This is a genomic window from Sphingopyxis sp. MC1 (genome assembly GCF_000371385.1).
Lineage (GTDB): Bacteria > Pseudomonadota > Alphaproteobacteria > Sphingomonadales > Sphingomonadaceae > Sphingopyxis > Sphingopyxis terrae.
In genome coordinates, this window is record NZ_AOUN01000004.1 from 1 (window position 1) to 112,920 (window position 112,920).

General features: G+C 65.9%; 109 protein-coding genes, 1 tRNA gene and 1 riboswitch. Of the genes, 50 read left to right on the plus strand and 60 right to left on the minus strand.

All coding sequences use genetic code 11. The annotated features are described in order from the left end of the window. Positions 1-92 precede the first annotated feature (92 nt). The 3 genes from EBMC1_RS06765 to EBMC1_RS06775 all read right to left on the minus strand — a co-directional run bounded on the left by EBMC1_RS06765 (position 93) and on the right by EBMC1_RS06775 (position 3,501). Positions 93-2,171 (minus strand): phage integrase, encoded by a 2,079-nt coding sequence (locus EBMC1_RS06765; RefSeq protein WP_011540389.1) that lies wholly within the window; start codon positions 2,169-2,171, stop codon positions 93-95. A gap of 113 nt (positions 2,172-2,284) precedes the next feature. Continuing rightward, positions 2,285-2,359 (minus strand) — tRNA-Gln (locus EBMC1_RS06770). 56 nt (positions 2,360-2,415) lie between these two features. After that, positions 2,416-3,501, minus strand: a complete 1,086-nt coding sequence (locus tag EBMC1_RS06775; RefSeq protein ID WP_003042619.1) for a branched-chain amino acid aminotransferase — start codon at positions 3,499-3,501, stop codon at positions 2,416-2,418. A 78-nt stretch (positions 3,502-3,579) separates the two neighbouring features. Here EBMC1_RS06775 and EBMC1_RS06780 point away from each other — a divergent pair, with 78 nt between their 5' ends. Further along, positions 3,580-4,089, plus strand: coding sequence for a MarR family winged helix-turn-helix transcriptional regulator (locus EBMC1_RS06780; RefSeq protein WP_003042620.1), 510 nt, complete (start codon positions 3,580-3,582; stop codon positions 4,087-4,089). 54 nt (positions 4,090-4,143) lie between these two features. Here EBMC1_RS06780 and proC read toward each other — a convergent pair whose 3' ends face one another. Continuing rightward, positions 4,144-4,974 (minus strand): pyrroline-5-carboxylate reductase, encoded by an 831-nt coding sequence (proC, locus tag EBMC1_RS06785; RefSeq protein WP_003042622.1) that lies wholly within the window; start codon positions 4,972-4,974, stop codon positions 4,144-4,146. Positions 4,975-4,997: 23 nt separating this feature from the next. Continuing rightward, positions 4,998-6,689 (minus strand): alkaline phosphatase family protein, encoded by a 1,692-nt coding sequence (locus EBMC1_RS06790; protein WP_003042625.1) that lies wholly within the window; start codon positions 6,687-6,689, stop codon positions 4,998-5,000. 85 nt (positions 6,690-6,774) lie between these two features. Here EBMC1_RS06790 and EBMC1_RS06795 point away from each other — a divergent pair, with 85 nt between their 5' ends. The 5 genes from EBMC1_RS06795 (at position 6,775) to EBMC1_RS06815 (ending at position 11,229) form a co-directional block, all read left to right on the plus strand. Continuing rightward, positions 6,775-8,856: a protein-disulfide reductase DsbD family protein gene (locus EBMC1_RS06795; RefSeq protein WP_003042630.1), complete on the plus strand. Its 2,082-nt coding sequence runs from the start codon at positions 6,775-6,777 to the stop codon at positions 8,854-8,856. A 103-nt stretch (positions 8,857-8,959) separates the two neighbouring features. After that, on the plus strand, positions 8,960-9,700 hold the full coding sequence (locus EBMC1_RS06800; protein WP_003042632.1) for a TlyA family RNA methyltransferase: 741 nt from the start codon (positions 8,960-8,962) through the stop codon (positions 9,698-9,700). Positions 9,701-9,762: 62 nt separating this feature from the next. Continuing rightward, positions 9,763-10,314 carry a TspO/MBR family protein gene (locus EBMC1_RS06805; RefSeq protein WP_003042633.1) on the plus strand — a complete coding sequence of 184 codons (552 nt, stop codon included), beginning with the start codon at positions 9,763-9,765 and terminating at the stop codon, positions 10,312-10,314. Positions 10,315-10,364: 50 nt separating this feature from the next. Then, complete coding sequence (locus tag EBMC1_RS06810; protein WP_003042635.1) at positions 10,365-10,661, plus strand: accessory factor UbiK family protein; 297 nt, start codon at positions 10,365-10,367, stop codon at positions 10,659-10,661. A 61-nt stretch (positions 10,662-10,722) separates the two neighbouring features. Continuing rightward, a complete protein-coding gene (locus tag EBMC1_RS06815; protein ID WP_003042637.1) occupies positions 10,723-11,229 on the plus strand; it encodes a YbjN domain-containing protein in 507 nt (168 codons plus the stop codon). 23 nt (positions 11,230-11,252) lie between these two features. Here the strand turns inward: EBMC1_RS06815 and EBMC1_RS06820 are convergent, their stop codons facing one another. The 6 genes from EBMC1_RS06820 to EBMC1_RS06845 form a co-directional block, all read right to left on the minus strand. Beyond that, a complete protein-coding gene (locus EBMC1_RS06820) occupies positions 11,253-12,212 on the minus strand; it encodes a right-handed parallel beta-helix repeat-containing protein (protein ID WP_003042639.1) in 960 nt (319 codons plus the stop codon). 118 nt (positions 12,213-12,330) lie between these two features. Beyond that, positions 12,331-14,949, minus strand: a complete 2,619-nt coding sequence (metH, locus tag EBMC1_RS06825; protein WP_003042641.1) for a methionine synthase — start codon at positions 14,947-14,949, stop codon at positions 12,331-12,333. A gap of 18 nt (positions 14,950-14,967) precedes the next feature. Further along, the gene (locus EBMC1_RS06830) at positions 14,968-15,492 is read right to left on the minus strand and encodes a GNAT family N-acetyltransferase (RefSeq protein WP_003042643.1); all 525 of its coding nucleotides are present in this window, start codon (positions 15,490-15,492) and stop codon (positions 14,968-14,970) included. Then, positions 15,492-16,547, minus strand: a complete 1,056-nt coding sequence (locus EBMC1_RS06835; RefSeq protein WP_003042645.1) for a homocysteine S-methyltransferase family protein — start codon at positions 16,545-16,547, stop codon at positions 15,492-15,494. The genes EBMC1_RS06830 and EBMC1_RS06835 overlap by 1 nt, the downstream gene beginning before the upstream one ends. Then, positions 16,544-17,482 (minus strand): methylenetetrahydrofolate reductase, encoded by a 939-nt coding sequence (gene metF, locus EBMC1_RS06840; RefSeq protein ID WP_003042647.1) that lies wholly within the window; start codon positions 17,480-17,482, stop codon positions 16,544-16,546. Before metF ends, EBMC1_RS06835 begins: the two co-directional genes overlap by 4 nt. Beyond that, positions 17,479-18,468, minus strand: coding sequence for an ArsR/SmtB family transcription factor (locus tag EBMC1_RS06845; RefSeq protein ID WP_003042649.1), 990 nt, complete (start codon positions 18,466-18,468; stop codon positions 17,479-17,481). Before EBMC1_RS06845 ends, metF begins: the two co-directional genes overlap by 4 nt. A gap of 217 nt (positions 18,469-18,685) precedes the next feature. Here EBMC1_RS06845 and EBMC1_RS06850 point away from each other — a divergent pair, with 217 nt between their 5' ends. The 4 genes from EBMC1_RS06850 to EBMC1_RS06865 all read left to right on the plus strand — a co-directional run bounded on the left by EBMC1_RS06850 (position 18,686) and on the right by EBMC1_RS06865 (position 20,582). Next, positions 18,686-19,003, plus strand: coding sequence for a hypothetical protein (locus tag EBMC1_RS06850; protein WP_003042650.1), 318 nt, complete (start codon positions 18,686-18,688; stop codon positions 19,001-19,003). Positions 19,004-19,194: 191 nt separating this feature from the next. Next, on the plus strand, positions 19,195-19,488 hold the full coding sequence (locus EBMC1_RS06855) for a hypothetical protein (RefSeq protein WP_003042652.1): 294 nt from the start codon (positions 19,195-19,197) through the stop codon (positions 19,486-19,488). Positions 19,489-19,566: 78 nt separating this feature from the next. Continuing rightward, positions 19,567-19,773 (plus strand): hypothetical protein, encoded by a 207-nt coding sequence (locus EBMC1_RS06860; protein WP_051066375.1) that lies wholly within the window; start codon positions 19,567-19,569, stop codon positions 19,771-19,773. Between the two features lie 32 nt (positions 19,774-19,805). After that, positions 19,806-19,886, plus strand: a riboswitch (ZMP/ZTP riboswitch). 18 nt (positions 19,887-19,904) lie between these two features. After that, a complete protein-coding gene (locus tag EBMC1_RS06865; RefSeq protein WP_003042657.1) occupies positions 19,905-20,582 on the plus strand; it encodes a DJ-1/PfpI family protein in 678 nt (225 codons plus the stop codon). 9 nt (positions 20,583-20,591) lie between these two features. Here EBMC1_RS06865 and EBMC1_RS06870 read toward each other — a convergent pair whose 3' ends face one another. The 5 genes from EBMC1_RS06870 to EBMC1_RS06890 form a co-directional block, all read right to left on the minus strand. Further along, complete coding sequence (locus tag EBMC1_RS06870; protein ID WP_003042660.1) at positions 20,592-21,377, minus strand: glutaminyl-peptide cyclotransferase; 786 nt, start codon at positions 21,375-21,377, stop codon at positions 20,592-20,594. A 127-nt stretch (positions 21,378-21,504) separates the two neighbouring features. Continuing rightward, positions 21,505-23,148: a chaperonin GroEL gene (groL, locus tag EBMC1_RS06875; protein WP_003042661.1), complete on the minus strand. Its 1,644-nt coding sequence runs from the start codon at positions 23,146-23,148 to the stop codon at positions 21,505-21,507. 65 nt (positions 23,149-23,213) lie between these two features. Then, the gene (groES, locus tag EBMC1_RS06880) at positions 23,214-23,501 is read right to left on the minus strand and encodes a co-chaperone GroES (RefSeq protein ID WP_003042663.1); all 288 of its coding nucleotides are present in this window, start codon (positions 23,499-23,501) and stop codon (positions 23,214-23,216) included. Positions 23,502-23,624: 123 nt separating this feature from the next. Next, complete coding sequence (locus EBMC1_RS06885) at positions 23,625-25,022, minus strand: MATE family efflux transporter (RefSeq protein ID WP_003042665.1); 1,398 nt, start codon at positions 25,020-25,022, stop codon at positions 23,625-23,627. A 100-nt stretch (positions 25,023-25,122) separates the two neighbouring features. Then, complete coding sequence (locus tag EBMC1_RS06890) at positions 25,123-25,695, minus strand: Pycsar system effector family protein (protein ID WP_003042667.1); 573 nt, start codon at positions 25,693-25,695, stop codon at positions 25,123-25,125. A 162-nt stretch (positions 25,696-25,857) separates the two neighbouring features. On the opposite strand from EBMC1_RS06890, the gene EBMC1_RS06895 reads away from it, so the two are divergent. The 3 genes from EBMC1_RS06895 (at position 25,858) to EBMC1_RS06905 (ending at position 29,464) form a co-directional block, all read left to right on the plus strand. Next, positions 25,858-26,094, plus strand: a complete 237-nt coding sequence (locus tag EBMC1_RS06895) for an acyl carrier protein (RefSeq protein WP_040589850.1) — start codon at positions 25,858-25,860, stop codon at positions 26,092-26,094. A gap of 95 nt (positions 26,095-26,189) precedes the next feature. Then, positions 26,190-27,392, plus strand: coding sequence for a serine palmitoyltransferase (gene spt, locus EBMC1_RS06900; RefSeq protein WP_003042671.1), 1,203 nt, complete (start codon positions 26,190-26,192; stop codon positions 27,390-27,392). Between the two features lie 128 nt (positions 27,393-27,520). Next, positions 27,521-29,464: an ATP-binding protein gene (locus tag EBMC1_RS06905; protein ID WP_231292877.1), complete on the plus strand. Its 1,944-nt coding sequence runs from the start codon at positions 27,521-27,523 to the stop codon at positions 29,462-29,464. Here EBMC1_RS06905 and EBMC1_RS06910 read toward each other — a convergent pair. The 3 genes from EBMC1_RS06910 to EBMC1_RS06920 are packed head-to-tail and all read right to left on the minus strand — an operon-like array spanning position 29,461 to position 31,782. Continuing rightward, positions 29,461-30,321: a hypothetical protein gene (locus EBMC1_RS06910; RefSeq protein ID WP_003042674.1), complete on the minus strand. Its 861-nt coding sequence runs from the start codon at positions 30,319-30,321 to the stop codon at positions 29,461-29,463. The genes EBMC1_RS06905 and EBMC1_RS06910 overlap by 4 nt on opposite strands. Before the next feature lie 8 nt (positions 30,322-30,329). Next, positions 30,330-31,301: a diacylglycerol/lipid kinase family protein gene (locus EBMC1_RS06915; protein ID WP_003042677.1), complete on the minus strand. Its 972-nt coding sequence runs from the start codon at positions 31,299-31,301 to the stop codon at positions 30,330-30,332. A 7-nt stretch (positions 31,302-31,308) separates the two neighbouring features. Next, positions 31,309-31,782, minus strand: coding sequence for a DUF2141 domain-containing protein (locus EBMC1_RS06920; protein ID WP_003042679.1), 474 nt, complete (start codon positions 31,780-31,782; stop codon positions 31,309-31,311). Between the two features lie 122 nt (positions 31,783-31,904). On the opposite strand from EBMC1_RS06920, the gene lptF reads away from it, so the two are divergent. After that, positions 31,905-33,113 carry an LPS export ABC transporter permease LptF gene (gene lptF / locus EBMC1_RS06925; protein WP_003042680.1) on the plus strand — a complete coding sequence of 403 codons (1,209 nt, stop codon included), beginning with the start codon at positions 31,905-31,907 and terminating at the stop codon, positions 33,111-33,113. Positions 33,114-33,115: 2 nt separating this feature from the next. Next, a complete protein-coding gene (lptG, locus tag EBMC1_RS06930; RefSeq protein ID WP_003042683.1) occupies positions 33,116-34,213 on the plus strand; it encodes an LPS export ABC transporter permease LptG in 1,098 nt (365 codons plus the stop codon). A 174-nt stretch (positions 34,214-34,387) separates the two neighbouring features. Here lptG and pnp read toward each other — a convergent pair whose 3' ends face one another. The 8 genes from pnp to EBMC1_RS06970 all read right to left on the minus strand — a co-directional run bounded on the left by pnp (position 34,388) and on the right by EBMC1_RS06970 (position 40,663). Next, a complete protein-coding gene (pnp, locus tag EBMC1_RS06935; protein ID WP_003042686.1) occupies positions 34,388-36,694 on the minus strand; it encodes a polyribonucleotide nucleotidyltransferase in 2,307 nt (768 codons plus the stop codon). A 254-nt stretch (positions 36,695-36,948) separates the two neighbouring features. Continuing rightward, positions 36,949-37,218: a 30S ribosomal protein S15 gene (gene rpsO / locus EBMC1_RS06940; RefSeq protein ID WP_003042688.1), complete on the minus strand. Its 270-nt coding sequence runs from the start codon at positions 37,216-37,218 to the stop codon at positions 36,949-36,951. Between the two features lie 24 nt (positions 37,219-37,242). Next, entirely contained in the window at positions 37,243-38,214 is a 972-nt protein-coding gene (gene truB / locus EBMC1_RS06945; RefSeq protein WP_040589768.1) for a tRNA pseudouridine(55) synthase TruB, read from the minus strand. A gap of 64 nt (positions 38,215-38,278) precedes the next feature. Continuing rightward, positions 38,279-38,710: a DUF6491 family protein gene (locus EBMC1_RS06950; RefSeq protein WP_269208157.1), complete on the minus strand. Its 432-nt coding sequence runs from the start codon at positions 38,708-38,710 to the stop codon at positions 38,279-38,281. Between the two features lie 53 nt (positions 38,711-38,763). Next, on the minus strand, positions 38,764-39,033 hold the full coding sequence (locus EBMC1_RS06955; RefSeq protein WP_003042696.1) for a hypothetical protein: 270 nt from the start codon (positions 39,031-39,033) through the stop codon (positions 38,764-38,766). A gap of 7 nt (positions 39,034-39,040) precedes the next feature. Then, positions 39,041-39,583: a GNAT family N-acetyltransferase gene (locus EBMC1_RS06960; RefSeq protein ID WP_003042698.1), complete on the minus strand. Its 543-nt coding sequence runs from the start codon at positions 39,581-39,583 to the stop codon at positions 39,041-39,043. Continuing rightward, positions 39,576-40,190: a thymidine kinase gene (locus tag EBMC1_RS06965; RefSeq protein WP_003042700.1), complete on the minus strand. Its 615-nt coding sequence runs from the start codon at positions 40,188-40,190 to the stop codon at positions 39,576-39,578. Before EBMC1_RS06965 ends, EBMC1_RS06960 begins: the two co-directional genes overlap by 8 nt. A 41-nt stretch (positions 40,191-40,231) precedes the next feature. Then, entirely contained in the window at positions 40,232-40,663 is a 432-nt protein-coding gene (locus tag EBMC1_RS06970; RefSeq protein WP_003042702.1) for an RrF2 family transcriptional regulator, read from the minus strand. 80 nt (positions 40,664-40,743) lie between these two features. On the opposite strand from EBMC1_RS06970, the gene EBMC1_RS06975 reads away from it, so the two are divergent. Then, positions 40,744-41,220 carry a group III truncated hemoglobin gene (locus EBMC1_RS06975; protein WP_003042706.1) on the plus strand — a complete coding sequence of 159 codons (477 nt, stop codon included), beginning with the start codon at positions 40,744-40,746 and terminating at the stop codon, positions 41,218-41,220. A gap of 104 nt (positions 41,221-41,324) precedes the next feature. Continuing rightward, complete coding sequence (locus EBMC1_RS06980) at positions 41,325-42,752, plus strand: WS/DGAT/MGAT family O-acyltransferase (RefSeq protein ID WP_003042709.1); 1,428 nt, start codon at positions 41,325-41,327, stop codon at positions 42,750-42,752. A 34-nt stretch (positions 42,753-42,786) separates the two neighbouring features. Here EBMC1_RS06980 and rbfA read toward each other — a convergent pair whose 3' ends face one another. Genes rbfA through rimP form a run of 6 tightly spaced genes read right to left on the minus strand, consistent with a single transcriptional unit; the run spans position 42,787 to position 49,079 of the window. Continuing rightward, on the minus strand, positions 42,787-43,197 hold the full coding sequence (gene rbfA / locus EBMC1_RS06985; protein WP_003042712.1) for a 30S ribosome-binding factor RbfA: 411 nt from the start codon (positions 43,195-43,197) through the stop codon (positions 42,787-42,789). Positions 43,198-43,239: 42 nt separating this feature from the next. Further along, positions 43,240-43,536, minus strand: a complete 297-nt coding sequence (locus tag EBMC1_RS06990) for a GIY-YIG nuclease family protein (RefSeq protein WP_003042716.1) — start codon at positions 43,534-43,536, stop codon at positions 43,240-43,242. 54 nt (positions 43,537-43,590) lie between these two features. Further along, entirely contained in the window at positions 43,591-46,131 is a 2,541-nt protein-coding gene (gene infB / locus EBMC1_RS06995; RefSeq protein ID WP_003042719.1) for a translation initiation factor IF-2, read from the minus strand. A gap of 17 nt (positions 46,132-46,148) precedes the next feature. Next, the gene (locus EBMC1_RS07000; protein WP_003042720.1) at positions 46,149-46,919 is read right to left on the minus strand and encodes a DUF448 domain-containing protein; all 771 of its coding nucleotides are present in this window, start codon (positions 46,917-46,919) and stop codon (positions 46,149-46,151) included. Further along, positions 46,900-48,534: a transcription termination factor NusA gene (gene nusA, locus EBMC1_RS07005; protein ID WP_003042722.1), complete on the minus strand. Its 1,635-nt coding sequence runs from the start codon at positions 48,532-48,534 to the stop codon at positions 46,900-46,902. The genes EBMC1_RS07000 and nusA overlap by 20 nt, the downstream gene beginning before the upstream one ends. Beyond that, positions 48,534-49,079 (minus strand): ribosome maturation protein RimP, encoded by a 546-nt coding sequence (rimP, locus tag EBMC1_RS07010; RefSeq protein WP_003042725.1) that lies wholly within the window; start codon positions 49,077-49,079, stop codon positions 48,534-48,536. The genes nusA and rimP overlap by 1 nt, the downstream gene beginning before the upstream one ends. Positions 49,080-49,357: 278 nt before the next feature. Here rimP and EBMC1_RS07015 point away from each other — a divergent pair, with 278 nt between their 5' ends. The 4 genes from EBMC1_RS07015 (at position 49,358) to EBMC1_RS07030 (ending at position 52,363) form a co-directional block, all read left to right on the plus strand. Beyond that, positions 49,358-49,729 (plus strand): hypothetical protein, encoded by a 372-nt coding sequence (locus EBMC1_RS07015; RefSeq protein ID WP_156001045.1) that lies wholly within the window; start codon positions 49,358-49,360, stop codon positions 49,727-49,729. A gap of 105 nt (positions 49,730-49,834) precedes the next feature. Then, positions 49,835-50,629, plus strand: a complete 795-nt coding sequence (locus EBMC1_RS07020; protein ID WP_003042733.1) for an ABC transporter ATP-binding protein — start codon at positions 49,835-49,837, stop codon at positions 50,627-50,629. A gap of 144 nt (positions 50,630-50,773) precedes the next feature. Then, the gene (locus EBMC1_RS07025; protein ID WP_003042737.1) at positions 50,774-51,925 is read left to right on the plus strand and encodes a cell wall hydrolase; all 1,152 of its coding nucleotides are present in this window, start codon (positions 50,774-50,776) and stop codon (positions 51,923-51,925) included. Between the two features lie 48 nt (positions 51,926-51,973). After that, positions 51,974-52,363 carry a VOC family protein gene (locus tag EBMC1_RS07030; RefSeq protein WP_003042741.1) on the plus strand — a complete coding sequence of 130 codons (390 nt, stop codon included), beginning with the start codon at positions 51,974-51,976 and terminating at the stop codon, positions 52,361-52,363. A gap of 36 nt (positions 52,364-52,399) precedes the next feature. Here EBMC1_RS07030 and EBMC1_RS07035 read toward each other — a convergent pair whose 3' ends face one another. From EBMC1_RS07035 to EBMC1_RS07055, 5 genes are all read right to left on the minus strand, one after another. Then, positions 52,400-54,112, minus strand: a complete 1,713-nt coding sequence (locus tag EBMC1_RS07035) for an ATP-binding protein (protein ID WP_003042744.1) — start codon at positions 54,110-54,112, stop codon at positions 52,400-52,402. Positions 54,113-54,183: 71 nt separating this feature from the next. Beyond that, entirely contained in the window at positions 54,184-54,954 is a 771-nt protein-coding gene (locus tag EBMC1_RS07040) for a TIGR02186 family protein (protein ID WP_003042747.1), read from the minus strand. After that, positions 54,951-55,859: a sulfite exporter TauE/SafE family protein gene (locus EBMC1_RS07045; RefSeq protein ID WP_003042748.1), complete on the minus strand. Its 909-nt coding sequence runs from the start codon at positions 55,857-55,859 to the stop codon at positions 54,951-54,953. The genes EBMC1_RS07040 and EBMC1_RS07045 overlap by 4 nt, the downstream gene beginning before the upstream one ends. A 208-nt stretch (positions 55,860-56,067) precedes the next feature. Beyond that, positions 56,068-57,162, minus strand: a complete 1,095-nt coding sequence (locus EBMC1_RS17780; protein ID WP_051066370.1) for a hypothetical protein — start codon at positions 57,160-57,162, stop codon at positions 56,068-56,070. Beyond that, on the minus strand, positions 57,150-58,574 hold the full coding sequence (locus EBMC1_RS07055; protein ID WP_003042752.1) for a glycosyl transferase family protein: 1,425 nt from the start codon (positions 58,572-58,574) through the stop codon (positions 57,150-57,152). The genes EBMC1_RS17780 and EBMC1_RS07055 overlap by 13 nt, the downstream gene beginning before the upstream one ends. A 152-nt stretch (positions 58,575-58,726) precedes the next feature. Between EBMC1_RS07055 and nhaA the strand changes: the two genes are divergently transcribed. The 4 genes from nhaA (at position 58,727) to EBMC1_RS07075 (ending at position 63,534) form a co-directional block, all read left to right on the plus strand. After that, the gene (nhaA, locus tag EBMC1_RS07060) at positions 58,727-60,013 is read left to right on the plus strand and encodes a Na+/H+ antiporter NhaA (protein WP_040589772.1); all 1,287 of its coding nucleotides are present in this window, start codon (positions 58,727-58,729) and stop codon (positions 60,011-60,013) included. A 44-nt stretch (positions 60,014-60,057) separates the two neighbouring features. After that, the gene (locus EBMC1_RS07065; protein ID WP_156001051.1) at positions 60,058-61,500 is read left to right on the plus strand and encodes a hypothetical protein; all 1,443 of its coding nucleotides are present in this window, start codon (positions 60,058-60,060) and stop codon (positions 61,498-61,500) included. A 139-nt stretch (positions 61,501-61,639) separates the two neighbouring features. Next, on the plus strand, positions 61,640-62,410 hold the full coding sequence (locus EBMC1_RS07070; protein WP_003042757.1) for a tryptophan 2,3-dioxygenase family protein: 771 nt from the start codon (positions 61,640-61,642) through the stop codon (positions 62,408-62,410). After that, positions 62,407-63,534 carry an aminotransferase class V-fold PLP-dependent enzyme gene (locus EBMC1_RS07075; protein WP_003042759.1) on the plus strand — a complete coding sequence of 376 codons (1,128 nt, stop codon included), beginning with the start codon at positions 62,407-62,409 and terminating at the stop codon, positions 63,532-63,534. The genes EBMC1_RS07070 and EBMC1_RS07075 overlap by 4 nt, the downstream gene beginning before the upstream one ends. 9 nt (positions 63,535-63,543) lie before the next feature. Here EBMC1_RS07075 and EBMC1_RS07080 read toward each other — a convergent pair whose 3' ends face one another. The 3 genes from EBMC1_RS07080 to EBMC1_RS07090 are packed head-to-tail and all read right to left on the minus strand — an operon-like array spanning position 63,544 to position 67,742. Next, on the minus strand, positions 63,544-64,968 hold the full coding sequence (locus EBMC1_RS07080) for an amidase (protein WP_003042761.1): 1,425 nt from the start codon (positions 64,966-64,968) through the stop codon (positions 63,544-63,546). An 18-nt stretch (positions 64,969-64,986) separates the two neighbouring features. After that, positions 64,987-65,994, minus strand: a complete 1,008-nt coding sequence (locus EBMC1_RS07085) for a zinc-dependent alcohol dehydrogenase family protein (RefSeq protein ID WP_003042763.1) — start codon at positions 65,992-65,994, stop codon at positions 64,987-64,989. Then, the gene (locus tag EBMC1_RS07090; RefSeq protein WP_003042765.1) at positions 65,994-67,742 is read right to left on the minus strand and encodes an N-acyl-D-amino-acid deacylase family protein; all 1,749 of its coding nucleotides are present in this window, start codon (positions 67,740-67,742) and stop codon (positions 65,994-65,996) included. The genes EBMC1_RS07085 and EBMC1_RS07090 overlap by 1 nt, the downstream gene beginning before the upstream one ends. Before the next feature lie 123 nt (positions 67,743-67,865). On the opposite strand from EBMC1_RS07090, the gene EBMC1_RS07095 reads away from it, so the two are divergent. Together EBMC1_RS07095 and EBMC1_RS07100 are read left to right on the plus strand one after the other, a co-directional pair. Continuing rightward, positions 67,866-68,624: a class I SAM-dependent methyltransferase gene (locus EBMC1_RS07095; RefSeq protein WP_003042769.1), complete on the plus strand. Its 759-nt coding sequence runs from the start codon at positions 67,866-67,868 to the stop codon at positions 68,622-68,624. 17 nt (positions 68,625-68,641) lie between these two features. Next, positions 68,642-68,953 carry an alkylphosphonate utilization protein gene (locus EBMC1_RS07100; RefSeq protein WP_003042772.1) on the plus strand — a complete coding sequence of 104 codons (312 nt, stop codon included), beginning with the start codon at positions 68,642-68,644 and terminating at the stop codon, positions 68,951-68,953. Positions 68,954-69,077: 124 nt separating this feature from the next. Here the strand turns inward: EBMC1_RS07100 and EBMC1_RS07105 are convergent, their stop codons facing one another. From EBMC1_RS07105 to EBMC1_RS07170, 14 genes are all read right to left on the minus strand, one after another. After that, positions 69,078-70,373: an acyl-CoA dehydrogenase family protein gene (locus EBMC1_RS07105; protein ID WP_003042775.1), complete on the minus strand. Its 1,296-nt coding sequence runs from the start codon at positions 70,371-70,373 to the stop codon at positions 69,078-69,080. A gap of 20 nt (positions 70,374-70,393) precedes the next feature. Further along, positions 70,394-71,725, minus strand: coding sequence for a phosphotransferase (locus tag EBMC1_RS07110; RefSeq protein WP_003042777.1), 1,332 nt, complete (start codon positions 71,723-71,725; stop codon positions 70,394-70,396). Between the two features lie 68 nt (positions 71,726-71,793). Beyond that, entirely contained in the window at positions 71,794-72,573 is a 780-nt protein-coding gene (locus EBMC1_RS07115; protein WP_003042780.1) for an enoyl-CoA hydratase, read from the minus strand. Beyond that, on the minus strand, positions 72,573-73,568 hold the full coding sequence (locus EBMC1_RS07120) for a cupin-like domain-containing protein (protein ID WP_003042783.1): 996 nt from the start codon (positions 73,566-73,568) through the stop codon (positions 72,573-72,575). The genes EBMC1_RS07115 and EBMC1_RS07120 overlap by 1 nt, the downstream gene beginning before the upstream one ends. Positions 73,569-73,634: 66 nt before the next feature. Next, positions 73,635-75,023 carry a DUF389 domain-containing protein gene (locus tag EBMC1_RS17785; RefSeq protein ID WP_003042786.1) on the minus strand — a complete coding sequence of 463 codons (1,389 nt, stop codon included), beginning with the start codon at positions 75,021-75,023 and terminating at the stop codon, positions 73,635-73,637. A gap of 12 nt (positions 75,024-75,035) precedes the next feature. Next, complete coding sequence (locus EBMC1_RS07130; protein WP_003042789.1) at positions 75,036-75,965, minus strand: electron transfer flavoprotein subunit alpha/FixB family protein; 930 nt, start codon at positions 75,963-75,965, stop codon at positions 75,036-75,038. Beyond that, positions 75,962-76,711, minus strand: a complete 750-nt coding sequence (locus EBMC1_RS07135) for an electron transfer flavoprotein subunit beta/FixA family protein (RefSeq protein WP_003042796.1) — start codon at positions 76,709-76,711, stop codon at positions 75,962-75,964. The genes EBMC1_RS07130 and EBMC1_RS07135 overlap by 4 nt, the downstream gene beginning before the upstream one ends. 110 nt (positions 76,712-76,821) lie before the next feature. After that, positions 76,822-78,030, minus strand: a complete 1,209-nt coding sequence (sucC, locus tag EBMC1_RS07140; protein WP_003042798.1) for an ADP-forming succinate--CoA ligase subunit beta — start codon at positions 78,028-78,030, stop codon at positions 76,822-76,824. A 127-nt stretch (positions 78,031-78,157) separates the two neighbouring features. Next, positions 78,158-78,469 carry a hypothetical protein gene (locus EBMC1_RS07145; RefSeq protein WP_040589774.1) on the minus strand — a complete coding sequence of 104 codons (312 nt, stop codon included), beginning with the start codon at positions 78,467-78,469 and terminating at the stop codon, positions 78,158-78,160. 6 nt (positions 78,470-78,475) lie between these two features. Further along, positions 78,476-79,627, minus strand: a complete 1,152-nt coding sequence (bla, locus tag EBMC1_RS07150; RefSeq protein ID WP_051066378.1) for a class A beta-lactamase — start codon at positions 79,625-79,627, stop codon at positions 78,476-78,478. Between the two features lie 157 nt (positions 79,628-79,784). Further along, positions 79,785-80,450 carry a peptide-methionine (S)-S-oxide reductase MsrA gene (gene msrA, locus EBMC1_RS07155; RefSeq protein WP_003042807.1) on the minus strand — a complete coding sequence of 222 codons (666 nt, stop codon included), beginning with the start codon at positions 80,448-80,450 and terminating at the stop codon, positions 79,785-79,787. Between the two features lie 292 nt (positions 80,451-80,742). Continuing rightward, entirely contained in the window at positions 80,743-81,954 is a 1,212-nt protein-coding gene (locus tag EBMC1_RS07160; protein ID WP_003042809.1) for a pyridoxal phosphate-dependent aminotransferase, read from the minus strand. 129 nt (positions 81,955-82,083) lie between these two features. After that, positions 82,084-83,910 carry an aminodeoxychorismate synthase component I gene (pabB, locus tag EBMC1_RS07165; RefSeq protein ID WP_003042811.1) on the minus strand — a complete coding sequence of 609 codons (1,827 nt, stop codon included), beginning with the start codon at positions 83,908-83,910 and terminating at the stop codon, positions 82,084-82,086. A 27-nt stretch (positions 83,911-83,937) separates the two neighbouring features. After that, positions 83,938-84,477: a hypothetical protein gene (locus EBMC1_RS07170; RefSeq protein ID WP_003042814.1), complete on the minus strand. Its 540-nt coding sequence runs from the start codon at positions 84,475-84,477 to the stop codon at positions 83,938-83,940. A gap of 139 nt (positions 84,478-84,616) precedes the next feature. On the opposite strand from EBMC1_RS07170, the gene EBMC1_RS07175 reads away from it, so the two are divergent. The 9 genes from EBMC1_RS07175 (at position 84,617) to EBMC1_RS07215 (ending at position 92,703) form a co-directional block, all read left to right on the plus strand. Continuing rightward, entirely contained in the window at positions 84,617-86,284 is a 1,668-nt protein-coding gene (locus EBMC1_RS07175) for a long-chain-fatty-acid--CoA ligase (RefSeq protein WP_003042817.1), read from the plus strand. A 66-nt stretch (positions 86,285-86,350) separates the two neighbouring features. Next, positions 86,351-86,641: a GIY-YIG nuclease family protein gene (locus EBMC1_RS07180; RefSeq protein WP_003042819.1), complete on the plus strand. Its 291-nt coding sequence runs from the start codon at positions 86,351-86,353 to the stop codon at positions 86,639-86,641. A gap of 133 nt (positions 86,642-86,774) precedes the next feature. Continuing rightward, positions 86,775-87,206, plus strand: coding sequence for a MerC domain-containing protein (locus EBMC1_RS07185; RefSeq protein WP_003042822.1), 432 nt, complete (start codon positions 86,775-86,777; stop codon positions 87,204-87,206). A 52-nt stretch (positions 87,207-87,258) separates the two neighbouring features. Next, a complete protein-coding gene (locus tag EBMC1_RS07190; RefSeq protein ID WP_003042824.1) occupies positions 87,259-87,723 on the plus strand; it encodes a Fur family transcriptional regulator in 465 nt (154 codons plus the stop codon). Between the two features lies 1 nt (position 87,724). Next, positions 87,725-88,546, plus strand: a complete 822-nt coding sequence (locus EBMC1_RS07195; protein ID WP_003042826.1) for a hypothetical protein — start codon at positions 87,725-87,727, stop codon at positions 88,544-88,546. Positions 88,547-88,614: 68 nt separating this feature from the next. Then, positions 88,615-90,138: a fumarate hydratase gene (locus tag EBMC1_RS07200; protein ID WP_003042829.1), complete on the plus strand. Its 1,524-nt coding sequence runs from the start codon at positions 88,615-88,617 to the stop codon at positions 90,136-90,138. Between the two features lies 1 nt (position 90,139). Continuing rightward, on the plus strand, positions 90,140-90,631 hold the full coding sequence (locus EBMC1_RS07205) for a hypothetical protein (RefSeq protein ID WP_003042831.1): 492 nt from the start codon (positions 90,140-90,142) through the stop codon (positions 90,629-90,631). Between the two features lie 81 nt (positions 90,632-90,712). Beyond that, entirely contained in the window at positions 90,713-92,248 is a 1,536-nt protein-coding gene (locus tag EBMC1_RS07210; RefSeq protein WP_003042833.1) for a M20/M25/M40 family metallo-hydrolase, read from the plus strand. Continuing rightward, positions 92,245-92,703 carry a VOC family protein gene (locus EBMC1_RS07215; RefSeq protein WP_003042837.1) on the plus strand — a complete coding sequence of 153 codons (459 nt, stop codon included), beginning with the start codon at positions 92,245-92,247 and terminating at the stop codon, positions 92,701-92,703. Before EBMC1_RS07210 ends, EBMC1_RS07215 begins: the two co-directional genes overlap by 4 nt. Here EBMC1_RS07215 and EBMC1_RS07220 read toward each other — a convergent pair. Next, positions 92,700-93,857 (minus strand): DUF481 domain-containing protein, encoded by a 1,158-nt coding sequence (locus EBMC1_RS07220; protein WP_003042840.1) that lies wholly within the window; start codon positions 93,855-93,857, stop codon positions 92,700-92,702. The two genes, EBMC1_RS07215 and EBMC1_RS07220, sit on opposite strands and share 4 nt — an antisense overlap. Before the next feature lie 131 nt (positions 93,858-93,988). Here EBMC1_RS07220 and EBMC1_RS07225 point away from each other — a divergent pair, with 131 nt between their 5' ends. The 4 genes from EBMC1_RS07225 (at position 93,989) to EBMC1_RS07240 (ending at position 96,742) form a co-directional block, all read left to right on the plus strand. Further along, positions 93,989-94,270 carry a hypothetical protein gene (locus tag EBMC1_RS07225; protein ID WP_003042843.1) on the plus strand — a complete coding sequence of 94 codons (282 nt, stop codon included), beginning with the start codon at positions 93,989-93,991 and terminating at the stop codon, positions 94,268-94,270. A gap of 90 nt (positions 94,271-94,360) precedes the next feature. Then, on the plus strand, positions 94,361-94,945 hold the full coding sequence (locus EBMC1_RS07230) for a DUF1285 domain-containing protein (RefSeq protein ID WP_003042845.1): 585 nt from the start codon (positions 94,361-94,363) through the stop codon (positions 94,943-94,945). Next, on the plus strand, positions 94,945-95,535 hold the full coding sequence (locus EBMC1_RS07235; protein WP_003042847.1) for a CoA pyrophosphatase: 591 nt from the start codon (positions 94,945-94,947) through the stop codon (positions 95,533-95,535). Before EBMC1_RS07230 ends, EBMC1_RS07235 begins: the two co-directional genes overlap by 1 nt. Before the next feature lie 13 nt (positions 95,536-95,548). Further along, positions 95,549-96,742 carry a CCA tRNA nucleotidyltransferase gene (locus EBMC1_RS07240; protein WP_003042849.1) on the plus strand — a complete coding sequence of 398 codons (1,194 nt, stop codon included), beginning with the start codon at positions 95,549-95,551 and terminating at the stop codon, positions 96,740-96,742. Here EBMC1_RS07240 and EBMC1_RS07245 read toward each other — a convergent pair. The 3 genes from EBMC1_RS07245 to EBMC1_RS07255 form a co-directional block, all read right to left on the minus strand. Next, positions 96,715-98,355: a putative bifunctional diguanylate cyclase/phosphodiesterase gene (locus EBMC1_RS07245; protein ID WP_003042851.1), complete on the minus strand. Its 1,641-nt coding sequence runs from the start codon at positions 98,353-98,355 to the stop codon at positions 96,715-96,717. The genes EBMC1_RS07240 and EBMC1_RS07245 overlap by 28 nt on opposite strands. Before the next feature lie 124 nt (positions 98,356-98,479). Continuing rightward, on the minus strand, positions 98,480-100,774 hold the full coding sequence (gene parC, locus EBMC1_RS07250; RefSeq protein WP_003042853.1) for a DNA topoisomerase IV subunit A: 2,295 nt from the start codon (positions 100,772-100,774) through the stop codon (positions 98,480-98,482). A 58-nt stretch (positions 100,775-100,832) separates the two neighbouring features. After that, entirely contained in the window at positions 100,833-102,245 is a 1,413-nt protein-coding gene (locus tag EBMC1_RS07255; protein ID WP_003042857.1) for a M20/M25/M40 family metallo-hydrolase, read from the minus strand. A 127-nt stretch (positions 102,246-102,372) separates the two neighbouring features. Between EBMC1_RS07255 and EBMC1_RS07260 the strand changes: the two genes are divergently transcribed. The 10 genes from EBMC1_RS07260 (at position 102,373) to EBMC1_RS07305 (ending at position 112,370) form a co-directional block, all read left to right on the plus strand. After that, the gene (locus EBMC1_RS07260) at positions 102,373-103,032 is read left to right on the plus strand and encodes a lysophospholipid acyltransferase family protein (protein WP_003042859.1); all 660 of its coding nucleotides are present in this window, start codon (positions 102,373-102,375) and stop codon (positions 103,030-103,032) included. Next, positions 103,029-103,847, plus strand: coding sequence for a DUF1295 domain-containing protein (locus tag EBMC1_RS07265; RefSeq protein ID WP_003042862.1), 819 nt, complete (start codon positions 103,029-103,031; stop codon positions 103,845-103,847). The genes EBMC1_RS07260 and EBMC1_RS07265 overlap by 4 nt, the downstream gene beginning before the upstream one ends. Next, positions 103,823-104,227 carry a hypothetical protein gene (locus EBMC1_RS07270; protein WP_003042865.1) on the plus strand — a complete coding sequence of 135 codons (405 nt, stop codon included), beginning with the start codon at positions 103,823-103,825 and terminating at the stop codon, positions 104,225-104,227. Before EBMC1_RS07265 ends, EBMC1_RS07270 begins: the two co-directional genes overlap by 25 nt. Positions 104,228-104,323: 96 nt before the next feature. Continuing rightward, positions 104,324-105,373, plus strand: a complete 1,050-nt coding sequence (gene obgE, locus EBMC1_RS07275) for a GTPase ObgE (RefSeq protein WP_003042868.1) — start codon at positions 104,324-104,326, stop codon at positions 105,371-105,373. Positions 105,374-105,444: 71 nt separating this feature from the next. Next, positions 105,445-106,260: a MipA/OmpV family protein gene (locus tag EBMC1_RS17790; protein WP_003042870.1), complete on the plus strand. Its 816-nt coding sequence runs from the start codon at positions 105,445-105,447 to the stop codon at positions 106,258-106,260. Positions 106,261-106,305: 45 nt separating this feature from the next. After that, complete coding sequence (proB, locus tag EBMC1_RS07285; RefSeq protein WP_003042873.1) at positions 106,306-107,409, plus strand: glutamate 5-kinase; 1,104 nt, start codon at positions 106,306-106,308, stop codon at positions 107,407-107,409. Positions 107,410-107,438: 29 nt separating this feature from the next. Further along, on the plus strand, positions 107,439-108,338 hold the full coding sequence (locus EBMC1_RS07290) for an NAD-dependent epimerase/dehydratase family protein (protein WP_040589882.1): 900 nt from the start codon (positions 107,439-107,441) through the stop codon (positions 108,336-108,338). A gap of 77 nt (positions 108,339-108,415) precedes the next feature. Further along, complete coding sequence (gene sppA, locus EBMC1_RS07295) at positions 108,416-110,404, plus strand: signal peptide peptidase SppA (protein WP_003042878.1); 1,989 nt, start codon at positions 108,416-108,418, stop codon at positions 110,402-110,404. A gap of 187 nt (positions 110,405-110,591) precedes the next feature. Further along, complete coding sequence (locus tag EBMC1_RS07300; RefSeq protein ID WP_040589884.1) at positions 110,592-111,224, plus strand: DUF1013 domain-containing protein; 633 nt, start codon at positions 110,592-110,594, stop codon at positions 111,222-111,224. Positions 111,225-111,227: 3 nt separating this feature from the next. Further along, complete coding sequence (locus tag EBMC1_RS07305) at positions 111,228-112,370, plus strand: MBL fold metallo-hydrolase (RefSeq protein ID WP_003042882.1); 1,143 nt, start codon at positions 111,228-111,230, stop codon at positions 112,368-112,370. 9 nt (positions 112,371-112,379) lie between these two features. On the opposite strand, the gene EBMC1_RS07310 is transcribed toward EBMC1_RS07305, so the two are convergent. Beyond that, on the minus strand, positions 112,380-112,865 hold the full coding sequence (locus EBMC1_RS07310) for a GNAT family N-acetyltransferase (RefSeq protein WP_003042884.1): 486 nt from the start codon (positions 112,863-112,865) through the stop codon (positions 112,380-112,382). Positions 112,866-112,920: the final 55 nt, after the last annotated feature.

A 112,920-nucleotide genomic window follows, 5' to 3' on the forward strand; every position in this document is an offset into this window, starting at 1 on the left:
AGCGGGAGTTTTTCAACAGAATAAGGCGCATAGCAGCCGTAAACGATGGCTTAGCCACCCAGCGACTATTCGATATTTAGTCCGACATGGTGTCAACCGCGCTTGCGCCGCCCGGCGCTCTCGCGAGTTGGCCGCGCGCCGCGCATGCAAACGGGTAGCAACCGGATTTCTACGGTATCTTGCAGATGGGCGGTCACTTTGGGTATCTGGTTCACGACATCAAGCAGGATCTGGAGGCGTGTGGCGCTCGCGTATCGGTTGGCATTTTCGCCGCCATGCTTCTGACCGAGAAGATCCGACCGAAATTCTTCGAATGTCTGCAACATCTTCAATTCAGTGCTGACCATATGCCGACCGCTGTGAACCGCCTGTCCCGGCTTTACGAGTTTCAGACGTGGCTTAATGTGAAGCCATATATTTTTGAAAAATACATCTCCCAGCGCACGCCCTGTGCGACCGGGTTGGATTTCTGGAAAGAGGTACTGCTCGCCAGCTTCCTTCATGGCTTGGACATAATGCATGAAGCCCAAGCGACGCAGCTCTTCGCAAACAGGAATCTTACGAACGCTGGTCGCGTTCTTGACGCCGCCCGCAGAAGTTTTCCTGATGTTGACAAAAAAGATACCGTCTTCTTCGCCGATATCATCGACCAAAAGCTTACAAGCTTCCTCGCGCCGCATACCTGAATACCAGACCAGCGGCATGACCCAATAGGCTGCGTCGTGCCAAATCGAGCCTCCCGGCGTCACGGACAAACGCTGAGGCAAATCGACGCCCGTACCGCCGGTCCAGATGCCGAGACGAAACAATTCTTCACCCTGCGCAATCGTATAGGGGTCGCGCTCGTCGCGCTCGTCCCTGTCGTCCTCATCGAGGATAAAATCTGAAAAATCGAGAGGCGCCATTGGCGTTTTCGTCGCAAGCCACGCACACAATCTCTTGAGGTTGGCGAAATGACGATTGATGGTTCCTACGTCGAGGCCAATCGCGAACGAGATTTCTTCGCCGCGCTCCTCTTCTTCAGTAAGACGATCGAGCGCCTCGCTGCAAATTTCCTCCAGCGACATCGCTTCGTGTCGAGGCGACTTATGATGCGACGACGGTAACCGGTTCAACAGGTCGTAAAACTGGTTCAGGTCTTCCTGGCATGTTGCTGCCATGGCCTTGCCATTATTTGACTTGCCGAACAGAAAGGGCGCGGCCTTGAACTGGCGCTTCTGGCTGGCGCCCCAGACCTTCGGCTGCGACTTGCGCTTTTTGGGGTTCGCACCCTCGGCCAGGACCGGCGCATCTTCCCGTCCGCGCGCCTTTGGTTTCAGCTCCATATATTTTTCTACTGCCTGCACCGGGCTAAGGGTGGCATAATGGGTCTGCACATCGGTGAGTGTCGACGCTGACGCAGGCACAATGGTGCTGGCGTTCCACGCGTTTGGAGGCGCAGGGGCGGAGATCGGGGGAGGCATCGAAGTCTGCAGAGGCGCTCGCCCGAGCGCGTTCATCAGCGCCAAGCTGTGTTCGATCGCCCGAACCTCGGGGCTGTCGTAGGTTGCCGCGGCCGTCAACCGTGCCCCACACATGACCTGCCGGGCAATTTCGATTCGGTCAGCCGCTGGCTCGATGCCGAGCCGCTCCAGCAATGCCTTTGCCTCATTCAGCAAATTGCCGGGAACATCGCCGGCTTGGGAAAGCATCGCATAAAGATTGGCGCGGGCCTCTTCGTCCAGCGACGGAAAGCGCTTGTCGAATGACCCGATGTAATCGATGCCCATATAGTCGTCGAAGCCATTTGCGATGAAATCGCCGTTAAACGCTGCATAGATCGAGAGCATCTGGTGGAAGCGAGCGGTGACATTGCCCTCACCGTCCTTCTCGATCACCGCCAACTGATGCGCCAGCATGTTGCGATACCGCACCATCTCCTCTCGAAAGAGATGGTTCACCTGCTCGCTGGTCAGTCCTTCCTGCTCGATCCGTTCGTATAAGCTCATTCGCACAACCTCGCTTCGGCTGGTCATCGCGACCGCGCGCCGTCGCGCGACCGACTGGTCCTTCGTCAAAAGGCTGACCGTTGTTACGATGGTTATAGGACGTTCAAGCCGTCCAACGAAGCGCACCCGGCGACGCCACCAGTAGGTGGCCCCGCGACGGTTCACATTTTCGATTGCTGGCATCAGGCACTGGCTCCACCCACTGGTAGCAATTGATGCCACTGCGATGGTCGGCCTTGCTCAGTTAAGGGAGAAACCTGGGGTTTTCCGTCCCTTGGCTGAGGCACAGCACCGGCTGGCTGGGGCGGCAGGATTCGAACCTGCGCATGGCGGTACCAAAAACCGCTGCCTTACCGCTTGGCTACGCCCCATCGGCCGGTGCGAGGGCGCTCTATAGCGTCTCGCGACCGATTGGCAAGGCGCCGGATCAGAGGCGCGTGACCCAGCCGTGCGGGTCGGCGGCGCGGCCGCGCTGGATGTCGACGAGCCTGTCCTTCAGCATCGCCGTAACCTGTCCGGGGCCGCCGGCGCCGACGGTGAAACTGGTGGCGCCGCGCGTCACCTTGCCGACAGGGGTCACCACCGCCGCGGTGCCGCACGCAAAGCTTTCGGTCAGCCTGCCGCTGGTCGCATCGGCCTGCCACTGGTCGATCGCATAGGGTTCCTCGCGCACCGTCAGGCCCGCATCGCGCGCCAGTGTGATGATGGCGTCGCGGGTAATGCCGGGCAGGATCGTGCCGGTCAGCGGCGGGGTGACGATGCTGCCGTCGTCGAAGACGAAGAACATGTTCATGCCGCCCAGTTCCTCGATCCAGCGATGCTCCGCGGCGTCGAGGAAGACGACCTGATCGTGACCCTTTGCGATCGCTTCCTGCTGCGCAATCAGGCTCGCCGCATAATTGCCGCCGCATTTGGCGGCGCCGGTGCCGCCGGGTGCGGCGCGGGTATAGTCTTCCGACACCCACAGCGAGACGGCCGGCGCCCCCGACTTGAAATAGTTGCCAACCGGCGAGGCGATGACGAGGAAATGATATTCGGCGGCAGGCTTGACGCCCAGAAACACCTCGCTCGCATACATGAAGGGGCGCAGATAGAGCGCGCCGCCTTGCACCTTCGGGAACCAGTCGGCATCGACGCGGACAATCTCGCGCACCGCGGCAACGAACAGGTCCTCGGGCAGTTCGGCCATCGCCATGCGGCGGGCGCTGGCGTTGAAGCGTGCGGCATTCGCCTCGGCACGGAACAGTGCCATCGATCCGTCGTCGAGCCGATAGGCCTTCAGTCCTTCGAATATTTCCTGCGCATAATGAAGGACCGCGGTCGCCGGATCGAGCGACAAGGGGCCGCGCGGCATCACCTGCGCATCGTGCCAGCCCTGGCCTTCCTTGTAGCGGATAGAGACCATATGATCGGTGAAGACGCGGCCGAAGACCGGGTCCGCAATCGCCGCCGCGCGTACATCGTCCGCCGTCGGGTTCGGATGCGGAAGACGGGTGAAAGCGGGTGCGGACATGGAAAAACCTAACCTCTTGGCAGTGACTCGGTGCGCGCCTCTTGCCAAAGCGCGGCGCCGCGCGCAACGGTAGTCGCCATGGCCGATGAAAATTTTCTTTCACAAGTTCCCGCTGCCTCTGCCCTTTTCTTGCGCGAAGAGGAGGTGCGCCGCGGCATCGAATTCCTGTTTTTCGGCCATGGCGCGTTGTGGCGCGCGGGCGATGCGCGGCTGGCCGAAAACGGCCTCGGACGCGCGCATTACCGCGCGCTTTACTTCATCGCGCGCCAGCCGGGGCTGACGATTTCGGATCTGCTCGCGCTGCTCGGCATCACCAAACAGTCGCTTGGCCGGGTCATCAAGGATCTGGAGGCGCGCGAGATGCTCGTCACGCGCCCGGGCAACCGCGACCGGCGGCAGAAGGAACTACGGCTCACTCCCGCCGGACGCGCCGTCGAGGCTGCGGTCTTCGGGCAGCTACGCGACGCGATGAGCCGCGCCTACACCCATGCGGGTCAGGCGGCGGTCACCGGCTTCTGGCAGGTCAACGAAGCGTTGATGTCGCCGCGCGAGCGGCAGCGCGTCGCCAGGCTGGGCAGCGAAAGCTGAGCGGGCGATAGCCGCCCGGCGCTGTCGCGGCCCACGCCTTTGCGGGCGCGCCGATCAATCTTCGCCGCGGGCAAGATCGGCGAGTTCGCGGCCGCGATCGCGCGCCGCGCGCAGGACATTGGTCATCAGCGCAACGAGTTCGCCGCCTTCGTCGAGGATATCGAGCCCGGCCTGCGTCGTGCCGCCCTTGCTCGCGACCTGCGCGACGAGCGCGCCCGGCTTTTCGCCGCTGCGCGCGAGCAGGGCGGTCGCTCCGCCAAAGGTCGCGGTCGCAAGCTTGAGCGCATCGTCCCCTGCAAGGCCGAGCCGCTCGCCCGCCGCCGCATAGGCTTCGATCAGACGAAAGACGAAGGCCGGACCGCTGCCGGTGAACGCGGTAACGAGGTCCATCATGCCGTCGTCGGGGAGCGCAACGATCTCGCCGAGCGGCTTGAGCAGCGCTTCGATCGCGGCACTGTCGGCATCACCCGTACTGGTCACGGCCGAAACCCCGGCGCCGATGCGCGCGGCGAGATTGGGAAGGATGCGGACCTGCGCCCGCGCTTCGGGAAAACGGACCGCGAGATCGGCGAGCGATACGCCGGCGAGGATCGAGAGCAGATGCACCTCGCCACCCGCGACCGCGGCCAGATCGCCGGCGACCTCGCCCAATTGCTGCGGCTTCATGCCGAGCATGATCCAGTCGGCGGCCTGACCCGCCGCCCGCCAATCGGCAAGCGCGGTGAAATGCGCGGTGCCTTTGCGCGGCGCCGCGACCGGATCGACGATGGCGACCCGCGCCGGATCGAGCCCCGCGGCGAGCCAGCGATCGAGCATCGCGCCCGCCATATTGCCGCAACCGACCAGCAGCATCCGGCCGGCAAATTTCCCCAAAGTCTTCGTCATGATTCCTTGTTCTTCATTCTTCGTTACGGACGGCAACTGCTTTCCGGCCCCGAAAGCAGGTCGAGGCAGCGGCCATCGATCTTGGCCGCGTCGACCGGCAGGTCGATGAGCGCGGCAAGCGTCGGCATGATATCCACCGTCATCACGGCATTCGGCTGTTCGAAGGCGGTGAGCCCCTTGCGCCAGAAGAGGATCGGCACGCGGCGGTCATAGTCCCACACCGAACCATGCGTCGCGACATAGCCGAGGCCCGATTCGGGGATCGGCGTGACGCGCGGTTTGAGCACGACGATGAAATCGCCCGAACGCTGCGCATTATAGGAAGCGCCCAGCTTGTCCATCAGCGTCCACACGTCGGGCGACCGTTTCGAGATCGGATGGTTCGCCAGTTCCTCACCGGTCACCACCGCCTCGACCTGTCGGTGGGCGCGGTAGCGCGCCACCAGCTCGGCCAGCGCCGCCTTGCGCTGCGCGGGGGTCAAGGCCTTCGACAGATACATGTCGCCGAACGGGCCATCGCCATAAAGCAGCGGCTGCGGCAGGCCGAGCTTTTCGGCCACTGCCTTGCCCATCGCTTCGGGATCGAGCGCGGCATCGACGCGTTCGGCGGCGGGCCAGGCATTCTGACGGTTGCGTTCGGGCAGATCATGGCCGCCATGGTCGGCGGTCAGCACGACGGCATAGTCGATGCCGGTCGCATCGAGCCGCGCGAAGAAATCGCCGAGCTGCTGGTCGAGCGCGTGCATCTGGATGCACATCTCGGCGCCCTCGGTGCCCGTGCTGTGGCCGATATAGTCGGTCGCCGACAGGCCGAGGATCAACAGATCGGTCGTGCTGCCCTCACCCAGCTTGCGCGCAGCGCGCAGCGCGGCACCGGCGGCGAGCACCGCCCCGTCCGATTCGGGTGAGGCCATGAAGCGGCGGAAATCACCGCCATCGCGCTGAAAGCGGCCGGTGCCGACCGTGCCGCCCTTGTCGATCGGGATCGCGATATCGTGTGACGCGCAATCGGCGGGCAGGTCCATCGCGGGGCGCGCCTGGCCAATCGCCGCGGCGATCGCGCTGCTTGCCTGCTGCGCAACCGGCGACAGCTTGGTGCCGCGATAGCTGGTGAGGCCGCCCGGAAACAGCCACATCAGCTCGTCTGCCTTGCGCCCGCCCATCATGATCGCGGCGCGATCCTTGCCCGCGACCGAGACGACCTGCGCCTTCGGATCGCGCGCCTTCATCAGATCGCCGAGCGTCGGGACCATCAGATGATTCACCGATGCCGCATATTTGCCGCCGCCCGAACTCGTATCCGGCACGGTTTCGTCCTCGGCGCAATAGACGCGCTTGTCGGACCGGGCGACCGAGAGGTCGAAATAATTATTCGCGATGATCCCGGTGTGCGCCGGATGATTTCCGGTCAGGATCGTCGAATGGCCGGGGCAGGTTTCGGTCGCGCCGTGCGACTGATATCCCGCCGGAAACACCACGCCCGACGCAAGCCGTGCGAGTCCGCCGGTGTAATGGCTGCGATATTCGGCGAACAGATCGGCCGAAAACTGGTCGACGGAGATTGCGACGATCAGCTTGGGCGGCGGAGATGCCGCCGTAACCTTTGCGACCGGTGGCGCCGAATCCTGTGCAAGGCCGGCTCCGGCAGTTGCGAAACAGAGGGTGGCGGCGAGAACGGTGGTCAGGCTTTTGAGCTTCACGGGGAACATCTCCATGGCTGGGGTCGTCAGCGCGGGCTGTCCTCTCGACGAAAGCCGCCTATATGGCAAGCCTCGAACGACAGGCAGACACAGGACAGGCATGGATCGCGCGAAAGACGGCTTTGTGACAGACCGAAGTGCATCGGCGACGGTGCGCGCGCTGCTGGCGCTGTTCGCCCTGGTTCTGCTCGCCTTCGCTCCTGCTCGGGCGCAGACCACGCATATCGCGCCGCGGCTGGTCGCCGAATCGGTGGTACCGTCGCCCGGCGGAGCGACGACGATTGCCCTCGCGATGACCCCCGAAAAGGGTTGGCACGGCTATTGGTCGAACGGCGGCGATGCCGGTTTCGGCATGCAAGTCGAATGGAATGCGCCGCCGGGCGTCACCGTAGGCGCCTTTCGCTATCCGGTTCCCGAGGCGCTGACGCTCTTTGGGCTGATGAACCATGTCTATGAACATCCCTATGCGCTGCTCGCCGATGTCCGCGTCGACAAGAGTGTCGCGCCGGGAACCGACCTGACGCTGACCGGCATCGCCAACTGGCTCGCCTGCACCGACAAGATCTGCGTTCCCGAAAAGGCGGTGATCTCGGTCGCGATGAAGGCCGGCGACGGAGCCATCGCAGAGGGCGCGCAGCAGCAATTCGACGCATGGCGCGCCAAGCTGCCGCAGCCGCTCGACCGCGCGGGGGCGTGGGAACGCCGCGGCGCGATGGTGCGGTTCGGCATCCCGCTGCCCGAAGGCACCACACTCGACGTTCCGCACCTCTTCCTCGAAACGCAGGGTGTGATCGACTATCCCGCACCGCAGAGCTTCAGCCGCAACGGCGATTGGATCGTCGTCGAGGCGCGCGCGAAGGGTGACGCGGCCGGCCCGATACAGGGACTGCTCAAGCTGTCGGACGGTCGTGGGCTTAGCGTGCACTTCGAGCCCGAGGCGGTACGCCTGGCGGGCAAGCCGATTGCGGCTGCTTCGGGGTCCATTGACATGGCGCTGTTCTGGACCGCGCTCGGCGGCGCGATCATCGGCGGATTGATCCTCAACCTGATGCCCTGCGTCTTCCCGATCCTGAGCCTGAAAGCGCTCAGCCTCGCCCGTTCGGGCGGCGACGCGCGCGACGCGAAGATCGAGGCGGTGGCCTATACGGCGGGTGCCGTCCTGACCGCACTGCTACTCGGCGGCGCGCTTCTCGCGCTGCGGGCCGCGGGGGAACAGGTCGGCTGGGCGTTCCAATTGCAACATCCGGTCAGCGTCTTCGTGCTGATGCTGCTTGCGATCGCGATCACGCTGAACCTTGCCGGGGTCTATGAACTGCCGTCGTTCGGTGCCGGTCAGAGGCTCGCGAGCCAAAACGGCGCGGCGGGTGGCTTCTGGACCGGCGCTCTCGCCGCGTTCGTAGCAACCCCGTGCAGCGGTCCCTTGCTCGGCGCCGCGCTCGGCGCGACGCTGGTGCTGCCTGCGTGGGCGGCGCTCCCGATCTTTGGCGGGCTGGGCTTGGGGCTCGCCCTGCCGTTCCTTGCCGTCGGTTTCGTCCCCGCGCTTCGCAATCGCCTCCCCAGGCCGGGGCCATGGATGGCAAAGTTCCGAAAATGGATGGCGTGGCCGATGGCCCTGACCGCGCTGGGCCTTGGCTGGTTGCTCTGGCGGCAGACCGGATCCGTTACGCACGGATGGCTCCTGCTTTTCATCATGCTGCTCTATATCGCCGAAATGCTGCGCCGGTGGCGGCTCGGAAGGATCAGCCGCAACACCACGCTTATGCTGGTAGTCTTTGCCATTGCCTTTTTCGGCTTCAAGGCGTGGGACCAGTTCGCGATGCCGGTTGCTCCGACGGCAGAAGCGGCCGCGGAGACTTTCTCGCCCGACGCGCTCGCCAAAGCGCGTGCGACTGGAAAGCCCGTATTCGTCTATTTCACCGCCGACTGGTGCCTGTCGTGCAAGGCGAACGAGGCGGGTGCGATCAACCGCGCGGCGGTGCAGGAGGCGTTCGACAAGGCCGGCGTCGTCACACTCGTCGGCGACTGGACCAACGGCGACCCCGCCATCACGCGTGCCTTGGCCGAGCATGGCCGCAACAGCGTGCCGCTTTACCTCTGGTACGCGCCGGGCAAGGCCGAAGCCGAAATCCTGCCACAGATCCTGACACCGGGGCTGCTCACCGACAAGGCCGGGGCGATATGATCTCCCTTTTCGTCATTGCGAGCGAAGCGAAGCAATCCAGAGCGGAGGACGCAACGCTGGATTGCCGCGCGGCTTCGCCGCTCGCAATGACGAGGAAAATGTGATGGCCAAACAGCGTGCAGACCAACTGCTCGTCGACCGCGGACTGGCCGAAAGCCGGACGCGCGCGCAGGCGCTGATCCTGGCGGGGCTCGCCTTCGTCGGCGACCGCAAGATCGACAAGGCGGGGCAGCAGATCGCCGAGGATGCCGCGATCAGCGTCAAGGGCCGCGACCATCCATGGGTGTCGCGCGGCGGGATCAAACTCGACCATGCGCTGACGCATCTGGGCTGGGATATTGCGGGCGCGGTGGCGATCGACGTGGGATCGTCAACCGGGGGTTTTACCGACGTGATGCTGAACCGCGGCGCGGCACGCGTCTATGCAGTCGATTCGGGGACCAACCAGCTCGCCTGGAAGTTGCGGCAGGACGACCGCGTCATCGTCCACGAACAGACGAGCGCGCGCGTCCTGACCGCCGATCATATTCCCGAGCCGGTCGATCTGATCGTCTGCGACGCGAGCTTCATCGCGCTGTCGAAGGTGCTGCCGGTGCCGATGGCCTTTGCCAAAGCGGGCGCGCGCCTCGTCGCGCTGATCAAACCGCAGTTCGAAGCCGAACGGCACGAGGTCGGCAAAAAGGGCGTGGTACGCGACGCCGCGGTGCACGCCCGCGTCTGCTCCGAGGTGCGCGACTGGCTGGAACGTTCGGGCTGGCGCGTCGTTGAGACGGTCGAAAGTCCGATCACCGGACCCGAAGGAAATGTCGAATTTCTGATTGCGGCTACGAAATCCGCAGCTTGACGCGGGCGGTGCGCGCCGCGACAGCATGACCGACACAGATTCGCGCGCGAAGGACCAGATGCATGAGCGAGATTGCCACCCCCGGTCAGCTACGCATGTCCTATTGGCGCTGGGCGATGTTCACCGTCCCGGCGCTCGTCCTGATCGGCAGCCTGATGGGTCTGCTCTCGAACAGCGGCTACGACAATCGCTGGTTCATGGCGCTCGACCGACCCGCGATCGTTCCGCCCGGCTGGGTCTTCGGGGTCGTGTGGACGACGCTCTATGTCCTGCTCGGCCTGTCGCTGGCGATGATCCTCCACGCGCGCGGCGCGCGCGGGCGCGGCTTCGCGCTGGCGCTGTTCTTCGTACAGCTGATCGCCAATTTTGCCTGGTCGCCGCTCTTTTTCGGCATGCATCAGGTGACCGCCGCGCTCTATCTCGTCATTTTCATCCTGATGGTGACGATCGCGACGACCTTTGCCTTTGCGCCGATCCGCAAGGCGGCGGCGTGGCTGCTCGTTCCCTATATGATATGGCTCAGCTTCGCGACGATCCTGAATTTCCAGATCGATCAGCGCAACCCCGACGCCGAAACCCTTGTGCCGGCCGCCGCGACCTCCCAGATAGGATGACGACCCGATTTGGGTGAGTACAGGGGACGACCCCGACAAAGGACAGGATAATGCAAAGCGAAAACCGGTTTTTCGACGATCTGGCCAAGATGGTCAACGGTATCGCAGGCACCGTCGCCGGTGCCGGACGCGAAGCCGAAACCGCGATGCGCGAACGCGCGAAGGAATTCGTCGGCCGCATGGACTTTGTGAGCCGCGAGGAATTCGAGGCGGTGAAGGAAATGGCGGCCAAGGCACGCGCCGAAGCCGACACGCTGAAGGCGCGGCTGGACAAGCTCGAAGCCGCGGCAAAGCCGGCCGCCGCCGCGAAGGCGCCGGCCAAGCCCCGCGCCGCGCCCAAGAAGTAACGGAGCGGGCTTTCCCCCGCGCGACTCGCCACCCGGCCAAAGTCGCGCTAAGGGCGCAGCCATGACCGACGATATTTACGACGACGAGGACGGCCAGGAAGCCGCGCCGATGGATATGCTGGCGTCCTATTTTGCGGCGCACGACTGGCCGCACGAAATGATCGGCGAGGACGAGATCGTCGCGACCGCGCAAGGCAGCTGGACGACCTATGAACTGCGCGCGGTGTGGCGGCCCGAGGACGGGGTGCTGCAACTGCTCGCCTTCCCCGACATCCGCGTCGTCGAGGACAAGCGCAGCGTCGCGCACGAAGCGCTCGCGATGATCAACGAACAGCTCTGGCTCGGCCATTTCGAGCTATGGTCGAACAGCGGCACCGTCCTCTATCGTCACGCGATGCTGATCGGCAGCGATGCGGCGATGCCGCTCGACATCACCGAAACGCTGGTCGAAAGCGCCATCGACGAATGCGAGCGCTTTTATCCGGTGTTCCAGTTCGTGCTGTGGGGCGGCAAGACGCCCGCCGAGGCGCTGGCCGCGTCGCTGATCGAAACGCGCGGCGAGGCCTGACCCGTCGCGCCGGGCGCGCTTGCTTACCGCTTTTCGAAGGGCTTGAGGCCGGGGCCGATCTGATTGGCCCCGATCGTCAGCGGTTCGCCGCTCCAGTCGGCGACGAACACCGAGGATCGGCCGATGCCCTGCGGGATGCTCGCGCGATTGCCTTCGATCACCAGCCCGCGCGACGGATTGTCGCGGCTCTCGGCCGCGACCGCGATCAGCGCCGAGTAATTTTCCTTGTCGCGCCCCTGGACGAGCAGATTGCCCGTGATCCGTCCGGTCGAACCCGAGGGCAGATCGATGAGATAATTGGTCGCGGTCCCCTGCGTATCGTCGAAACTATTGTCGCTGATTTCGACCTCGCGCGCGCGGGCCTTCAGATAATGGCCGCCGCTGCCCTTTTCGAAGCGCGTGTGCGTCACGACGACGCGTCCATATTCGCCGGTATAGACGCTGTGCGCGCAGCTCAGCCCGCGGTCGCAGCGGCCGAGGCGCGAAAAGGTCGAGCGGTCGATCGTCAGCGTCGCCGCGGGATCATTGGCCGTCAAAATCCCTTCCTCGCTGTTGCGGAACAGGCTGTTCGCCACGTCGAGATTGCCCTGTTCGAGCCGGATGCCCGCGCCATTGCCGTCGGGAACGCGCATATTCTGGAACACCAGACCGTCGACGCGCGCGGCGCGGCCGCGCAGCACCAGCGCCGCCTTGCCCTCGCAGCTCACGCCGTCGAAGATCGCGCGCCCTGCCTCGGCCGCGACGAAGGCAACGCGCCCGGCGGTCTGGACCGCGCAATCGCGATGATAGCCCGTCGCGATGCGGATCGTGCCGTCGCCATCGCCGATCGCGTCGACCGCCTCTTGAAGCCGCCCGAAGGCGCGGCCGCTTTCGGCGACCACATAGGCCGCTGCCCCCGCCTGCGCGGGCAGCGGCGCGGGCGCGAACAGCATCGGCAGGGCGAGAAGCGGCAGCATGGGCCGACGAAGGAGCATCTGGATCATCGCCGCGCCATAACCCTTTTGCGGCCCCACGTCCTTCGCGAAGCTGGTTAACGGAGGCGCTGTCCCTTTGTCGGACAGCCCTCCCCCGCCGGGTTAATCCCCGTCCTGTTTACCGACGTCAGTCGAGGTTCGGACGCAGCCAGCGACGGGCGGTTTCGATATCGACGCCGCGCCGCACGGCATAGTCGGCAAGCTGATCTTCCCCCACACGCGCGACCCCGAAATAGCTTGCGTCGGGATGGCCGAAATAGAAGCCCGAAACCGCTGCGGTCGGCAGCATGGCAAAACTCTCGGTCAGCGTTGCCCCCGAATTGGCCCCGGCATCGAGCAGGTCGAAGAGGATCGGCTTCAGACTGTGATCCGGGCACGCGGGATAACCGGGCGCGGGACGGATGCCGCGATATTCTTCCTTGATGATCGCCTCTGGCGTCAATTGTTCGGCGGGCGCATAGCCCCACAGATCGGTGCGGACATGCGCGTGGAGCCGTTCGGCAAAGGCTTCGGCGAAGCGGTCGGCGAGCGCCTTCAGCAATATGTCGCTATAGTCGTCGTGCGCCGCCTTGAAGCGCGCAAGGTGCGGCTCGATGCCGTGGATAGCGACCGAAAAGCCGCCGATCCAGTCGCCGTCGTGGCTGACGAAATCGGCCAGGCACATATTCGGGCGCCCTTCGCGCTTCGCGATCTGCTGGCGCAGGAAGGGAATGCGGACATGCCGTTCTTCCTCGGCGAGGTGAATGATGACATCGTCGCCTTCGCGACGGCACGGCCATAGCGCCGCGACGCCCCGCGCGTGAAGCCAGCCCTCGCCGATGATCTTTTCGAGCATCGCGCGCGCGTCGGCATAGAGGTTCGTCGCGCTTTCGCCGACGATATCGTCGTCGAGGATCGCCGGGAAATTGCCCGCCAGTTCCCACGCGCGGAAAAAGGGGGTCCAGTCGAACCATTCGACGAGTTCAGCCAGATCCCAATTGTTGAACACATGGACGCCGGGCTTTTCGGGCGGGAACGGCCGGATATGCTCGTCGACGACGAACCCGTTGGCGCGCGCATCGTCGATCGGCACCAGCGCGCTCTGCCCCTTGTTTGCGCGCACGTCGCGGATATGTTCGTAATCCGACTTGTAACCGCGAACGAACGCATCGCGCCCGGTGTCGCTGACGAGCGAGGTCGCGACGCCGACCGCGCGGCTCGCATCGAGCACGTGCAGGACCGGCCCCTGATAGGCGGGGTCGATGCGCAGCGCGGTGTGGACTTTCGACGTCGTCGCGCCGCCGATCAGCAGCGGCATCGTCATGCCGGCGCGCTGCATTTCCTCGGCCACCGTCACCATCTCGTCGAGCGAGGGGGTGATGAGGCCCGACAGGCCGATCATGTCGGCGTCATTTTCGTTCGCCGCCTCGAGGATTTTCGACCAGGGCACCATGACGCCCAGATCGACGATCTCGAACCCGTTACATTGCAGCACGACGCCGACGATATTCTTGCCGATATCATGGACGTCGCCCTTCACGGTCGCCATCACGACCTTGCCCTTGCCCTTCGCGCCGGGTTCCTTGGCGGCTTCGATGAAGGGTAGCAGATGCGCGACCGCCTTTTTCATGACGCGCGCCGATTTGACGACTTGCGGCAGGAACATCTTGCCCGACCCGAACAGGTCGCCAACGACGTTCATGCCGTCCATCAACGGCCCCTCGATCACCTCGATCGGGCGGTCCATCAGCAGCCGCATCTCTTCGGTATCGTCGACGACATGCGCGTCGATGCCCTTGACCAAAGCATGTTCGAGCCGCTTTTCGACCGGCCAGCCGCGCCATTCCTCGGCCGCCTTTTCCTGCGCCGCATTGCTGCCCTTGTAGCGTTCGGCGAGCGCGATCAGCCGCTCGGTCGGGCTCAGTTCCTCGCCCTCCACCTTGCGGTTGAGGATGACATCCTCGCACGCGGTGCGCAGTTCGGGGTCGATCGTGTCATAGACGTCGAGCTGCCCCGCGTTGACAATCGCCATGTCGAGCCCGGCGGGGATCGCGTGATAGAGGAAGACGCTGTGCATCGCGCGGCGCACCGTCTCGTTGCCGCGAAAGCCGAATGATAGGTTCGACAGCCCGCCCGAGAAATGGGCGTGCGGACAGCGAACGCGGATTTCCTTTACCGCCTCGATGAAATCGACGGCATAATTGTCATGCTCCTCAAGCCCCGTCGCGACCGCGAAGATATTGGGATCGAAGATGATGTCCTCGGGCGGAAAACCGATGGTCATCAGCAGCTTGTAGGCGCGCTCGCAAATCTCGATCTTGCGCTCTTTGGTGTCGGCCTGTCCGACCTCGTCGAACGCCATCACGACTACCGCAGCGCCATAGGCCATGCATTTGCGTGCGTGGTCCAGAAAAGCCTCCTCGCCCTCCTTCATGCTGATCGAATTGACGATCGGCTTGCCGGGGACGCATTTCAGCCCTGCTTCGATCACCTCCCACTTCGACGAATCGATCATCACCGGCACCCGCGCGATGTCGGGTTCGGCGGCGATCAGCTTCAGGAAGGTCGTCATGGCGCGCACAGCGTCGAGCAGGCCTTCGTCCATGTTCACGTCGATGACCTGCGCGCCATTTTCGACCTGCTGGCGCGCCACCTCGACCGCCGCGGTGAAATCGTCGGCGAGGATCAGCCGCTTGAAGGCGGCGGAGCCGGTGACGTTGGTGCGTTCGCCGATGTTGACGAACGAGGAGGAGAGAGTTGCGGTCATCGAACAGTCCAAAGAGAATCAGGCAGCAAGCGGGCGGGCAAGAACGCGGTCGTCGTAGAGCTTTCCCCCGACGTTGAACTGGCGTGTCCCGACGTCGACGAAGCCCTGCTTGCGATAGAAAGCGAGCGCCCGTTCGTTGCGGGCGTAAACGCCGAGCAACAGGCGGCGATGCCCTGCCGCAGCGTCAAGAGCGCAGCGCATCAGTGCGGCGCCAAGTCCGCTGCCATGAAAACGCGACAGCGAATAGATGCGCTTGAGTTCAATGTCGCCCGCCTCGGCAGCGGCGAGGTCGGGCCGGCCGATCAGCGCGAAGCCGATCGGCGCGCCGCCCGGCTGCGCCTCCGCAAGCCAGGCGCGCGCGCCCGACGCCAGATAGGCGCGATAGGCGGCCTCCTGATGCTGCGCCGCGCAATGCCCGACGATCGCCTCGCCGTCGAGAATGCCCGCGAAGGTTTCGAGGAAGGTCGCGGCGCCGATCAATGCCAACGCGGCGGCATCAGCCTCTCCGGCCTCGCGAATCGCCCATGTCGGTCCGTCCTCCATCAGGATGCCGCCGCCATCGTGAATGGCTCCAGCCCGGCAAGCCGCGTGCGCACCGGCACCTCGGGAATCCGCCGCGCAGGAAGGCCCTGCACGGCCTTGGCCATCGCCGCAATATGCGCCGGGGTCGATCCGCAGCAGCCGCCGAGGATGTTCACCTGACCATGGTCGGCCCATTCGCGGACCAGCGCCGCAGTCGTGTCGGGCAGTTCGTCATATTCGCCAAGCTCGTTGGGCAGTCCGGCGTTCGGATAGACCATCACCAGCGTGTCGGCGAGGTCGGAGAGCACGCGGACATGCGGACGAAGCTGCGCCGCACCGAACGAGCAGTTGAGCCCCACCGTCAGCGGCTTTGCGTGACGCACCGCATACCAGAAAGCCTCGACCGTGTGGCCCGACAGGTTGCGGCCCGACAGGTCGGTGAGCGTCATCGAGATCATTAGCGGCAGCTCGCGCCCGACCTTCGCCTCCGCCTCGAGCGTCGCGGCGATCCCCGCCTTGGCATTCAGCGTGTCGAAGATCGTCTCGATCAGAATGAAATCGGCTCCGCCCTCGGCGAGCGCGATTACCTGTTCTCGATAGACGTCCTTCAATTCGTCGAAATCGATCTCGCGATAGCCGGGATTGTTGACGTCGGGCGACAGCGACAGCGTCTTGTTCGTCGGCCCGACCGCGCCCGCGACGAAGCGGCGGCGGCCGTCCTGCGCCGCGAACTTGTCGGCCGCTTCGCGCCCCAGGCGCGCGCTTTCGTGATTGATGTCAGCAACCAGCGCTTCGGCGCCATAATCGGCCTGGCTGATCCGGTTCGCGCTGAACGTGTTGGTCGAGACGATGTCCGATCCGGCGGCGAGATAGGCCTCGCCGATCGCGGTCACGACATCCTGCCGCGTCAGCGCAAGGATGTCGTTATTACCCTTCTGATCGTGACCGAGGCCGAGCGATCCCGCATAATCGGCTTCGCCGAGCTTGCGGAGCTGGATCTGGGTGCCCCAGCCGCCATCGGTGAGCAGGATGCGATCCTTCGCCGCCGCGATCAGGGCCTCGCGCGCTGAGATCATGCCGCCTTATCCTTTGCCGGCGCCACCGGCCGCAACCCCAGCATATGACAGATCGCATAGCTGAGTTCGGCGCGGTTGAGCGTGTAGAAGTGAAAATCGCGTACCCCGCCCGCGTAGAGGCGGCGGCACATTTCGGCCGCGACCGTCGCGGCAACGAGCTGACGCGCGGCGGGCAGGTCGTCGAGCCCTTCGAACAGTGCGATCATCCACGCGGGGATCGCGGTGCCGCACATATCGGCCATGCGCCGCGTCTGCGACACGTTCGACACCGGCAGGATGCCCGGCACGATCGGCGCGTCGATGCCCGCCGCAGCCGCGGCGTCGCGGAAGCGCAGGAAGGCTTCGGGCGAGAAGAAGAATTGCGTGATCGCACGCGTCGCCCCGGCATCAAGCTTGCGCTTCAGATTGTCGAGATCGCCCTGCGGGCAATCGGCGTCCGGATGCACCTCGGGATAAGCGGCGACCGAAATGTCGAACGGCGCGATCCGCTTCAACCCGGCGACGAGCTCGACCGCGTTCGCAAAACCCTCGGGATGCGCCCGATACGCACCGCCGCCGGGGACATCGCCGCGCAACGCGACGATATGCCGCACGCCCGCGTCCCAATAGGCGCGCGCAACCTCTTCGATCTCGGCGCGCGACGCCTCGACGCAGGTCAGGTGCGCGGCGGGCGGCACCGCGCTTTCGGACGCGATCCGTGCCACCGTCGCATGGGTGCGCTCGCGCGTCGATCCGCCCGCTCCATAAGTTACCGAAACGAAGCGCGGCGCCAGCGGCTCGAGCGTGCGGAACGTGTCCCACAGCTGCGCTTCCATCTTCTCGGTCTTGGGCGGAAAGAATTCGAAGCTGACGCCGATGTCGCCTTCCAGATTGGCGAAGAGCGGCGACGCCGCAGCGCGGCGCGCCTCGGCCAGCGCGTCGAGGGAAGTGGTCATGCGGCGAGCCTTTTGCCTTCGCCGTCGCCCGCGGCGACGGGGGGTTGATCCTGTTCGCGGAGGCGCGCGCCAAGCCACAGCTTGACCGCGAGCGCACCGCCTTCGAGTGTTTGCGTCCGTTCGAGCGTCAGCCCCGACGCGGCGAACCAGCCGCCGATCTGCGCATCCGAAAAGCCGAGGCGCGCGTGCGCCGCCAAGGCGCGCAGATCCTCATCCTCGTGCGGCGCGAAATCGGCAACGAGCAAATGCCCGCCATCGCGCAGCACGCGGGCGGCTTCGGCGATGACCCGCTCGGGTTCGTGCGCAAAGTGCAGCGCTTGGTGGATAACCACCGAATCGACGCTGGCGTCGGCGATGGGCAGTGCGAGGAAATCGCCCTGCACCAGATCGACCGGCACTGCCTGATCCGACAGTTTGGCGCGCGCGATGCGCAGCATTTCGGGGCTGCGGTCGAGCGCGGTGATCCGCTGCGCCGTCGGTGCGAAAATTTCGGCCATGCGCCCGGTGCCGGTGCCGACGTCGAGCAGATGGCCCAGCGCGCGCCCGTGCATCATCGCGACCATCGCGTCCTCGACCTCGCTTTCGGCGACATGGCGCGACCGGATCGCATCCCATTCGGCCGCATGGTCGGCGAAATAGCGTTCGGCCACCGCCGCGCGCTCGGCGCGAACCGCGGCAAGCCGACGCGCATCCTGCGCGATCACCAGCGCCTCGCGCGCCGAAAAGGGCCAAGCCCCCGCAGCAGCAGCCATGTCGGCGCCCGGCCCCTGTTCGGCGATGCGCAGGAAGACCCAGCTCCCCTCGCGGCGGCGCTCGACGATCCCGGCTTCGGCGAGGATACGGACGTGGCGCGAAACGCGCGGCTGGCTCTGTTCAAGCACCGCCGCCAGTTCGCCGATCGCCAGCTCCATCTCGCGCAGCAAAGCGACGACGCGCAGGCGCGTCGGGTCGGCCAGGGCCCGGAAAATGTCGATCAGCTCGCTCATCGCAGCATCATATAAAGACTTCTTTATATGTGGTCAACGAATTGTCGTGCAGCAACCGTGTGCGCGCGCGATTGCGACCAACGCCGCGCCTTGGACAAAAAGTCCGTTGCACCCCCACTTACAACCCTGTAATTCCGGCGCCCGATCAACGGGAGCAGGATCGCATTGGTCCGGTCCGCCCGCCGGTCGAGAAGTTCAATCAAGAGGGGTATCCCAAATGAAAAAGTCGATCACTCTGTCGCTCGTCCTCGCCGCGTCGCTGAGCGTTGCCGCTTGCTCGCAGAAGGCTGCTGACGAAGCCGCTCCGGCCGACACCGCGGCCACCGAAACCGTCGAAGGCGCTGCCGACGGCGCGATGGAAGCCGCTTCGAGCGCTGCTGACGCGACCGCTTCGGCCGCGACCGACGCCGCCGCTGCCGCCGGCGACGCTGCCGACAAGGCTGGCGAAGCTGCAGACAAGGCCAGCGAAGCCGCTGCGGCCGCCAAGGAAGCGACCGACGCCGCTGCCGCGAAGATGGAAGAAGCTAAGAAGTAAGCTTCCACTTTCGCCTGCCAAGGCAAGGAAATCGGGGGTCGTCGACATGCGTCGGCGGCCCCTTTTCCTTTTGCGATCAATACCCCGCGGCCACCGCGTCCCGCCGCACGGTTGCCAAGCGGGGCAGGCGCAGTTAGTCTCCGCGCCCAGTGGCCGGTTATCCGGCCGCTTGCACATCGAAAGGAACATATATGCGCAAGATCATCCTCGCCTCGATGGCCGCAGCGGCCTTCAGCCTCGCCGCTTGCTCGGAAAAGGCGCAGCAGGAAACGTCTGAAGCCGGCGACGCAATCGCCGCTGATGCCGCAAGCGCCGGCGATGCCGTCGCCGATGGCGCGGCCGACGCCGCCGACGCGACCGCCGATGCCGCGAAGGACGCCGGCAACGCCGTCGAAGGCACCGTGAATGCCGCCGGCGATGCCGCCGCTGCCGCGGGCGACAAGATCCAGGAAGAAACCAAGAAGGCCGAAGCCAACGACAAGTAAGTCGTCGGCAGGCCCTTGGCCTGATAGAGAAAGAGGGGCTTCGCCGGAATGGCGGGGCCCCTTTTCGCAGGAGCCGACATGACGAAATTTCCAACCTGCATGGTTTTGGCCGCAGTACTGTGCCTCGTCGCCGGCTGTAGCCGCACCGACAATGAGCCCGGCCCCGGAGGCGTCACGGTCAGCGAGGCCAAGGCGCTCGACGATGCGGCCGAAATGCTCGAAAGCCGGGACGGTACCGCTACGAACGCCGACAGCGCCGCGAGCGGCGAATACGGCGGCAAATAGGCTTTCGCCGATGCGAAAGCCGCGATAGAAGACAGGCGTCCCGCAACTGGCGCTGAAGATGGAGTTCCATCGGGGAGCGGGACCGATGCGAGCCGCGCGCCTGGGTGATCCGTCAGAAAAGGACCATCCCGATGACCGACGCGCCGCAAACCACCATCGTCTTCCTGCTGTTTCCCGGTATCACCCAGCTCGATTTTACCGCACCGGCGCAGGCGCTGTGCCGCCTGCCCGGCGCGCGGCTGATCGGCGCCGCGGCCAGCCTCGACCCGATCCCGACCGACTGCGGCTTTGCCATCCTGCCGACGCATGATTTCGCTGCGGCGCCGCAGGCCGATATACTGTGCGTCCCCGGCGGACATGGTGTCGCCGAAGCGTTGGGCGACCGGGCGACGATCGACTTCATCGCGCGGCAGGCGGCGGGCGCCACCTGGGTGACGAGCGTGTGCACCGGCGCCTTCCTGCTCGGCCGCGCGGGGCTGCTCGAAGGGCGGCGCGCGACCACGCATTGGGCCTATACGCATCTGCTGCCGATGGTCGGCGCGCGCCACGAAGCGGCGCGCGTCGTCGAGGACGGTCCCGTCGTGACGAGCGGCGGGGTGACGTCGGGCCTCGATTTCGCGCTGACGCTGGTCGCGCGGATGCGGGGCGACGCGGCCGCGCAGGCGATCCAGCTTGCAATCGAATATGATCCGGCCCCGCCCTTCGCCGGCGGCCACCCCGACCGGGCGCCGGTCGCGGTGACCGAGGGGTTGAAAGCGCGCGTCTATGACGCAGCGGCGGCGCGGATGGCAGCGGCGCTCAAAAGCTAGAGCCGGCCCCTATGCGCAGTTTGCGAGGGCGATCTCGTAGAGTTTGGGCCAATATTTGCCGGTGACAAACAGCCGCTTGCCCTTCGCGTCCCAGGCAATGCCGTTGAGCACGCTGTCGCTGTCGCTGACCCCGGCGTCTTTGCGCAGCCCGGTCAGGTCGATGTAGGAGACGATGGCGCCGCTGTCGGGGTCGATCCGCACGATGACGTCGCTCATCCACACATTCGCCCATACCTGTCCGTCGATCGCCTCGAGTTCGTTGAGCATGGCAAGCGGACGGCCGCCGAAGCGAACGGTGACGCGGCGCTTTTCCACCATCGTCGCGGGATCGAAGAAGCGCAGCGTCGGCGTCCCGTCGCTGAGCACGATCGTATCGCCGAGCGTCGTCACCCCCCAGCCCTCGCCCGAATAGGTGAAGTCGCTGATCGGCTTCAGATCCTTGAGGCGCCAGCGATGGCCGATGCCGTTCTGCCAGGTGACGCCGATAATCTGGTCGCGCCAACGCGTGATCCCTTCGCCGAACTGGTCGGCGGGGAGCGGCGTTTCGGCTAGCGCCTTGCCGGTCGCCAGGTCGAGACGCGCGATGCGCGAATGGCCGTACTGCCCCGTCCCTTCGTAAAGATGGCCGTCGTCCCAGAACAGGCCCTGAGTGAAGGAGGACGGATCGTGCGGATAGGTCTGGACCACCCGGTAGCCACAGCGTTCGATCGTGGCGCGCGGCGGCGGCGGCGCAGGCGGAGCGACGGCGGCCGCGGGATCGGCGAGTAGTGCGGCAAGGGCGAGAAGCAGGCTCATGACCGCCTAGCTATGCTGCGGCGGATGAACTGGCAATGGCCCGGAAAAAGGTGGGTGGACAGAAAAGGGCCGGAGGATTGCTCCCCCGGCCCCGTTTCTTGTTGGCTGAGCGCCGAACGGTACGGACTTAGAAGTCCATGCCGCCCATGCCGCCCATGCCGCCGCCGCCCATCGGCATCGCCGGCTTGTCTTCGGGAAGCTCGCTCACCGCCGCTTCGGTGGTGATGAGCAGGCCCGAAACCGAGGCAGCGTCCTGAAGCGCGGTGCGCACGACCTTGGTGGGGTCGATGACGCCGGCGGCCTTCAGATTTTCATAGACGTCGGTCGCGGCGTTGAAGCCCTGATCCTGGTTGTTTTCGCGCAGCAGGTTGCCGGCGACAACCGCACCATCATGGCCGGCGTTGGCCGCGATCTGACGCAGCGGCGCTTCGATCGCCTTGCGGACGATGTCGATGCCGCGGGTCTGGTCGTCGTTGGCGCCCTTTAGCCCTTCGAGAGCCTTGGTGGCATACAGCAGAGCCGTACCGCCGCCGGGGACGATGCCTTCCTCGACCGCGGCGCGGGTCGCGTGCAGCGCGTCGTCGACGCGATCCTTGCGTTCCTTCACCTCGACTTCGGTCGCACCGCCGACCTTGATCACCGCAACGCCGCCGGCGAGCTTCGCCAGACGTTCCTGCAGCTTTTCGCGATCGTAATCCGACGTGGTGGTTTCGATCTGCGCGCGGATCTGTTCGACGCGGGCCTTGATCGCGTCGCCTTCACCCGCACCGTCGACGATGGTGGTGTTGTCCTTGTCGATCGTGACGCGCTTCGCCTGGCCGAGCATGTTCAGCGTGACCGACTCGAGCTTGATGCCCAGGTCTTCGCTGATCATTTCGCCGGCGGTCAGGATCGCGATGTCCTGCAGCATCGCCTTGCGGCGATCGCCGAAGCCCGGCGCCTTGACGGCCGCGACCTTGAGGCCGCCGCGCAGACGGTTCACGACCAGCGTCGCGAGCGCTTCGCCTTCGATGTCTTCGGCGATGATGAGCAGCGGACGGCCCGACTGCACAACCGCTTCGAGGATCGGAAGCATCGACTGGAGGTTCGACAGCTTCTTTTCGAAGATCAGGATGTACGGATCAGCCAGTTCGACCGTCATCTTTTCGGGGTTGGTGATGAAGTAGGGCGACAGATAGCCGCGGTCGAACTGCATGCCTTCGACGACATCGAGTTCGAACTCGAGGCCCTTGGCTTCCTCGACGGTGATCACGCCTTCCTTGCCGACCTTTTCCATCGCTTCGGCGATCTTTTCGCCGACTTCGATGTCGCCATTGGCCGAGATGATGCCGACCTGCGCGATTTCCGACGAGCCCGACACGGCGGTCGAACGGCCCTTGAGGTCTTCGACGACCTTGGTGACCGCGAGGTCGATGCCGCGCTTCAGGTCCATCGGGTTCATGCCGGCAGCAACCGACTTCATGCCTTCGCGGACGATCGCCTGGGCGAGGACGGTCGCGGTGGTGGTGCCGTCGCCGGCCTTGTCGTTCGCCTTCGAGGCGACTTCGCGCAGCATCTGCGCGCCCATGTTTTCGAACTTGTCCTTGAGTTCGATTTCCTTGGCGACCGAGACACCGTCCTTGGTGATGCGGGGGGCGCCGAAGCTCTTGTCGATCACGACATTGCGGCCCTTGGGGCCCAGCGTGACCTTGACGGCGTCGGCGAGGATGTCGACGCCCTTCAGGATGCGTTCGCGTGCGTCGCGCGAAAATTTAACGTCCTTGGCAGCCATGAGGATGCTCCTTTAATAAAAGCGCAGAAAACTGCGTAAATTCACACTGAAATCGGCAAACAGGCTCAGGCGAGAACGCCGAGGATGTCCGATTCCTTCATGATCAACAGCTCTTCGCCATCGACCTTGACTTCGGTGCCCGACCATTTGCCGAACAGAATGCGGTCGCCCGACTTGACGTCGAGCGGCGTCACCTTGCCATCTTCAGCCTTGCTGCCGGTGCCGACGGCGACGACTTCGCCTTCCTGCGGCTTTTCCTTGGCGGTGTCGGGAATGATGATGCCGCCAGCCGTCTTTTCTTCGGCTTCGATACGGCGGACGAGCACGCGGTCGTGCAGCGGACGAAATTGCATGGATGTCCCTCCAGTAATGCAATGGATGTCAGACTTAGCACTCACAGGGCGTGAGTGCTAACAAGCCGGCATATGGGTGGGAGTCAGATGGGCGTCAAGCAGCGCCGATCAACTTTTTTTTTGTCAGGCCGGAAGCAGACCGAGGCGCGCCCGCATCCCCCAGCGCATCAGCAGTACCGCCGACACCACGATGAGCCCGACCGCCAGACCGATCCACACGCCGACACCCGCGAGCGGGGTCCAGAAGCCAAGGTAGATGGCGGTGCCATAGCCCGCGATCCAGTAGCCGCAGACCGCGATGATCATCGGCACGCGCGTATCCTGAAGCCCGCGCAATACGCCTGCCGCAACCGTCTGGGCGCCGTCGAACAGCTGGAACGCAGCGGCCACGATCAGGAACTGCAGCGCAAAATGGACGAGCGCGGCGTTGCGCGCCGCATCGACATCGACGTAGATCGACAGCACGAGCCGCGGCGCGAGCCAGATCACCGCCGCGGTCACGACCATGAACCCGATACCGAGGATCAGCGACGCCTGCCCCGCGAGCGCAATGCCGCGATGGTCGCGCGCGCCATAGGAAAGGCCGACCCGGATCGTCGCCGCCTGCGCCACGCCGAACGGGATCTGGAAGGCGAGCGCCGCGATCTGGAGCGCGAGGGTGTGGCCGGCAAGCTGCGCCTCACCGATCCGGCCCATCAGGAAAGCGGCGCCGGTGAACAGCCCGGCCTCGGCCAGAATGATGAGGCCGATCGGGGTGCCGATGCGGAGCATTTCCCAGAAGCGGGGCCATTCGGAGCGCCACCAGTTGCCGAACAGATGATAACGGCGCAGCCGCCGGTCGGTCTGGATCACGATGATATAGGCGATCAGCATCACCGTGCTCGTGATGACGCTCGACAGCGCCGAGCCCTGCAGTCCGAGGGCCGGCATACCGAGATGGCCGAAGACGAGGCTCCAGTTGCCGAGGGCATTGACGAACAGCGCGAGGAAGGTGATCGCGGTGGCAATCGTCGGACGTCCGAGCGCCGAAACGAAGATGCGCAACACGCTCGCTGCGATCATCGGCACCATGCCCCACATCAGGATCAACAGGAAACTGGCGGCATGTGCCGTGATTTCGGGGTCTTGCCCGGTTGCGCGCATGATCGGGCCGCCCGCGGCACAGACACCCATGAACAGCACGGACACGATCGCACTGAGCCACAGCGCCATGCGGACGGTGCGCCGCACTTCGCGCACGGCATGTTTGCGCCGCCCGAGTTCGGCGGCGACGAGCGGCGCTGCGGCGCCGACGAGCCCTGTCCCGGTCCACAGCAACAAGCCGAAGATCGAGACGCCGAGCGACGAGGCGGCAAGCGGCGCATCGCCGAGCCGCGCCACGAAGATCACGTCGATCGCATGGACCATCATCTGCAGCAGGTTCGCCGCCGCCAGCGGCAGGGCGAGCGCCAGCGTCGCGCGAAATTCGGCGCGGAAAGTCTGCGGCTGATCCGCCGTCAGGGGGTGGGCCTGCTCGAGCATAGCCGGCCCGGATAGGCGCGCTTTTACGGCCGCTCAATAGCGCGCGAGCGCCGCGCGCGGTTTCGGATGCGGGGGTGATAAAAAGGCAACAATCGTTGCCTTAGCCCCTCCACGTCACCGCCATCTCATAGGCGAAGGCGAGGAAGGTCAGCGTCAGGCCGACGACGAACAGGCGATAGGCATAGGCGAGGTAGCGATATTTGCGCCGCGCGAGGACAAGACCGTTCTGGTAGGTGTCGCGCAGGATCGTTTCGTAAATATCCTCCTCGGTCCGCATCCGTGCCTTGACCGCGTCGATGAACTCGTCCTCCTCCATCTGCTCGAACCGGCCGAAGAAGAGGATATTGCTATGATCCTTGCCGTCGCGAAACACCGCCGGCGGCGCCTTGCCGACGCGAGGGAGAACCGCCGATATGGCGAGCAGCGCCGAGAGGAAAGAAAAGGTCGCCAGCACCGCGAGCGGCAGCGTGAAGGCCCCCGCCCCGGCGCGCGCCTGTCCGACCGCGAGGGTGAAGACCACGAAGGTCGCGCCCATCAGGATCGACGCCTTTTGATCGGCCATCTGCGACAATTGCATCGTGATCTGCTGATTGGTGCGCACGAGATGCACCGCGTTGGGCGGAAAGGATATGGCGGGCCGTTGCGGCGCCGCGTCCGATTTTTTGCTGTCCATCCAGCCCCCTCCCTGCCCCTTCAGCTTGCGGCGACCTTCGCCCGGATGGCACGAAGGACCGCGAACGGCAAGATGCTGCCCGATTGCCGCCGCAATCGCTTGCCAAGCGGGACGGGGCGCGGCATGCCCGCCCGCAGTTTTTTCATTATGGGACGCACCCGCATGAGCACCCCCCTCGCCGACCAGATCCACGGCCTGATCGAACCTTTCAACAAGAAGGGCGTCGCCCTGACCGACGCGACGACCTTTGCCGGCGACCTTGAATGGGACAGCCTGACGGTGATGGATTTCGTCGCCGAGGTCGAGGATACGTTCGACATCATCATCAGCATGAACATGCAGGCCGAGATCGAAACCGTCGGCCAGCTCGTCGCCGCGGTGGAAAAGCTGCAGGGCTGAAAATCTTGTGCTCCCCGGCGAAAGCCGGGGTCCACGCGACGTCGCGCGACCTATCTGGACCCCGGCTTTCGCCGGGGCACACGGAAGAAACGAATATGACCGACCTTTTCTCCAAATTCGATCCGCTCATCGAACAGCGCGCGGCGCTGCTCGCGACCGGCGTTACCGATCCCTTCAGCCTGGTGATGGAGAAAGTGCTCTCGCCCACCGTCGCGATCTGCAACGGGCGCGAAACGATCCTGCTCGGCACCTATAATTATATGGGCATGACCTTCGACGAGGATGTCATCGCCGCGGGCAAGGACGCGCTCGACAAGTTCGGCAGCGGCACCACCGGCAGCCGCGTCCTCAACGGCACCTATCAGGGGCACAAGGAGTGCGAGGACGCGCTGAAGGAATTTTACGCCATGGATCATGCCATGGTGTTCTCGACCGGATATCAGGCGAACCTCGGCATCATTTCGACGATCGCGGGCAAGGGCGACTATGTCATTCTCGACATCGACAGCCACGCATCGATCTATGACGGGTGCAAGATGGGCGACGCCGAAATCGTCGCTTTTCGCCACAACGATGTCGAAGCGCTCGAAAAGCGGCTGAAGCGCCTGCCCGCCGAGGCGGGCAAGCTCGTCGTGCTCGAAGGCGTCTATTCGATGCTCGGCGACGTTGCGCCGCTGAAGGAGATGATCCGCGTCTCCAAGGAAAATGGCGCGATGGTCCTCGTCGACGAAGCGCATTCGATGGGCTTCATCGGCGAACATGGCCGCGGCGTCGCCGAGGCGCAGGGCGTGATCGACGATGTCGACTTCATCATCGGCACCTTTTCGAAGAGCGTCGGCACCGTCGGCGGCTTCTGCGTGTCGAACCACCCGAAGTTCGAGATCTTGCGGCTCGTCTGCCGCCCGTACGTCTTCACCGCCTCGCTGCCGCCGAGCGTCGTCGCGACCGCGGCGACGAGCATCCGCAAGCTGATGCACGGATCGAACAAGCGCGCGCACCTGTGGGAAAATTCGAAGACGCTGCACAAGGGGCTGCAGGGTCTCGGCTTCACGCTGGGTACCGAAGAGCCGCAGTCGGCGATCATCGCGGTCATCATGCCCGACCTCGAAAAGGGCGCGATGATGTGGGAAGCGCTGCTCGAAGAAGGCCTCTACGTCAATCTCGCCCGCCCGCCCGCGACCCCCGCGGGTATGACGCTGCTGCGCTGCTCGCTCTGCGCCGAACATTCGAGCGAGCAGGTGAGCGAGATCCTCGGCCGCTTCGAGCGCGCGGGCAAGCGCGTGGGAATTATCGGCTGAACCGAGCCGCGCCGCCGACCAGCGGATTCATTTTCGGGGCGAACCGAGCGGAACGCCGCGTCGTGCGGTCTTCATCGCTTTGCCCCGGAACGCTTGTTGGATAGAAGATCAGCGTGTTCGAGCGGGATTTGGATCACGACAATGAGGGCCGTCGCGAACGGCTGCGCTTCTGGCTAACCGTCGGGCTGGGCGCGGTGCTGACCGGCGTCGTCGGCGCACTCATCATGCTGATGAGCCGTGCCAACGACAATTATGACCGCTCGCTGAGCTGGCAGGCGCACAGCCTGGAAGTGATTTCACAGACGCGCAGCCTTGATGCCGCGCTGGCGCGCGCCGAGGCGGCACTCGGCCGCTTCGCGGTCGGCCTGAAAAAGGAGGACGGCCGCGTCTTTCAGCAGCAGTGGGGGCTGTCGCAGCAATATCTCGCGCTGCTCCGCCGCAACGTCCGCGACAATCCGGAACAGGCGGCGCTGGTCAAGACACTGACCGCCGAACTCGACCGGCGCGGGACGCAGCTCGGCGATGCGGCGCTCAGCGCCAATTACAACCAGACCATTGCCGCGATCTCGAAATATAACGCCGCCGGACACGATGCCGCGCTGCTGCGCATCGACCGGCTGCTGACCGAATTGATCGGCAACGAACGCGCGATCCTTGCCAACCGCAACCAGCTTGCAGCCGCCGACCGCGCCAGCCTGAACCAGGCGATCCTGCTGTTCACCCTGCTCGCCGCCGCGGCGGCGGTGGTCGCGATCGCGGCGACCGTCTCGCTCGTCCGCGCACAGAGCGAACGGCGCGCGGCGCGGCGCGAACAGTTGATCGAAAGCGACCGCGCCATGGCGCTCGAGGCGGCGGTCAATGCGCGAACGGCCGAGCTGGCCGAAGCGAACAGCGCGCTGCGCAGCGAAATGGCCGAACGCGCCGCCGCCGAGGAGCAGCTTCGCCAGGCGCAGAAGATGGAAGCGGTCGGCCAGTTGACCGGCGGCATCGCGCATGATTTCAACAATATGCTCGCAGTCGTCGTCGGCGGGCTGGAACTTGCGCAGCGGTGGATCGGCGAAGCGCCCGAAAAGGCGCAGCGCCATATCGGCAATGCGATGGACGGGGCCAATCGCGCCGCCGACCTGACCCGCCGCCTGCTGGCCTTCGCACGGTCCGAACCCGCGCGCCCCGAAATGACGCCGATCGACGCCTGCATCGCGGGCTTTTCGGAATTGATCGGGCGCACGATCGGCGACCGCATCGCGCTGACGCTCGACCTTCAGACCGAAGGGCTCGCCTGCTGGGTCGACAAGCAGCAATTCGAAAATGCGCTGCTCAACCTTGCCGTCAACGCGCGCGACGCGATGGACGGGCACGGGTCGCTGACGATCCGGACGCTGCGCGACGAAGAGGACAGTACCGCCGCGCTGGCGGTCGAGGTGATCGATACCGGTTGCGGCATGTCGCCCGAGGTGCTCAAGCGCGTGTTCGACCCCTTCTACACCACGAAGCCCGCGGGTCAGGGCACGGGCCTGGGGATGAGTCAGGTCTTTGCCTTTTGCCGCCAGTCAGGCGGCGAGGTGCAGATTCATTCGGTCGAGGGCGAAGGCACGCGCGTTGCGATGCTGCTGCCCGTCGCAAAGCCGCAGGCCGAAGCGGCGGCGCCCGCGGGCGGTTCCGATGCCGCGGCGAGCGAACCGCCGACGGACGCGATGCGCATCCTGGTGGTCGAGGACGACGAGCGCGTCCTGACCGCCACCGTCGACGCCGTGACCGAGCTTGGCCATCAAGCGATCGCTTGCGACGATCCGCGCGCCGCCGCCGGGCTGGTCGAAGCGCATGGCGGGTTCGACCTGATCCTCAGCGACGTGCTGATGCCCGGCCTGACCGGCCCCGAAATGGTCGCAGAACTGAAGGAACGCTGGCCCGATCTGTCGGTGCTGTTCGTCACCGGCTATGCGGGCGACGCCAGCGAGTTCGAAAGCTTTGGCGACCACGACGTGCTGCGCAAGCCCTTTACGCTGAACGCGCTCGAACAGGCGATCCGCCGCTGCGGCGATGCGCGCGCACCGGAGCGCGTCGCTTCCTAGCGGATTGCGCCGCTCTTCACGAGGCGCGGCACCAGCGTCAGCGCAGCGACCAACGGCCAGCGGCGCTGCCACGGCTTGATCTCTATCTTGGTGCCCGCATGGCGGTTGATCTTCCACGCGAGATAATCGATCCCGCCGGCATAGGTCAGGCTGGCCTTGGCAAGCCGCACGATGCTGAGCAGCTTGCCCTCGATCCGCCGCCGCGCCCAGCCGCCGCTGGCGGCACCGGCCGGGATTGCCGCCATCGCCGGCAGGCTGAAGCGGTCGTAGCGCGCGGCGTCGGCATCGACGACCGACTGCGCCCGGCCGCTGCGTTCGGCGCGCAATTCGACCGAATAGGTCAGCGAAAAGGCGCGCCGCCACCAATCGAGCGGCGCCTCGCCATCGACCGATCCCGCCGCAGCAAGCAATGTCGGCGCGGCGCGTGCCACCGCCGCCACCGCGCGGTCCCGCGCGGTATCGTCGACTGCCCAGACGAGCCGCGACGGCTGGGCGAAGCGCGCCCAGACAGATACGTTGCGCGTTTCAGGGCCGTTCAGCCGCTGAAAATCACCTTCGCTGAGCACCGCATATTTGGCGATCAGCCCGTCATGCTCGAACGGAAAGACGTTTGGCGGGATGAGGCGGTTGGCGGCCGCGAGCCAGCGCTTCGGATAGGCATCGCCATAGTCCGAAACGATCAGATAGAAATCGAGCATCAGCCCGTCGAGTTCGCTCTCGCGCAGGCAGCTGCCGTAGAAGAGCACAGCGCGGGCGCTGCCCGGATAGCGGGCAGCTATCGCCGACGCCATCGCAGCGACGCGCGGATCGACGCGTATCGCAAGCTCTTCGCGGACGAGATCGGTAAGCGCCGACATGCGAGCGCTCAGGCGGCGAGGCGCAGGAAGGGCACCGGCTGGGTCGAGGTCAGGATGATCGGCCGGCCGTGCTTTGCCTCGAAAATCTCGCCGTCGAGGATGACGTTCGAGCGTTCGCCCTCGATACGGATCTCATCGCCCTGTTCGAAATGGACCCCGGCGAGCTGATGCTGGCCGAGGGTCCCGCGCCAGGTGGCCCCGAGCATGCGGAACAGCGCGCCGACGCTGCGATCGACCGCGAGCAATTTCATTCGCCCGTCGCCGCCGTGCGTATCGCTGGTGCGGATACTCAGCAGCAGCTTTTCCAGTGTCGTGACGATGAGCAGCGAGAATTTGCCCTTGAGCTGGCCCTGGCGGATCAGCGACACGGTCAGCGGCTCGGGCTTCGGCGGCAGGCGCCCGCCGCCAATGCCGAAGATGATCGCGAAAAGCCCAAGGATCGCGGCCAGCACATGCGACAGGCCGTTCGGTAGGCCGAGCGGATAGATGCGATTGCGGCAATAGAGCATCACGTCAGCCAGATAGGCACCGCCCAGGAACATGCCGAGCACGGGGCGATTGCCGCCGCTGTCGAGCGCGATCAACTGCCGTTCGATGACATGATCCTCAAGACGACCATTCGACACGAGTTCGACGACGCGCTCGAGCGCCTTGATCGGATCGCCTTCGGCGCCGAGATCGAGCGCGATCAAATTGGTCTTGCCGTTCGGCAGCACCGCGACAGGCGGCGGCGAACCGCCAAAATGGCCGCCCGAATAAAGTTCGGTCAGCGCGGCCTGAACGGTGCCGTCACCGCCGTTGATCGCGACGATGCGCGGGCTGACCATGGCGATCGTACGGATCGCTTCACCGATCTGGTCGACATCCTCGACCTCGTAATGAAAAATGTCGGGGTGCGCCGCGCAATATTCCCGAACCCGCGGCAACAGGGCACGATTTCCCGTTGAGCGCGGATTGGAAAGAAGGGCGACGCTTGCCATCGGGCCCCTACATATATTTCATGGTGATCGAGATCGTCTTCGGCGCGTTGCCGACATCGAACCCCGTCTTCTTGTAGCTCGGCTTGCCGAGGTTGAAGATGTTGATGCTCGGGTTGTTCGACATGCCGCCGCCGTCCGAGGTCAGGTCGGTCTTGCCATTGCCGTTGACGTCGTGGCGCACCGCAATGCCATAGTGTCCCGCTTCGGGCAGCGGCACGCAGACGGTCATAGACCCGGCCTGTGCCGGCACTTCGACACGGGTGATCCAGCGGCCCTTGGCGAGCCAATCGGACGCAGTGGCACGATAGCTTTGAACACGAATCTTGCCCGTCCCGGCCTTGACGCCGTTGATGTGGACGAGGGTGGACGGACCGCTCCGGCATTTCGACAGGTCGTTGGTGATAACCTGTCCCTCTGCGTTCGCTGCCACGGATACGGCGAGCAGAGCCACGCAGAGCGACGCCGACATAAATTTCGACATGACGCATTAGCTCCCAGTGGTTATAGCCACGCCAGCACCGAGCCGACATGGGTCCCTGTTGCCCTTGAATCCGGATATCGGAACCATTTGCGGCCAAATCATGGTGATGGGGCGACGAAAGATTGAATAGACTGCCCGCCATCGACCGTTACATTGCGCGGCTCATCTTCTTTCCCATGCTCGGTACGCTGGTCCTTTCGGCCATGCTGCTGGTGCTGGAAAAGATGCTGCGCCTGTTCGATTTCGTCGCGACCGAAGGCGGTCCGGTGAGCGTCGTGTGGCGGATGCTCGCCAATCTTATCCCCGAATATCTGTCGCTTGGCATCCCGATCGGGCTGATGCTCGGCATCCTGCTCGCCTTCCGCCGGCTCGCGACATCGAGCGAGCTCGACGTGCTGCGCGGGGTGGGGATGAGCTTCGGACGGCTGATGCGCGTACCCTATGCCTTTGCCTTCGCGCTGGCGCTGCTCAACCTCGCGATCGTCGGTTTTATCCAGCCCTATGCGCGCTACGCCTATGAAGGGCTGCGCTTCGAATTGCGGTCGGGCGCGCTCGGCGCGTCGATCAAGGTCGGCGAATTCACCAAATTGGGCAGCCGGATGACGCTGCGCATCGAGCAGAGCTATAACGAGGGGCGCAATCTGCGCGGCATCTTCGTGCGCGGCGAGAACAAGGACGGGCAAAGCGTTTCGGCAACCGCCGCCGAGGGCCAGTTTCTTGCCACTGACGATCCCGACACGATCATCCTGCGCCTGACGCGCGGCGTGCTGATCCATGAATCGCCGAAATTCGCGGTGCCGCGGGTCTTGACCTTCGACAGCCACGATCTGCCGATCCCGCTACCCAAGATCGAGGCGTTCCGTACCCGGGGCGGCGCCGATCGCGAACTCACCATCCCCGAATTGCTGGTCGTCGGGCACGATCAGGCCGAGCCGTTGGCGACGCGGCTCGAATCGCGGGCGAATTTCCACTTCCGCATCGTCGAGGTGGTGTCGATGTTCTTCATCCCGCTGATGGCGATCGCGCTGGCGATTCCGCCCAAGCGATCGACAAGCTCGCTGGGCGTCTTCCTGTCGATCGTGCTGCTCGTCACCCAGCACAAGATCAACGAATATGCCGAAGCGCTGGGCGCGCGCGGTGCGGTCGATCCGCTGCTGGCGCTGTGGATTCCGCTGCTGCTGTTCGGCGCGCTCGCGGTGTGGATGTATTATACGGTGGCGCATGTCCCGGGCGGCCAGCCGATCGGCGCGCTCGAGCGCGTCGCGGCCAAGGCAGGGCAGAAAATCCGCGCCTTCATCCGCCTGTTCCAGCGCAAACAGCAGCCTATCTGACGATGAACCAGCTCCATTTCTTTCCGTCGCGAACCATGGCGCTCTATGTCGGGCGGCTGTTTCTGGTACGCAGCTTCGCGATCCTGTTCGCGCTCGTGCTGGTGCTCCAGACGCTCGACCTGCTGGGCGAGAGCGGCAAGATCTTGTCGGTCGCGGGCAACAGCGACAGCGACGTGTGGCGCTATGTCGGGCTGCGCCTGCCGCAGATCATCGAAACCTTTCTGCCCTTCTCCGTTCTGCTCGGGACGATCTTGACGCTGATCACGCTCAACCAGAACAGCGAGGTCATCGCGATGAAGGCGTCGGGCATGTCGGCGCATCAGGTGCTGGCGCCGCTGTTCCTCGCCGCACTGTTCGTCGCCGCGATCAGCTTCGGCTTCAACGAAAGGATCGTGACGCGCGCGACCGCGGCGCTCGCCGCCTGGCAGAAGGTCGAATATGCGCAAATTCCGAAAGACACCGGGATTCGATCGAACATTTGGGTTCGCGACGGCAATAATCTGATCAATGCCGCGACCGTCAGCGGCACCGGGACGGCGATCACGCTGCACGGCGTGCGCATCTATGAACGGTCGGGCGGCGTATTGTCCTCGATATTGTCGGGCGACAGCGCGCGGCCGGTCGCGGGTGGGTGGGAACTCACCAACGCCAAGCGCTTCCTGCGCCGCGCCGGTATCGTCCAGCCGCTCGGCACCATCGTCGCCGCGCCGGGCGTGCGTCCCGACCAGTTCACGCTGGCACAGGTCGACGGCGATCAACTGCCCTTCACCGAGCTCAAATCGGCAATCGCGGATCTCGAGGCTGCGGGGCGACCCGTCGATGCGCTGAAAGGCGTGTTGTGGCACAAGATCTCGGGGCCGCTCTCGGCGGTCCTGATGCCGCTGCTCGGCGCCGTCGCGGCATTCGGCCTGGCGCGATCGGGCAAGCTGTTCGTTCGCGCCATCATCGGCATGGCGCTGGGCTTCGCCTATTTCGTCGCCGACAATTTCGCGCTCGCGATGGGCGACCTCGGCGCCTACTCCCCCTTCCTCGCCGCATGGGGGCCCTTCATCCTGTTCGCGCTGATCGGCGAAATGATCCTGATCCGGACCGAGGAATAGCGTCCGGACTCCGGACGCATAGCCGCCGCCCCCCAAGCACCGCCCTGTTTCGGGCCCGGCCCGAATGTTTCGACGGGCAGGCCGACGCCCCTCTCCCCACCCGGAGGCCGACAGCGCCCAAAAGAAAAGGGGCCGCTTTCGCGGCCCCTTCGCATTGGTTCGAGGGTCGAAGGATCAGTCCTTCAGGAAGTCGGGCACATGACCCTGATCTTCCGGACCGTCTTCGCTGCGCTCGCGGCGCGGGCCGCGGTCGCCGCCGTCGCGGCGGGGGCCGCGATCGCGGCCGCCACGGCCACGGTCGCCACGATCGCCGCCGTCACGGCGCGGACCACGATCACCGCGCGGTTCGCGGGGTTCGCGCGCCGGACGCGTGTCTTCCAGTTCCTCGCCGGTTTCCTGATCGACGACGCGCATCGACAGGCGGACCTTGCCGCGCGGATCGATCTCGAGGACCTTGACCTTGACTTCCTGGCCTTCGGACAGAACGTCGGCGACCTTTTCGACGCGTTCGTTCTTGATTTCCGACACGTGGACGAGGCCGTCCTTGCCGCCCATGAAATTCACGAAGGCACCGAAATCGACGAGGTTCACGACCTTGCCGTTATAGATTTTGCCGACTTCGGCTTCCTCGACGATGCCGAGGATCCACGCCTTGGCGGCTTCGATCTGCGCGGTGTCCGACGAGGCGATCTTGATCGTGCCTTCGTCGTCGATGTCCACCTTCGCGCCGGTCGTCGCGACGATTTCGCGGATGACCTTGCCGCCGGTGCCGATGACGTCCCGGATCTTCGACTTGTCGATTGTGATCGTTTCGATACGCGGCGCATGCGCCGACAATTCGCTGCGGACTTCGCCGAGCGCCTTGTTCATTTCGCCGAGGATGTGCGCGCGGCCTTCCTTGGCCTGCGCCAGCGCCTTTTCGAAGATTTCCTTGGTGATGCCGGCAATCTTGATGTCCATCTGCATCGTGGTGATGCCTTCGGACGTACCCGCCACCTTGAAGTCCATGTCGCCGAGGTGATCTTCGTCACCCAGGATGTCCGACAGGATTGCGAAATCTTGGCCTTCGAGGATCAGGCCCATCGCGATGCCCGACACCGGGCGCGCGATCGGCACGCCAGCATCCATCATCGCAAGGCTGCCGCCACACACCGACGCCATCGACGACGAACCGTTGGATTCGGTGATGTCGCTGGTCAGACGGATGGTATAGGGGAAATCTTCCTTCTTAGGCAGCACGGGATGCAGCGCACGCCACGCCAGCTTGCCGTGGCCGACTTCGCGGCGGCCCGGCGCGCCGAAGCGGCCGACTTCGCCGACCGAATAGGGCGGGAAGTTATAGTGCAGCATGAAGTTCTGATACGACAGGCCGTTGAGGCCGTCGATCATCTGTTCGGCTTCCTTGGTGCCCAGCGTGCAGGTCGCGATCGTCTGGGTTTCACCGCGGGTGAACAGCGCCGAACCGTGCGCGCGCGGCAGGAAGTGCGTTTCGGCGACGATCGGACGGATCTGCGTTGTCGTGCGGCCGTCGATGCGCTTGCCGTCCTTCAGGATCGCCGTGCGGACGATTTCGGCTTCCAGCTTCTTGGTCAGCTTGATGCCGGCCATGACTTCCTGCGGGCTGAGGCCGTCGGCTGCAAATTGTTCCTTCGCCTTCGCGCGCGCTTCGTTGAGCGCGTTCGAACGGGCCGACTTGTCGGTCAGCTTGTAGGCGGCGGCTATGTCCTTGCCGATCAGCTTCTTGAGCTTGTCCTTGATCGCCGCATTTTCGTCCGACGATGCGATTTCCCAAGGTTCCTTGGCAGCCTGTTCGGCAAGCTTGATGATCGCCTTCACGACTTCGCGGCACGCATCGTGCGCGAACATCACGGCGCCGAGCATGACCTCTTCCGACAGCTCGTTCGCTTCGGATTCGACCATCATCACCGCGTCGTGCGTCGCCGCGACGACGAGGTCGAGGTCGCCTTCGGCAACCTGTTCGTCGGTCGGGTTGAGGATATATTCACCGTCGAGATAGCCGACGCGCGCAGCGCCGATCGGACCCATGAAGGGCACGCCCGAAATGGTGAGCGCGGCCGAGGCCGCGACCATCGCGAGGATGTCGGGTTCATTGTGGCCGTCATAGCTCAGCACCTGAGCGATGGCGTTGATCTCGTTATAGAAACCTTCGGGGAACAGCGGGCGGATCGGACGGTCGATCAGACGACTGACCAGCGTTTCCTTTTCGGTCGCGCCGCGTTCGCGCTTGAAGAAGCCGCCGGGGATGCGCCCCGCGGCCGAATATTTTTCCTGATAGTGGACGGTCAGGGGGAAAAAGTCCTGCCCTTCCTTCACCGACTTGGCGGCGGTTACGGCGCACAGGACGACCGTTTCACCCAGTGTCGCCATCACGGCGCCGTCGGCCTGACGGGCAACCTTGCCCGTTTCGAGAGTCAGCGTTTCACCGCCCCACTCGATCGATACTTTTTTCACGTCAAACATGGAATTTCCTTCGCCCGCCGGGCCCTATGCCGGGCGGGGCCTCTGTTCCGGGCAATCCGGCCCGGGCGGGTCGGGGCGTCTGTCTGCCCCTATGGCGGTCCCGCCGGATGCGGGAACGGCCCTTTAAGCATGTGTCCCCGCGAAGGCGGGGACCCAGTTCTGCCAGTTCGGTGCAAGCCCGCCCTGGATCCCCGCCTGCGCGGGGATAACGCAATACGTAAACGGCCCCCGAAGCCGGGGGCCGAACGATTGCGTTACTTGCGAAGACCCAGCTTCGCGATCAGGTCGGTGTAGCGTCCCTCGTCCTTCTTCTTGAGATAGTCGAGGAGGCTGCGGCGCTTGTTGACCATCATCAGCAGCCCGCGGCGGCTGTGATTGTCCTTGGCGTGCGACTTGAAATGGCCGGTCAGCGTGTTGATGCGGTCGGTCAGGATCGCGACCTGCACTTCGGGCGAACCCGTATCGCCCTTTTCGCGGGCATGTTCCTTGATGAGTTCGGCCTTGCGTTCGGCGGTAATCGACATGTGCTTCGTCCTTCGAACATCCTGTTACAGATTGAAGCCCCGCACGACCTTCAGCGTTCCCGCCAAAGCCTCTATCAATGCCACGGGCCGATCGTCGGCGTCGCGTCCCCAATAGAGCCCGTCCTGCGTGCTTCCCCCGGTCCAGACACGACCCTGACGGATCGCCCCTGCCGCTTCCGGGGAAAGGTCCAGAGCCGGGATGTCGACCAGCCCTGCCTCCAGCGGCAGAAATATCTCTGATTGGGCGGCGCCTTGGCCGAAAGCGTTCAATTTGTCCAGCGAAATCGCCTGATCCAGCGCGAAGGGGCCCGCCTTCGTCCGGCGCAACATGGTGACATGCCCGACGGTGCCGACCGCCCGCGCAATGTCGCGCGCAAGGCTGCGGATATAGGTGCCCTTCGAAACATGTGCCGTGAGGGTGATGGAATCGAGCCGCTCCGCCCCCTCCGCGTCACCCCGGCGAAGGCCGGGGTCTCGCCGTTCCGAGTTAGAACCGCCAACGGCGAGATCCCGGCCTTCGCCGGGATGACGGATGCCTAGGGCATGGATCGTCACCGCCCGCGCCTTCATCTCGACCGTTTCGCCGGCGCGCGCGCGGTCATAGGCGCGCTCGCCGTCGATCTTGATCGCCGAATAGGCGGGCGGCACCTGTTCGATCGGCCCGGTAAAGCGCGGCAGAATCGCCGCAACTTCCGAAAGCCGCGGCCGCACGTCGCTGGTCGCAACGACGTCGCCCTCCGCGTCGAGCCCGGCGGTCTCGGTCCCGAACGCGATCGTGAAATCATAGACCTTGCTCGCGTCGAGCATGCGCCCGCACAGCTTCGTCGCCTCGCCGAGCGCGATCGGCAGCACGCCCGAGGCAAGCGGGTCGAGCGTCCCGCCATGGCCGACCTTGACCTTGCCCAGCCCGGCTTCGCGGCACACGCGCTTCACCGCGGCGACCGCCTGCGTCGAGCCGAGCCCGACGGGCTTGTCCATTATGATCCATCCGTTCATCGCCGCGCGGGCTAGGCCGCTCGGGCGATGCTTGTCAATTCGACCGGGATCGATTCGATTGGGCTCAATTCGACTTGGCGGCGTCCGCAGCGACCTTGGCAGCTTTCTCCGCCTCGCGCGCCGCCTTGCGCTCTTCCTTGGTCGGCGGCGGCGCCGACGTCACGAAGGACGAAATCGCACAGCGCTCGCCGCGCACCAGAAGCGACGCGAACTTGTCGAGCCGCGAGGTTCCGCGCGTGTCGACGCCGATCGCCTGCGCAAAATCGATGTCGCGGCACGGACCGAAGAAGGTCGCATAATACCAGTCGCGGCGGCTGTCCTGAATCCACACGCCATCCTCGCCATCGGCCTGAAAGGTACGGATCGTCGCATTACTGGGAAAGCTGATGCCGGTTTCGACGCCCAGCGCGCGCGATTCCTGCGGTGCCCTTTCGGCCGCCACAGTTGCTGAAAGGGGGAGCAAGGCGGCGGCCAGGGAGAGCGCAAGAGTTTTCATGGCGACTCATCTAGCGCGAACTGGCTGAACTCATGCTGACTGAGGCCGCAATCCTAGCGACGGCGCGCGACCGGCCATAGCAGCAATCCCGCCATGAAAGCCGTACCGGCATATAGGAACCAGGATCGCGGGGCGAACGTGAATGGGTTCCAGAATAGGAGCAGGTTGAGTGCGTGCCCGGCCAGCAGTGCCAACCACAGCGCACGCCGCGTGCGCCCCCACCAGCGCCGCGCCGCGAACCGGTCGATGATCAATGTGAACAGCAGCGTCACCGCCGTGCACACGATCCATGCAAATCCCATAAAAAGCCAAGCCACGCCCATCGCCGGACTATGGCCGGGCAGCCCAATCGTCCGCAAGAAGGCCAAATAACCCAGTATGCCGCAAATAGCCGGTCCAGGTGATGCGTTCGGCGCGTAGCACGCCCTCCTTGACCGCGCCGAGCTTCCCGACCGCCGCCTGACTGCGTGCATTGCGTTCATCGATGCGGAATTCGATCCGGCGGATGCCGACTGCAAACGCATGATCGATCATCAGTTTCTTGACACGCCCATTGAACCCCGTGCCGCGCGCGGCGGGTTCGATATAGCTGTTGCCGATCTCCACCGTCTGCGCCGACACATCGGGACGCAGATAAGCGGTCATGCCGACCAGCCGATCGCCGTCGATGATCGCATAGGGCATCCGGCTTTCATGCCCGATCAGCGTGTCGAAGCTCGCGTCGAAATGATCGGGATCGAAGCTCGACGAATAGATCGGCCAGATGTCGGCATCGGCGGCGCAGGCGGCGCGCAGCGCCTCGCGGTGCGGCTCGGCCAGCTTGACGAGCCGGAGGTCGCCGTCGGCCAGTTCGACATAAAGCCGGTCAAGCATCGGCGACCGCCTCCTGCAAAGCCTCTGCCGCAGCCCGGCGCTTGGCCATGAAATGGCGGCGGCACATGGCGACATAGCGGTCGTTGCCGCCGATCTCGGTCTGCGCGCCCGCGACCACCGCTCGGCCGGCGGCATCGACGCGCAGGTTCATCGTCGCCTTGCGCCCGCATTCGCACACCGCCTTCAGTTCGACCAGCGCGTCGGCGATGCCGAGCAACGCCGCCGAGCCGGGAAAGAGATCGGCCGCAAAATCGGTGCGCAGCCCGTAACAGAGGACCGGAATATCGGCCTCGTCGGCGAGCCGCGCCAGCGCAAACACCTGATCTTTCGAAAGGAACTGCGCCTCGTCGATCAGCACGCATGCCAGCGGGCGCCGCCGATGCTCGTCGCTCACCGCGGCCCACAGGTCGCTTTCGGGATCGAATTTATGCGCCTCGGCGAGCAGGCCGATGCGGCTGGTGATCTGCCCCGCGCCGTAGCGGTCGTCGAGCGCGGCGGTCCACAGCATCGTCTCCATCCCGCGCTCGCGATAGTTGAAATCCGCCTGCAGCAGCGTCGTCGACTTGCCCGCGTTCATGCTGGCATAATAGAAATAGAGCTTGGCCATGACATGAGCGATACCGCCTCGGCGGCGCCGCGCAAGCCCAATCAGGCGGCGCCGAGCAGCGCGCGAAAGCGCGCCGGCTGCGGCAGCAGATCGGCGAGCGTGTAGCCGTCGAGATGCGCGGTGAAGGCTGCCAGCGCCCCGGCGAGCGCGCCCTGCAATCCGCAGCCGCCGCGCACCGGGCAGGTCGACGTCGCGGGGTTCATACACTCGACGAAGCCGTCCAACCTTTCGAGCTCGCGGACGACCGCGCCGACGATCACCGTCTCGGGCGCCTTGGCGAGCGTCAGCCCGCCTCCGCGTCCGCGCTGCGCCGCGACATAGCAAAGCGCCTGCAGCCGCTGCGCCACCTTGGCGAGATGATTGCGCGACACGCCATATTGGCCAGCGATCTCGTCGACCGACATCTGCCGCCCGGTCGCCGCCAGCGCCATCAGGATGCGCAGCGCATAGTCGCTGTGAAGGCTCAATCGCATAAAATAGGTATATGAAATATTGCTTTTATGCGCAAGGCCGATAAAGCGGCAAATGAAATGCCGTTTATCGAGTCGAGGCAATGAAGAAGACCGTCCCCGCCCACCCCCATGCCATCGCCGCGCGCGAGGACCGGCGCGCCGCCGCCATCGCGATGGGAGTCGACGAAGCCTTTATCGCGACGCTCGTCGATCGCTTCTATGCCGCGATCCGGCGCGACGCCCTGCTTGGCCCGATCTTCGGCGAACGCATCCACGACTGGCCCGCGCACCTCGCGCAGATGAACCGCTTCTGGCAGTCGATCCTGCTCGGCGCCGGAAATTTCACCGGCAATCCGATGGCCAAGCATCTTGCGATCCCGACCATCGGCGAACGCCATTTCCAGCATTGGCTCGGGCTCTTTTATGCCACGCTGCGCGACGTGGCGCCGAGCGAAGGGGCGGTCGCGCTGGTCGGTGCGCGGGCGCGGATGATCGCCGAAAGTCTGCTCACCGGTATCGCCGTCCACCGCGACCGCGACCCCGACATCACCCGCCGGATGGTGCTGCCCCACGTCTGATACCCGCCGCGCGCCCGCAGCCGCCGACACCGCAGCTTGACTCGCCTGCCCCCGCTGTCATGCTGCGCACAAAAGATGCAGCATTAACAGTGGGGAGAGCTGCAATGCGATTGATGCCGGTGACCGATGCGATGTTCCTGTGGGGGGAAAGTCGCGAAATGCCGATGCATATCGGCGGCATCAACCTCTACACGCTGCCCGACGATGTCGACGAAACCGATTGGCTGAACGAACAGCTCGCACTGTTGCGCCAGTCGGAAGGGCTGCGGCGGCCGTTCAGCGAGGTGCTGAAACTCACCCCGCTCGGCCAGTACGGCCCGATCCGGCTCGAACCCGACCGCGACATCGACATGCACTATCATGTGCGCTCGGCCGCGCTGCCCAAGCCGGGGCGCTATCGCGAGATGTTCGAACTCGCCTCGCGCCTCCATTCCAGCCTGCTCGACCGCACCCGCCCCTTGTGGGAAATCACGCTGATCTCAGGGCTCCCCAATCGGCAGATCGCAACCTTCAAGAAGGTGCATCATGCGCTGATGGACGGCGCGGCGAGCATCCATTTCTATAATTCGATGTTCTCGCCCGACCCCAAGGAACGGCGGACCTGCTCGCCGCTGTCGGTCGAGGCCTATGAAGCCTATAAGCGCAAATTCCCGTCGCCCAAAAAGCCGCCGCGCCCCAGCCTGACCGACATCGCCGCGATCGGCGAGTTTCTGAAGGAGCAATGGGGCAACAGCGTCGGCGTGACCAAGGCGCTCAACCAATATGTCGCGGCGATGTTCGGCATCGGCGGCGATGGGCTGGTCACCCCCTTTGCCGGCGTGCCGCGCACCAGCTTCAACCGCAACATCACCGGCGCCCGCCGCTTCGTCGCGCAAAGCTGGTCGCTCGAACGCGTCCGCGCCGTCGGCAAGGCCTATGACGGGACGATCAACGACGCGGTGCTCGGCATGTGCGCGGGCGCGATGCGCAAATATCTGCAATCGCTGAACGAGCTGCCCGACAAGCCTTTGAAAGCCATGGCGCCGGTGTCGATCCGGCCCAAGGACGATATCGATTCGGGCAATTCGGTTGCCTCGGTGACGGCCAATCTCGCGACCCATATCGACGACCCCGCCGAACGCATGGCGGCGATCCAGGCATCGATGAACGCCGCCAAGGCGCAGTTGCGCGCGATGACCGCGCAGCAGATCCAGCTCTATACCGCAATCACGAATTTCCCGCAGATGCTGACCGCGCTGACGCGTACCGCCGACAAATTCCCAGCCTATTCGGCGACCATCTCCAACGTCCCCGGCCCGCGCGAGCAGATGTACTGGAACGGCGCGCGGCTCGACGGCATGTATCCCGCGAGCATCCCCGTCGACGGCATGGCGATGAACATCACGCAGGTGTCGAATTTCAGGAATATCGATTTCGGCATCACCGCGTGCCGCCGCAGCGTGCCGCACGCACAGCGGATGATCGACTATCTGGAAGAAGCGCTGGTCGAGCTGGAAGCCGCGGCAGGGATCAAGACACCGAAGGGAAAATAGCGCCTATCCGCTCCCACCAACCCGTCATCCGGGCTCAGTCTTGAATTTCGCCCTCGCCGCTGCCCAAGTCGCGCGCCACTTTGGGATCGCGCAGCAGTTGGTCGATATGGCTCGCCTCGTCGAAGCTTTCGTCGGCGAGGAATTTGAGCTTCGCCGCATATTTCATGCGGATGCGGTGCGCGACTTCGCGCTGGAGATAGGCGGTGTTGGTGCGCAACGCCTTCAGCACCGCCTCCTCGTCGCGGCCGAGCAGCGGCTTCACGAATACCGTGGCATGGCGCAGGTCGGGCGACATGCGCACTTCGGTCACGCTCACCGGATGCGTCGCGAGGACATCGTCATGCACGTCGCCGCGCTGAAGTATCTCGCTCAGCACGTGGCGCACCTGTTCGCCCACGCGCAGGACGCGGACCGAGGGGCCTTCGGATTTTTCGTTATGCCGCATCGCACCCTCCATGTTCCCCCGCGAAGGCGGGGGTCCAGAGCGTCAGGAATTCAACGTCGGGTATAAATCGTTCCACAGCGGGTTCATCTCTTCGATCGCGCGCAATTTCCAGGCGCGATTCCATTTCTTCATACGCAGTTCGTAAGCACGCGCATCCTGAATGTCATCAAAGGCGAGGTGCCAGACGAGCAGCTTGCAACCATAGTCATGCGTGAAGCCTGGTACGACGCCGCTCCGATGCTCCCACGCGCGCTTCGCGAGGTTGCTCGTGACGCCGATATAGATGGTACCATTGCGCCCACTGGCCATGATATAGACATAGCCCGGCCTTGTGCCCATCCATCGTCGCTCCACGCCGCTCTGGGCCCCCGCCTTCGCGGGCGCGCAAAGGGATCACAACGTCCGCGCGCGTTCCTCGACCTCGAAGACTTCGAGGTGATCGCCCGGCTTGATGTCGTTGGTATCCGCCAGCACGACGCCGCATTCCAGGCCTGCGCGCACTTCGGCGACATCGTCCTTGAAACGGCGGAGCGACGCGATGGTCGTTGCCGAGACGATGACGTCCTCGCGCGTGAGACGCGCGTGGAGCCCCTTGCGGATGATGCCTTCGAGCACCAGCAGACCCGCGGCCTTGTCGCGCTTGCCGGCCGGGAAGACTTCCTTGACCTCGGCGCGGCCGACGACGGTTTCGACGCGTTCCGGGCCCAGCTCGCCCGCCATCTCCTTCGCGACTTCCTCGGTCAGGTGATAGATGACGTCATAGTACATGAAGCGCACTTTTTCGCGGTTCGCGATCTCGCGCGCCTTGGCGTTGGGGCGGACGTTGAAGCCGATGATCGGCGCATTCGTCGCCGCCGCCAGCGTCACGTCGCTTTCGGTGATCGCGCCGGCGCCCGAATGGAGCACGCGGACGCGGATCTCGTCGGTCGACAGCTTGTTGAGCGCGTTGACGATCGCTTCGACGCTGCCCTGCACGTCGGCCTTGATGACCACCGGATATTCGATGACATTGGCCTTGTCGGCGAGCGCCGAGAACATGCCTTCCAGGCTGACCGGCGCCTGCGCCGTCCGCTTCTTGAGCGCCTGTTCCTGACGATAGGCGGCGACTTCGCGCGCGCGCGCCTCATTCTCGACCACGGTCAGCGTGTCGCCCGCCATCGGCACCCCGCCGAGGCCCAGAACCTCGACCGGCATGGACGGACCGGCTTCCTTGATCTGCTGGCCCTGATCGTTGACGAGCGCGCGGACGCGACCGCTTTCGGCGCCGCAGACGAAGATGTCGCCGACCTTCAGCGTCCCGCGACGGACGAGGATCGTCGCAACGGGGCCGCGGCCCTTGTCGAGCTTGGCCTCGACCACCGTCCCCTCGGCCGAACGGTCGGGGTTGGCCTTGAGCTCCATGATCTCGGCCTGAAGTGCGATAGCGTCGAGCAGCTTGTCGAGGCCAGTCTTCTTGAGCGCCGAAACTTCGACATTCTGGACGTCGCCGCCCATTTCCTCGACGACGATCTCGTGCTCGAGAAGGCGTTCGCGCACGCGCTGCGGGTTCGCGCCTTCCTTGTCGACCTTGTTGATCGCCACGATGATCGGCACGCCGGCCGCCTTCGCATGGTTGATCGATTCGATCGTCTGCGGCTTCAGCCCGTCGTCGGCCGCCACCACCAGCACCGCGATATCGGTGACGTTGGCACCGCGCGCGCGCATTTCGGTGAAGGCTTCGTGGCCCGGCGTATCGAGGAAGGTGACTTGGCTCCCGTCGGGGGTCTTCACCTGATAGGCGCCGATATGCTGGGTGATGCCGCCGGCTTCGCCCGACTGGACGCTGGTGCCGCGCAGCGCGTCGAGCAAGCTGGTCTTGCCGTGATCGACGTGGCCCATGATGGTGACCACCGGCGCGCGGGGCTTCATCTGTTCGGGCGCATCGACGTCCTGATCGTTGCGGATATCGACATCGGCTTCGCTGACGCGTTTGATCTCGTGCCCGAATTCGGTGACGAGCAGTTCAGCCGTATCCTGGTCGATCGTCTGATTGACGGTGACCATCATGCCCATCTTGAACAGCGCCTTGACGAGATCGGCGCCCTTTTCGGCCATGCGGTTCGCCAGTTCCTGCACGGTGATCGTGTCGGGAACGACGACTTCGCGAACCTGCTTTTCGCGCGGACCGCTCGGCATCAGGTGCGAACGCTTTTCCTTTTCGCGAGCGCGCTTCAGCGCGGCGAGGCTGCGCGCCCGCGCGCCTTCGTCCTCGTTGAGCGCGCGCGTGACGGTCAGCTTGCCCGACTGGCGCCGGTGATCGCCGCGATGTTCCTTCTTCTGTTCGGGGCGCTTCGGTTCGGGACGCTTCGGCGCCTCGACCGGCGTGAAGCGACGCGGCGCGGGCGCAGCGCTGCTCGTCGTGGCGGCGCGCGGCGCGGCTTCGGCCGGCTTGGCTTCGGCAGCAGGCGCGGCCGGCGCTTCGGCGGCGGGCTCGGCAGCAGCCGGAGCGGGCGCTTCCTCGGAAGCCTTGGATTTTTCCTCGCGCGCTTCGGCGGCACGCGCGCGCTCTTCCTCGAGCGCGCGGGCGCGTTCGGCCTCTTCGCGGCGGCGCGCTTCTTCAAGCGCGGCGAGACGCGCCTCTTCGGCTTCGCGCAGCAACTGCGTCTGGCGCTCCTGACGCGACATCAGGCTGTCGGCCTTGGGCGCGGCAGGCTTGGGTGCCGGTGCGGGCGCAGCCGGCTTCGGCGCGGGTGCAGGCGCGGCCTCGACCGCTTCAGCCTCGGGCGCGGGCGCCGCTTCGCCGGGACGGCCAAGCACGCGGCGGCGCTTCACCTCGACCACCACCGTATTGCGGCGGCCATGGCTGAATTGCTGCTGCACCTGTCCGGCCTCTACCGTGCGCTTCAGCCCGAGGGGCTTGCGGGTCAGAGTCGGCTTGTCCTGTTCGTCACTCATCGAAACGTCTTATTCCTTCAATACGCGTCCGAAACCGGAGAGTCCGTGTCGGGCTCCCTGGACGCCATCCCATTCCCCGCCGTGCGGGAATCCTGATCGGAAACGCGGTTGGCCGCGTCCCTAAACCATCCGGTGAAAAACTGCCAGCGGCTCAAATGCGCCAGCACCCGGTCAGCGGCACGGGCGTCGGTCACGCCCAGATGCACCGCATTTTCACGCCCCAATGCCATAGATAGGGTGTATCGGTCCACCGGCAAGACGGTGCCCTCGCGGCCGGACCCTTCGTGATCCTCGCCGACCCGCCACGCCTGTGCCAGTTTCTTGCGCCCATCTTCGCCGGCATCCTGCGCATGCAGGAGCAGGCGGACCTGGCCGCGGCGCGCCGCGTCCTCGATCCGCTCGCTGCCGAGGATCAGCATTCCGCCGCGCGCCTCAAGCCCCAGCCGGTCGAGCGTCGCACGCGCGAGTTGCGCCTCGATCCGCGCGCCCAGATCGTCGGGAATCGTGAAGGCGCTGTCCTGCAGCGCCCGCGCCAGCCCGCCCTTGAGCTTGCCCTTCGCCTGCGCCGCTTCCAGTGCGTCGCGGTCGACCCCGATCCACGCGCCGCGCCCCGGCGCCTTGCCGAGCACGTCGGGCGCGATCGTGCCGTCGGGCCCGAGCGCAAGGCGCACGAGCCGTCCGGCCGGCGCCACGTCGCCGGTTACCACACAGCGCCTTTCGGGCGCGTGCTGTCCGCGCTTACCCGCGCGGTCGGTTTGGCTTAGCTGATCATTGCGCGGGGTCCGCATCGGCGGCCTCCCCGGTCTGGGCTTCGGCTTCGGCAGCCGGTTCGTCGTCGAACCAGTGCGCGCGCGCCGCCATGATGATCTCGTTGCCCTGCTCTTCCGACAGGCCATATTCGCCGAGCACGCCGCCCTTGTCTTCGGCGCGTTCCGAACGCTCGCGCGCCGGGCCGCGGCGATTCTCGCTGCGCTTCTTCGCGATCAGTTCGTCGGTCGCGAGGTCAGCCAGATCGTCGAGCGTCTTGATCCCCGCCTTGCCGAGCGTGACGAGCATCGCTTCGGTCAGGTGCGGCAGTTCGGCCAGATCATCCTCGACGCCAAGCCCGCGGCGTTCCTGGCGCGCGGCTTCTTCGCGGCGTTCGAGCGCTTCGGTCGCACGGCTCTGCAGCTCTTCGGCCAGCTCGTCGTCGAAGCCTTCGATGCTCGCCAGTTCGTCGAGCGGCACATAAGCGACTTCTTCGAGTTCGCCGAAACCTTCGGCAACGAGCAACTGCGCGAGCGTTTCGTCGACGTCGAGTTCTTCCTGGAACATCGTCGAGCGTTCGACGAATTCGCGCTGGCGCTTTTCGCTCGCGTCGGCCTCGGTCATGATGTCGATCTGCTTGCCGGTCAGCTGGCTGGCGAGACGGACGTTCTGGCCGCGGCGGCCGATGGCAAGGCTGAGCTGATCGTCGGGAACGACGACTTCGATACGGCCGTCATCTTCGTCGATGACGACGCGCTGCACCGTCGCGGGCTGCAGCGCGTTGACGACGAAGGTTGCGGTGTCTTCCGACCAGGGAATGATGTCGATCTTTTCGCCCTGCATTTCCTGGACGACCGCCTGAACGCGGCTGCCCTTCATGCCGACGCACGCGCCGACGGGATCGATCGAGCCGTCATAGCTGATGACGCCGATCTTGGCGCGGCTGCCCGGATCGCGCGCCGCGGCCTTGATCTCGATGATGCCGTCGTAGATTTCGGGCACTTCCTGCGCGAACAGCTTCTTCATGAAGTCGGGGTGCGCGCGGCTGAGGAAAATCTGCGGCCCGCGATTTTCGCGGCGCACCGACAGGATCAGCGCGCGGACGCGATCGCCGACGCGCATCAGTTCGCGCGGGATCTGCTGGTCCCGGCGGATCACGCCTTCGGCGCGGCCCAGATTGACGACGATGTGGCCGAATTCGACCGACTTGACGACACCGGTGATGATCTCGCCCGCGCGGTCCTTATATTCCTCGAACTGGCGCTCGCGGTCGGCTTCGCGGACCTTCTGGAAGATCACCTGCTTCGCCGACTGGGCATCGATGCGACCAAGGTCGACCGCGGGCAGCGGATCGACGATGAAGTCGCCGACCTTCGCATCCTTCTGCAGCTTCTGGCCGGCGGCAAGGTCGACCTGCTTGAAATAATCATCGACCTGTTCGACCACCTCGACGACGCGCCACAGGCGCAGGTCGCCGGTCTGCGCGTCGAGCTTGGCGCGGATGTCGTTCTCGGCGCCGTAGCGGGCGCGCGCCGCGCGCTGGATCGCTTCCTCGATGGCCTCGATGACGATGCCCTTGTCGATCATCTTCTCGCTGGCGACGCTGTTGGCGATCGCGAGCAGTTCGGCCTTGTTGGCGGAAATGGCAGTGGCCATCAGTCCTGTCCTTCTTCTTCCATGTCGTCGGCACCCTCGATCGAGAGCGGGACGGTTGCGGCAATCAATTTGTCGGTAAGGACGAGCTTGGCCGTGTCGATCGCGTCGAACGGCAGCTTGTGCTCGACCCCTTCCTTGTCGAAAATCGTGACGATACCGGCGTCGATGCCGGCGAGTTCGCCATTGAAGCGCAGGCGCCCGTCACGCTTTTCCTTCAGCGCGACCTTCGCCTCATGCCCCGCCCAGTCGGCAAAGTCGGCGGGACGCGTCAGCGGGCGGTCGATCCCGGGCGACGACACTTCGAGGCGATAGGCGCCCTCGATCGGATCCTCGCCCGCTTCCTCTAGCGCGTCGAGCCGGTCCGAAATGCGGCGCGACAGATCGGCGCAATCGTCGATCGTCAGCTGGCGCGTATCGGGCCGTTCGGCCATCACCTGCAGCGTCGGGTCTTCCTCGCCGCCGAAAAAGGCGACGCGCACGAGCGCAAGGCCCAACGCCTCGGCTTCGGGCGCGATGATCGCATTGAGGACGTCGAAATCGACCAAGCTTCATTCCCAAATATCGCGACCGGAAAAGCCATGCGTTTACGGCCGCCGCGGCCCGCGGCCCCGACGTCCTATCTGGCTAACCATGTCTAGGAGTGAGCGTGCATATAGGCGCGTTGCGGGGAGTCGGCAAGCGGAGATTGGGGTGGGCGGCTTTCCGGTCGGTTGGGGTCGTCGGGCCGGATCGGCATGGATGGCAGGTAGCGACCGATTGCTGACGTAGGAAATCCTTAGGCCCTAATCGGCATACAGGTAGCCAATTAGCAAGAGGTCTCGATGTGATGGAACTGTTACTCGACTGGATCGAACTGGTCGTAGCATTGGCGCTAGTGCTGGCAGTCGGGGTTGCCTGGCTTGCTAGACCACTATTTGAACATATTTCGGGCCAAAGAATGCAGCAAAGCAACTTCGTCGTGTTTGAGGCATACGAAGTCCATTGGCAGTGCCTGAAAAGCGACATGGAGAGAGCGGGTTGGCGGTCCACCGATATTGAACCTGCGCACGGTGAAGCGAACCTGTATCGCTTTCAGAAATGCACCCCTCTCGCAGAGAAGCTTGGCGATCTCATAAACAAGGGGATGCCGGAAACAGCGAACCGCAAAGAAGGTGCCGACCTGCTAATCAAGGTCGCCGAACACGGAATTGCATGAGATCGAACTGAAAATAACGTTTGTGGGGGCTCCCCGCCCTCAAAGCGGCCTCCCCGCCCACCTTTCCACTTCCCTCGCGCGCGCGGTCATGCTCAACGCGCCGGCATGGTCGACGATTCCCCCCTGCTCGCGCTGTCGAACGTCCGCGTCATGGCGGACGAGGCGTGCATTCTCGATCTGCCCGCGCTGACCATCCCGGCGGGCGAGAGCGCCGCGATCCTTGGCGCCAACGGTTCGGGCAAATCGACATTGGTCAAGCTGATCGCGCGCCAGCTTTATCCTGCTTGGGGTGCCGATGTCCGCATCTTCGGGCAGGACAGCTGGAACGTCTTCGACCTGCGCAAGCTGCTCGGCATCGTGTCGTCGACGATGCAGCTCGACTTCGACGCCGAACCTCCGCTGGAGGTACTCGACTGCGTCGTCTCGGGCTTCTTTGCCTCGCGCGGGCTGTGGGCGCATCAAAGCTACACGCAGGATATGGTCGATGTTTCGGTGGCGGCGCTCGGCGATGTCGGCGCGCAGCATCTGATCGGGCGCAGCATGGCGAGCCTGTCAACGGGCGAGGCCCGCCGCGTCCTCATCGCCCGCGCGCTTGCGCACCGCCCGCGCGCGCTGCTGCTCGACGAACCCTGCGCCGGGCTCGACCCCGCGGCACGGCATCATTTCCTCGACATGCTGCGTGGCGTCGCGCGCAGCGGGGTCGCGCTGTTGCTGATCACCCATCATATCGAGGAGATATTACCCGAGATCGACCGCATCGTGATGCTGCGCGGCGGCCGCCTCGACCGCGACGGCGCCAAGGCCGATCTGCTGACCGGCGACAGCCTGACGCGCCTGTTCGGCCTGCCGATGACGGTGACGGAGCGGCACGGCTGGTATCAGGCGGATATCCACCCCTGACCGCCGCCGCATTGCCTCCTGTCCCGCTGCGGGACAGCGCACACGCGGTGCAATCTTTTATTCGCACCTCGCGGCATAAGCAGGGATCGCAGCACGCCTGGGCGAATCGGCCGATCGGGCGGGGCACCGGATTTTGACGCGCGCATGAAACCCGAACTCAACCTCGACGCTCCCGGCTATGCCGACGCCCGCGCCGCCTGGCGCGGTGCGCCGCGCGCGGCCGCTGCGGCGGCGGGTCCGGGGCGCAACTTCTGGATCGGCCTGCTCGCCGCCGTGCTTGTCGCCAGCGTGGCGCTCGCGCTGTCGAGCGGCCAGTTCCGCCCGCGCGGCTTCGGCCCCTACAGCGTGTCGGTGCCGCTGACCTTCAAACCCTATGACCCGACGCGCTGGGCGGTGATGAATTCGGACAGCTATGCCGACGCGCTCAAGATCGACCCGACGCTGCCCGATCCCAGCAGCGTCGGCTATGCCGATGCGACCGCGCTGCCGCCCGCCGATCCGGCGCAGCTTCGCGACGAAGCCTTTGTCGGCCCGGCGGCCAAATCCTATGTCTTTCGCGGCGTCACCGCGCTCGACCGCGAACGCGCGCATTATTGCCTGACCTCCGCCCTCTATTACGAGGCGGCCTCCGAAAGCGATGACGGGATGCGCGGCGTGGCGCAGACGGTGCTCAATCGCGTGCGCCACCCGAGCTTTCCCAACACCGTGTGCGGCGTCGTCTTTCAGGGTTCCGAACGCGCCGGCGTGTGCCAGTTCACCTTCTCGTGCGACGGCGCGATGGCGCGCGCGCCGAGCCGCGACAACTGGCTGCGCGCGAGCCGCATCGCATCAGCGGCCCTGAACGGCGCCGTCTTTCCGGGCGTCGGGCTCGCCACCCATTATCACACCACCGCGATCTGGCCGCGCTGGGGCAAGAGCCTGGTGATGACCAACATCGTCGGCGCCCATATCTTCCACCGCTGGCGCGGCCGCTGGGGCATGCCCGACGCGTTCCGCGCGCCCTATCTGGGCCGCGAGCCGGTGCCTGGCCCCTATCTTCCCGTCGCGCAGCAGCTTGCGATGCTGAAGAAGGGGCCGATCCCGGGCGCGCCCCTGTTGCCCGCCGCTGCGGTCGATCCCTTGCCCGCAGGCGGCCCCGCACCGCTGCCCGGCACGCTGAGCGCGCCGGCGCAGACCGCGGCACCGCCCCCTTCGGTGACCGCCGCGCCCACGCCGCCGGCCTACAGCGACCCGCGGCTCAACCAGTCGGGTCAGATCCGCGAGGAATATCAGAAGAGCGGCGAGTGGATTCGGTAGGCCCGACGCGCTAGCTTCTTCTGCTCACAAGGCGAAGGAGGCGTTTCCATGGGACATGTCAAAGGTATCGGCGGCCTGTTCTTCCGCGCACGCGACCCCGCCGCGCTCAGCGACTGGTATCGCGACCGTCTCGGCGTCGGCGGCGGATGCAGCGCCGACGACAGCGCGCCGGTCAACCAATGGGTGTGGACGGTGACCGGCGGACCGCTGGTCTTCTCGCCTTTCAAGGCCGACACCGACTATTTCCCGGCCGACCGCCAGTTCATGATCAACCTGCGCGTCGACGATCTCGACGCGGTGCTCGCGCCGTTCCGCGCCGCCGGCGAGGAGGTGATTACCAAGAAGGAATGGGATGATCCGTCGGTCGGCCGCTTCGCGCGCGTCCACGACCCCGAAGGCAATCCGATCGAATTGTGGGAGCCGGCGCAAGCCGGCTAGATCGCCGTCCCGGCGAAAGCCGGGACGACGGAAGCCTTACCTGCCCTGGCTGCGCCAGCGCTTGACGACGCGCTCCAATATTTCTGGCTCGCCGCCGGTTTCGCGCCAAAGCTGCGAGAAGAGCGGATCGCTCGACGCGGGGCGCTTGTCTTCCTCGAGCGTGTCGAGGTGGACGCGAATCGGGATCGACACGCCCTCGCCGCAGATGATGCATTCGCGGTTGCGCAGCGCCGGGATCGAATCGATGAAACCGCGCGCGCCTTCGGGCATCGCCGCCTTCACGAAATGCTGGTCGCGTTCGTTGTTGAGGCGCATCGAGATGATCGTGCCGCACTGCGACAGCACGCCTTCGGCAAGGTCGGACGGGCGCTGGGTGATGAGGCCCAACGACACCCCGTATTTACGGCCTTCCTTGGCGATACGTTCGAGGATTTTGCGCACCGCCTGCCCCTGTCCGCTATCCTTCGACGGGATGTAGCGGTGGGCTTCTTCGCAAACGAGCAGGATCGGACGCTGCGGCTCGCCGCGCGACCAGATTGCATAGTCGAAGGTCAGGCGCGACAGCACCGCGACGACCACGCCCGTGATGTCCGACGGCACCCCCGACACGTCGATGATCGAGATCGGCCGGCCGTCCGACGGCAGTCGGAAAATCTTGCCAAGGAAGTTTGCCATCGTGTCGGCGACGAGCATACCGGAGAACATGAAATTATAGCGCGGGTCGGCGCGCATTTCCTCGATCTTGCCCTTGATGCGCATGAAGGGCGCCGACGAGGTCGCCTTGTCGAGCTTGCCCATCTCGTTCTGCAGGATGTTGAGCAGATCCGACAACAGATAGGGGATCGGCGAATCGACCGTGATCTTCGTCATCCCCTCGGCCAGCCGGTTCTTGAGCCGCGCCTGGAGCAGACATTTGGCGAGCACGTCGCAATCGCCCTGGCGGTCGCGCCCCTCGCTGGTGACGAAAACCTCGCAATGTTCCTCGAAATTCATCAGCCAATAGGGCATCGCGAGATTGTCGACGTCGAACAGCGCGCCGGTGCCCTTGAACGCCGCCGAATATTCGCCGTGCGGGTCGATCATCACGATATGGCCTTGCGGTGCCAGTTCGCAGATCTTGTGCAGGATCAGCGCGGCGCTCGTCGATTTACCCGTACCGGTCGATCCGAGCAGCGCGAAATGCTTGCCGAGCATCGCGTCGACATACAGCGAACCGCGAATGTCGCGCGTCGGATAGACGGTCCCGATCTCGACATGCGCCCGCTCGTCGGCGGCGTAGATCTGCTTGAGGTCGGCGCTGGTCGCAGCATAGACTTGGCTACCCGGAATCGGATAGCGCGTCACGCCGCGGCGGAAATTGTGGATGCGGCCGGTCAGCTTTTCTTCTTCGCCTTCGCCGAGGAAGTCGATCGCCGCGACGATCAGTCCCTCGCCGCGCTCGTAAAGCTGCTGGTCGCGCACGCTGGCGAGCAGCCAGACATTGCCGACGCGCACCTTGACCTGCGCGCCCACCTGGCCCGCCATCGCGACCGACGGGTCGTTCGATGTCGACAAGCCCTGCAACGCCGAAGCATCGAGCAGGATGCGCGAAGCCGAGCCGGCAATGTCGATCACTTCGCCGATCAGAAGGTCGTCGCGGTGGTGCGCCTGCACCGGCGCAATCGGCGCCGCCGTGCCGCCGCCCGCCAGCCTGACATGCTGCGCAGCCGTCGCGTCGCCGGTACCAAAACCGCCCCCATGCATATCCATATTCAGCCCCGCCATATGTTTGTCCCGCGGCGACTATCGCAGGCGAGGGTAAACAAAGCGCTTATGATAGATCAGCGGCGGCGGAAAAGCGCCGATGCGGCATAGCCGAGCAGCAGCGACAGCGCGACCGCGGCAAGGCCGTAGAGGAACCCGTGCCGCTGCGCCGCGAGCGCGACGAAACGTTCGAAGCCCGCCTTGCGGATCTGAACGTCGCGCGAGGCGACGGCCAGCACGCGTCCCTTGCTGATCAGATAGGTTTCGGCGCGGTAGGTGCCCACGGGAACGCGCGCCGGCACGGGGATTCGCGCCCGATACAACACGCCTTCGGTAATCTCGACCGCCGAAGGGTTTTCGTAGAACAGCCCCATGCGGCGATAGAGATCGACCAGCCCCGCCTCGAACCGCTCGAGCTTCTTCGCCTCCGAAAAGCCGGTCGGGGACATCGACAGATTTTTAAGGCCAAGCTCGAAGATCGCCGCGGTGCGTTCGTCGACCAGCTTGTCGACCGGGCGCGACGACCCGATCGCGTAGAAACCGGGCGAGGTGCGCAGCCGGATGCTGCTGGCGTTGACCCACATGCCCGCGATGCGCTGCTTTTCGCGCAGCACCACTGGCCGCACCGGGCCCTTCAGAACGACGACGATGTCGGCGCGATCGTCGGGCAGGCGCTGACCGGGATAGAGGATCGCGCCGAACAGCAGCAATTCCTCGCCGGTGAAGCTGTACTGGATTTCGATCGAGCGGCTCGACACGTCGGGCACCAGACGCGGGTCGACCGCCTGCGCCGCGGCGGGCAGCAGCAACAGCAGCAGCGCTGCGATCGAGGCGCCGATCCGCGTCACTGGACGGTGTAGATTTCGTCGGGACGGATGAAGAGGCCAACCGCCATGCGCAGTGCGACGAGCAGCACGATAATCGCCAGCGCCATGCGCAAATATTCAGGGCGGACCTTTTGCGCGAAGCGCGCGCCGATCTGCGCGCCCGTCACGCTGCCGAGCAGCAGCAGGCCGGCAAGGACAATATCGACCGCGCCCGTCGTCATCGCATGGACCATCGTCGTCGCGATGGTGACGAACAGGATCTGGAACAGCGAGGTGCCGACGACCACCTGCGCTCCCATGCCGAGCAGGAAGATCATCGCCGGGACCATGATGAAACCGCCGCCGACGCCGAGCAGCATCGTCAATATGCCGACGAGCGCCCCGAGGATCAGCGGCGCGAGCGGCGAAATATAGAGGCCCGAACGATAGAAGCGCCAGCGCATCGGCAGGTTCGCGACCATCGGATGGTGGCGCCGCTTGCGCGCCGGCGCCGGAAGCCCGGCCTGCAGCGCGCGCAGCGCACCCCATGCTTCGCGCGCCATCAACCCGCCGACCGATCCCAGCAGCACGACGTAAAGGATGTTGATCGTCGTATCGATCTGCCCCCATGCGGTGAGCAGTTCGAACAATCCGGCGCCGATCAACGATCCGAGCAACCCGCCGGCGATCAGCACAGCGCCCATGCGCAAATCGACGCCGCCGCGCTCGAAATGCGCGAGCGCGCCCGATACACTGGCCCCCGTCACCTGCGTCGCGGCCGACGCCGCGGCGACGGTCGGCGGGATACCGTAAAAGATAAGCAGCGGCGTCGTCAGAAAGCCGCCGCCGACGCCGAACATGCCCGACAGAAAGCCGACCCCGCCGCCCAACAGCACGATGACCAGCGCGTTGACCGACAGATTGGCGACAGGAAGGTAAAGATCCATGGGCCCCGTATGCACGTCAGCGGCGCAAAACCAGCACCGATTCCGCCGACCCTAGAGCCTTTTCAGCGCAGGTGGAACCACCTGACGAGCGGGATAAGCGCGCAAAAGGCAAATCCCGCGCGCCGCCTGTGTTGCGGGCAGAAGCCGTCCCAAGAACGCGCTGTCCCGGCGCATGAAATCGGCCGTGCCACCGCGCGCCGGGGGGTTGTCAAAAGTCGCTCGCCAGCGTCAGCGCGAGGCCGCTTTCGGGGCGGGCACCGCCAGCGACGCGCTGTCGCCAGTCGAGCGCGATGCTGCTGCCCTGGCCGACATCGGGCAAGCGGAGCGTCAGCCGTGGCCCGACATCGACGCGTGCGACACCGGGCTGTATGGCGCCTGCCGCCATCCCGCCCACGCTGACGCGGGTCGGACCCGCCGCCGCTATCTCGCGATCGATCGAAATCGCACCGTCGGCAAAGACGTCGCCCCGGCGCAGCCCGACAACCCCCGCCTCGCCATAGGCGTCGAGCCGGAAGTCATGCGGCAGCGGTAGCGCGCTCACGCCGCCGACGACCATCGCGGCAAAGGCGCTGCGCCCCTCATGGCCGATCGCAATGCGGCGCTCGACCGCAACATCGACGGGCAGGCCGGGTGCCGGAGCAAATGCCAGTCCGAGCGCCAGTTCGCTCTGTTCGGGACGGCGCAAGGCCGCGGTCGCCCGCCCATAGACGCGCAGCGCTCCGTCTCCGGCGAGCGCGTGCGCGACGCGGAAGCCCGCCTGCGAACCGCCCAATTGCCCGTCGCCCGCCAGCGACCGCCCGTCGCCGTCCCGCAAATAGACCCATGCCGATGCCGACAGCCCCGATAATTGCCGCTGCATCCAGAAGGCGCCGCCGCGACCAGGCGCTGCACGCGCAGGCGCGGTCGCAAGATTCCACGTTCGTGGTTCTGCGGCCGCGGCGCGCGGCGGGGCGGCGGGGAAGAGGCGGGCCATCAAGGCGAGGCTCAGCTGCGGCAAATCGGCGCCGAGGTCGGGCACTGCAGGGGTTGCGGCATGTCGCGGTCGCCGCGGCAAAGCGCCATGGGCGATCCGCTGCACGACCGGCGCCGACGCAGCCGCGATCGCACCCTGGTCGGGCGCGCCGGACAGAACCGTCGGAAACCAGGGCGGCGCGACCGGTATCGGCGGCGCGGGAGTCGCGGCGCTCCACAGCATCAGCGCGCGCAAGGAGATCCAACCACCGATGCAGAATGCCAGAAACCGCAGCGCCGGGGCGCCGCCGGACGCCGGACCGCTATAGGCCGTGCGATTCACCGCAACCATGCTTCGGAAAGGAGCAAGGGACGCGGAGCCTCGACGGCGGGGTGATCGGTCTTGTCCCAGACCACCCGCCCCGAACGCTGCATCGTCCAATAGCATGCGATCGCGCGCCGCGCCGCAAGGACCGCGATCAGATTGGCGACAAAGGCGCGCGGCGCCGCCGCGAAACCGGCGCGAAGCCCATAGCAGCGCGCGGTGAAAAGAAAGCGCATCGAAAGCCGCCACAGCAACAGGACGGCATTGAACGCGAGCAGCCAGCGCAGCGTGTCGCCGATGTCGACCGCGGACCAGCCGAACAGCGTCTCTCCCGCCATGGCCAGCCCCGCCAAAATCATCCCGATATAGGCCGCCAGAATGACGATCGCCGCAAGCGGCGCGCGCCGGTCGCGCCAGAGCATCCAGCGCGCGGCCCAGGCGCGCGATGCGCCGCGTGGGCCATCGTCGGGGCGCGCCGCCGGCCAAGCGACATGATCCCATCCCGCGAGCGCGATGCCGACGACCCAGCGCGCCTTTTGCCGCGCCGCCGCCTCGACCCGTGCCGGAAATTCGCCGCGCGAGACGATCCGCGTCCGGTCATCGTCGACCGCATCGACGAAACGCGCCGACAGGCCGAAGGCATCGAGCAGCATCCCGACCTCATAATCCTCCGCCAGACTGTCGGCGCGGAACGGGTCGCCCCCGCGCTCGATCGCCAGCAGCGACAGCGCATTGCGCGTCAGCGCGGTTCCGACGCCCGCCGACGGCAGCGGCAGGCGAAGGCGCGAGCGCAGCGCCAACTCCTTGCCATGCGCCTCCGCAAACTCGTCGGCATAATGTCCGCCGATCCAGCGTTGACCGGGTTCGTAATGCGGCACGACGGGGATCTGCACCATCGCATCCTGCGCGAGATGCACGCGATAGAGCGCGATTTCGGCCGGATGCACCCGATCTTCGGCATCGTGGAGCACGACTGCGGCAAAACGCCGCCCCTCGGCGCGCTCATCCTCGCCCAGCGCGTGCCACATCCGGTTGAGATTATCGCCTTTTGTCGTTGGCCCGGCCGCCGGCCCGATCACCAGCCGCACCCGCCGGTCGCGCGCCACCAGCGGGGCGACCGCCATCAGCGTCGCGGCATCATTGGGGTAGCAGCCGACGTAGAGCCGGACATCCTCGCCATCCCAGCTTCGCAGCAGGTGGGTGAGGGTCGCGGGCAACACCGCCGCCTCGCGCCACGCCGGCACGAAGACCGCAACCGTTCCCGAAACCGGATCGCGCCCGCGAACAGCGTCGCGCCGCGCCCGGCCAGCCCCGAACCAGAGCGCATCGAACAAGAGATCGTCGAGCCCGAACAAAAGGATGCCCACCGATGCGAACAGCATCAGTTCATGACCGGCACCCTGTACCAGCCAGCCCAGCCATGCGGTCGACCCTTCCACCCGCCTGCCCTGCTCTGCCCCTGTCTCTGACGTCTTGGCGTCACATATCGCAATGCCTAATCGGCGGAATCGGTTTGTAAAGCGTGACGCAGCCGTTCGAGCGCGCTACGACGTCCACCAAATGGCCCCCAGACAAAAAGAGGTGTAATTTCGTGACCCGCAGTTCGTCGCCACGCTCGGCTCTCCGCGACTTTCTTGAAAGCGAGAGCGCCGGCGGGATGTTGCTGATTTTCGCGGCCGCTTTGGCAATGATTATCGCCAATTCGGCACTGGCCACCGATTATCACCACGCAATCCATGCGGTGACGGGGCCGACGCTGACCGACAAGCTGGGTCCGATGACCGTTCACCTGTGGGTGAATGATAGCCTGATGGCGATTTTCTTCCTGCTCGTCGGGCTCGAGATCAAGCGCGAGTTCGTTGACGGACGCCTTGCGAGCTGGGATCGGCGGCGGCTGCCGATGATCGCCGCTGCAGCGGGCATGGCGGTTCCCGCGGTGATCTACATACTGCTCGCGGGGGGCACGGCGGGCCTTGCGCAAGGCTGGGCGATCCCCGCTGCGACCGACATCGCCTTTGCGATCGGCGTGCTCGCGCTGCTCGGCAAGCGCGCGCCGACGTCGCTCAAGCTGTTTCTGGTGACCGTCGCGATCGTCGACGACATGGGTGCGGTCGCGATCATCGCGCTTTTCTATACGGCCGAAATCAACATGCTGGCGCTCGGCGCTGCGGCGCTGCTGCTCGGCGTGATGTTCGCGGTCAACCGCGCCGGGGTGAAGCATCTCGCGGTCTATCTGCTGCTCTTTGCGCTGCTCTGGTACGCGATGCTGCTCTCGGGCGTGCATGCGACGATCGCCGGCGTCCTCGCGGCGATGGCGATCCCCTTCGAACGCACGCCGGGCGCGCCGGACAGCGAAACCTCGCCGCTCCACCGTCTGGAACATGGTCTGCACCCGTGGGTCGCCTTTGCGATCGTGCCGCTGTTCGGCTTCGCCAATGCCGGTGTCGACGTGCGCGGACTGGGGCTCGATCAGATTTTCGCGCCGCTGCCGCTCGGCATCGCGGCCGGGCTGTTCTTCGGCAAGCAGGTCGGCATTTTCGGCAGCGTCTGGCTGGCCGTAAAGCTGGGGATCGCGGGCAAGCTGCGCGGTGCGACCTGGCTGCAAATCTATGGCGTGTCGGTGCTGTGCGGGATCGGCTTCACGATGAGCCTGTTCATCGGCGGCCTTGCCTTCCCCGGCAACGCCCTGCTGATCGAGGAGGCCAAGATCGGTATCCTGATGGGATCGCTCGTCGCCGCGCTGACCGGTTTTGCCGTGCTGCGCTTCGCTCCGCTCCATCCCGACCATTCGGGGATCGAGACGAGTTCGGACGCGGAAATCGCCCGCGACGGCGATGTCAGCGACACCTCCGAAGTGCGGCCCGCCACGGCTGGCTGATGCCCCGCCGCAGCGCTCTTCTGGCCCTTGCCGTCCTTGCAGGCATGACCCTGTCGGGATGCTATGCGCTCGACCCCGAGATGCGGCGGGTCGTGGCGCAGCGCAAGGCGGCTGAACGCGCGGCAAAGGACGCACCAACCAAGCAGGCGCCGTCGGAACCGGCAATGGCCGTCACGATCCTGCCGCAAACGGTGCTGCCGCCGCCGATGCCGGCGCCCGCCGGAACGGACGCCGCGTTCGATCCCGCCGTGGCCGCGGTTGCGCGCCACACGCTCGACAGCGTGGCGCATGATTATGTCGGGCTGGTTCTCGAATTGGGCACGCATAACAAGAGCGATATCGACGCCTATTACGGACCGAAGGCGCTGATGGCGGCCGCCGTGACCGATCCGCGGAGCCTTGCAAGGCTGGGCGAAGCTGCGCGCCAGCTCTCGGCATCGCTCGACGACGTCGCGCCCCACCTGACCGCAGCCGCCGACCAACGGCGCTTGCGCGCGCTGAAGGCGATTCTGCTCGCGGCCGAGACGCGCAGCGAAATGTTGCAGGGCAAGCGCTTTGCCTTTGCCGACGAGGCCGAACGGCTTTTCGGCGTGCGCCCGAAGCTCGAACCGCTGTCCGCCTATGACGCCACGCTGGCTACCATCGCGCAGCTCGTCCCCGGCGGCGGCGAGTTGGCCGATCGCGTCGAAGCCTATTTCGACCGCTTCACCATTCCCGCCGCCCGGCTGAAGCCGACCTTCGACGCCGCGATCGCCCAGTGCCGCGCCCGGACCGCCGCGCAGGTGGCGATGCCCGAGGGCGAGAATTTCGACCTGCAGTTCGTCACCGGAAAGAGCTGGAGCGGCTATAATTTCTACATGGGCGGCTATCGCAGCATCATCCAGGTTAACACCGACCTGCCGATCCGCCTGTCGCGCGCGCTCGATCTCGGCTGCCACGAAGGCTATCCGGGCCACCATCTGTTCAATCTGCAAATCGAAGCAAAGCTGGTCCGCGACCGCAACTGGATCGAATATAGCGTCTACCCGCTTTACAGCCCGCAAAGCTTTCTTGCCGAAGGAAGCGCCAATTACGGCATCGACCTTGCTTTTCCGGCTGACGAACGCATCGCCGTCGAGCGCGGCACGATCATGCCGCTGGCGGGCATCGAACCGCCTGCCGACGAGCGCTACTGGCAGCTTCTCGATGCGATGAAAGCGCTGTCGGGCGCGCGGCTGACGATTGCGCAGCAATATCTCGACGGCGCGATCGACCGGCCGACGGCGGTGGCGTTGACGCAGAAATATGGGCTCGTTTCGCGCGCGCGCGCCGAGCAGATGACCGATTTCACCGAAAAATATCGCAGCTACGTCATCAACTACGGGCTCGGCGAAGCGATGGTGCGTGACTATGTCGAACGCGGTGCGCCGTCCCGCGACACGATGTGGCGCCGCTTTCTGGGCCTGCTGGGCGAACCCACCCTGCCCGCGGATATTGCCGCGCAATGACCCCCGCGGTCGCCCTTCTCTGGCTCGGCCAGGCGGGATCGCCGCGGCGTCCGCCCGCCGGAGTGGCTCCGCGCGATTGATCCGTCGGTGCGCCAAACCGGGCGCGCCCTTTCGGTTCCATCAATCGCAAGGATTTCCCATGCACCTCGACAAACAGGATATTCACCAGCGCATCGAAGCGCCGGTCATGAAGGATTATGGCGTCTATCTGGCGGTCGACCGTCTGCTCGATTGCCAGAAGCCGCTCGCAGAGCTTTGCACCCCCGACGAATTGCAGTTCCAGATCGTCCATCAGGTCGAGGAATTGTGGATGAAGCTGATGGCCTTCACCCTCGCCGAAATTGACGGCCATATGGCGGCGGGCGAGACGATGCGCGTCCTGTCGCTCTTCGACCGGGTCAACCGGATCATGCGGCTGATGACCGATCAGCTGGCGCTGCTGGAGACGATGAGTCCGTTCGACTATCAGGCGATCCGGCTTCAGCTCGGCAATGGGTCGGGGCAGGAAAGCCCCGGCTTCCAGCTCCTGCTCACCCTGCCGCAGCCGCTGTGGGCGCGCTACAAATCGGCCTATCTCGATCCCGCCGGGCGCAGCGTCGCCGACGTATACGACACCGGCTACCGCCACGACGAGGCCTATATGGTCGCCGAGGCGCTGATCGAATTCGACGAGCTGTTCCAGATCTTTCGCGCCCATCACATCTATCTCATCCACCGGTCGATCGGCATGGGATCGAAATCGCTCAAAGGGCGTCCGGTCGAACTGCTCAATGCCGGCGCGCGGCATCGATTCTTCCCCGAACTGTGGGACATTCGTGCCGAAATGACTGACCGCTGGGGCGCCGAATATGGCGTCAAGCGCGACAGTATCAGCGGCAATGCGCCGGCCGGACACGGCAGCGGCCTGTGAGCGGCGCGCTGCTGCCGGCCGCGGTTGCCGGGCACTTTTTCCTGCCGCCCGGCGCCGTCTATCTGAAAAGCCACAGCGTCGGATGCCAGCCGCGCAGCGCCGAGGCGCTGCTGCGCGACCGGATGCTGACCCCGTGGCGCGAGACGGGCGAGGCCTGGCCGCACTGGCTGGAGGCGATCGACGCCTGGCGCGCCGCGCTGGCGGAGCTGATCGGTGTCGAAGCACGCGATCTGTGCCCCGCCACCAATGTCAGCGCGGCGCTGTCGCGCTACCTCTCGGCGCTAGGCACCGCGACGACCCGGCGCACCATCCTGCTCGCGCCGAGCGCCTTTCCGACGATCGGCTATGTCGCAAGCGGGCTCGCCGCCGCGGGGTGGACGACGCGCTATCTGCCTGCCGCCGCCGATGTGCGCGATCCCGCGCAGTGGGCATCGGCGCTGGACGACGATGTGGCGCTGGTTGTTGCCATGCACGTCAGCTCGAACAGCGGCGCGCTGACCGACATCGCCGCCGTCGCCGCGGCCGCGCACGCCGCGGGCGCGCGCTGCATCGCCGATTGCGCGCAATCGGTCGGCCTTGTTCCCGTCACGCCCGCCCTATGGGGCGTCGATGCGGTGATCGGCACCAGTATCAAATGGCTGTGCGGCGGACCGGGCGCGGCGTGGCTATGGGTCGCGCCGCACGACCGCACCGCGCTCGATCCGATGGAGCGCGGCTGGTGGAGCCACGACAATCCGTTCGAGATGGATATCGAAAGCTTCCGCTATGCCCCCGACGCGCGCCGCTGGTGGGGCGGCACCCCCGATGTCGCACCGTTCGTCCTGTCGACCGCGGGTATCGAAGCCGTCACCGCAATCGGCGTCGAGCGGGTGCGCGCGCATAATCGCGCGCTCCAGACGATCCTCCGCGCCGCGCTTGAACCCCGGACGCCGCAGTGGCGCTGGCCCAAAGGCGACATCGGCGGAACGCTGTGCATCGACACCGGCGCCGACCAGCCGCGTGTCGCCGCGGCGCTCACCGCGAATGCGATCAGCGCCGACTTCCGCGGCACCACCGTCCGGCTGTCATTTCACGCCTATAATGGCGCCGACGACGCCGAAGCGGCCGTTCGCGCGCTCGTCTGACGGTCGCCCCTAGAGCGCCGGGCGCCGGTCAAACCAGGGCTGTGCCTCTTCGAGCTGGGCCGCGAGCTGGAGCAACAGCGCCTCTTCGCCGAAGCGCCCGACGAACTGCGTTCCCATCGGCAATCCCTCGGGCGTCCACCACAGGGGGACATTGATTGCGGGCTGCCCCGTCGCGTTCTGGATCGCGGTGAAGGGAACATAGTCGGTCATCGCGCCGAAACCGGCCGCCACATCTTCGCTGTCGAGTGGGAAACTGCCGTTGCGCGGCGGCGGGGCGCCGAGCGTCGGGGTCAGCCAGACGTCATGGTCGGCGTGCCACGCCGCGACCGCGCGCGCCATCTGTTGCAGCTGGAAGATCGCGCCCCACAGTTGCGGCGCGCTGATCGCCTTGCCCATCGCGTAAAGGCCGCGCGTCAGCCCCTCCAGATTGTCGGGACCGGGCGTCTGCCCTGTCATCATCGCGATGCCGTCGATCTGCATCGCCGCGCCGCTCGACCAGATCGCCATGAAGGCCGGGACCATCGCATCATTGTCCACCGGGGGCGATGCCTCCTCGACATGATGACCCAGGCTCTCGCACAGTTTTGCCGCATGTTCGACCGCGGCGACCGCCTGAGGATCGAGCGTCCGTCCACCCGGCGCCGAGCGCGCGAATGCAATCCGCAGTTTGGGGCATGGCGCCTCGGCGGCCCCGCGCCAGCTCGGCGGAGCGGGCGGCGCCGCATAGGGATCGCCGGGTTCGGCGCCCGCGGTGACATCGAGCATCGCGGCGGTGTCGCGCACGCTGCGGCTGACGATATGTTCGGCGGCGAGGCCGCCCATCACATCGCCGAGCATCGGCCCCAAGGGGTTGCGCCCGCGCGTCGGCTTCAGCCCGACCAGCCCGTTGCAGCTGGCCGGGATGCGGATCGATCCGCCGCCGTCGTTGGCATGCGCGACGGGCACCATGCCGCTCGCCACCGCCGCGCCCGACCCGCCCGACGAGCCGCCGGTCGAATGCGCCGGGTTCCACGGGTTGCAGGCGGGACCGTACAGCTTGCTCTCGGTCGTCGCGACGACGCCGAATTCGGGCACATTGGTCTTGCCGATCGGGATCAGCCCGCCCGCCAGGAAACGCTGCACCAACGTCGCGGTAAAGGGCATCGGAACGGGCGGCGAGATGCGCGATCCATTGCGCGTCGGCCAGCCGGCGAGATCGCCCAATATATCCTTGAGCAGGAAGGGAACGCCCCGGAACGGCCCGTCGGGAAGCGGTGCCTTCGCGCGCGCCCGGGCGCCATCATAATCGGTGAAGATCACCGCGTTCAGGCGCGGGTTGAGCGCCTCGATCCGTTCGATCGCGCTATCGACCAGCTCGAGCGGCGATACCGCGCCCTTTGCGACGAGGTCGGCAAGGCCGAGCGCGTCGTAACGATCATATTCGGCAAACCCCACAGGCCCGTCCTTTTCGTATCAGATGTCGACGACGATCTTGCCGAAATGCTTGTTCGCGGCCTGATGGCGGAACGCATCGGCGAGGCCTTCGAGCGGGAAATGATCGCTGATCACCGGCCGGATCGCATTTGCCTCGATCCCGGCGATCATGTCGAGCTGTTGCTGACGGCTCCCCACGGTCAAACCCTGAACGCGCAGATTCTTCGCCATCAGCAGCGCGGTCTGCACCGGCCCGGCAAAGCCCGCGAGCACGCCGATCAGCGCGACATGGCCACCGACGCGCGTTGCAATCATCGACTGGTCGAGCGTACCGGCACCCCCGATCTCCACGACGCAATCGACGCCGCGCCCGCCGGTCAGTTCCATCGCCTTTGCGCCCCAGGCGGGAACCGCCTTGTAATTGATCAGCTCGTCGGCACCGAGATCCTTGAGCCGTGCGAGCTTATCGTCGGACGAGCTGGTCGCGATCACCCGCGCGCCTGCTGCCTTGGCGAATTGCAACGCAAAGATCGACACGCCGCCCGATCCCTGCACCAGCACGGTCGAACCCGGCCGGATCGCATCATCGACGAACAGCGCGCGCCAGGCGGTCAGCCCGGCGCAGGTCAGCGTCGCGGCCTCCGCGGCCGAATAGCCCGCCGGGACGCGTGTAAACCAGTGGTCGGGCGTCACGACGACATCGCGGGCATAGCCGTCGATGCCGTCACCCGGTACCCGCGTGAAAGCGCTCGTCGGCGGCGCGCCGTCGATCCAGTCGGGAAAGAAGATCGAGACGACCGGATCGCCCACCGCGAACTGCGTCACCCCTTCGCCCACCGCCTCGACCACGCCGGCACCGTCGGACATCGGGATGCGCCCGTCGGCAGCGGGGATCATGCCTGCCACCACCGCATAGTCGTGGAAGTTGAGCGACGACGCCGCCAGCCGCACCCGGATCTCGCCCGGCCCGGGTTGCCCGGGATCGGCGAGATCGGTGAGCGTCAGATTGTCGAGCGAAGCGGGAGCGCGAAGCCGGACCGCCCGCATCATTCCGCCGCCATCGCCAGCTCGACGCGCTGCGGACCGCGGATCACGCCGCCCGGATAGGCGCCCTGCGCTTCGCCGCCCTTGAAGGTGACGACGCCCGACTTGACCGTCGCAACATAGCCGTCGGCCTTTTGCAGCAGGCGCTTGCCGCCCGCGGGAAGGTCGAAGGCGAGCCACGGTTTGCCGAGCTTGATCGCATCCATGTCGATGACATTGAGGTCGGCGAGATAGCCCGGTGCGACCAGCCCGCGATCTTCGAGCCCATAGAGCAGCGCCGTGTCGCGGCACTGGCGCTTGATCGCCCGTTCCAGCGGCACGCGTCCGCCGCGCTTGCGATCGCGCACCCAATGCTGAAGCATGAAGGTGGGCGACGCGGCATCGCAGATCGTGCCGCAATGCGCGCCGCCGTCCGACAGGCTGTTCACCGTATCGTCGCTGTCCTGCAGCGCCTCGAGGAAGTCGAGGTTGCCGTCGGCATAGTTGAGGATCGGCAGATAGGCGAAACCGGTCGCATCGTCGCGGCACAGCAGATCATAGGCATATTCGGCCGGATCGACGCCCGCCGCCGTGGCGCGCGCCGCGATGCTGGCATCGGCGCCGGGCTCATAGTCGAAATCCTCGTCCATCTCGAACTGCATGGTCCAGCCGCCGGCGACGACCATCAACAGCCCCATGATGTCCTGCGGCGCTTCGCTGAAGTCATTGTCTTCGGAAAGGAGCTGCGCCTTGAACGCGGGGTCGAGCAGCTTTGCCTTTTGCTCGTCCCACGACAGGCCCTCAATGGCGCGCCACGACGGGCGGAAGCGGAAGGGATGGACGGTGCCGCGCCACGCCATGATGATGCCGTTGCCGCGCAGCGCGATCTGCGCGACGATATTGGCACCCTTGGCATTTTCGGCGCGCATCGTTTCGATCTGTTCGTCGAGCGGCAATTCCTTGGCGATCGACTGGAGCGCCGCAAAGGTCACGGGCAGCCCGGTTTCGCGGCTCAGCTTGCCCATCCAGTCGAACTCGTTCCATTCGCGGTTGAGGTCGCTCGCCATTTCGAACACGCCGTAACCGACGCGGCCCATCGCACGGCCGATCTCGATCAGTTCCTCGGCGGTCGCGGTCGTGCCGGGGACGACTTCACCGTTGACCGATTTGTGGATGACGGTGCGGCTCGTCGAAAAGCCGAGCGCGCCGGCGCGCACCCCCTCTTCGACGATGCGCGACATTTCGGCGATGTCCTCGGCCGTCGGCACCGCGCCCGGCTGTTCGCGGTCGCCCAGCACATAGGCGCGCACCGCGCCATGCGGGACGTGGCACGCGACATCGATGGTGCGCGGCAGTTTTTCGAGCGCATCCATATATTCGGGGAAGGTTTCCCATTCCCAGCTCATCCCTTCGGCGAGCGCGGTGCCGGGAATATCCTCGACGCCTTCCATCAGGCCGATCAGCCAGTCGTGGCGGTCGGGCCGCGCGGGCGCGAAGCCGACGCCGCAATTGCCCATGACGACGGTGGTGACGCCGTGCCAGCTCGACGGCGCCATTTCCTGATCCCACGTCGCCTGCCCGTCATAATGGGTGTGAACGTCGACGAAGCCGGGGGTGACGATCTTGCCGCGCGCGTCGATTTCCTCGCGCCCGGCGCCGAGGTCGGTGCCGACCGCGACGATGCGATCGCCCTCTACCGCCACATCGGCCACCATGGACGAACCGCCCGTGCCATCGACGACGGTGCCGCCGCGAATCACCAGATCGTACATCTCGCTCTCCCGTTATTTGGTTTCAGTGCGAAACCTATCATCAAATTCGGACAGTGCAAATAAGCGCGCGCGGCGTGCGGCGAACGGCTATAGCCGTGCGACAAACCAACGGGAGTCGATGCCATGATCCGTCACTTTACCCTTGTCGCCACCGCCGCGGCTCTTGCCGCAGCCGCCATTCCGGCCATCGCCGCCGACGCGCCCGCCGCCGATTATGCGGCAGCGCTTGCCGATCCGGCGCGCCCGGCCGCCGACCGCGAGCGCGACGCCGCCCGCAAGCCCGCCGAATTGCTCGCCTTCGCCGGCATCAAGCCGGGCCAGAGCGTTGGCGATTATGTGATGGGCGGCGGCTATCTGACCCGCATCCTGTCGGGAGCCGTGGGCACCGCGGGACATGTCTACGCTTTTCAGCCCGCCGAGTTCATCGCCTTTCGCAAGCAATATGGCGACGACCAGACCGCGGTCGCCGCGGCCTATGCCAATGTCGATGCGGTTGGCGGCGCCTTCGCCGCTCCGGCTTTTCCGGTGCCGCTCGACGCGATCGTGACGGTGCAGAATTTTCACGATCTCTATTTGAAGCCCTTCCCCGAAGGAACCGGCGACAAGGCCAGCGCCGCACTCTTCGCCGCGCTCAAGCCCGGCGGCACGCTGGTGGTGGTCGATCACAGCGCGGCGGACGGCAGCGGCACGACGCTGTCCGACAGCCTGCACCGCATCGACAAGGCCGCGGTCGTCGGGGCGCTGACCAACGTCGGCTTTGTGCTCGAGGCCGAGAGCGACCTTTACAAACGCCCCGAAGACCCGCGCACCGCCAATGTCTTCGACCCCGCCATTCGCGGCAAGACAGACCAGTTCACGCTGCGCTTTCGCAAACCGGAATAGATGGATAGAGCGCCCCGATGAGCAGCAACGACGAAGACTATGTCTATGACGAGGCGAGCGGCGAATGGCTGCCCGCAAGCGAAGCGCGCGAGCGGGCGGCGGCGGCCAATGCGCTTCCGCAAGCGAAGGACGCGGTCGGCAATCTACTGAGCGACGGCGACTCGGTCGTCCTCATCAAGGATCTGCCGGTGAAGGGCGCGGGCCAGACGTTGAAGGTCGGCACCGTCATCAAGTCGATCCGGCTGACCGCCGATCCCGACGAGATCGACTGCCGCTACGAAGGGATCAGGGGCCTGGTGCTGCGAACGGAGTTCGTACGGAAGCGTTAGAGTCGTGCCTTTTTTGTCGCGTGTCCCCGCGAAGGCGGGGACCCATCTCCGGTCGGTTCCAGTTTGCACCTTTCGACGATGGACCCCCGCCTTCGCGGGGGAGCACCACCTTTATATATAGCCCTCAAATCTTCCCCAGCGTCTCGCGCCGCGGGCCGAGATAGCCGAACAGATAGGCCGCAACCTTGCGCATCTGAATCTCCTCGGCGCCTTCGGTGATCCGGTAGCGGCGGTGGTGGCGATAGATATGCTCGAAGGGCTTGTGGCGCGAATAACCGATGCCGCCATGCACCTGCATCGCGCGATCGGCTGCCTGACAGACGAGCCGGTTCGCCCAGTAATTGCACATGCTCACCTTGTCGGAGAGGGTGCGCTCAACCTCCTTGTGCGGCATATTGTCCATTTCCCACGCCGTCTTGCGGATGAGGAGGCGCAGCATTTCGGCCTGCGTCGCCAGCTCGACGAGCGGGAACTGGATCGCCTGGTTCTTCGCCAGCGCTTCGCCGAAGGGCTTGCGCTCGCGCGCATAGCGCACGCTTTCCTCGATGCAGTAAACCGCGGCGCCGAGCGACGAGGCCGCCTGACGGATGCGGTTCTGGTGGACGAAGCTTTGCGCGATCGACAGGCCCCCGTCGACCGGGCCGAGCCGCGCGCTGTCGGGCACCCAAACATCGGTGAAGCTGACGCGCGGGTGATCGGTGGGCATGTTGAAGGTCCACAGATATTCCTCGATCACGAGGCCCGGCGACGGGTTGGGGACGAGCAGGCAGGTGATCCCCTTGGCATCGCCGTCATTGCCGCTGGTGCGGCAGAAGGTCGCGCAATGGGTCGCGACATGCATCCCCGTCGTCCACATCTTCTCGCCGTTGATCAGCCAGCCTTCGACCCCGTCGCGGGTTTCGCGCACCGCGCGCGTTTCCATATGCGTCGCGTCGCTGCCGTGATCGGGCTCGGTGAGGCCAAAGGCGGTGCGGCGTTTGCCTTCGAAGCCGCCGAGGATGAACTCCTGCTTCTGCTCCTCGCTGGTGCCGAATTGTTCGAACATCTCGACGAAGGGAAAATTGCCGACGATGCTGTGTTCGTTCTGCAGATCATTGTGGAGGCCGAGGCCCTTGGCGGCAAAATGCTCGCGGATCACCGCCATCCACAGGTTCGATCCGTCCTTGCCGCCATATTTCTTCGGCGCCGAAAAGCGCCAGTGGCCCGCGGCATCGGCTTTGCGGGTCGCCTGCTTCAGCAACTGTTCCCACTCGTGGCGCGGCAGTCCCTGATTGTCCCAATCGGTGCGCGCATGTTCGCGGCGATGGTCGAAAAAGCGGATATTGTCGTCCGCATCCTCGAGCGGTTTGATCTCCGCCGCGATGAAGGCGTCGAGTTCGTCCAGATAGGCCTGCAAATCGGCCGGAACCGCAAAATCCATCGTCTCTCTCCCGTTTGTCTCTATCCGTTCCAGGCGGCCCGCGCCGCGGCGAGCGCGGCATATTTGGGACTGTCGACCGCGCATTTGTCGAGCGCCGCGCGGCGCAAGCGCGCGAGCAGGCCGGGGTCGGCAAGCGTCGCCCGCCCGGCCAGTATGTCCCCGGCCAGCGCCTTGTCCTCGGCACGGATGCCCGCGCCAAGATCGCGCATCACGATGCCGAGCGCGTTCATCGCGACCGCGACCTGAAATTTGCCATGCCCCTCGGCCTGCGGCTTGATCGCCTCCCCCAGCCAATCGCGCACCGCCTGCACCATTTCCTGCGTCGTCGGTTCGCCGACCGGCGCCGCGGCGGCGGCGGGCGAAGGCGGCAGCGGCGCCGCGCGCTCGGCCGCGGGCGCCCCATCTTCGAGCAGCCGGATGATGTCGAGTTCCTGTTCGGCAGTGCGCCGCCCCACGACCACGCGTTCGACCGTCGTATCGGCGCCGCTCCGCCACGCCTGCCCCATCTGCAGACAGCCGAGCGCCCACCACAGGGTGCGATAGACGAGCCAATATTTGAAGCGGTCGCGGTCCACCGGACGCCCGCCCGCGGCCTCATAGGCGGCAAAATAATCGTCGAGACTGCCGACCCCGAACGCCGGCTTGTCGAGCATGCCGAACCGCCACACCGTCATGCAGCCGAAGGCCAGATCCTCGTGCGCGTCGCCCAGATGCGCGAGTTCCCAGTCGAGCACGGCGGCAAGACCATCGGCATCGACCATGACATTGCCCATGCGATAGTCGCCATGGACGAGCACCGGGTCGGCGGGTTCGGGCAGATGATCCTCGCACCATCTGACCGCGAGCGCGATCGCCGGCCGATCACCGCCATAGGAAAGGAAGCGCGCCTTGAGCTCCGCGAGCGCTGCGGCGGTATCCATCACCGGAATTTCGGCCGGGATCGCGGCGCGCGGCAGCGCGTGGATCAACGCCAGTTCGCGCCCCAGATCGGCGACGAGCGACCGCGGCGGAGCCGCCAATATCTTCGCCGGACTGACTTCGGCGATGACGCGCCGCATAACATAGCCCGTGCCCATGCCGTCGGCATCGGACAGCACCCCGATAACCTCGGGCGCCTTGACCCCGCCAGCGTGCGCCGCCCGGACCAGCGCAGCCTCGACCGGATGACCATAAGGCCGCCCTTCCATATATTCGGCCGAGGGCGCACGGCGCAGCACATAGGCGCCGCCGCCCCATTCGAACGCCCAGCTTTCCATATTGGCGCCGCCGGAAAGGCGAGTCAGGTTCGACAGATCGCCGGCACCGGCAACGCGCGTCATGAAGGGAGGCAGCAAGGTCGACAGATCGGACATTACTTCCCCTTGCTAAGTATTTTCGGGCTCCGCAAGCCCGTAATCGTGACAGGTGGCGCGGCCGCGCGTCAGATGTTCGCACGCCCCCGCTGCATCACCGCCATCCGCCGCGCCTCGACCTCCTCGGCGCGAACGGCGCGGTTCGCCGCCGACGACCGCGCCTGTTCGAGCGCCATCGCGTCACCGAAGGGCAGCGCATAGCCGTCGTCGATCAGCCGCTTGTAGCGTCGTACCATCGCCGGATCGGCGCTGGCGATATCGCGCGCGAGCGCCTGCGCCGCGGGCACCAGCTCTTCCGGGGCAACGACGCGATTGACGAGGCCCCAGTCGCGCGCCGCTTCGGCGCCCAGGAAATTACCCGTCAGCGACAATTCCTTGGCGCGGCCGATACCGATCAGCCGCGACAATTTCTGCGACAGGCCCCAGCCGGGCATGACCCCGACGCGCGCATGTGTGTCGGCGAAGCGCGCTGCCGTCGATGCGATCAATATGTCGCAGGCGAGCGCAAGCTCGAACCCGCCGGTGATCGCGACGCCGTTGATCGCGCCGATCACCGGCTGCGGGCACAGCTCGATCGCCTTGACCGGATTCTCGTCGGCGTCGGTGGCATTGGCGGCGCCCAGATTGCTGGTGTCGGCCCCCAGTTCCTTGAGATCGAGCCCGGCGGTGAAGGCCCGCTCGCCCGCCCCCGTCAGCACGATCGCGCGCACGCTGTCGTCGGCGGCGAGCCCCCGCATCACCGCCGCAAGCTCGGCGCGCAGCGCTCGCGAGAGCGCATTCATCGCCTCGGGGCGGTTCAGGGTGACCGTTGCGACGGCATCATAATGGGCGACGAGGACAAGGGACATCAGGCGATTTCTCCGAAAGATCGATAATCATCGACATGCGCGTTGGCACGGCGGAAGTTGGTGAAGCTCATGCTCGCCGACAGGTCGAGCGCCTCGACCTGATGCCACCAACCGACGGGCAGGAAGATCGCCTCGCCCGGCGCGATTACGCATTCGAGAACCGGCGGCGTTTCGGCGGTGCCATCGCCCGCCGGCAGCGCTTCGTTGCCCCAGTCGGAAAAGCAATGGCGGCTGTTGCGCATCTGCGCAAAGGCCCAGGGCGGCGCCATGCGGACCCGCTTGCGGCCCATGACCTGTACGAGCAGATTGTTCGTCAGATCGTGGTGCCAGGGCGTCAGCGTCCCTTTGGGACCGAGCCAGAAAAAGCCGTCGCGGCCGTCGCGCGGTTCCAAGAGGTCGATCGGCGCCAGGTCGTCCCACAGGACCGCGAGCGCCGCCGCGTTGGTACCGCTGTTATAGGCCGTCAGATAGATGTCGTTGCTGACCTCGTCCCCCCGCAACCAGTCGATCAGCTCGCCGAACCGCAGCATCCGCCGGTGAGCGTCCTTGGCGAGTTCATAATCGGGGTCGCCGTCGCGTCCCACCTGCGCCTCGACCGCCGCGCCGCCCGCGACCGCCGCAAAATGATCGAGCGACCAGCGCGACAGGGCGGGCCAATGATCGACGAGGCCGGCCAGCTTCACCGGACGGTTCGCATCATAATAGCCGCGATAAAAGTCTGCGGTCGCGATGCGATCGACAGTATCGAGCGCGAAGCCGCCTTCGCTATCGCGCGCAAGCCGCGCCTGATTGGCGAACAACCATTGCTGCTTGGCACCGCGCGACGCCTGCCGCCGCAAGGCGAGCGCCATCGGGTCCTTTGCGAGCCGCTCGACCTCATATTTCGCCGAAGCCGCCGACACGCCCGCGGCGATCAGCCGGGCACGCAGCGCCGTATCATCGTCGCCTGCGGCCAGCCCGTCGGCGAGGATAAGGCGCTTGTCGGCTTGGGGCATCGAACGACTCCAAAGGGGCAGCGCCCACCCTATGATCGCGAATGCGTCGGTATCAAGACGCCCGGCTCAGCGGCGCTCCGTCGCGGGCTTTTCCCCGGCCGCGCCGTCCGCCGTCTCCTTCGGCGGTTCGGCGGGGGTGAAGCTGCCGTTTTCGATCAGCCATTGTGGGTAGCGGCCCTGGATGTCGGCCATGATGCGGTCGATCGCCGCAGCGACCTGTTCGCCTTCGCCCTCGCGGTCGCGCTGGACGACGACGCGGCGCGCCTGCGCATCGACCAGCACCCGCGCGCGCGGAATCAATTCGCCGATGGTCAGCCCGGCGATGATCCCCATGCTGTCGGCGTCACGCTGTTCGAGCGTGGCGAGCCGCTGGTTCAGCCGCTCCTCGAACTGCACTGCGGCGTTGGTCTGCTGCTTGAGCTGGACGAGGTTGACGCTGACGTCGCGGTCGAGATCGCCGCGCACCTTGGTGGCGAGCTGATCGTTGAGCTGCGCCGAATATTGGTCGACGAGGACAACGCCGTCGACCGCCACCTCCTCGCCCTCGGTGCGCACATTCAGGCTGTCGATGCGATCGCCGTCACCGAGGAGCCGGTTGAGCTCGGACTGCACCGCCGAGCGTGCGCGGATCTCGCGCGCGATATTGTTGAGCGACAGCGCCAGCGGGATCGACAGCACGCCCAGCGTGACGATGATTCCGGTTATCTGCATCGCCGTATGCTGCGGGGTCAGCGACGGGCCGAATTTGTTGACCCGTGCGACGATCGTCGCGGCAAAGGCGATGGCTAGCGTGTTGGTCAGGAAGAGCAGCGCCGAACCGAGCGCGAAGTCGGGGCGGCCGGTGGCAAGACCGAAGCCGATCGTCGAGAGCGGCGGAACCAGCGCCGTCGCGATCGCGACGCCGACCATGACGCCCGACAGCTTGCGCAGGATCGCATAGACGCCGGCGATGCCGCCGACGACGGCGACACCGAGATCGAGCAGCGTCGGCTGCGTCCGCGCGCGCAGTTCGGGGGTGACGTCCTTGATCGGCGACAGCCAGATGATCAGCATCGCGACGAGCACCGCGACCGCCATCCCCGCCGCCATCGTGACGAGCGAACGCTTGATGAGATTGGATTCGAGCGTCGCGAGGCCAAAGCCGACGCCCATGATCGGGCCGAGCAGCGGCGATACCAGCATCGCGCCGATCACCACCGCCGCAGACCCTTGAAGCAGGCCGAGCGTGGCGATCGCCGCCGACAGCGTGATCAGCAACAGGAATTTCTGGTTGAGCCGTGCGTCGCGCGCGACGCTGGCCAGAATCAGCGCGCGACCGTGGACGGCTTCCTCGTCGTCGGCCGCGCGGTCATCATCGTCGATTTCGCGCCCCGGCCCCGGCCGCGCGGACCGGCGACCGCCGGCGTTGAACGGCGCGTCGCCCAGTCCGGGCACTCCGGGATGATTGCCGGCCATATGGTCGGGCGGTTAGATCTTGCCGGTCAGTTCGGGCACCGCGCTGAACAGATCAGCGACGAGGCCGAGATCGGCGACCTGGAAGATCGGAGCGTCTTCGTCCTTGTTGATGGCGACGATCGTCTTCGAATCCTTCATCCCCGCAAGGTGCTGGATCGCACCCGAGATGCCGATCGCGAAATAAACCTCCGGCGCGACGATCTTGCCGGTCTGGCCGACCTGATAGTCGTTGGGGACGTAGCCTGCATCGACCGCAGCACGCGAAGCGCCGAGCGCGGCGCCGAGCTTGTCGGCGAGCGGCACGATGACTTCCTGATATTTCTCGCTCGAACCCAGCGCACGCCCGCCCGACACGATGATCTTGGCCGAGGTGAGCTCGGGACGATCCTGCTTGGCGATTTCGGCGCCGACGAAGCTCGAAATGCCGGCGTCGCCGCCAGCCGAGACGGCTTCGATCGCACCCGAACCGCCGGTCGCCGCCGCCTTTTCGAAGGCGGTACCGCGAACGGTGAGCACAAGCTTCGCATCCGACGATTCGACGGTCGCAATCGCGTTGCCGGCATAGATCGGACGCGTAAAGGTCTTCGGACCCTCGACCGACAGGATTTCCGAAATCTGCATCACGTCGAGCAGCGCGGCGACGCGCGGCGCGATATTCTTGCCGGTCGTCGTCGCGGGCACGACGAACGCGTCATGGCTGCCCATCAGATCGGCGACGAGCGGCGCGATATTTTCGGGCAGGTTGTGACCGAAGGCGGCGTTGTCGGCGACATGCACCTTGCCCACGCCCGCGATTTCCGACGCAGCCTTGGCAACGCCATCGACGCCTTCACCGGCGACGAGCAGATGGACTTCACCAAGCTTCGACGCGGCGGTCACCGCAGCGAGCGTGGCATCCTTGACGGCGCTGCCGTCATGTTCGACCCAAACGAGCGTTTTCATGAGTGCACTCCCATCGCCTTCAGCTTGGCAACCAGTTCATCGACATCGGCGACCTTGACGCCGGCCGAGCGGACGGGCGGTTCCGAAACCTTGACCGTCTTGACGCGCGGCGCCGTGTCGACGCCGTAATCGGCGGGCGCCTTGGTATCGAGCGGCTTCGACTTCGCCTTCATGATGTTCGGCAGCGACGCGTAGCGCGGCTCGTTCAGACGCAGGTCGGTGGTGACGATCGCGGGAAGCTTCAGTTTCACCGTTTCGAGACCGCCGTCGACTTCGCGCGTCACGCTGACATGATCGCCTTCGACGTTCACGGCGCTGGCGAAGGTGCCCTGCGCCCAGCCGGTGAGCGCGGCGAGCATCTGGCCGGTCTGGTTGTTGTCGCCGTCGATCGCCTGCTTGCCGAGGATCACGAGACCCGGCGTTTCGGCATCGGCAATCGCCTTCAATATCTTCGCGATCGCGAGCGGTTCGGCTTCATCGTCGGTCTGCACCAGGATCGCGCGGTCGGCGCCCATCGCAAGCGCGGTACGCAGCGTTTCCTGCGCCTTGGCCGGGCCGACGCTGACGGCGACGATCTCGGTCGCGACGCCCTTTTCCTTGAGGCGGATCGCCTCTTCGACGGCGATTTCGTCGAAGGGGTTCATCGACATCTTGACGTTGGCAAGGTCAACGCCCGTGCCGTCCGCCTTCACCCGCGGCTTCACGTTGTAATCGAGCACCCGCTTCACGGGGACGAGGATTTTCATGGCTTTTCAGCTCCTCTCGAAGAATTGTGCAGTGCGCCATAATTGGCGTTTACGTAAACGTCAACCTGTGGGCGACCCCTTCCGCCGCAAGAGCGGAAAGGGAAAACCAGTCAGGCCGCCTTGGCAACCTCGGCGACGATCTTCTTCGCCGCGTCGCCCAGATCGTTCGCGGGAACGATCGCGAGACCCGAGTTTGCCAGGATTTCCTTGCCCTTTTCGACGTTGGTGCCTTCCAGGCGGACGACCAGCGGCACCGACAGATTCACTTCCTTCGCCGCGGCGACGATGCCTTCGGCGATGATGTCGCACTTCATGATGCCGCCGAAGATGTTGACGAGAATGCCCTGAACGGCGGGATCCTTGAGGATGATCTTGAACGCCGCGGTGACCTTTTCCTTGTTCGCGCCGCCGCCGACGTCGAGGAAGTTCGCCGGGAAAGCCCCGTTGAGCTTGATGATATCCATCGTCGCCATCGCCAGGCCGGCGCCGTTGACCATGCAGCCGATATTGCCGTCGAGCTTGATGTAGGCAAGGTCATATTCGCTCGCCTCGACCTCGGCCGGATCTTCTTCGGTCAGGTCGCGCAGCTCGGCGAGATCCTTGTGACGGAACATCGCGTTCGAATCGAAGCCGACCTTTGCGTCGAGGACATAGAGCTTGTCGCCTTCGTCGGTCGGGCAGATGGCGAGCGGGTTGATTTCGATCTGCGAGGCGTCGGTGCCGAGGAATGCGGCATAGAGGCCCTCGAGGATCTTCGCCGCCTGCTTGGCGAGGTCGCCCGACAGGTCGAGCGCCTTGGCCACCGCGCGGCCGTGGTGCGGCATCAGGCCGGTGGCGGGATCGATGGTGATGGTGTGGATCTTTTCGGGGGCCGAGTGCGCGACTTCCTCGATGTCCATCCCGCCTTCGGTCGACGCGACGACCGCGATGCGGCTGGTGGCGCGATCGACGAGCAGCGCGAGGTAGAATTCCTTGCCGATGTCGACGCCGTCGGTGATGTACAGGCGGTTGACCTGCTTGCCGGCCTCGCCGGTCTGGATCGTCACCAGCGTGTTGCCCAGCATGTCCTTGGCGTGCGCTTCGACTTCCTCGATGCTCTTCGCCAGGCGAACGCCGCCCTTGGCGTCGGGGCCGAGTTCCTTGAACTTGCCCTTGCCGCGGCCGCCCGCGTGGATCTGTGCCTTGACGACGTAAAGCGGTCCGGGGAGCTGCTTTGCCGCCGCGACGGCTTCCTCGACACTCATCGCGGGAATGCCCTTGGGCACCGCGACGCCAAATTTCGCGAGCAGTTCCTTGGCCTGATATTCGTGGATGTTCATGAGCTCTGCCGGGCCTTTCGACTCTGTAAGCGGGGAGATATGCGGCGCCGCATAAGCACAAGTTGCGCGGCAAGGCTACCCCTGCCGCGCCCAGAAAATCTTGACACGCGCCAAAGCGGCGGTTGGATCAGCGCAGCGCACACACCGCGGCGGAGCTGGTCGTCACCGCCAATATCTCCGGATCCTTTAGCGCGCGGACCTTGCGGAAGAACTGGTCGAGCGTCAGGTCGGTGATTTCGCGGTCTTTCAGGCTGCCCAGCGCCGACAGGCGGCGAAGCTGGACGAGCGACAGCCGGTCGACCATGCGCCCCGCCATGCACGTCGACATCGCCTTCGACAGACCCGCATTCTGAAGCCCGTTGCGCAGCCGCGTCTCGGGCGTTGCGCAGGCGGACAGGACCAGCGGCAGCGCCAGCAGCGGAACCATCACCCTTTTCATCGAAGCCTACTTTCCGTGAAATTCGGCCACCGCGCCGGAAACCGCCTGCATCAGCGCCATGCGCGCGGGGATCGACGCCGATGTATCGCCCAGCATCACGACGATGGCATAGCGCGTACCGTCGGGTGCGGTGGCGATGCCGATGTCGTTATAGCCTGCCGTCTCGCCCTTGTAATCCTGGCCGGTGCCGGTCTTGTGCATGAAGTCCCAGCCCGAGGGGAGCCCGGCCTTCAGCCGCTTCGGCCCGCTGTGCGTCCGGCTCATCACGCCCATCAGATATTGCGTCGATTCGGGCGACAGCAGCGCCCCGCGCGCCAGCCGGGTCAATGCGCTCGCGATCGCCGCCGGCGCGGCGCCGTCCATCGGATTGGCAAGATAGGCCTCGCGCGCGGCCTTGCGCGTCGAATCGGGCAGCGCCGCGCGCGCCTGCTGGAAGGCGTTGCCCCGCGAATAGCTCTGCTGCCACGACAGGCCCGCGGTCGCGCTCTGCAACAGGCGTTCGCCGGGACCGAAACGGATCGATCCCAGACCCTTCTTCGCGATGAAGCGCCGGACCGCCTCGGGACCGCCCACCGTGCGCAGCAGGCTGTCGTTGGCGGTGTTGTCGCTGTGCGTGATCGCGGTTTCGATAAGGTCGCGCACGCTCATCGTCACCTTGCCTTCGGACCGCACGCGCGCCGCGAGCGGCTGATGGAACAGGGTGAGGTCGTTGGGACCAATGTCCACCTGGCGGTCGAGGCTGAGCTTGCCCTGATCGACCGCATCGAGCACGGTCATCGCCACCCACAGTTTCGACACGCTCTGCTGCGGGAACAATTCGCCGCCGCGTTCCGAAAACGACCATTCGCCGTCGATACGCTGGACGGCGATGCCGGTCTTGCCCGGAAAAGTTCGCCAAAGCTGGGAAATCCGGTCGCTGAGACCACTCGGCGGGCGCCGGAAGCCCGGATCGACGACGTCCTTTGGGGGCGCATTCACCGCGCGCGCCGGGGTTGCGGTGCTGACCGGCGGCCCGATGGGAACGCTGACCGCACCGCGCGGCGCCGTTTGCGCCTGCCGCGGCGTCGGCACCAGTGCCGCGCCGCTGACACAGCCCGCCAGCGCCATACCGCCAATCGCCATACCGAGCAGCCGCCTGCCCGAAAATCCCAACGCCATCATAACCCCGCAACCCGCGACCAGTTTATCGCCCGACCTTTTTGGTCGGCACCATGCGTCCCGCACTCCGCCTGCGCGGACCAGCGATTTGCGGTGAATGATTCCTATCGCGCGATAAGTGGCGGAACACTGAACGGCTCGCCGCGTGCGGCGCCGTTCAGGGCGCCGGGGTCGCCCGCACCCATTCGGGATAGAGGCGTTTCAGCGCCGCCAGCTTGGGCGCGTCCCAGCGGCGGATATAGCCATTGTCGGGATGCAGGCGCATGAAATCCTGATGATAGGCTTCGGCGCGGTAAAAGCCTTTGTAGCTTTCGACCGGGACCACGATCGGCGCCTTGAAATAACGGCCCTTGCCGATCTGTGCCAGATACGCGGTCGCGACCTGTCGCTGCGCGGCATCCATCGGCACGATCGCGGCGCGATATTGGGTGCCGCTGTCGGGACCCTGCCGGTTTTTCAGCGTCGGGTCGGCGACCACGGAAAACAGGATGCGCAACAAGGTGCCATAGCTGACCATCGACGGATCATAGACGATGCGAACCGACTCGGCGTGTCCGGTCGTGCCGGACGAGGTCTGGTCATATTCGGCGGTGGCCTTGCTGCCGCCATGATAGCCCGATTCGACCGACACGACGCCCTTCACATTGGAAAAGACGCCTTCGACGCCCCAGAAGCATCCGCCCGCGAGCACGGCAACCGCACGCTTCGTCTTCACTGCGGGATCGACGGCCGCCGCGGGGAGCTTGACGACGCTTTCCGCCTGCGCGGGCGCGCATTGCGCCAGCACCGCGGCAGCGATCAGCGCGGCGAAGGGGCGCCGCATCACGGTCAGATCGGCATGGCGACCGCCGGCTGATTCAGCACGACGATCAAGGCACCAATGGCGAAGCCGGCGAGCATGGTCGGAAACCAGTCGGAGCGGAACATCGAAAACATAAAAGCCTCTTTTTGTCATATTGTCGTTTTCGCGGGGGAGGCCCCCTCGGTTACAGCGACGATATGGCGCGCCCCGTGCCGCCGTGCAGTGACCGCCATCACCCATAGCGATAATGGCTTACTATCCGGTGAACCGGATGAAGGGGCATCGTTCAGACGGCGCCGGTCCGGCGCCGCGGTCAGCGCAGCGCGGCGCAAGCCTGCTGGATGCGGATGCACGCTTCCTTGAGCACCGCCTCCGACGTCGCATAGGAAACGCGGAAGGCTGGCGACAGACCGAAGGCCGCGCCATGCACCGCCGCGACGCGCGCGGTATCGAGGAAATAGTCGATCAACGCTTCGTCGCTGTCGATCGGCTTGCCGTCGGGGGTCGTCTTGCCCATGCAGCCGCTCGCGTCGGGATAGACATAGAAGGCCCCGTCGGGAACCGGGCAGTTCAGCCCCGGCGCGTCGTTGAGCATCGCGACGACCATGTCGCGGCGCTTGCGGAACGCGGCGTTGCGCTCCTCGAGAAACTGCTGCGGACCGCCGAGCGCGGCCACCGCCGCGGCCTGCGCCACCGAACAGGGGTTCGACGTCGACTGCGATTGCAGCTTGCCCATCGCCTTGATCAGCCAGGCGGGGCCGCCGGCATAGCCGATGCGCCAGCCGGTCATCGCATAGGCCTTGGAACAGCCGTTGACGGTCAGGATACGGTCGATCAGGTCGGGGCAGCGCTGCGCCAGCGTCGAGAAGGCGAAATCGGCGTACCAGACATGTTCGTACATATCGTCGGTCATCACCATCACATGCGGATGGCGGCGGATGACCTCGCCCAGCGCGTCGAGTTCCTCGGGCGAATAGGCGGCGCCCGACGGGTTCGACGGCGAATTGAAGATGATCCAGCGCGTCTTCGCGGTGATCGCGGCGTCGAGCTGTTCGGGCGTGATCTTGTAATGCTGCGCCGCCGACGCCTCGATCGTCACCGGCGTGCCGCCGGCAAAGGCGACGATGTCGGGATAGCTAACCCAATAGGGTGCCGGGATGATCACCTCGTCACCGGGGTCGACAGTCGCGACGAGCGCGTTGAACAGCGTATGCTTGCCGCCGACATTGACCGTGATCTGGTCGAGCCCGAAGTCGAGCCCGTTGTCGCGGCGGAACTTGCCGCGGATCGCTTCCTTGAGCGCGACCGTGCCGTCGACCAGCGTATATTTGGTCTGGCCGCCGCGGATCGCCTCGATCGCCGCTTCCTTGACGAAATCGGGCGTGTCGAAATCGGGCTCGCCCGCCGACAGGCCGATCACGTCGACGCCGTCCGCTTTCAGCTTGGTGACGCGCGCGGTCATCGCGAGCGTGGCCGACGGCTGGATGCGGTTGAGGGCGGCGGAGGTGTGCGGCTTCAGCGACATGACGATACTTTCCGTGGCTTGCGCGGACAGGCTGCAAAATGACAGGAAATTGCGCGGGGCCGCGCCTAAAGCCTCCGCCCGCAATAGGCAAGTCGGCGGCGCCATAAATTAGCTATGCAAGCCGAAAGTTCAGCCTGCGGGCTGCGCCAGCCGCGCCGGGATCAGCCCGCGCAGCGAATTGCCGATGAAGAAGCCGTCCGCCAGATCGGCGAGGCGCAGATGCGACTCGACCGCCCGCCCCTTTTCGACCAGTTCGGCGCGCAGCACGCCGGGCAACAGGCCGAGCGACAGCGGCGGCGTGAGCAACAGGCCGTCGCGTTCGACGAAGATGTTGCTCCAGCTTCCTTCGGTTACGAACCCCGGCTCGTCGACGAACACGACTTCGGCGGTGCCGTGCGCCGCGCGCACTTCGTCATAGGCGCCGCGAAGGCTGGTCTTGTGGGTCAGACGGAAATCGCCGGGAGCGAGCGGCGCAGGCGCGACGGCGACCGGCACCGGGAGCTCGGCAAGCCGCGGCAATGGCGACACCTCGACCGCAAGCGCGCCCGAAGGCGCGAGCCGCATCCGCACGCGCGCGGCGCTGCGCAGGCGAAAGGTCGCCGACTGCAGATTGTTGCGCGCGCCGTGGCGGTCGAAACGAAAGCCCAGAGCCTCGGCGCTCGCCTTCATGCGCGCCAGATGCCCCTCGAGCCGCTGGACGCCGTCCACGGGATCGAAGTGCATCGTCTCGATCAGATCGAAGCTTTGCCCGGCAGCGACCACAAATTCCCCCTTGGCCAGACATTCGCGCCATTCTTCAGCCGGTTCGCTGTCGGCGACGATTCCGGAACCCAGTCCCAGCGTGGCGCAATGCGCCCCGTCGCGCAAGTCGCGCTGCGACGGAAAGACGAGCGTGCGGATCGCGACATTGAACGCCGCCTCGCCATCGGGCGCGATGAAGCCGATCGAACCGGTGTAAAGTCCGCGCGCTTCGTCCTCCAGTTCGTCGATGATCTCCATCGCCCGCACCTTGGGTGCGCCGGTGATCGACCCGCAGGGAAAGGCGGCGCGCAGCACGTCCGCGGCCCCCTTGTCCGCGGGCAGGCGCGCGGTGACGTCAGAGACGAGCTGATGAATCGTGGGATAGGTTTCGACGCGAAACAGTTCGGGCACCGCGACCGATCCGGCCTCGGCAACGCGCGACAGATCGTTGCGGAGCAGGTCGACGATCATCAGATTTTCGGCACGCTGCTTGGGATCCTGCGCGAGCGCCCGCGCCCCGCGCGCGTCGCTTTCGGGATCGGCGCGACGCGCGGCCGTCCCCTTCATCGGCCGCGCCATCACCGCGCCGCCGCGCAGCGCGAAAAAAAGCTCGGGCGACAGCGACGCGATCGCCTGCTCGCCGGTCCAGATAAAACCGCCATATCCCGCCCGCGCCGTCTGCCGCAGCCGCGCATAGACGGCGAGCGGATCGCCCGCGAAGGGCACGTCGGCGCGAAAGGTCAGATTGGCCTGATAAATGTCGCCGGCGCGAATATAATCGAGAACCCGCGCGACAGCGGCCTCATAGTCCGCACGCGCCACGCGCGGCTGTGGAGCGCCGATCCAAGCGGCATCGGGATCGGGAAGAAGCGACGCAACTGCGTCGGCATCGATCCGCTCGACAAGCTCGAACAGGCCGAACCAGCCGAGCGGCGCATCGAAGTCCATCGGCAAGGCAGAGCGGTGCCGCGAGGCGGGCGCCAGCGCCTTGCCTCCATCATAAGCGAGGTAGCCGGCGACATGCAGCCCGCCCGCGCGCGCCGCCGCCAGACCATCAAGCAGAGCCGCCACGTCCCGCACCTCACGCGCGCAGAGGATTTCTATCGGATCGCGGAACAGCCGCGCGCACGCTGCATTCTCTGCCCGCGCGTCGTCGAGCAGTACAAAGGGCGAAGCGCCAGCCGTCGGCCGGCTCAATCGCGCGGTCGTGGTCATGGCACGGCAGTCAAAGGCGCCAGGTGGTCAGCGGTCGCGCTTCATGCGGATCGACCGCCCACCCTCTACGCTGGCGAAATAGCTGCCCATCGTCGCGGTCTTGATATGGATCTTCTGGCCGGGCTTAGGTTGCCGCGGCAATACCGTCGTATCGATCTGCGACCAGACGGCGCCGTCTTCCATCGTCATCACATATTTCCCAGACTGGTTCATGCTCACCGATTTGATGACCGTATCGATCTCGCGCACCTCATCCTCGTCGCCGCCGAAAATGCCGCCGAGCTTGGGAAAGCTGAACCCGAACAGGCCACGGCGCGTCTTCTTGGCCGTTTCGCGGTCGGTAAAGACAATTTCGCGGGCCTCGTCCGCACTGGCAAGCGACCCAACCTCGCGGTCGAAACAGGCAAGACGCTGCGCCGGATCGGCGATGTCGCGGCATGCATAGAGCTGTTCGATCTGCGCCGGGCGGGGCGGGGCCTTGTCTTTGTCCTTTGCAGACGCGGGGGTCACAAACAGACAGCCCATGACGGCAACGGCCGCGACGATCCGAGATGAAAGCTGCAACATGACGATCCCCTGCAAAGACGATGGCCCTGCCTAGCCGCCGAGGCGCCAGCCCGCAAGCGCGCTGCCGATTGCGATATCGGCTTACTGACCCTAGTGTAAGGAAATCCCGCCTCATTTTGCGAAAGGACGCCATCCCCCGATGGGCACGCTCTACGACTGGTCGACCGAATATCGCCACCCCGCCGCCTGGGACCAGTCGTTCGCGCCGCTCTCGCTGCCCGCCATGCTCGCCGACAGCGTCGCGCGGCGCGGCGAGGCGCCGATGCTCGACTTCATGGGGCGCCGTTTCAGCTATGCCGAAGTCGCGGACGGGGTCGCCCGCGTCGCGCGCGGCCTGCAGCAGCGCGGCATCGGCAAAGGCAGCCGGGTCGGCCTGTTCCTGCCCAATGTCCCGCATTATGTCGCCGCCTATTATGGCGCGCTTGCCGCGGGTGCGACGGTCGTCAATTTCTCGCCGCTCTACACGGTCGCCGAACTCGAGGCGCAGGTGGAGGATTCGGGAACCGACACGCTGTTCACGATCAGCGCCTCGGCACTGTTGCCGACGGCGCTCGCGGTGCTCGAGGGGTCGAGCCTGAAGCGGCTGGTCGTCGGCTCGATCGCCGGCGGGCTGCCCGCGGCCAAGTCGATCCTCTACCGCCTGTTCCGCCGCAAGGAGACGGCGGCGGTGCCCGACGATCCGCGCATCATCCGTTTTTCGGCGCTGACCGACAATGATGCGCGCCCCGATCCGGTCGCCATCGACCCGGAAGGCGATGTCGCGCTGATCCAGTATACCGGCGGCACGACGGGCACGCCGAAGGGCGCGATGCTGACGCACCAGAATCTGACCGCCAACGCGCGGCAGGTCAATGCGATCGACCCCGACCGCGACGCCGACGACCGCATCCTCGGCGTGCTGCCCTTCTTCCACGTCTTCGCCAATACCTGCGTCCTCAACCGGACGGTGCTGAACGGCGGCATGATCGCAATGCTCCCGCGCTTCGACGCGAAACAGGCGCTGCAGACGATCACCCGAACGAAGGCGACGGCGCTGCCCGGCGTGCCGACCATGTATCAGGCGCTGCTCGACCATCCCGACCTTGCCAAGACCGATTTCTCCAGCTTGCGCGTCTGCATCTCGGGCGGCGCGCCGATGCCCGCCGAACTGCGCGAGAAGTTCGTTGCAGCGACCGGCGCGTCGCTCGTCGAAGGCTATGGCCTCACCGAAAGCGCCGGGGTCGTCGCGACCAACCCCTATGAGGGTCCGGTCAAGGCGGGAACGATCGGCCAGCCGATCCCCGCGACCCATATCCGCCTGCTCGACAAGGAAGATCCGGCCAAGGACGCGCCCGTGGGCGAGCCCGGCGAGCTGGCGGTCAAAGGGCCGCAGATCATGCGCGGCTACTGGAACCGCCCCGATGCCGACCAGGACAGCTTCACCGCCGACGGCTGGCTGCGCACCGGCGACGTCGCGACGATCGACGCCGACGGCTATATCCGCATCGTCGACCGGCTGAAGGACATGATCGCGGTTGGCGGCTTCAAGGTCTATCCGAGCGAGATCGAGCACAAACTCTACCAGCACCCGGCGGTCAAGGAAGCGATCGTCCTCGGCGTCCCCGATCCCTATCGCGGCGAACACCCCAAGGCCTTCGTCACGCTGGAAGAGGGCTACGACGTCTCGGGCGACGCGCTCGCCGCCTGGCTCAACCCGCAACTCGGCAAGCATGAACGCGTGGGCGCCGTCGAGGTGCGCGATCATCTGCCCAAGACGATGATCGGCAAACTGGACCGCAAAGCCTTGCGCGCCGAAGCGGGGGGATGACACTCCTACCTATTCCCCCTCGTATCCTTCATCGTCACCCCCGCGAAGGCGGGGGTCCAGCTTAAGATGACGGGCGGTCACGTCTACATCATGGCCAACCGTTATCGCGGCACCATCTATATCGGCGTCACCGCGCACCTCCCTGCCCGCATTTTTCAGCACCGCACGGGTAACGGCTCCGATTTCTGCAAACGCTATGGCCTGAACCGCCTCGTCTATGCGGAGCCGCATAACGACATTCGCGACGCCATCGCCCGCGAAAAGGCAATGAAGAAATGGAACCGTGCGTGGAAATTCCGGCTGATCGAAGAGCAGAATCCCGATTGGATCGACTTGTTCGACGCTCTTAACGACTGAAGATAGCTGGACCCCCGCCTTCGCGGGGGTGACGGGAGAGGCGCTCACGCGAAGAAATGTCATAATGTGACATTGTAACCTTTGTCATGATATGCCATATCAAGGCCTGCAATTGCTTTCCTTGGAGAATCGGGTGACGCACGTCGCCAGCCATGCCCCTGTTCTGACGCGCCTTAGTGCGCTGGTTCGGGCTGCGCGCGATTCGCGGCCGCTGACCGCTTTGACGGGCGATCAGCTCGCCATCGGCCTGTCGGGCCTGTGCCTCGTCCACTGTCTTGCCAGCACGATCTTCTTCGCCTCGCTCGCCTCGGTCGGCGGCGCGTTGTTGCATCCTGCCTTTCACGAGATCGGGCTGGTCGTTGCGATCGGCTTTGCGCTGGTTACGCTCGTCGCCGGGGTGCTCAGCCACGGCTATATGATGCCTTTCGCGGTCGGCAGCTTCGGGCTGGGCATGATGGCGGGCGCGCTGTCGCGGCCGCATGACGGCAGCGAAGTGCTCGCGACGATGATCGGGGTAGCGGTTGTCGCGCTCGGGCACGATCTCAATCGCCGCGCGGCGCACTGATACGCATTGCCCGCAGCTTGCGGGCGCCCTCCAAAGCGCCTACATTATCCCTATGGGCAAGCACGAACATGCGCATATCGAGGCCAGCGGCGCCTCGCTCGCCAATGCGGCGCAGGACGCGCTCGAAAAGGCCGGCGAAGCGTGGACCGACATGCGCGCGCAGATTTTCGATGCGGTCGCTGAAATTGGCAAGCCAGCGAGCGCCTATGAAATCGCCGACATCGTCTCGCAAAAACGCGGCAAGCGCGTCGCGCCCAACAGCGTCTACCGTATCCTCGACCTGTTCGTTGCCAACAATCTCGTCCGCCGGGTCGAAAGCGCCAATGCCTTTGTCGCCAACAGCCATCCGGGCTGCCTGCACGACTGCATCTTCCTGATCTGCGACAGCTGCGGCAACGCCGTCCATGTCGATAATGACAAGCTGTCCGACGGCGTGCGCGCCGCCGCCGCCGCGACCGGATTTGCTGCCGAGCGCCCGGTGATCGAAGTGCGCGGCAAATGCGCCGAGTGCCAATAGGTTGAATGCGGGCGCGCTGCCAGCGGTACGCTGGTGGCTCGCGGCGCTTTTCCTCGGTTTCGGCACCATAACGGTCGGCCTTTGTCTGAGCCAAACCTTCCCGCAAGACAGCTTCGCCGCCGAGCCGGGCTACGGCGCACCGGTGCTTGCCTTCGAGTTCGCGGGTGGGCAGGACGATCTTCTCGCGATCTTCGGACCCGATAGCGACCCGCGGCAGGTCGGGCGCCTCGCCGCAATGCGAACCGGCAACGAGCGCGACTATCTCTACATGCTGCTTTACGCCGGATTCCTGGCCAGCGGCCTGATCGCGCTGGGACGCGAGACGGGGCTACGCCTGTTCGCCGTCGCCGCCGCGCTGCCGATCCTGGCCGCGCTTTGCGACGGGTATGAAAACTGGCTGCTGTTCGACATCCAGGCCGCCTTCACTGCAGGCGATTATTCGCCCGCGATGGCAAGCCTGCCCTATCCGGTCGCCGCCAAATTCGTATTGCTGGCGCTGACCAATGTCGCGATCGGGCTTGCGCTCGCACAGCTCGGCGGGCGCTGGTGGACTTTGGCGGGAACGCTCGTCATCGTCGCCTGCGTCCCTACGCTGATGGCGATCGCCCTGCCCGCCCATTATGGCTGGACGCTGCTCGCAGCCGCGGGTGGCGGCTGGATCGTGCTGCTCGGGACCACGGCCATCGCCTGCTGGCGCGGCATGATGCGGGGCCGTCCGCTCGTCGTCGCACTCACCGCGCCACCCCTTCGCCCCGTCGTCCGCCCGTCCGCGCGCCACCCGGCGAGCCCGCCCGCGACCGGTTTCGGGCGCCGCAGGCGCTGACCCCTTTCCGTTGCCGCGATGCGGGTCTAGGAAAACCGCGACTCACGAAACCGGGCAAAGGGCTGCACATGAACACCGTCATCATCCGCGAAGACGACCTCATCGAAACCGTCGCCGACGCGCTCCAGTACATCAGCTATTTTCACCCGATGGACTATATCCGCGCCTTGGGCGCCGCCTATGAGCGCGAGGTGTCGCCCGCTGCGAAGGACGCGATGGCGCAGATCCTGTCGAACAGTCGCATGTGCGCCGAGGGACACCGTCCGATCTGCCAGGACACGGGCATCGTCACGGTGTTCATCAAATGGGGCATGGACTGCCGCCTCGACAGCCCGCGCAGCCTGCAACAGGTCGTCGACGAAGGCGTCCGCCGCGCCTATCTCCACCCCGACAACAAGCTGCGCGCCTCGATCCTCGCCGATCCTGCGTTCAGCCGCGTCAACACAAAGGACAACACCCCGTCGGTGCTGAATGTCGAGATGGTTCCCGGCGACAAGGTGCATATCGACGTCGCGGCGAAGGGCGGCGGCAGCGAGAACAAGTCGAAGTTCAAGATGATGAACCCGTCGGATTCGATCGTCGACTGGGTGCTCGAAATGGTGCCCCAGATGGGCGCGGGCTGGTGCCCCCCCGGCATGCTCGGCATCGGCATCGGCGGCACCGCCGAAAAGGCGATGCTGCTGGCCAAGCAGTCGTTGATGGACCCGATCGACATGACCGAACTGCTCGCACGCGGGCCGAGCAATCCGACAGAGGAACTGCGCATCGAGCTTTATGAAAAGGTCAATGCGCTCGGCATCGGCGCGCAGGGGCTCGGCGGCCTCGCGACCGTGCTCGACATCAAGATCAAGGATTGGCCGACCCACGCCGCGTCGAAGCCCGTCGCGATGATCCCGAACTGCGCCGCCACCCGCCACGCGCACGTCACCCTCGACGGCAGCGGCCCCGCCTATCTCGAAAAGCCGGTGCTCGCCGACTATCCGCAGATCGACTGGGCGCCGGACAGCGCGGCGAAACGCGTCGACCTCGACACGCTGACCCCCGAAGTCGTCGCCAGCTGGAAACAGGGCGACCGCATCCTCCTCAATGGCAAGATGCTCACCGGCCGCGATGCCGCGCACAAGCGCATCGCCGACATGCTCGCCAAGGGTGAAGAGCTGCCCGTCGAGTTCAAGGGCCGCGTCATCTATTATGTCGGCCCGGTCGATCCGGTGGGCGAGGAAATCGTCGGCCCCGCCGGCCCCACCACCGCGACGCGCATGGACAAGTTCATGGACATGATGCTCGAACAGGGCCTGCTCGCCTGCGTCGGCAAGGCCGAACGCGGCCCCGCCGCAACGCAGGCGATCGCCAAGCACAAGAGCGCCTATCTGATGGCGGTCGGCGGCGCCGCCTATCTCGTCGCGCGCGCGATCAAGGGCTCGAAGGTCGTCGGCTTCGCCGACCTCGGCATGGAGGCGATCTACGAATTCGAGGTCAAGGACTTCCCCGTCACCGTCGCGGTCGATAGCGAAGGCCAGAACGTCCACGTCAACGCGCCGAAAATCTGGCAAAAGCGGATCAAGGAAGAAGGGCTGCTCGAGAAGGCGTGAGATGGCCTTCCTCCCCCTCGGATTTGCCTTCGAACTGAAGACGCCTCTTGGCATCGCCGAGAGCAAAAGCCGAATTCGGGAATGCAAGCAGCCTTGGTATGACCCACACGATGGCCCGCGTGGCTTTGTCCTTGGCCGTTTCATTTGTTTGTGGAACAGCATGGTTGATCGCCAAGGCCCCATGCTCGTCGGTTGGATTCATGACGATGGGACGGGTTGCCGCATCGCTGGCCGGTCGGGTTCCGACATCAATGGCATGTTCTATCTGTGTCTGGTGGGAGCGCTGTTTCCGGTGATCGCGGTGGGATTGTACCGTGAAGACAAAATGGGCCTCTCCGGCGCTATCATCCTAGCCCTAAGTGCCGCCGCACTGATTTTACTGCTGTGGAGCGCAAGCAGGGAACGACGCGCTGGATTGGTGTTGGCAGATTTTCTTGAACTAACGCTCGGCAGCAATGCGCGGCATGAGTTCCGCCGTTCCCCAAGCCCGTAACGGTAAGCCACCGACACAGCCTTGCGTTTCACGGCCGATGCGGCACATTGCTTCCCATACGGGGCAGCTAGGGGATGCAGAATGGATTTCGGTAACGTCGACAAGCTGAACCGCCGCGCATTGCTGCGCGGCACCGCGATGCTGGGCGCAGGTGCGATGATGATGCGGCCGCTGCCGACGCTGGCTGCAAGCGGCCCGATGGCGGCGATCCGCAAGGCGGCCGAGGCGGGCAAGGAGGCGTCGGTCAAGCGGCTGCGCGACTGGATCGCCCTGCCCTCTATCGCGGCGGAAAATCGCAACATGGCCGAAGGCGCCGCCTATATGGCCGAACTTGCGAGGGACGCGGGGTTTTCGAATGTCGAGATCGTTCCTACCGACGGCCAGCCCGGGGTGTTCGGCACCATCGATGTCGGGGCGCCGCGCACGCTCGGCATCTATTTCATGTACGATGTGAAGCAGTTCGACCCCGCCGAATGGTCGTCGCCGCCGCTCGAAGGCAAGATGGTCGACAAGCCGGGCTTTGGCCTGTCGATCGTCGGGCGCGGCGCGGTGAACCAGAAGGGGCCCGAGGCGACCTTCCTAGCGGCGCTTCACGCGATTCGCGCTGCGAAGGCGAAATTGCCCGTCAACATCGTCCTGATCTGCGAGGGCGAGGAGGAGATCGGCTCGCCGCATTTCCGCCAGGTCGCGACCAAACCGAATGTGCTCGCCGCGCTCAAGAAATGCGACGGCATTTTCATCCCCTTCGCCTCGCAGGACAAGACCGGCGCGGTCGATGTCAATCTGGGGTCGAAGGGTATCATCGAACTTGAACTGATCGCCAGCGGTGAAAAATGGGGCCGCGGCCCCAAGGGCGACGTTCATTCCAGCCTGAAGGCGATGCTCGATTCGCCAGCGTGGCGGTTGGTGCAGGCGCTCCAGACGCTGGTCACGCCCGACGGCAATACGCCGGCGATCGAGGGCTGGTTCGAAAATGTCCGCCCGCTTACCGAGCGCGAAAAGATGCTGATCCGAGAAGCCGCAAAGGGCGCCGACGAGGCGGCCGAAAAGCAGGCGCTCGGCGTCAACGTCTGGATCGACAACCTCAAATATGACGATGCGCTGATCCGCCTCGCGCAGGAACCGACGGTCAATATCGAAGGGTTGGTCGCGGGCTACACCGGTCCCGGCGGCAAGACGATCCTGCCCGGCCGCGCGGTCGCGAAGCTCGACCTCCGCCTCGTCCCCAACCAGACGCGCGCCGAGGCCGAAAAGAAGCTGCGCGCCCACCTCGACAAGCATGGCTTCTCCGACGTCGAGATGAATGTGTCGGGCGGCTATGATCCGACCGAAGTCGCCGAGGACAGCCGCCTCGTCCGTACCGAGCTTGCCACCTACAAGGCGCTGGGCGTCAAGGCGAACATCAACGCGCGTCTGGCGGGAAGCTGGCCGGGCGCGACCTTCACCGCGCCGCCCGTGTCGATCCCCGCCGCCCATTTCGGCATCGGTCACGGGTCGGGCGCGCACGCGCCGAACGAATATTATCTGATCGATTCGACCAATCCCAAGGTCGCGGGCATGGTCGATGCGACGATGGGCTTCGCCGAATTTCTCTACACCCTCGCGGCGATCAAGTGACCGGCGATCTCAACGGGGTCGCCCATGTGATCCTGACCGCCGGCGATTTCGCGCGGTCGACGGCTTTCTGGCGCGACCTCATCGCCTATCTCGAGCTCAAGGTGGTGCTCGACAGCGACGCGATGCTGTACGGCGTCGGCGGCCGCACCGCGATCGGCATACGGACCGGCAGCCCGGAAAATGCCGGGAAACGCTTCGATCAGGGCGCGCCGGGGCTGCATCATGCCTGTTTCCGGATGCGCGATCGGGACGCGGTCGACCGCCTTTATGCCTTTTTGAAGGATCGCAACGACATCGTCTTCGTCCACGGCCCGCAGGAGGAGCCCTGGGCGCCGGGCTATTATTCGATCCTCTTTGAAGACCCCGACGGTATCCGCATCGAATTCAACCACGTCCCCGGCGTCGGCCTGCTCGAAGCGGGCCGCGAGATCGGCGGTGCCGAAATCTTCGATTAAAAGCCGTAGACCAGCGTGAAGCGGGTCAGCGTATCGACGGTCTTGACCCCCGCCGGCGGATGGGTGTCGATGTCGGCCGAATAGGAGACCCGCGCCGACAGCGCACCCGAAAGCTTGGCATTGAGCGCGGTCAGCGAACTGGTCGTGGTCGTGCGATCGCCGACGATCGTCGAGGCGACCTGCGTCAGCCGCAGGTTCGGCGACATCTGCCACCCGAAATCGAGCCCCGCGAGCCCGGTGAGCTCGCTCTCATGCCCGCCCGCAACCAGTTCGGTCTGCCGCCACGCCGGCCCGGCCTTCAGGTTGAGCGTCATCGTCTTGCCGTCGATCAGCTTGTAGCCAAGCCCGCCCGACGCGCTCCAACGCGCATCGAACCCCTGCATCCGGTCGCGCTCCCACCGGCCCAGGCCAAAGGCAAAGGCACGGTTGCCCATGCGGATTTGCGGTTCATATTCGGCAAGATATTTCTCGATCGTCGTCTTGCCATTGGTGCGCTGATAATCGGCCTGAACGCGGAAGCGCTGATCCCAGTCCAGCCCCTTGCGCGCCAGCGCGATGCCGGCGCTGAGCCCGGTCGATTTCGAATTGCCCGAGCTGTGCGAGGCACCGATCTGCCCCTCGCCCTTCCAATGCTGCCAGAATTTCGCGCTCGCCAGCCGCGCCCGCGCCGCATCGGCCGCCGCCTGCTTCTCGGCCGCGCGCTTGGCGCGATAATCGACCAGCAGCGCATCGATGTCGGCGACCTGTGCGGGGCTGGTCTTTTTGGCAAGCGCCCCCACCGCTTCTACATCGCCGTCCTTCTTGCTCGCCATGGCGGCGGCCAGCATCTGGAGGACCGGATCACGCTCGGGCTCCCGCTTGGTTCGCGCGCGCCAGGCGGAGAGGATCGCGTCGATTTCATCGAGCGATCGCGGATTGGTCGCCTTGGCGAGCGCCACCACGGTTTCCACATCCTTGCGCTCGCCGCTGTCGATCGCGGCGCCAATCATCGCGCGCACCGGATCGGGCAAGGGCAAGGGCCGCACCTCCATCGCCGCCATGACCGCCGGCACGGTCGCGGCGGGCAGCGCCGGACCGGCAACGGCGGCATGCGCCGGCGGCGCGCCGACAGCGGTCAGGAGAATGGCAACCGGCAGCGGCGCGAACTGTCTCATCGAACGGGATCCTTCTTGTGGGGATGCCCCGGGTAATTGTCCCCGGGACCGGTTTTCCGATCGGGCGTAGAGCCGTGCCGCCGCTCTTAACCGCAAAGCCGCTGGCATTTCCACCCATTAGGCCCCATTTGATGCGCATGTGGATCGCGATCATCGCCATTTTCTGCGCCGGGGTGGGCAATTTCGCAATGCACCGCGCCTTCATGGAAAGCGACGATCCGCTGGTGCAGCAGATGGTCCGGCCGCTCGCCGACAAGGTGGGTCCACACATCACTTATGTGTTCGAATTCCTGCTCCTTGTCGGGGCCATGGCGATCGCGACGCGCAACTGGTTCACCGCGATGCTGCTTTATGGCCTCTACACCATCTTCAACGCGATGGCGTTCAGCTGGGTGATGAATCGCCCGCGGTAAGCGGTTCGGGAATGCCATTATCGCGGCAGCGCAGCACCCCGCACGCGACTGCTCCCTTTACTTGCCCACCCACCTTCCTATGTCGGTTTGATGGTCAGCCCCGCGCCCTCGCTTCCCAAATCCTTCGCGCAGCTTTCGCCGGCCGAGGCCGCCGAATTGCTCGCGGCGCGCAAACTGCCGCCGGTCGAAAGCTGGCATCCGGCGCGCACGGGCGACAGCGCGATGGAAATCCGCGCCGACGGCAGCTGGTATCATGAAGGCGGCCGGATCAACCGCCCGGCGATGGTGAAGCTGTTTTCGACGATCCTGCGCCGCGAACCCGATGGCGGCCATGTCTTGGTCACCCCGGCCGAAAAACTGGCGATTGCGGTCGAGGATACCGCCTTCCGCGCCGTCGAGATGAAAAGCGAGGGCGACGGCGCGGCGCGCACGCTGCTGTTTCGTCTCGACACCGACGATCTGGTCATGGCGGGCGCCGATCATCCGCTGTCCTTCGGGCGCGATCCCGACCGCCCCGACCCGCGGCTCCATGTGCGCGGCGCGATCGGCAACGGGCTGGAGGCGCGCATCGACCGCGCGCTCTATTACGAGATTGTCGAGATGGCGCTGGCCGAAGGCGGCGATCCGCCCGCCATCTGGTCGAACGGCGCCTGCTTTCCGCTGGTGGACCGCTGATGCTCTCGGCAAAGCTGCGCGATGCACTCGACAATCTGCTTCCCGATCATGGCGAAGATGAGGGCTATCTGCTCCATCGCGGCGATTCGCTGCGCGACGCGGCGGTGCTGATCGCCTTCACCGACCGGCCCGACCCCGGCGTCATCCTGACCCAGCGGCCGCAATGGCTGCGCAGCCATGCGGGACAGGTCGCCTTTCCGGGCGGCAAGATCGATCCCGGCGACGCCGATGCGGTCGATGCGGCGCTGCGCGAAGCCGAAGAGGAAATCGGCCTGCACCGCCGCGACGTGGCGGTCGCCGGGACGACCGACGCCTATCGTTCGGGCAGCGGCTATCACATCACCCCGGTCCTCGGCGTCATCCCGCCCGACCTACCGCTCGATCCCAATCCCGACGAGGTCGAGGACTGGTTCGAAGTGCCGCTCGACATCCTGTTCGATCCCGCCAATTACGAACGCCAGCAGGCGCATTGGCAAGGGCAGGTGCGCCGCTATTATGACATGCATTGGCAGGGACGGCGGATCTGGGGCGTGACGGCGGATATCATCATCAATCTGGCGCGGCGGCTGCCGCCCGGCTGGCATCGCTGAGATGGGGGTAACGATGCTGCCCGACGCCGCGTGGCGCGGCCGCGCCGGATTGCGCCGGATCGTCGCGGCGCTCGGCGCCGATGCGGTGAAGATCGTCGGCGGGGCGGTGCGCGATACGCTGCTCGGCCTGCCCGTCACCGACATCGACCTCGCAACCCCGCTGCTGCCGCAAGAGGTGACGCGGCGGCTCGAGGCGGCCGATATCAAGGTCATTCCGACCGGCATCGCGCACGGCACGGTGACCGCGATCGCGAGCGGCGATCATCACGAGATCACGACGCTGCGCCGCGATGTCGAAACCGACGGCCGCCGCGCCACGATCGCCTTTGCCGACGACTGGCGCGAGGATGCGGCGCGGCGCGACTTCACGATCAACGCGCTCTACGCCGATCCGCTGACCGGCGCGGTCGACGACTGGTTCGGCGGGCTTGCCGACCTGCAGGCGGGCTGCGTCCGCTTCATCGGCGATGCGGCGACCCGGATCGCCGAAGATTATCTGCGTATCCTGCGCTTCTACCGTTTTGCCGCGCGCTTCGGGGACGGCGACCTCGAACCCGTCAGCCACGCCGCGGTGACTGCCGCGCGCCAATCGCTCAAGAGCCTGTCGCGCGAGCGCATCGCCGACGAGCTGACCAAGATATTGTCGCTGCCCGACCCGCGCGCAATCGTCGGCCAGATGGCGGCCGACGGCATCTTCGCGGTGATCCTGCCCGAACTCGATCCGACGTTCGCCGCAGCGCTCGACCGCTTGCTCGCCAATGAAAGCGCGACCGCGGCGGCGCCCGCGGCGCTGCGCCGACTCGCCGCGCTGTTGCCCGCCGACGCCGGTATCGCGGATCAGGTCGCGAGCCGACTGCGCCTGTCGACGCGGCAGCGCAAGCATCTGTCGGCGATCAGCGCGTATCGACACGACGCGCGGCCGGTGCGCCAGCTTGCCCATGCCATCGGGATCGAGGCGGCGCGCGACGCGCGGCTGCTCGGCGGGAATGAGAGCGATGCAGCGGCGGCGGCCGCGGCGCTCGACGGCTGGACCGTGCCGCAGCTTCCGGTGCGCGGCGGCGACATCGTTGCACGCGGCATCGCGGCGGGCCCGGAGGTTGCGCGCATCCTGCAAGGCGTCGAGGCGCAATGGGTGGCGGAGGATTATCCGGACGCCGCGCGCGTCGCGGAACTGGTCGATCAGATGATCGGGCGGAGCAGCGACTGACGCCAATAGGCGATCGCCGCGCGGGCATCCATCGGCCGCGCGAACAGATAACCCTGACCGAAATCGCAGCCGAGCGCCGAGAGCAGCCGCGCCTGGTCGGCGGTTTCCACACCCTCGGCCGTGGTGCGCATGCCCAGCACTTCGGCAAGGCTCTGGATCGTGCGGACGATGGCCGCCTTGTCGCGGTCCTCGACCATATGGTCGACGAAGCTGCGATCGATCTTGAGGACGTCAAGCGGCAGGCGCTGGAGATAGGCGAGGTTCGAATAGCCGGTACCGAAATCGTCCATCGCGACCCGGGCCTCGACCGCCTTGAGTTCGCTCAGCACCGACAGCGCAAGGTCGGGATCGCCGATGATCGCGCTTTCGGTGAGTTCGATCATCAGCCGGTCGCCGCCGATGCCGTGCCGCGCCAGCGCCTCGCGGACCACCGCCGCGACATCGTCACGAACGAGCTGGATCGCCGAGACATTGACCGAGATATAGCAGTCGACCGGGGCATCATTCTCGCGGTCCCACGCGGCGAGCGTTTCGGCCGCCTTGGCGATCGCCCATTGGCCGAGCGGGACGATCAGTCCCGAATCCTCGGCAACGGGGATGAATTCGGTGGGCGACACCGCGCGGCCGGCGCTGTTGTTCCAGCGCGCCAGCGCCTCGAAGCCCGCAACCTTGCCGGTCGACAGTTCGACGAGCGGCTGGAAGTCGAGGTGCAGGCGGTCTTCCTCGATCGCGTTGCGCAATTCGGTTTCGAGCCCGAAGCGATTGTCGGCGAGCAGCGCCGCCTCGGGTTCGTAGATTTCGATGCGGTCGGTCTGCTTCGCCCGCTTGAGTGCGATCTGCGCGTGGCGGATCTGGTCGGCGACATCGGTGTCGGGCGCGGATTGAATCGCGCACCCGAGCGCGCAATCGACGCTGACCTTCAGCTCGCCGATGCGGAAGGGGTGGTCGAAGCAGCCACGGATGCGGCGCGCCATTTCGCGGACGTCGGCCTTGCCGCCCGCGATGCGCGTCGAAATCGCGAATTCGTCGCCGCCGGTGCGCGCCAATATGTCGCCGCTGCGCAGGCTCGATTTCAGGCGCCGCGCCACGGTAATGATCAGCTCGTCTCCGGCCAGCGGACCGATATGTTCGTTGATGCGGCTGAACCGCGCGAGGTCGAGCAGCAGGATGGCATGATCGCCCGCTTCCTGCTCGGTACTGCGCTGTTCGACCAGTTCCTCGAACCCGGCGCGATTGGGCAGGCCGGTCAGGCTGTCGGAAACGAGTTCGCGGCGCAGATTGCGCTCGGTCATCATTTCCTGCGTCCGGTCGATCAGGGTCAGCAGGAACAGCGAATCGTCGCCGCTTTCGTCCGATAGCGGGCCGATCGATCCGCGCAGGTCGCGCGCCGCCGGGCCTTCGCCCAGGCGGCAGGAAAATTCGTGGACGCCGCCGATATGCTGCGCGGCCTTTTCGATCGCGCGGCGCAATTCGATCGGCGCCTCGACACCCGCCGGCGACAGGTCGAGCCGGTCGAACGCGGCATTGCTGGCGTGCAGGCGAAAATTGCCGCGCGCCAGCGGCCGCACAAGCGCGGCGGGGACCGGTAAGGCGTCGATCCAGCCGACAAACAAGGATGGCCGGTCTTCACCGGTTCTATCTATTGGCATAACAAAGGGTTTGATGCGACCTTTCCCCATTGGTCGATGCCTAAGTGACCGGAGGTAAAGAAGCTATTTACGGCAACGTAAATTGCGATCAGTCGAAGCGATTGTTACGCGGGAAACCGGTTGGCGGCATCCGCCCCGACGCACTGCGCGCGACGCGCCACGGCCCGAGGTCGGTTTCGGTGCGCACGCGCCCTGTCTCGCCGCCCATCGTCCAGCTCAACCCTTCGGCAAAGACGAAGCTCGTCGCGTCGGACAGGCCGCCATCGCGATATTTCTGCAGCATCACGCCCTGACCGCGCGCCATCACCGGCACTTCGGCGATCGGGAAGACGACAAGTTTGCGGTTCTCGCCGATCACCGCGACGCTGTCATGGTTCGCCGCGATCGTGCGGACGACCGACAAGTGCGCCTTGGGCTTCAGATTGACGACATTGCGGCCCTTGCGCGTTTCGGCGATCACATCGGCCATCTGCGCGACGAAGCCGTGCCCGCTCGACGAAGCGAGCAGCAGCCGGCCGTCGGCGCTCGCCGGGATCAGCGCGACGATGCGCGCGTCGGGGTCGATGTCGACCATCAGGCGCAGCGGCTCGCCGAAGCCGCGGCCGCCGGGCAGCTTGTCGGCGCCTACGGTATAGAAGCGCCCGTCGCTCGCGGCGACGAGCAGCTTGTCGGTCGTCTGGGCATGCGCCGCAAAGGCGAGTTCGTCGCCTTCCTTGAACTTGAACTCGCCCCATTGATCCGCCGCGACATGGCCGCGCTGGGCGCGAATCCACCCGCGCTTCGACAGGATCACCGTCACCGGTTCCTTCTCGATCATCGCGTCGAGCGGAATGTCGCGCGCCGGCGCGGCTTCGGCGATCGCGGTGCGCCGCGCGCCGAGCGGCGTGTCGAGGCCATAGACGGCCTTCAGCTTTTCCAGATCCTTGCGCAGCCGCGTCTTCTGGCGATCCTTGCTCGCGACGAGCTTCGCCAGCTCCTCGCGCTCGGCGATCAGGTCGGCCTGCTCGCGCTTCAGCTCCATTTCCTCGAGCTTGCGCAAGCTGCGCAGGCGCATGTTGAGGATCGCCTCGGCCTGGCGGTCGGTCAGCTCGAATTCGGCCATCATCACCGCCTTCGGCTCGTCCTCTGTGCGGATGATCTCGATCACCCGGTCGAGGTTCAGGAAGGCGATGAGATAGCCGCCGACCAGTTCCAGCCGATCGTCGATCTTGCCGATGCGATGCTCCGCGCGGCGAACAAGGACGATGATCTGATGCTGCAACCATTCGGTGAGCAATTGGTGCAGCCCCATCACCTTGGGCGTGCGCGTCGCATCGAGGACGTTGAGGTTGAGCGCGAAGCGGCTTTCGAGCTCGGTCAGCCGGTAGAGGCTTTCCTTCAGGATGTCGGGATCGACATTGCGGCTCTTGGGCACCAGCACGATGCGGATATCCTCGGCGCTTTCGTCGCGGACATCCTCGAGGATCGGCAGCTTCTTGTCGGCGATCAGCTGCGCGATCGCTTCGATCAGCTTGCCCTTGGAAACGCCATAGGGAATCTCGCTGATGACGAGCTGCCACGTGCCGCCCGCCTGCTTCTCGATCCCCGTCTCCTCCCACGCACCGTCCTGCTTGCCGGTCGAAAAGCGCGCACGGACGCGAAAACTGCCGCGTCCGGTTTCATAGGCGTGGGCAATCGTCTCCGCGCTGTCGACGATGACGCCGCCGGTCGGGAAATCGGGGCCGCGCACATGCGTCAGCAACTCGGCAAGCTCGGCCCTGGGATTGTCGAGCAGCACCAGCGCGGCGTCGATCACCTCGGCGGCGTTGTGCGGCGGGATGTTGGTCGCCATGCCCACCGCAATACCGCTCGCGCCATTGGCAAGCAGGTTGGGGAACAGGCCGGGCATGATCTCCGGCTCTTCGTCTTCGCCATTATAGGTCGGACGGAAATCGACCGTGCCTTCGTCGAGCCCCTGCATCAGGTCGATCGCGACGCGCGTCAGCCGCGCCTCGGTATAGCGATAGGCGGCGGCGTTATCGCCGTCGATGTTGCCGAAATTGCCCTGCCCGTCGACCAGCGGATAGCGCAGCGAGAAATCCTGCGCGAGCCGGACCATCGCGTCATAGACCGCGGTGTCGCCGTGCGGGTGGAATTTACCGATGACGTCGCCGACGACGCGCGCCGACTTCTTGTAGCCCTGCGACGGATCGAGCCGCATCGCGCGCATCGCCCACAAGAGGCGGCGATGCACGGGCTTCAGCCCGTCGCGCAGGTCAGGCAGCGACCGCGCCGTGATCGTCGACAGCGCATACACCAGATAGCGCTCCGACAGCGCGCTGCCGAAGGGGGTGTCGATATTGCCGGGTTCAGGAGGCGGAAGGTCGTCGGTGGTGCTGGCCATTGTCGCGGCGCGATAGCAATCCTAGCGCGTCAACGCAAAGGGCTTGGGAGGATCGATCCTACAGCTTGTCGGCATAGGCCTTGACCAGATCGTACATGAAGTCGCGGCCGACATAGACCGCCTTCACTTCGACCCGTTCGTTGAGGCCGTGGACGCCGTTGCCGTCGGGGTCGCCCCATATGCCGGGAATGCCATAGGTCGGGATGCCCACTGCGCCGAGGAAGGTCGCATCGGTATAGCCGTTCGCCATCGACGGGATGACCTTCAGCCCCGGCCAATAGCGCGCGACGAGCCTTTCCATCGGGCCGATCACCTTGGGGTCGAGCGGCGGTGCCGGCGGCGCGGGGCGCTTTGGCGGGAGCTGCGTCACGGTGACGCCGGGGTCGCCGATCACCTTTTCCAGCTCGGCCTTGATCTCCTCGATCGGATGACCGGGGAAGATGCGGCAGTTGATATTGGCGCCCGCCCGCTGCGGCAGCGCATTGGGGGCGTGCCCGCCGTCGAGCAGGGTCGCGACGCAGGTCGTGCGGATATTGCCGTGGAGGAACCGATCCTTGTTGACGATCGCCTCTGCCGCCTTGTCGGCGGGATCGGCGGCCAGCGCGGCCATCGCCTTGCCCATTTCGTCCCCGCGCGCGGCGCCCGCTTCGCTGAAGAAGCGCCGTGTCGTGTCGGTCATTTCGACCGGAAATTCATATTCGTCGATCCGCGTCAGCGCCCGCGCGAGCTGATAGATCGCATTGTCGCGCACCGGCACCGAGCTGTGGCCGCCCGCGTTTCGGGTTTCGAGGCGGAAATTGGCGAAGGTCTTTTCGCCGACCTGCACCGACTGGCCGATCACATGGCCCTTGCCGTCGCTGTCGCCGCCACCGCCTTCGTTAAGCGCGAATTCGGCGTCGATCAGGTCGCGCTTGTTCGCCGCCAGCCATTCGGCGCCGTTGAAGGCGCCGTTGGTTTCCTCGCCGCAGGTCAGCGCCAGCTTGACGGTGCGCTTGGGCTTGTACCCTTCCTTGCGGAAGCGGATCAGCGTGTCGGTCCAGATCGCCGCCTGCGCCTTGTCGTCGAGCGTTCCGCGGCCATAGAAATAGCCGTTTTCCTCGACCATCTTGAACGGGTCGCGTTGCCAGTCGGCACGTTTCGCCTCGACGACGTCGATGTGCGCGATGAGCAGGATCGGCTTGGCGGTCTTCGATGTGCCGGGATAGACGGCGACAAGGCCGCCCTCCTTCGGATGATCGGGGTCCGCGAACAGCGTCAGTTGATCGTCGCCGAAGCCCGCCGTCTTGAGGCGCGCCGCCATGCGTTCGGCGGCGAGCGTGCAGCTCCCCGCCGACAGCGTGGTGTCGGTTTCGACCAGTTCCTTGTAAAGATCGCGAAAGGCGAGCTGGTCCGCGCGCGGCGCCGTCTGCTGCGCGGTGGCGGGCGCGGCGACGAGCAGCGCCGACGACAGCAAGGCGGACATGATCTTCATTGGTTGGCCTCCCCTGAACAGGCCGCGAAAGGAGCAGAAAGCGCCGCGCGCCGCAAGCCGCTTGCGCGCGGCGCCGCTTTCGCGCAAGTCGCGCTAGGGTCAGGACCCTAAGGATGGGGAGAGTGACGTGACGCCGATCGAAGACGATCAGCCCGGGCCGGTCGCGCGCGCGGTGCGCCGCCTGCTGCTGTTGCTGTACCGGCTGCGCGGCTGGACCGCGGTGGGCGAGGTGCCCGAACCGCGCCGCTTCATCATCATCGCCGCGCCGCACACCAGCAACTGGGATTTCGTCAACTATCTCGGACTGACCGCCGACCTAGGCGTGCGCGCCCATTTCATGGGCAAGCTGTCGCTGTTCAAATGGCCGCTCGGCGGCTTCATGCGCCAGATGGGCGGGATTGCCGTCGATCGCCGGAACAGCAGCAATGTCGTGCAGCAGATGGTGCAGGAATTTGCGCGGCGGCGCGAGTTCATGCTGACCGTCGCGCCCGAAGGGACGCGGGGCAAGGCGAAGAAATGGCGTACCGGCTTTTACCAGATTGCGCTCGCCGCGAAGGTGCCGATGGTCGTCGGCCTGATGGATTATGGCACCAAGACCGGCGGCCTGGGGCCGCTGATCTGGCCGACGGGCGATTTCCGGGCCGATATGATGAAGGTGTTCGACGTCTATAAAAGCTGTATTCCGAAAATACCCGAACGCGCCGTCCGGTCGATCGACGACATCGTCGGCTGCGACGAGGAGGTGCAGGGCGTGGAGGCACAGGGCGAGGAGGCACCGGGCCGATGACCGACATAGTGACGCTTCTGGCGATCAATTTCGCGGCACTGATAGCGGCGATCCTCATCCTCTGGGGTATCGCGGTGGTGATCCGCGACGTGTCGTTCATCGATGCCTTCTGGGCTTTTGGCATGGTGCTGCTGGCACTCGCAAGCGCGGCGCAGGTCGGTATCGAAGGCGTGCACGCGGCGGCGATCCTCGCGCTCACGGCCCTGTGGGGGCTGCGCCTGTCGATCCATCTCTTCGTGCGCTGGCGCGCGCATGGCGAAGACCCACGCTACACACGGATCATGGCGCGGACGATGGAACGCCGCGGCTGGAGCTGGGCGCAGACGGCGCTCCTCACCGTCTTTCTGACGCAGGCGCCGCTCCTGTTCCTCACCTGCCTCCCCGCGCAGATCGGCATTTGGGCCAGCGTGGCCGATCCGGTGCCGGCGCTGGGCGTCATCGGCTGGGCGGGCGTCGCCGCGGCGCTCACCGGTATCGCGTTCGAAAGCATCGGCGACGCGCAGCTCGATGCCTTTCGCAAGAATCCGGCGAACAAGGGCAAGGTGCTCGACACCGGCCTGTGGCGGTATACGCGGCACCCCAATTATTTCGGCGATGCGCTGACCTGGTGGGGCATCTGGCTGATCGCTGCCGACATCGGGCTGTGGGCCGCCGTCGCGAGCGTCATCGGTCCCATCTTCCTGACCTTCACCCTGACGCGCTGGTCGGGCAAGGCGCTGCTGGAAAAGGGACTGCACAAGACGCGTCCCGGCTATGCCGACTATGTCCAGCGCACCTCGGGCTTTTTCCCATGGCCGCCAAAGACCAGGGGCTAGGCGGCGAAGCGGCCGCCGCCGATGCCGGCGCGCTGGGCGATGCTCCGCGCATTCGCGCGATCCTGACCGCCGCGGCGCGCGACGGACGCAGCGTCAGCTATTCCGAAATACTCGGCGACCTGGGTTTCCGCTTCACGCGGCCCAAGATGCGCGCGCTATGCAAGACGCTGGGCGAGGTCGACCGGCTGTGCGCACTCGATGGCGAACCCGATCTCGCCGTGCTTGTGGTGCGTGAGAGCGACCGGCTGCCCGGTCAAGGCTGGTGGGTCGGCGGCACTGCGCTGTTGCTCGGCTACGACGGCCCGTGGGAAGGCGCCGCCGCGACGCGTTTCATCCGCGAACAGCAACAGATCGCGTTCGATTATTGGGCGTCGCGATAGGCCGGAAAATATCGCGGCGCGCGGCAAAGGCAGCGGCATGTTGAGCGACGCCATCGCGACCTAGCCAAATGCGCCCCTTCGCCCTAAAGAGCGCCGATGCATTTCCTCGATCAGGCAAAGATTTTCGTGAAGTCCGGCGACGGCGGCCCCGGCGCCGTTTCGTTTCGCCGTGAGAAATATGTCGAATATGGCGGCCCCGACGGCGGCAACGGCGGCAAGGGCGGCGACATCGTGTTCGAGGCGGTGAGCGGACTCAACACGCTGATCGACTTTCGCTATACCCAGCACTTCAAGGCCCGCCGCGGCACCCCCGGGGCCGGCCGCGATCGCACCGGCGCGGGCGGCGACGATCTGGTCATCCAGGTGCCGATCGGCACGCAGATCCTGGCCGATGACGAAGATCGCAGCCTGCTCGCCGATCTGACCAAGGAGGGCGAGCGCATCGTCTTTCTGCGCGGCGGCGACGGCGGGCGCGGCAATGCGAGCTACAAAAGCTCGACCAATCGCGCACCGCGTCAGCACGGCCCCGGCTGGCCGGGCGAGGAAATGTGGGTGTGGCTGCGCTTGAAGCTGCTCGCCGATGCGGGTCTGGTCGGGCTGCCCAATGCCGGCAAGTCGACCTTCATCAACGCCGTCTCCAACGCACAGGCCAAGGTCGGCGCCTATGCCTTTACGACGACACGGCCGCAACTCGGCGTCGTCAGCCACAAGGGGCGCGAATTCGTCATCGCCGATATTCCCGGCCTGATCGAAGGTGCGGCCGATGGCGCGGGGATCGGCGACCGTTTTCTGGGGCATATCGAACGCTGCCGCGTGCTGCTGCATCTGGTCGATGCCAATGATGCCGATGTCGCGACCAGCTATCACATCGTGCGCGACGAACTCGACGCCTATGGCGCGGGGTTGACCGACAAGCCGGTCGTCGTCGCGCTCAACAAGGTCGATACGCTCGACGAGGAATTGATCGCCGCGCTCAAGGCCGAGCTTGAAGAAGCAAGCGGCTATCCGGTCATGGCGCTGTCGGGCGCCAGCGGCGAAGGCGTGGGCGCGGTGCTCGACAAATTGCTCGAAGCCATCGGCCCGGTTGCGCCCGCGGCCGACCATCGCGACGACGCCGACGACGAAGGCGCTTGGTCGCCGCTTTGACGGCGCGGCGGCCGGCGCGGAACGAAACGCGCCCGCGGGGCATTTGATCGCGGAACAACAAGGAGTTCGTCATGCCTCCCCACGCGTCCCGCGCCCTGCGCGCGCCTCTCTCGCTCTGCCTGGCCGCGGCCACGGCGCTCACCGCCGTCCCGGCCGCCGCGCAGGACGAAGGCGAAACGACCGGCAAGCGCACCCGCGTCTTCGCCGGGCCGCAATTCTGGCCCGAAACCCCCGGATCCAAAAAGCTCGTCGTCGGCCCCTTCGTCGACCTCTCGCGCGCCAAGCCCGGCGAGGATTTCGCCTTCGAGGCCCCCGACCAGAGCTTTGGCTTCGACCTTGTCGACGACAAGAAATTCGACTTCGGCCCGACCGCCAGCATAATCCGCAAGCGCAAGCCCGAAGCCGTCGGCGGCAACCTGCCCAAGGTCGGACTGACGGTCGAAGCGGGCGCCTTCGCCCAAGCCTGGCTGACCCCGGCGCTGCGCGTGCGGGTCGAAGCACGCAAGGGCCTCGGCGGCCATGGCGGCTGGGTCGGCGATGTCGGCGCCGATTATGTCGCGCGCCAGGGCGACGACTGGCTGTTTTCGATCGGGCCGCGCGTCTCGCTCGGCGACAGCAAATATAGCCGCGCCTATTTCGGCGTCGCTCCCGCCGATGTCGCCGCCTCGGGCCTGCCCGCCTATGATCCCAAGGGCGGCGTGCAATCGGTCGGTGTCACCGCGGGCTATATGCGCCAGTTGACGCGCAATTGGGGCGTCGCGGCCTTTGCCCGCTACGACCGCCTCGTCGGCGATGCCGCCGACTCACCCGTCACCCACGCCTTCGGGTCGCGCAACCAGCCGGCATTCGGGATCGCGCTGAGCTACACCTTCGGCGGCAAGCGCTAGTCTAATTTCATTGGCGCGCAGGCATCGGCGCGCTATCGGGCGCGCATGTTGTTCGCGCCTGCCTCCTGCCCGCGGCTGATCGTCAAGATCGGATCGGCGTTGCTCGTCGATGAAGGCGGCGCGGTACGGCGCGACTGGCTGACCGGGATCGCCGCCGACATCGCGGCGCGCTGCCGCGCCGGGCAGCAGGTTGCCGTGGTGTCGTCGGGGGCGATTGCGCTCGGCGCTCGCCGGCTCGGCCTTGCCAAAGGCGGCCGCGCCAGCCTTGAGGATGCGCAGGCGGCGGCAGCGACCGGTCAGATTGCACTGTCGCACGTTTGGGCCGAGGTTTTGGGCGCCGAAGGGCTGACCGCAGCGCAAATCCTCGTCACGCTCGACGATCTCGAACATCGCCGCCGCTACCTCAACGCCGCCGCGACGCTCGACCGCTTGCTCACCTTGGGCGTCGTTCCGATCATCAACGAGAATGACAGCGTCGCGACCGAGGAAATCCGCTTCGGTGACAACGACCGGCTCGCGGCGCGCGTCGCGCAGGCGGCGGGCGCGGCCGGCGTCGTCCTGCTCTCCGACATCGACGGCCTTTATGATCGTAACCCGGCGCAGTCCGGCGCCACGCACATCGCGCGCGTCGACCGCATCGACGCCGCGATCGAGGCGATGGCCGACACCGGATCGGCATCGGGCATGGGGTCGGGCGGCATGGTGTCGAAGATCGCGGCGGCGCGCATTGCCAATTCGGCGGGCGCGAGCCTCGCCATTGCGTCGGGGCGCATTGAGCGGCCCTTGTCGGCCGACGCGCGCCACACGCTCTTCGCGGCCGAGCGCGGCGCGAGCGCGCGCAAGGCATGGCTCGCGGGCGGGCTGACCGCCAAGGGACGACTGACGATCGACGCCGGGGCGGTGCGCGCACTTGCCGGCGGCGCCAGCCTGCTCGCCGCCGGCGTCACCGGCGCGTCGGGCGACTTCGCGCGCGGCGATATCCTCGACATCGCCGGTCCCGACGGGCGCACGATCGCGCGCGGACTGTCGGAATATACCGCCGCCGATGCACAAATGATCCTCGGCCTCGGCCGTGATGCGCAGGAGGCCGCACTCGGCTATGCGCCGCGTGCGGCAATCGTCCACCGCGACCATCTGGTCCTGTTGTGACGGCGCCGGACCAATCGCGCGTTCTGGCCATGACCGGTGCGACCGGCTTCGTTGGCGGCGCGACATTGCAGCGGGCGGTCGCCGCCGGATGGCGGGTGCGCGCGCTGACGCGGCGGCCGCAAGAGCCGCGCGATGGCGTGACCTGGATCGACGGCGCGCTCGACCGGCCCGACAGCCTTGCTGCGATGATCGCGGGCGCCGATGCGGTGTTGCACATCGCCGGCGTCGTCAACGTACCGACGCGCGCCGCGTTCGAGGCGGGCAATGCCATCGCGACCGCCAATATGGTTGCGGCCGCCCGCGATGCGGGGGTGGCGCGCTTCGTCCATGTCTCGTCGCTCGCCGCGCGCGAGCCGGCGCTGTCCAACTATGGCTGGTCGAAGGAACGCGCCGAAGCCGTGGTGATACAAAGCGCGCTCGACTGGACCGTCATCCGGCCGCCCGCCGTCTTCGGCCCCGGCGATACCGACATGCTCGACCTGTTCCGCATGGTGGGCCGCGGCATCGCATTGCTCCCCCCGCCGGGGCGGATGTCGGCCATCTATGTCGATGAACTGGCGCGCCTGCTGCTGGCGGTGACGGCCGACCGCAAAGAAACCCTTGGCCGAATCTATGAACCCGATGACGGTCAGGACGGGGGCTGGACGCACCGCGAATTTGCGAAGGCGATCGGCCGCGCGATCGGGCGGCCGAACGTACCGGCGCTGTCGGTGCCGGCGGCGGTGCTCAAGGCGGGCGGGCATCTCGACCGCCTCGTCCGTCGCGATCGCGCCAAGCTGACGCCCGATCGCGCCGCCTATATCGCGCATCCCGATTGGGTCGCGGCCGCCGGGACGCAGCCGCCGGCGGCGTTGTGGCAGCCCGCGCTCGCCACCGATGAGGCACTTGCCGAAACGGTGCGCTGGTACCGCGAACAGGGCTGGCTCTGACGTCGCCGGTGGGGCTTCGTCGGACGCCCGTCGAAGCTTGGATTGCCAAGGCCGGGCGGGCGGATTAGGCACGGGGCATGACCGACACCAGCGCCACGCCGCCCCAGACCCCCGATTCCGCCGGCCCTTGGGCCATTCCGGTTCGCCGTCCGCTGCCGGGCGACGACCGGCCGCGCGGCGGTACCAGCTTTCCGCGCAAGGTTTGGAACCTGCTCGTCGCGATCAAGGACGGGCTCGCGCTCCTGTTCCTCCTGCTCTTTTTCGTCGGGCTCTTCGCGCTGCTCTCCGGCCGTCCCAATGCGTCGCTGCCGGTCAGCAAAGGCGCGCTCGTCGTCGAACTCGACGGCGTGCTGAGCGAACAACCGGCCGAGGTCGATCCCTTTGCCGCCGTGTCGGGCGGCGATCGGATGAAGGAATATCGCACCCGCGACGTCGTCCGCGCTATCGAAACCGCGGCGAAGGACGACCGCGTCAGCGCCGTCGTTCTCGACCTCGACCGCTTCGTCGGCGGCGGACAGGTGTCGCTTGCCGAAGTCGGCGCCGCGGTCGACAAGGTGCGGGCGGCCAAGAAGCCCGTGCTCGCCTTCGCCACCGCCTACACGACCGACAGCTATCAGCTCGCCGCGCATGCGAGCGAAATATGGACCGACAGCATCGGCGGCGTCGCCGTCGCCGGTCCCGGCGGATCGCGCCTCTATTACAAGGGGCTGATGGACCGGCTCGGCATCACCGCGAACATCTATCGCGTCGGCACTTTCAAGAGCGCGGTCGAACCCTATCTGCGCAGCGACCAGTCGCCCGAGGCGAAGGAGGCCAATCTGGCCTATGCCTCGGTGCTGTGGGACACCTGGCTCGCCGAAGTGAAGAAGGCGCGGCCGCAGGCAAAGCTCGACGCGGTGCTGGCCACTCCGGCCGCGGTGGTGAAGGCCGCAAACAATGACCTCAGCAAGGCGTCGCTCGACGCCGGACTGGTCGACAAGATCGGCGGCCGACTCGCTTTCGGCGAGCGCGTCGCCGAAATCGCCGGCGCGCCCGACGACAGCCAGCCTTGGGCCTATAATGCGATCCCGCTCAAAAACTGGGTCGCCGCCAACCCGCCCGAAGCCAAGGGAGCCGCGATCGCGGTCGTTCCGGTCGTGGGCACCATCGTCGACGGCAAGGCGCGCCCCGGCAGCGCCGGCGGCGATACGATCGCCGAACATATCCTCGACGCCGCATCGGACGACGGCGTCAAGGCGATCGTGCTGCGCGTCGATTCGCCCGGCGGATCGGTGCTGGCGTCCGAACAGATCCGCCAGGCGCTGCTCGTCGCCAAGGCGAAAAAGCTGCCGATCGTCGTCTCGATGGCGAATGTTGCGGCCTCGGGCGGCTATTGGGTCTCGACCCCCGCCGACCGCATCTTTGCCGAGCCCGAGACAATCACCGGCTCGATCGGCGTCTTCGGCATCCTGCCGAGTTTCGACAAGACACTCGCCAAGATCGGCGTCACCACCGACGGCATCCGCACCACCCCGCTGTCGGGTCAGCCCGACATCCTCGGCGGCGTCAACGAAGAGTTCAACCAGCTCGCGCAGGCGGGGGTCGAGGACGTCTATGCCCGCTTCACCGGCCTCGTCGCCAAGAGCCGCAAACAGCCCATCGAAAAGATCGAGGCGATCGCCGAGGGCCGCGTCTGGGCCGGCGGCACCGCGCGTCAGATCGGGCTGGTCGACCAGTTCGGCGGGCTGCCCGACGCCCTCGCGGCCGCGGCGAAGCTTGCCAAGGTCGATGGCGCCTTCCACGCCCAATATTTCGAGGAAGAGCCGAGCGAATGGTCGAAGATGCTCGCCGCTTGGACCGGCGCCGAGCAGGATGAAACCGCACTCGCGCCGCGCGGCTGGTTCGGCATCGCGGCAATGAACCGCACCCTCGCCGAGCGCCGGCTGGTGCAGGATATGCAGATGCTGACGAGCAGCGGATCGGTGCAGGCCGCCTGTCTCGACTGCCGTGCTTATCTGCCGCCCGTACCGGCCGGCTCGGCAGAGGCGAAAGGCCTGATCGGGATGCTGGCGTTCCTTTTGAAATAGCCAAGCGGCACATCGCCGGGCGGATCGGAACAATATTGCCGCAAACGCCGCCGAATCGCCGGGGCTTGCCGCCATCGGCAAAGGCGTATAAAGCCGCGGCCAATGTCCGGCCGCCCCGCGAGGGGCGGCCCTTATTATTTCCGCTTTTGGAGAAGCAGTCATGGCCAATGCCGATGCCACCCCGCTGATGCCGCATGCGACCGCCGCCTGGCTGGTCGACAACACCGGCCTGACCTTTGCTCAGATCGCCGATTATTGCGGCATCCATATCCTGGAAGTGCAGGCGATCGCCGACGAGACCGCGGCGACCAAATATACCGGCCGCGATCCGGTTCGCGCCCACGAACTGTCGATGGAAGAGATTGAAAAGGGCCAGAACGACCCGAACTACAAGCTCAAGATGACGAAGCAGGCGCAGGACACGATCCGCCGCACCCGCGGCCCGCGCTACACGCCGGTCAGCAAGCGTCAGGACAAGCCCGACGGCATCGCCTGGATCCTCAAGAACCATCCCGAAGTGTCGGACGGCGCGATCGGCAAGCTGATCGGCACGACGCGCAACACCATCGGCGCGATCCGCGATCGCAGCCACTGGAACAGCGCGAACATCGTGCCCAAGGATCCGGTGACGCTCGGTCTCTGCTCGCAGCGCGAACTCGACGCGATCGTCGCGAAGGCCGCGAAAAAGGCGGGGATCAAGGCCCCCGAAGACAGCCGCTTCGAAGGCGACCGCGAGGCGCTGCTCGAGGAACTGCGCGCCGAGCGCAGCGCCGCCGCCGAAGCGCGCGCGGCAGAGGATCATTCGGACGACGAAGCCTGACGCATGGCGGTCGGCGGCGACGAGGATGATATTCCGGCGGCCAGCGGTTCGCCGGACGCGTCGCTGACCCAGGACGACAGCTTTACCGCGACGAGCCACGCCGGATTGACCTATCCCTGGGGCGACGCCGCACCGGGGACCGGCGAAACGATCCGCATCGCCGACGGCATCAGCTGGGCGCGCATCCCGATGCCGGGTTCGCTGGGCCACATCAACAGCTGGCTGCTCGACGACGCTGCCCCCGACGGCTCCGACGGGGTGGCGGTGGTCGATACGGGCATTTGCCTGACCATCTGCTCGGACGCTTGGAAAGCGCTCTATGCCGGGCCGCTCGCAGACACGCGCATCACGCGGGTCTTTGGCACCCATCTGCACCCCGACCATATCGGCCTTGCCGGCTGGATTGCGAAGAAGCAGCAGGTGAAGCTGTGGATGACGCGCGGCGAAATGCTCACCGCGCGCGCCATCGTCGCCGATTCCTCCGACGTCGCACCCGACGAGGTGCTGGCCCAGTCGCGCGCCGCGGGATGGGACGAAGAGGCGATCGAGCGCCAGCGCGCGGGCGGCTGGAACATGTTTCAGCGCATGATCTTCGCACTGCCGCGCAGCTATGTCCGCATCGCCGACGGCGACCGGATCGATTTCGGTAAACACATGTGGCGCGTCGTCACCGGGTCAGGCCACAGCCCCGAACATGCGTGCCTGTGGAACGAGCGCGAAGGCGTGCTGGTCTCGGGCGATCAGGTACTGCCGCGGATCAGCTCGAACGTGTCGGTCAACATCACCGAACCCGATGCCGATCCGCTGGGCGAATGGCTCGCCTCGATCGACAAGCTGCTCGCGACCGTTCCCGCCGACGTCGTGACCTGTCCCGCGCATGGCGAGCCCTTTCGCGGGCTGCACGTCCGCCTGATGGCGCTCCGCGACGAACACCGCATGCGGCTCTACAAGGTTGCCGAAGCGGTCGCCGAAACCCCGATGCGCGCGGTCGACACCTTCCCGCTGCTGTTCAACCGCCCGATCGGCGCCCACAACCAGAATCTGGCGACCGGCGAAGCGCTGGCGCATCTCAAGCGGCTCGAGGTCGAAGGCCGCGTGCGCAAGGAGGATCGCGGCGGCGTGTGGTGGTATCACGGGGTCGCCTGAAGCGATCCTTCAGCGCGGGCCGATCATCCCCGCCGCGACGGGCAAATCGTGACCGTTGACGGCGAGCGCGAGCAGGCGGTGCTTTTCATAGGGGCCAAGCAAGTCCCACGCCCCCGTCGCGTCCGCGGTGAAGCCGAAGAAGCGGCCGTAATATTCGGGATCGCCGATCATCATCAGCGCACCGTCGGCCATCGTCCGCGCCGATTCGAGCATGCGGTCCATCAGCGCGCGGCCGTGCCCGCCGCGCTGAACATCGGGGCGCACCGCAACCGGGCCGACCATCACCAGCGGCGTCGCCGTCCCCTGCGCATCGCGATGCGCGACCGGCCAGCACTGGATCGTGCCGACCAGCGCGCCATCCTCGACAGCGGCGAAGCTGAGGCAGGGGACCGCATCCATGCCCTCGCGGATGCGATAGGCGGTTCGTCCAAAGCGGTCCGATCCGAAAGCGGCGTCGAGGAGCGCCTCGACTGCCTGCGGTTCGATTTCGGACAATGGAAGTAACTCGACCAACGCGCACCCTTTCGCTAATGCGGCGGCGCTTTAGGGT

Coding starts and splice junctions, on each gene's coding strand:
- EBMC1_RS06850 (WP_003042650.1), top strand. CDS start 18,686: ATGAAAAAGTCGATCACTCTGTCGCTCGTCCTCGCCGCGTCGCTGAGC.
- groES (WP_003042663.1), bottom strand. CDS start 23,501: ATGCAATTTCGTCCGCTGCACGACCGCGTGCTCGTCCGCCGTATCGAA.
- EBMC1_RS07270 (WP_003042865.1), top strand. CDS start 103,823: ATGGCCGCCAAAGACCAGGGGCTAGGCGGCGAAGCGGCCGCCGCCGAT.
- EBMC1_RS06795 (WP_003042630.1), top strand. CDS start 6,775: ATGGATCGCGCGAAAGACGGCTTTGTGACAGACCGAAGTGCATCGGCG.
- EBMC1_RS06920 (WP_003042679.1), bottom strand. CDS start 31,782: ATGTCGAAATTTATGTCGGCGTCGCTCTGCGTGGCTCTGCTCGCCGTA.
- pnp (WP_003042686.1), bottom strand. CDS start 36,694: ATGTTTGACGTGAAAAAAGTATCGATCGAGTGGGGCGGTGAAACGCTG.
- EBMC1_RS07145 (WP_040589774.1), bottom strand. CDS start 78,469: ATGAAAAGGGTGATGGTTCCGCTGCTGGCGCTGCCGCTGGTCCTGTCC.
- EBMC1_RS07255 (WP_003042857.1), bottom strand. CDS start 102,245: ATGAAGATCATGTCCGCCTTGCTGTCGTCGGCGCTGCTCGTCGCCGCG.
- EBMC1_RS06975 (WP_003042706.1), top strand. CDS start 40,744: ATGAAGAAGACCGTCCCCGCCCACCCCCATGCCATCGCCGCGCGCGAG.
- EBMC1_RS06855 (WP_003042652.1), top strand. CDS start 19,195: ATGCGCAAGATCATCCTCGCCTCGATGGCCGCAGCGGCCTTCAGCCTC.
- EBMC1_RS06830 (WP_003042643.1), bottom strand. CDS start 15,492: ATGGAGGACGGACCGACATGGGCGATTCGCGAGGCCGGAGAGGCTGAT.
- EBMC1_RS07020 (WP_003042733.1), top strand. CDS start 49,835: ATGGTCGACGATTCCCCCCTGCTCGCGCTGTCGAACGTCCGCGTCATG.
- EBMC1_RS06845 (WP_003042649.1), bottom strand. CDS start 18,468: ATGAGCGAGCTGATCGACATTTTCCGGGCCCTGGCCGACCCGACGCGC.
- EBMC1_RS06810 (WP_003042635.1), top strand. CDS start 10,365: ATGCAAAGCGAAAACCGGTTTTTCGACGATCTGGCCAAGATGGTCAAC.
- metF (WP_003042647.1), bottom strand. CDS start 17,482: ATGACCACTTCCCTCGACGCGCTGGCCGAGGCGCGCCGCGCTGCGGCG.
- EBMC1_RS06765 (WP_011540389.1), bottom strand. CDS start 2,171: ATGCCAGCAATCGAAAATGTGAACCGTCGCGGGGCCACCTACTGGTGG.
- EBMC1_RS07090 (WP_003042765.1), bottom strand. CDS start 67,742: ATGTACGATCTGGTGATTCGCGGCGGCACCGTCGTCGATGGCACGGGC.
- EBMC1_RS06910 (WP_003042674.1), bottom strand. CDS start 30,321: ATGTCGGCGCTTACCGATCTCGTCCGCGAAGAGCTTGCGATACGCGTC.
- EBMC1_RS06860 (WP_051066375.1), top strand. CDS start 19,567: ATGACGAAATTTCCAACCTGCATGGTTTTGGCCGCAGTACTGTGCCTC.
- EBMC1_RS07095 (WP_003042769.1), top strand. CDS start 67,866: ATGATCCGTCACTTTACCCTTGTCGCCACCGCCGCGGCTCTTGCCGCA.
- EBMC1_RS07175 (WP_003042817.1), top strand. CDS start 84,617: ATGGGCACGCTCTACGACTGGTCGACCGAATATCGCCACCCCGCCGCC.
- EBMC1_RS06915 (WP_003042677.1), bottom strand. CDS start 31,301: ATGGCAAGCGTCGCCCTTCTTTCCAATCCGCGCTCAACGGGAAATCGT.
- EBMC1_RS07290 (WP_040589882.1), top strand. CDS start 107,439: ATGACCGGTGCGACCGGCTTCGTTGGCGGCGCGACATTGCAGCGGGCG.
- EBMC1_RS07300 (WP_040589884.1), top strand. CDS start 110,592: ATGCCGCATGCGACCGCCGCCTGGCTGGTCGACAACACCGGCCTGACC.
- EBMC1_RS07200 (WP_003042829.1), top strand. CDS start 88,615: ATGAACACCGTCATCATCCGCGAAGACGACCTCATCGAAACCGTCGCC.
- EBMC1_RS07115 (WP_003042780.1), bottom strand. CDS start 72,573: ATGTCCCTTGTCCTCGTCGCCCATTATGATGCCGTCGCAACGGTCACC.
- EBMC1_RS07235 (WP_003042847.1), top strand. CDS start 94,945: ATGCTCTCGGCAAAGCTGCGCGATGCACTCGACAATCTGCTTCCCGAT.
- EBMC1_RS07205 (WP_003042831.1), top strand. CDS start 90,140: ATGGCCTTCCTCCCCCTCGGATTTGCCTTCGAACTGAAGACGCCTCTT.
- EBMC1_RS06960 (WP_003042698.1), bottom strand. CDS start 39,583: ATGCTTGACCGGCTTTATGTCGAACTGGCCGACGGCGACCTCCGGCTC.
- sppA (WP_003042878.1), top strand. CDS start 108,416: ATGACCGACACCAGCGCCACGCCGCCCCAGACCCCCGATTCCGCCGGC.
- EBMC1_RS17780 (WP_051066370.1), bottom strand. CDS start 57,162: ATGGTTGCGGTGAATCGCACGGCCTATAGCGGTCCGGCGTCCGGCGGC.
- EBMC1_RS07230 (WP_003042845.1), top strand. CDS start 94,361: ATGGTCAGCCCCGCGCCCTCGCTTCCCAAATCCTTCGCGCAGCTTTCG.
- EBMC1_RS07120 (WP_003042783.1), bottom strand. CDS start 73,568: ATGCCCCAAGCCGACAAGCGCCTTATCCTCGCCGACGGGCTGGCCGCA.
- EBMC1_RS06890 (WP_003042667.1), bottom strand. CDS start 25,695: ATGGACAGCAAAAAATCGGACGCGGCGCCGCAACGGCCCGCCATATCC.
- pabB (WP_003042811.1), bottom strand. CDS start 83,910: ATGACCACGACCGCGCGATTGAGCCGGCCGACGGCTGGCGCTTCGCCC.
- EBMC1_RS06885 (WP_003042665.1), bottom strand. CDS start 25,022: ATGCTCGAGCAGGCCCACCCCCTGACGGCGGATCAGCCGCAGACTTTC.
- proC (WP_003042622.1), bottom strand. CDS start 4,974: ATGACGAAGACTTTGGGGAAATTTGCCGGCCGGATGCTGCTGGTCGGT.
- EBMC1_RS17785 (WP_003042786.1), bottom strand. CDS start 75,023: ATGGCCGGCAATCATCCCGGAGTGCCCGGACTGGGCGACGCGCCGTTC.
- EBMC1_RS06805 (WP_003042633.1), top strand. CDS start 9,763: ATGAGCGAGATTGCCACCCCCGGTCAGCTACGCATGTCCTATTGGCGC.
- EBMC1_RS06965 (WP_003042700.1), bottom strand. CDS start 40,190: ATGGCCAAGCTCTATTTCTATTATGCCAGCATGAACGCGGGCAAGTCG.
- EBMC1_RS07210 (WP_003042833.1), top strand. CDS start 90,713: ATGGATTTCGGTAACGTCGACAAGCTGAACCGCCGCGCATTGCTGCGC.
- EBMC1_RS07085 (WP_003042763.1), bottom strand. CDS start 65,994: ATGCGGGCGGTCCGGCTTCGCGCTCCCGCTTCGCTCGACAATCTGACG.
- EBMC1_RS06800 (WP_003042632.1), top strand. CDS start 8,960: ATGGCCAAACAGCGTGCAGACCAACTGCTCGTCGACCGCGGACTGGCC.
- obgE (WP_003042868.1), top strand. CDS start 104,324: ATGCATTTCCTCGATCAGGCAAAGATTTTCGTGAAGTCCGGCGACGGC.
- EBMC1_RS07160 (WP_003042809.1), bottom strand. CDS start 81,954: ATGTCGCTGAAGCCGCACACCTCCGCCGCCCTCAACCGCATCCAGCCG.
- EBMC1_RS07180 (WP_003042819.1), top strand. CDS start 86,351: ATGACGGGCGGTCACGTCTACATCATGGCCAACCGTTATCGCGGCACC.
- infB (WP_003042719.1), bottom strand. CDS start 46,131: ATGAGTGACGAACAGGACAAGCCGACTCTGACCCGCAAGCCCCTCGGG.
- groL (WP_003042661.1), bottom strand. CDS start 23,148: ATGGCTGCCAAGGACGTTAAATTTTCGCGCGACGCACGCGAACGCATC.
- EBMC1_RS06950 (WP_269208157.1), bottom strand. CDS start 38,710: ATGAAAACTCTTGCGCTCTCCCTGGCCGCCGCCTTGCTCCCCCTTTCA.
- EBMC1_RS07105 (WP_003042775.1), bottom strand. CDS start 70,373: ATGGATTTTGCGGTTCCGGCCGATTTGCAGGCCTATCTGGACGAACTC.
- EBMC1_RS06955 (WP_003042696.1), bottom strand. CDS start 39,033: ATGGGCGTGGCTTGGCTTTTTATGGGATTTGCATGGATCGTGTGCACG.
- nusA (WP_003042722.1), bottom strand. CDS start 48,534: ATGGCCACTGCCATTTCCGCCAACAAGGCCGAACTGCTCGCGATCGCC.
- EBMC1_RS07035 (WP_003042744.1), bottom strand. CDS start 54,112: ATGGATATGCATGGGGGCGGTTTTGGTACCGGCGACGCGACGGCTGCG.
- EBMC1_RS07240 (WP_003042849.1), top strand. CDS start 95,549: ATGCTGCCCGACGCCGCGTGGCGCGGCCGCGCCGGATTGCGCCGGATC.
- EBMC1_RS07170 (WP_003042814.1), bottom strand. CDS start 84,477: ATGTTGCAGCTTTCATCTCGGATCGTCGCGGCCGTTGCCGTCATGGGC.
- bla (WP_051066378.1), bottom strand. CDS start 79,627: ATGGCGTTGGGATTTTCGGGCAGGCGGCTGCTCGGTATGGCGATTGGC.
- lptG (WP_003042683.1), top strand. CDS start 33,116: ATGAACCAGCTCCATTTCTTTCCGTCGCGAACCATGGCGCTCTATGTC.
- EBMC1_RS06990 (WP_003042716.1), bottom strand. CDS start 43,536: ATGGGCACAAGGCCGGGCTATGTCTATATCATGGCCAGTGGGCGCAAT.
- EBMC1_RS07065 (WP_156001051.1), top strand. CDS start 60,058: ATGACCCTGTCGGGATGCTATGCGCTCGACCCCGAGATGCGGCGGGTC.
- msrA (WP_003042807.1), bottom strand. CDS start 80,450: ATGCGGCGCCCCTTCGCCGCGCTGATCGCTGCCGCGGTGCTGGCGCAA.
- EBMC1_RS07135 (WP_003042796.1), bottom strand. CDS start 76,711: ATGAAAATCCTCGTCCCCGTGAAGCGGGTGCTCGATTACAACGTGAAG.
- sucC (WP_003042798.1), bottom strand. CDS start 78,030: ATGAACATCCACGAATATCAGGCCAAGGAACTGCTCGCGAAATTTGGC.
- proB (WP_003042873.1), top strand. CDS start 106,306: ATGTTGTTCGCGCCTGCCTCCTGCCCGCGGCTGATCGTCAAGATCGGA.
- rpsO (WP_003042688.1), bottom strand. CDS start 37,218: ATGTCGATTACCGCCGAACGCAAGGCCGAACTCATCAAGGAACATGCC.
- EBMC1_RS17790 (WP_003042870.1), top strand. CDS start 105,445: ATGCCTCCCCACGCGTCCCGCGCCCTGCGCGCGCCTCTCTCGCTCTGC.
- EBMC1_RS07265 (WP_003042862.1), top strand. CDS start 103,029: ATGACCGACATAGTGACGCTTCTGGCGATCAATTTCGCGGCACTGATA.
- EBMC1_RS07045 (WP_003042748.1), bottom strand. CDS start 55,859: ATGGATCTTTACCTTCCTGTCGCCAATCTGTCGGTCAACGCGCTGGTC.
- EBMC1_RS06775 (WP_003042619.1), bottom strand. CDS start 3,501: ATGTCCGCACCCGCTTTCACCCGTCTTCCGCATCCGAACCCGACGGCG.
- EBMC1_RS07110 (WP_003042777.1), bottom strand. CDS start 71,725: ATGTCCGATCTGTCGACCTTGCTGCCTCCCTTCATGACGCGCGTTGCC.
- EBMC1_RS07000 (WP_003042720.1), bottom strand. CDS start 46,919: ATGCGGACCCCGCGCAATGATCAGCTAAGCCAAACCGACCGCGCGGGT.
- EBMC1_RS07070 (WP_003042757.1), top strand. CDS start 61,640: ATGCACCTCGACAAACAGGATATTCACCAGCGCATCGAAGCGCCGGTC.
- EBMC1_RS06780 (WP_003042620.1), top strand. CDS start 3,580: ATGGCCGATGAAAATTTTCTTTCACAAGTTCCCGCTGCCTCTGCCCTT.
- spt (WP_003042671.1), top strand. CDS start 26,190: ATGACCGACCTTTTCTCCAAATTCGATCCGCTCATCGAACAGCGCGCG.
- EBMC1_RS06820 (WP_003042639.1), bottom strand. CDS start 12,212: ATGATCCAGATGCTCCTTCGTCGGCCCATGCTGCCGCTTCTCGCCCTG.
- EBMC1_RS07220 (WP_003042840.1), bottom strand. CDS start 93,857: ATGAGACAGTTCGCGCCGCTGCCGGTTGCCATTCTCCTGACCGCTGTC.
- EBMC1_RS06895 (WP_040589850.1), top strand. CDS start 25,858: ATGAGCACCCCCCTCGCCGACCAGATCCACGGCCTGATCGAACCTTTC.
- truB (WP_040589768.1), bottom strand. CDS start 38,214: ATGAACGGATGGATCATAATGGACAAGCCCGTCGGGCTCGGCTCGACG.
- EBMC1_RS07225 (WP_003042843.1), top strand. CDS start 93,989: ATGCGCATGTGGATCGCGATCATCGCCATTTTCTGCGCCGGGGTGGGC.
- EBMC1_RS06835 (WP_003042645.1), bottom strand. CDS start 16,547: ATGATCTCAGCGCGCGAGGCCCTGATCGCGGCGGCGAAGGATCGCATC.
- EBMC1_RS06980 (WP_003042709.1), top strand. CDS start 41,325: ATGCGATTGATGCCGGTGACCGATGCGATGTTCCTGTGGGGGGAAAGT.
- EBMC1_RS07130 (WP_003042789.1), bottom strand. CDS start 75,965: ATGAAAACGCTCGTTTGGGTCGAACATGACGGCAGCGCCGTCAAGGAT.
- EBMC1_RS06815 (WP_003042637.1), top strand. CDS start 10,723: ATGACCGACGATATTTACGACGACGAGGACGGCCAGGAAGCCGCGCCG.
- EBMC1_RS07305 (WP_003042882.1), top strand. CDS start 111,228: ATGGCGGTCGGCGGCGACGAGGATGATATTCCGGCGGCCAGCGGTTCG.
- EBMC1_RS06970 (WP_003042702.1), bottom strand. CDS start 40,663: ATGCGATTGAGCCTTCACAGCGACTATGCGCTGCGCATCCTGATGGCG.
- EBMC1_RS06865 (WP_003042657.1), top strand. CDS start 19,905: ATGACCGACGCGCCGCAAACCACCATCGTCTTCCTGCTGTTTCCCGGT.
- EBMC1_RS07030 (WP_003042741.1), top strand. CDS start 51,974: ATGGGACATGTCAAAGGTATCGGCGGCCTGTTCTTCCGCGCACGCGAC.
- metH (WP_003042641.1), bottom strand. CDS start 14,949: ATGACCGCAACTCTCTCCTCCTCGTTCGTCAACATCGGCGAACGCACC.
- EBMC1_RS06790 (WP_003042625.1), bottom strand. CDS start 6,689: ATGGAGATGTTCCCCGTGAAGCTCAAAAGCCTGACCACCGTTCTCGCC.
- rbfA (WP_003042712.1), bottom strand. CDS start 43,197: ATGCGGCATAACGAAAAATCCGAAGGCCCCTCGGTCCGCGTCCTGCGC.
- EBMC1_RS06870 (WP_003042660.1), bottom strand. CDS start 21,377: ATGAGCCTGCTTCTCGCCCTTGCCGCACTACTCGCCGATCCCGCGGCC.
- parC (WP_003042853.1), bottom strand. CDS start 100,774: ATGGCCAGCACCACCGACGACCTTCCGCCTCCTGAACCCGGCAATATC.
- EBMC1_RS07100 (WP_003042772.1), top strand. CDS start 68,642: ATGAGCAGCAACGACGAAGACTATGTCTATGACGAGGCGAGCGGCGAA.
- EBMC1_RS07025 (WP_003042737.1), top strand. CDS start 50,774: ATGAAACCCGAACTCAACCTCGACGCTCCCGGCTATGCCGACGCCCGC.
- EBMC1_RS07190 (WP_003042824.1), top strand. CDS start 87,259: ATGGGCAAGCACGAACATGCGCATATCGAGGCCAGCGGCGCCTCGCTC.